At 63.3% G+C, this 114,705-nt stretch carries 103 protein-coding genes, 1 tRNA gene and 6 rRNA genes (2 of these 110 cut by a window edge); 48 read left to right on the top strand and 62 right to left on the bottom strand.

From position 1 onward, the window contains the following. The 3 genes in view from AUR_RS11175 to AUR_RS11165 are tightly spaced (at most 58 nt apart) and all read left to right on the top strand, a layout consistent with a single transcriptional unit that may run on beyond the window. Positions 1-212, top strand: partial view of an alpha/beta fold hydrolase gene (locus AUR_RS11175; protein WP_062094557.1) — the 3' end only. It extends 679 nt beyond the left edge of the window; the window shows 212 of its 891 coding nt (coding positions 680-891); its start codon lies off the left edge, out of view; the stop codon is at positions 210-212. A 10-nt stretch (positions 213-222) separates the two neighbouring features. Next, positions 223-1,077, top strand: coding sequence for an alpha/beta fold hydrolase (locus tag AUR_RS11170; RefSeq protein ID WP_062094555.1), 855 nt, complete (start codon positions 223-225; stop codon positions 1,075-1,077). Between the two features lie 58 nt (positions 1,078-1,135). Next, positions 1,136-1,969, top strand: coding sequence for an alpha/beta fold hydrolase (locus AUR_RS11165; protein ID WP_062094554.1), 834 nt, complete (start codon positions 1,136-1,138; stop codon positions 1,967-1,969). A gap of 120 nt (positions 1,970-2,089) precedes the next feature. On the opposite strand, the gene rrf (AUR_RS11160) is transcribed toward AUR_RS11165, so the two are convergent. From rrf (AUR_RS11160) to AUR_RS11145, 4 genes are all read right to left on the bottom strand, one after another. After that, a 5S ribosomal RNA gene (gene rrf / locus AUR_RS11160) occupies positions 2,090-2,206 on the bottom strand. Between the two features lie 150 nt (positions 2,207-2,356). Next, positions 2,357-5,518 (bottom strand): 23S ribosomal RNA (locus tag AUR_RS11155). A 560-nt stretch (positions 5,519-6,078) separates the two neighbouring features. Then, a 16S ribosomal RNA gene (locus AUR_RS11150) occupies positions 6,079-7,607 on the bottom strand. The 16S, 23S and 5S rRNA genes sit together here, the layout of an rRNA operon. Positions 7,608-8,012: 405 nt before the next feature. Next, complete coding sequence (locus AUR_RS11145) at positions 8,013-8,906, bottom strand: helix-turn-helix transcriptional regulator (protein ID WP_128397147.1); 894 nt, start codon at positions 8,904-8,906, stop codon at positions 8,013-8,015. Between the two features lie 130 nt (positions 8,907-9,036). Between AUR_RS11145 and AUR_RS11140 the strand changes: the two genes are divergently transcribed. From AUR_RS11140 to AUR_RS11125, 4 genes are all read left to right on the top strand, one after another. Beyond that, positions 9,037-10,410, top strand: coding sequence for an MFS transporter (locus AUR_RS11140; RefSeq protein WP_128397146.1), 1,374 nt, complete (start codon positions 9,037-9,039; stop codon positions 10,408-10,410). 29 nt (positions 10,411-10,439) lie between these two features. After that, entirely contained in the window at positions 10,440-10,871 is a 432-nt protein-coding gene (locus AUR_RS11135; protein WP_021474816.1) for a (R)-mandelonitrile lyase, read from the top strand. An 8-nt stretch (positions 10,872-10,879) separates the two neighbouring features. Then, complete coding sequence (locus AUR_RS11130; protein ID WP_069695444.1) at positions 10,880-11,737, top strand: aldo/keto reductase; 858 nt, start codon at positions 10,880-10,882, stop codon at positions 11,735-11,737. Between the two features lie 90 nt (positions 11,738-11,827). Further along, on the top strand, positions 11,828-12,151 hold the full coding sequence (locus AUR_RS11125) for a carboxymuconolactone decarboxylase family protein (protein ID WP_128397145.1): 324 nt from the start codon (positions 11,828-11,830) through the stop codon (positions 12,149-12,151). A gap of 131 nt (positions 12,152-12,282) precedes the next feature. Here the strand turns inward: AUR_RS11125 and rrf (AUR_RS11120) are convergent. The 14 genes from rrf (AUR_RS11120) to ftsH form a co-directional block, all read right to left on the bottom strand. Continuing rightward, positions 12,283-12,399: ribosomal RNA gene (gene rrf, locus AUR_RS11120) — 5S ribosomal RNA — on the bottom strand. A 147-nt stretch (positions 12,400-12,546) separates the two neighbouring features. Continuing rightward, positions 12,547-15,708: ribosomal RNA gene (locus tag AUR_RS11115) — 23S ribosomal RNA — on the bottom strand. A 556-nt stretch (positions 15,709-16,264) separates the two neighbouring features. After that, positions 16,265-17,793 (bottom strand): 16S ribosomal RNA (locus AUR_RS11110). 725 nt (positions 17,794-18,518) lie between these two features. Then, positions 18,519-19,997, bottom strand: coding sequence for a DHA2 family efflux MFS transporter permease subunit (locus AUR_RS11105; protein WP_062094552.1), 1,479 nt, complete (start codon positions 19,995-19,997; stop codon positions 18,519-18,521). Positions 19,998-20,099: 102 nt separating this feature from the next. Further along, entirely contained in the window at positions 20,100-21,002 is a 903-nt protein-coding gene (gene panC, locus AUR_RS11100; protein WP_021474244.1) for a pantoate--beta-alanine ligase, read from the bottom strand. Positions 21,003-21,007: 5 nt separating this feature from the next. After that, positions 21,008-21,934, bottom strand: coding sequence for a Rossmann-like and DUF2520 domain-containing protein (locus AUR_RS11095; RefSeq protein WP_021474243.1), 927 nt, complete (start codon positions 21,932-21,934; stop codon positions 21,008-21,010). Further along, on the bottom strand, positions 21,927-23,468 hold the full coding sequence (locus tag AUR_RS11090; RefSeq protein ID WP_062094550.1) for a PH domain-containing protein: 1,542 nt from the start codon (positions 23,466-23,468) through the stop codon (positions 21,927-21,929). Before AUR_RS11090 ends, AUR_RS11095 begins: the two co-directional genes overlap by 8 nt. Beyond that, positions 23,465-23,977, bottom strand: a complete 513-nt coding sequence (locus AUR_RS11085; RefSeq protein ID WP_021474241.1) for a PH domain-containing protein — start codon at positions 23,975-23,977, stop codon at positions 23,465-23,467. The genes AUR_RS11090 and AUR_RS11085 overlap by 4 nt, the downstream gene beginning before the upstream one ends. Next, positions 23,958-24,482 (bottom strand): DUF3180 domain-containing protein, encoded by a 525-nt coding sequence (locus AUR_RS11080; RefSeq protein WP_021474240.1) that lies wholly within the window; start codon positions 24,480-24,482, stop codon positions 23,958-23,960. The genes AUR_RS11085 and AUR_RS11080 overlap by 20 nt, the downstream gene beginning before the upstream one ends. A gap of 3 nt (positions 24,483-24,485) precedes the next feature. Continuing rightward, the gene (gene folK / locus AUR_RS11075; RefSeq protein WP_062094548.1) at positions 24,486-25,025 is read right to left on the bottom strand and encodes a 2-amino-4-hydroxy-6-hydroxymethyldihydropteridine diphosphokinase; all 540 of its coding nucleotides are present in this window, start codon (positions 25,023-25,025) and stop codon (positions 24,486-24,488) included. Beyond that, positions 25,022-25,381: a dihydroneopterin aldolase gene (gene folB / locus AUR_RS11070; protein ID WP_021474238.1), complete on the bottom strand. Its 360-nt coding sequence runs from the start codon at positions 25,379-25,381 to the stop codon at positions 25,022-25,024. The genes folK and folB overlap by 4 nt, the downstream gene beginning before the upstream one ends. Positions 25,382-25,392: 11 nt before the next feature. Next, positions 25,393-26,298 carry a dihydropteroate synthase gene (gene folP, locus AUR_RS11065; RefSeq protein WP_021474237.1) on the bottom strand — a complete coding sequence of 302 codons (906 nt, stop codon included), beginning with the start codon at positions 26,296-26,298 and terminating at the stop codon, positions 25,393-25,395. A gap of 7 nt (positions 26,299-26,305) precedes the next feature. Beyond that, positions 26,306-26,938 carry a GTP cyclohydrolase I FolE gene (folE, locus tag AUR_RS11060; RefSeq protein ID WP_062098928.1) on the bottom strand — a complete coding sequence of 211 codons (633 nt, stop codon included), beginning with the start codon at positions 26,936-26,938 and terminating at the stop codon, positions 26,306-26,308. A 10-nt stretch (positions 26,939-26,948) separates the two neighbouring features. After that, a complete protein-coding gene (gene ftsH, locus AUR_RS11055; RefSeq protein WP_021474235.1) occupies positions 26,949-29,018 on the bottom strand; it encodes an ATP-dependent zinc metalloprotease FtsH in 2,070 nt (689 codons plus the stop codon). Between the two features lie 1,075 nt (positions 29,019-30,093). Between ftsH and AUR_RS20550 the strand changes: the two genes are divergently transcribed. Further along, positions 30,094-30,516, top strand: a complete 423-nt coding sequence (locus AUR_RS20550; protein WP_241650912.1) for a hypothetical protein — start codon at positions 30,094-30,096, stop codon at positions 30,514-30,516. A gap of 146 nt (positions 30,517-30,662) precedes the next feature. On the opposite strand, the gene hpt is transcribed toward AUR_RS20550, so the two are convergent. From hpt to dacB, 4 genes are all read right to left on the bottom strand, one after another. Further along, positions 30,663-31,214, bottom strand: a complete 552-nt coding sequence (hpt, locus tag AUR_RS11045) for a hypoxanthine phosphoribosyltransferase (RefSeq protein WP_021474233.1) — start codon at positions 31,212-31,214, stop codon at positions 30,663-30,665. Between the two features lie 29 nt (positions 31,215-31,243). Beyond that, positions 31,244-32,302 (bottom strand): tRNA lysidine(34) synthetase TilS, encoded by a 1,059-nt coding sequence (gene tilS, locus AUR_RS11040; RefSeq protein ID WP_062098926.1) that lies wholly within the window; start codon positions 32,300-32,302, stop codon positions 31,244-31,246. Positions 32,303-32,382: 80 nt separating this feature from the next. Then, positions 32,383-33,504 carry a zinc-dependent metalloprotease gene (locus AUR_RS11035; protein ID WP_062094544.1) on the bottom strand — a complete coding sequence of 374 codons (1,122 nt, stop codon included), beginning with the start codon at positions 33,502-33,504 and terminating at the stop codon, positions 32,383-32,385. 97 nt (positions 33,505-33,601) lie between these two features. Further along, positions 33,602-35,047, bottom strand: coding sequence for a D-alanyl-D-alanine carboxypeptidase/D-alanyl-D-alanine endopeptidase (dacB, locus tag AUR_RS11030; protein ID WP_062094541.1), 1,446 nt, complete (start codon positions 35,045-35,047; stop codon positions 33,602-33,604). A 212-nt stretch (positions 35,048-35,259) separates the two neighbouring features. Between dacB and AUR_RS11025 the strand changes: the two genes are divergently transcribed. The 5 genes from AUR_RS11025 to AUR_RS11005 all read left to right on the top strand — a co-directional run bounded on the left by AUR_RS11025 (position 35,260) and on the right by AUR_RS11005 (position 39,030). After that, complete coding sequence (locus AUR_RS11025; RefSeq protein WP_062094539.1) at positions 35,260-35,748, top strand: inorganic diphosphatase; 489 nt, start codon at positions 35,260-35,262, stop codon at positions 35,746-35,748. 247 nt (positions 35,749-35,995) lie between these two features. Next, the gene (locus tag AUR_RS11020) at positions 35,996-36,976 is read left to right on the top strand and encodes a hypothetical protein (RefSeq protein ID WP_062094537.1); all 981 of its coding nucleotides are present in this window, start codon (positions 35,996-35,998) and stop codon (positions 36,974-36,976) included. Further along, positions 36,973-37,743, top strand: a complete 771-nt coding sequence (locus AUR_RS11015) for a hypothetical protein (protein WP_062094535.1) — start codon at positions 36,973-36,975, stop codon at positions 37,741-37,743. The genes AUR_RS11020 and AUR_RS11015 overlap by 4 nt, the downstream gene beginning before the upstream one ends. Beyond that, the gene (locus AUR_RS11010) at positions 37,740-38,321 is read left to right on the top strand and encodes an RDD family protein (RefSeq protein WP_062094533.1); all 582 of its coding nucleotides are present in this window, start codon (positions 37,740-37,742) and stop codon (positions 38,319-38,321) included. The genes AUR_RS11015 and AUR_RS11010 overlap by 4 nt, the downstream gene beginning before the upstream one ends. A gap of 109 nt (positions 38,322-38,430) precedes the next feature. Further along, complete coding sequence (locus tag AUR_RS11005) at positions 38,431-39,030, top strand: MarR family transcriptional regulator (RefSeq protein ID WP_062094525.1); 600 nt, start codon at positions 38,431-38,433, stop codon at positions 39,028-39,030. 87 nt (positions 39,031-39,117) lie between these two features. Here AUR_RS11005 and AUR_RS11000 read toward each other — a convergent pair whose 3' ends face one another. Genes AUR_RS11000 through AUR_RS10990 form a run of 3 tightly spaced genes read right to left on the bottom strand, consistent with a single transcriptional unit; the run spans position 39,118 to position 41,119 of the window. After that, complete coding sequence (locus tag AUR_RS11000; protein WP_062094523.1) at positions 39,118-39,693, bottom strand: DUF3618 domain-containing protein; 576 nt, start codon at positions 39,691-39,693, stop codon at positions 39,118-39,120. Further along, positions 39,690-40,121, bottom strand: a complete 432-nt coding sequence (locus tag AUR_RS10995; protein WP_021474223.1) for a phage holin family protein — start codon at positions 40,119-40,121, stop codon at positions 39,690-39,692. Before AUR_RS10995 ends, AUR_RS11000 begins: the two co-directional genes overlap by 4 nt. Beyond that, complete coding sequence (locus AUR_RS10990) at positions 40,118-41,119, bottom strand: hypothetical protein (RefSeq protein WP_206616239.1); 1,002 nt, start codon at positions 41,117-41,119, stop codon at positions 40,118-40,120. Before AUR_RS10990 ends, AUR_RS10995 begins: the two co-directional genes overlap by 4 nt. Before the next feature lie 176 nt (positions 41,120-41,295). On the opposite strand from AUR_RS10990, the gene AUR_RS10985 reads away from it, so the two are divergent. Continuing rightward, positions 41,296-42,375: an FUSC family protein gene (locus tag AUR_RS10985; RefSeq protein ID WP_241650911.1), complete on the top strand. Its 1,080-nt coding sequence runs from the start codon at positions 41,296-41,298 to the stop codon at positions 42,373-42,375. Positions 42,376-42,419: 44 nt separating this feature from the next. On the opposite strand, the gene AUR_RS10980 is transcribed toward AUR_RS10985, so the two are convergent. Together AUR_RS10980 and rfaE2 (AUR_RS10975) are read right to left on the bottom strand one after the other, a co-directional pair. Next, positions 42,420-43,454: an NAD-dependent epimerase/dehydratase family protein gene (locus AUR_RS10980; RefSeq protein ID WP_062094518.1), complete on the bottom strand. Its 1,035-nt coding sequence runs from the start codon at positions 43,452-43,454 to the stop codon at positions 42,420-42,422. 14 nt (positions 43,455-43,468) lie between these two features. After that, positions 43,469-45,007 carry a D-glycero-beta-D-manno-heptose 1-phosphate adenylyltransferase gene (gene rfaE2 / locus AUR_RS10975; protein WP_062094516.1) on the bottom strand — a complete coding sequence of 513 codons (1,539 nt, stop codon included), beginning with the start codon at positions 45,005-45,007 and terminating at the stop codon, positions 43,469-43,471. A 167-nt stretch (positions 45,008-45,174) separates the two neighbouring features. Here rfaE2 (AUR_RS10975) and AUR_RS10970 point away from each other — a divergent pair, with 167 nt between their 5' ends. After that, the gene (locus tag AUR_RS10970; RefSeq protein WP_241650910.1) at positions 45,175-46,326 is read left to right on the top strand and encodes a glycosyltransferase family 9 protein; all 1,152 of its coding nucleotides are present in this window, start codon (positions 45,175-45,177) and stop codon (positions 46,324-46,326) included. Here the strand turns inward: AUR_RS10970 and AUR_RS10965 are convergent. From AUR_RS10965 to AUR_RS10935, 7 genes are all read right to left on the bottom strand, one after another. Further along, on the bottom strand, positions 46,295-46,990 hold the full coding sequence (locus AUR_RS10965; RefSeq protein ID WP_062094512.1) for an SDR family oxidoreductase: 696 nt from the start codon (positions 46,988-46,990) through the stop codon (positions 46,295-46,297). The two genes, AUR_RS10970 and AUR_RS10965, sit on opposite strands and share 32 nt — an antisense overlap. A gap of 33 nt (positions 46,991-47,023) precedes the next feature. Then, entirely contained in the window at positions 47,024-48,460 is a 1,437-nt protein-coding gene (gene rfaE2 / locus AUR_RS10960; RefSeq protein ID WP_021474216.1) for a D-glycero-beta-D-manno-heptose 1-phosphate adenylyltransferase, read from the bottom strand. After that, positions 48,457-49,083: a D-sedoheptulose-7-phosphate isomerase gene (locus tag AUR_RS10955; protein ID WP_043427495.1), complete on the bottom strand. Its 627-nt coding sequence runs from the start codon at positions 49,081-49,083 to the stop codon at positions 48,457-48,459. The genes rfaE2 (AUR_RS10960) and AUR_RS10955 overlap by 4 nt, the downstream gene beginning before the upstream one ends. Positions 49,084-49,151: 68 nt before the next feature. Then, positions 49,152-50,420, bottom strand: a complete 1,269-nt coding sequence (locus AUR_RS10950) for a glycosyltransferase (RefSeq protein WP_021474214.1) — start codon at positions 50,418-50,420, stop codon at positions 49,152-49,154. Further along, on the bottom strand, positions 50,417-51,481 hold the full coding sequence (locus AUR_RS10945; protein ID WP_062094510.1) for a glycosyltransferase: 1,065 nt from the start codon (positions 51,479-51,481) through the stop codon (positions 50,417-50,419). Before AUR_RS10945 ends, AUR_RS10950 begins: the two co-directional genes overlap by 4 nt. Next, a complete protein-coding gene (locus AUR_RS10940) occupies positions 51,478-52,563 on the bottom strand; it encodes a glycosyltransferase family 9 protein (protein WP_062094508.1) in 1,086 nt (361 codons plus the stop codon). The genes AUR_RS10945 and AUR_RS10940 overlap by 4 nt, the downstream gene beginning before the upstream one ends. Next, on the bottom strand, positions 52,560-53,159 hold the full coding sequence (locus tag AUR_RS10935; RefSeq protein WP_062094506.1) for a D-glycero-alpha-D-manno-heptose-1,7-bisphosphate 7-phosphatase: 600 nt from the start codon (positions 53,157-53,159) through the stop codon (positions 52,560-52,562). Before AUR_RS10935 ends, AUR_RS10940 begins: the two co-directional genes overlap by 4 nt. A gap of 88 nt (positions 53,160-53,247) precedes the next feature. On the opposite strand from AUR_RS10935, the gene AUR_RS10930 reads away from it, so the two are divergent. Beyond that, positions 53,248-54,198: a glycosyltransferase family 9 protein gene (locus AUR_RS10930; protein WP_062094504.1), complete on the top strand. Its 951-nt coding sequence runs from the start codon at positions 53,248-53,250 to the stop codon at positions 54,196-54,198. A gap of 107 nt (positions 54,199-54,305) precedes the next feature. Here AUR_RS10930 and AUR_RS10925 read toward each other — a convergent pair whose 3' ends face one another. Further along, complete coding sequence (locus AUR_RS10925; RefSeq protein WP_062094501.1) at positions 54,306-55,076, bottom strand: sigma-70 family RNA polymerase sigma factor; 771 nt, start codon at positions 55,074-55,076, stop codon at positions 54,306-54,308. 166 nt (positions 55,077-55,242) lie between these two features. On the opposite strand from AUR_RS10925, the gene AUR_RS10920 reads away from it, so the two are divergent. Then, positions 55,243-55,983 (top strand): GAF and ANTAR domain-containing protein, encoded by a 741-nt coding sequence (locus AUR_RS10920; RefSeq protein WP_069696634.1) that lies wholly within the window; start codon positions 55,243-55,245, stop codon positions 55,981-55,983. A 21-nt stretch (positions 55,984-56,004) separates the two neighbouring features. Here AUR_RS10920 and AUR_RS10915 read toward each other — a convergent pair whose 3' ends face one another. The 4 genes from AUR_RS10915 to serS form a co-directional block, all read right to left on the bottom strand. Next, a complete protein-coding gene (locus AUR_RS10915; RefSeq protein ID WP_062094495.1) occupies positions 56,005-56,400 on the bottom strand; it encodes a DUF1761 domain-containing protein in 396 nt (131 codons plus the stop codon). Positions 56,401-56,510: 110 nt separating this feature from the next. Then, positions 56,511-57,350 carry a helix-turn-helix domain-containing protein gene (locus AUR_RS10910; protein ID WP_062094493.1) on the bottom strand — a complete coding sequence of 280 codons (840 nt, stop codon included), beginning with the start codon at positions 57,348-57,350 and terminating at the stop codon, positions 56,511-56,513. A gap of 49 nt (positions 57,351-57,399) precedes the next feature. After that, the gene (locus AUR_RS10905; RefSeq protein WP_062094491.1) at positions 57,400-58,245 is read right to left on the bottom strand and encodes an HAD family hydrolase; all 846 of its coding nucleotides are present in this window, start codon (positions 58,243-58,245) and stop codon (positions 57,400-57,402) included. 90 nt (positions 58,246-58,335) lie between these two features. Then, on the bottom strand, positions 58,336-59,625 hold the full coding sequence (gene serS / locus AUR_RS10900; protein WP_062098922.1) for a serine--tRNA ligase: 1,290 nt from the start codon (positions 59,623-59,625) through the stop codon (positions 58,336-58,338). A gap of 55 nt (positions 59,626-59,680) precedes the next feature. On the opposite strand from serS, the gene AUR_RS10895 reads away from it, so the two are divergent. Further along, entirely contained in the window at positions 59,681-60,739 is a 1,059-nt protein-coding gene (locus AUR_RS10895; protein ID WP_062094489.1) for a diacylglycerol/lipid kinase family protein, read from the top strand. Here AUR_RS10895 and AUR_RS10890 read toward each other — a convergent pair. The 3 genes from AUR_RS10890 to AUR_RS10880 all read right to left on the bottom strand — a co-directional run bounded on the left by AUR_RS10890 (position 60,736) and on the right by AUR_RS10880 (position 62,384). After that, a complete protein-coding gene (locus tag AUR_RS10890) occupies positions 60,736-60,966 on the bottom strand; it encodes a hypothetical protein (RefSeq protein ID WP_062094487.1) in 231 nt (76 codons plus the stop codon). The genes AUR_RS10895 and AUR_RS10890 overlap by 4 nt on opposite strands. A 132-nt stretch (positions 60,967-61,098) precedes the next feature. Further along, positions 61,099-62,031: a prephenate dehydratase gene (gene pheA, locus AUR_RS10885; protein ID WP_062094485.1), complete on the bottom strand. Its 933-nt coding sequence runs from the start codon at positions 62,029-62,031 to the stop codon at positions 61,099-61,101. A 26-nt stretch (positions 62,032-62,057) separates the two neighbouring features. Beyond that, positions 62,058-62,384 carry a rhodanese-like domain-containing protein gene (locus AUR_RS10880; RefSeq protein WP_062094484.1) on the bottom strand — a complete coding sequence of 109 codons (327 nt, stop codon included), beginning with the start codon at positions 62,382-62,384 and terminating at the stop codon, positions 62,058-62,060. Between the two features lie 194 nt (positions 62,385-62,578). On the opposite strand from AUR_RS10880, the gene AUR_RS10875 reads away from it, so the two are divergent. The 3 genes from AUR_RS10875 to AUR_RS10865 are packed head-to-tail and all read left to right on the top strand — an operon-like array spanning position 62,579 to position 66,302. Then, the gene (locus AUR_RS10875) at positions 62,579-63,322 is read left to right on the top strand and encodes a Type 1 glutamine amidotransferase-like domain-containing protein (RefSeq protein WP_062094482.1); all 744 of its coding nucleotides are present in this window, start codon (positions 62,579-62,581) and stop codon (positions 63,320-63,322) included. After that, positions 63,315-64,748, top strand: coding sequence for an amidase (locus AUR_RS10870; RefSeq protein WP_082694600.1), 1,434 nt, complete (start codon positions 63,315-63,317; stop codon positions 64,746-64,748). Before AUR_RS10875 ends, AUR_RS10870 begins: the two co-directional genes overlap by 8 nt. Positions 64,749-64,802: 54 nt before the next feature. After that, positions 64,803-66,302: a peptide MFS transporter gene (locus AUR_RS10865; protein ID WP_021474197.1), complete on the top strand. Its 1,500-nt coding sequence runs from the start codon at positions 64,803-64,805 to the stop codon at positions 66,300-66,302. Between the two features lie 80 nt (positions 66,303-66,382). Here AUR_RS10865 and AUR_RS10860 read toward each other — a convergent pair whose 3' ends face one another. Beyond that, positions 66,383-67,009: a DUF4190 domain-containing protein gene (locus tag AUR_RS10860; RefSeq protein WP_062094480.1), complete on the bottom strand. Its 627-nt coding sequence runs from the start codon at positions 67,007-67,009 to the stop codon at positions 66,383-66,385. 166 nt (positions 67,010-67,175) lie between these two features. On the opposite strand from AUR_RS10860, the gene pgm reads away from it, so the two are divergent. Further along, complete coding sequence (gene pgm / locus AUR_RS10855) at positions 67,176-68,837, top strand: phosphoglucomutase (alpha-D-glucose-1,6-bisphosphate-dependent) (protein WP_062094478.1); 1,662 nt, start codon at positions 67,176-67,178, stop codon at positions 68,835-68,837. 199 nt (positions 68,838-69,036) lie between these two features. Here the strand turns inward: pgm and AUR_RS10850 are convergent, their stop codons facing one another. Further along, positions 69,037-69,642, bottom strand: a complete 606-nt coding sequence (locus AUR_RS10850) for a malonic semialdehyde reductase (RefSeq protein ID WP_062094476.1) — start codon at positions 69,640-69,642, stop codon at positions 69,037-69,039. A 257-nt stretch (positions 69,643-69,899) separates the two neighbouring features. Between AUR_RS10850 and AUR_RS10845 the strand changes: the two genes are divergently transcribed. Continuing rightward, entirely contained in the window at positions 69,900-71,255 is a 1,356-nt protein-coding gene (locus AUR_RS10845) for a uracil-xanthine permease family protein (RefSeq protein WP_062094474.1), read from the top strand. A gap of 251 nt (positions 71,256-71,506) precedes the next feature. On the opposite strand, the gene AUR_RS10840 is transcribed toward AUR_RS10845, so the two are convergent. From AUR_RS10840 to AUR_RS10830, 3 genes are all read right to left on the bottom strand, one after another. Beyond that, complete coding sequence (locus tag AUR_RS10840) at positions 71,507-72,118, bottom strand: nucleotidyltransferase domain-containing protein (protein ID WP_062094472.1); 612 nt, start codon at positions 72,116-72,118, stop codon at positions 71,507-71,509. A 78-nt stretch (positions 72,119-72,196) separates the two neighbouring features. After that, positions 72,197-72,418, bottom strand: coding sequence for a helix-turn-helix domain-containing protein (locus AUR_RS10835; protein WP_021473232.1), 222 nt, complete (start codon positions 72,416-72,418; stop codon positions 72,197-72,199). Continuing rightward, entirely contained in the window at positions 72,418-72,909 is a 492-nt protein-coding gene (locus AUR_RS10830; RefSeq protein ID WP_062094469.1) for a DUF2975 domain-containing protein, read from the bottom strand. Before AUR_RS10830 ends, AUR_RS10835 begins: the two co-directional genes overlap by 1 nt. 225 nt (positions 72,910-73,134) lie before the next feature. On the opposite strand from AUR_RS10830, the gene AUR_RS10825 reads away from it, so the two are divergent. From AUR_RS10825 to AUR_RS10815, 3 genes are all read left to right on the top strand, one after another. Further along, positions 73,135-73,701: a type 1 glutamine amidotransferase domain-containing protein gene (locus tag AUR_RS10825; RefSeq protein WP_062094461.1), complete on the top strand. Its 567-nt coding sequence runs from the start codon at positions 73,135-73,137 to the stop codon at positions 73,699-73,701. 186 nt (positions 73,702-73,887) lie between these two features. Next, positions 73,888-74,214 carry a hypothetical protein gene (locus tag AUR_RS10820; protein ID WP_062094459.1) on the top strand — a complete coding sequence of 109 codons (327 nt, stop codon included), beginning with the start codon at positions 73,888-73,890 and terminating at the stop codon, positions 74,212-74,214. Positions 74,215-74,225: 11 nt separating this feature from the next. Continuing rightward, positions 74,226-74,777: a dihydrofolate reductase family protein gene (locus AUR_RS10815; protein ID WP_062094457.1), complete on the top strand. Its 552-nt coding sequence runs from the start codon at positions 74,226-74,228 to the stop codon at positions 74,775-74,777. 261 nt (positions 74,778-75,038) lie between these two features. On the opposite strand, the gene AUR_RS20720 is transcribed toward AUR_RS10815, so the two are convergent. Next, complete coding sequence (locus AUR_RS20720) at positions 75,039-75,173, bottom strand: hypothetical protein (protein ID WP_021473227.1); 135 nt, start codon at positions 75,171-75,173, stop codon at positions 75,039-75,041. 273 nt (positions 75,174-75,446) lie between these two features. On the opposite strand from AUR_RS20720, the gene AUR_RS10810 reads away from it, so the two are divergent. Next, complete coding sequence (locus AUR_RS10810; protein WP_062094455.1) at positions 75,447-75,683, top strand: DUF2630 family protein; 237 nt, start codon at positions 75,447-75,449, stop codon at positions 75,681-75,683. A 3-nt stretch (positions 75,684-75,686) separates the two neighbouring features. On the opposite strand, the gene AUR_RS10805 is transcribed toward AUR_RS10810, so the two are convergent. Both AUR_RS10805 and AUR_RS10800 read right to left on the bottom strand, forming a co-directional pair. Next, positions 75,687-76,829: a glycerate kinase gene (locus AUR_RS10805; protein WP_062094453.1), complete on the bottom strand. Its 1,143-nt coding sequence runs from the start codon at positions 76,827-76,829 to the stop codon at positions 75,687-75,689. Positions 76,830-77,048: 219 nt separating this feature from the next. Further along, on the bottom strand, positions 77,049-78,011 hold the full coding sequence (locus AUR_RS10800) for a D-2-hydroxyacid dehydrogenase family protein (RefSeq protein ID WP_241650909.1): 963 nt from the start codon (positions 78,009-78,011) through the stop codon (positions 77,049-77,051). A 151-nt stretch (positions 78,012-78,162) separates the two neighbouring features. Here AUR_RS10800 and AUR_RS10795 point away from each other — a divergent pair, with 151 nt between their 5' ends. Further along, positions 78,163-80,001 carry a glycoside hydrolase family 2 protein gene (locus AUR_RS10795; RefSeq protein WP_128397144.1) on the top strand — a complete coding sequence of 613 codons (1,839 nt, stop codon included), beginning with the start codon at positions 78,163-78,165 and terminating at the stop codon, positions 79,999-80,001. 25 nt (positions 80,002-80,026) lie between these two features. Here AUR_RS10795 and AUR_RS10790 read toward each other — a convergent pair whose 3' ends face one another. Next, positions 80,027-80,806 carry a glycerophosphodiester phosphodiesterase family protein gene (locus tag AUR_RS10790; protein ID WP_082694601.1) on the bottom strand — a complete coding sequence of 260 codons (780 nt, stop codon included), beginning with the start codon at positions 80,804-80,806 and terminating at the stop codon, positions 80,027-80,029. 58 nt (positions 80,807-80,864) lie between these two features. On the opposite strand from AUR_RS10790, the gene AUR_RS10785 reads away from it, so the two are divergent. Further along, entirely contained in the window at positions 80,865-81,716 is an 852-nt protein-coding gene (locus tag AUR_RS10785; protein ID WP_062094440.1) for an SDR family oxidoreductase, read from the top strand. Between the two features lie 4 nt (positions 81,717-81,720). Here the strand turns inward: AUR_RS10785 and AUR_RS10780 are convergent, their stop codons facing one another. Then, the gene (locus AUR_RS10780; RefSeq protein ID WP_164888677.1) at positions 81,721-82,530 is read right to left on the bottom strand and encodes an HAD family hydrolase; all 810 of its coding nucleotides are present in this window, start codon (positions 82,528-82,530) and stop codon (positions 81,721-81,723) included. Between the two features lie 78 nt (positions 82,531-82,608). On the opposite strand from AUR_RS10780, the gene AUR_RS10775 reads away from it, so the two are divergent. After that, on the top strand, positions 82,609-83,664 hold the full coding sequence (locus AUR_RS10775; protein ID WP_062094437.1) for a glutathione S-transferase family protein: 1,056 nt from the start codon (positions 82,609-82,611) through the stop codon (positions 83,662-83,664). 3 nt (positions 83,665-83,667) lie between these two features. On the opposite strand, the gene AUR_RS10770 is transcribed toward AUR_RS10775, so the two are convergent. Both AUR_RS10770 and AUR_RS10765 read right to left on the bottom strand, forming a co-directional pair. Continuing rightward, positions 83,668-84,597: a carbohydrate kinase family protein gene (locus tag AUR_RS10770; RefSeq protein ID WP_062094435.1), complete on the bottom strand. Its 930-nt coding sequence runs from the start codon at positions 84,595-84,597 to the stop codon at positions 83,668-83,670. A 39-nt stretch (positions 84,598-84,636) separates the two neighbouring features. Then, entirely contained in the window at positions 84,637-85,458 is an 822-nt protein-coding gene (locus AUR_RS10765) for an alpha/beta hydrolase (protein ID WP_062094433.1), read from the bottom strand. A gap of 111 nt (positions 85,459-85,569) precedes the next feature. Between AUR_RS10765 and AUR_RS10760 the strand changes: the two genes are divergently transcribed. The 3 genes from AUR_RS10760 to AUR_RS10750 all read left to right on the top strand — a co-directional run bounded on the left by AUR_RS10760 (position 85,570) and on the right by AUR_RS10750 (position 89,607). Next, positions 85,570-86,676, top strand: a complete 1,107-nt coding sequence (locus AUR_RS10760; protein WP_062094430.1) for a GTP pyrophosphokinase — start codon at positions 85,570-85,572, stop codon at positions 86,674-86,676. Positions 86,677-86,682: 6 nt separating this feature from the next. Then, positions 86,683-88,179 (top strand): SulP family inorganic anion transporter, encoded by a 1,497-nt coding sequence (locus tag AUR_RS10755; protein ID WP_062094428.1) that lies wholly within the window; start codon positions 86,683-86,685, stop codon positions 88,177-88,179. A gap of 174 nt (positions 88,180-88,353) precedes the next feature. Continuing rightward, complete coding sequence (locus AUR_RS10750; RefSeq protein ID WP_062094425.1) at positions 88,354-89,607, top strand: D-arabinono-1,4-lactone oxidase; 1,254 nt, start codon at positions 88,354-88,356, stop codon at positions 89,605-89,607. A gap of 17 nt (positions 89,608-89,624) precedes the next feature. Here AUR_RS10750 and AUR_RS10745 read toward each other — a convergent pair whose 3' ends face one another. The 4 genes from AUR_RS10745 to AUR_RS10730 are packed head-to-tail and all read right to left on the bottom strand — an operon-like array spanning position 89,625 to position 95,190. Further along, positions 89,625-91,382: an acetyl/propionyl/methylcrotonyl-CoA carboxylase subunit alpha gene (locus AUR_RS10745; RefSeq protein ID WP_062094423.1), complete on the bottom strand. Its 1,758-nt coding sequence runs from the start codon at positions 91,380-91,382 to the stop codon at positions 89,625-89,627. A 7-nt stretch (positions 91,383-91,389) separates the two neighbouring features. Then, on the bottom strand, positions 91,390-93,039 hold the full coding sequence (locus AUR_RS10740; protein WP_062098915.1) for a 5-oxoprolinase subunit B/C family protein: 1,650 nt from the start codon (positions 93,037-93,039) through the stop codon (positions 91,390-91,392). Between the two features lie 18 nt (positions 93,040-93,057). After that, entirely contained in the window at positions 93,058-94,395 is a 1,338-nt protein-coding gene (locus AUR_RS10735; protein WP_062094420.1) for an MFS transporter, read from the bottom strand. Between the two features lie 36 nt (positions 94,396-94,431). Continuing rightward, positions 94,432-95,190: a LamB/YcsF family protein gene (locus AUR_RS10730; protein WP_082694602.1), complete on the bottom strand. Its 759-nt coding sequence runs from the start codon at positions 95,188-95,190 to the stop codon at positions 94,432-94,434. Positions 95,191-95,298: 108 nt separating this feature from the next. Here AUR_RS10730 and AUR_RS10725 point away from each other — a divergent pair, with 108 nt between their 5' ends. Continuing rightward, complete coding sequence (locus AUR_RS10725; RefSeq protein ID WP_069696609.1) at positions 95,299-95,997, top strand: GntR family transcriptional regulator; 699 nt, start codon at positions 95,299-95,301, stop codon at positions 95,995-95,997. Position 95,998: 1 nt separating this feature from the next. Here AUR_RS10725 and AUR_RS10720 read toward each other — a convergent pair whose 3' ends face one another. Next, positions 95,999-96,718 carry a LysR family transcriptional regulator substrate-binding protein gene (locus tag AUR_RS10720; RefSeq protein WP_069696608.1) on the bottom strand — a complete coding sequence of 240 codons (720 nt, stop codon included), beginning with the start codon at positions 96,716-96,718 and terminating at the stop codon, positions 95,999-96,001. Positions 96,719-96,751: 33 nt separating this feature from the next. Here AUR_RS10720 and AUR_RS10715 point away from each other — a divergent pair, with 33 nt between their 5' ends. Further along, positions 96,752-97,198 carry a DUF5997 family protein gene (locus tag AUR_RS10715; RefSeq protein WP_062094416.1) on the top strand — a complete coding sequence of 149 codons (447 nt, stop codon included), beginning with the start codon at positions 96,752-96,754 and terminating at the stop codon, positions 97,196-97,198. Positions 97,199-97,245: 47 nt separating this feature from the next. On the opposite strand, the gene AUR_RS10710 is transcribed toward AUR_RS10715, so the two are convergent. Continuing rightward, a complete protein-coding gene (locus AUR_RS10710; protein WP_031216767.1) occupies positions 97,246-97,626 on the bottom strand; it encodes a VOC family protein in 381 nt (126 codons plus the stop codon). A gap of 137 nt (positions 97,627-97,763) precedes the next feature. Here AUR_RS10710 and AUR_RS10705 point away from each other — a divergent pair, with 137 nt between their 5' ends. Beyond that, positions 97,764-98,324, top strand: coding sequence for a hypothetical protein (locus AUR_RS10705; RefSeq protein WP_062094414.1), 561 nt, complete (start codon positions 97,764-97,766; stop codon positions 98,322-98,324). On the opposite strand, the gene AUR_RS10700 is transcribed toward AUR_RS10705, so the two are convergent. Continuing rightward, on the bottom strand, positions 98,321-99,694 hold the full coding sequence (locus tag AUR_RS10700) for a flavin monoamine oxidase family protein (protein WP_062094412.1): 1,374 nt from the start codon (positions 99,692-99,694) through the stop codon (positions 98,321-98,323). The genes AUR_RS10705 and AUR_RS10700 overlap by 4 nt on opposite strands. Positions 99,695-99,803: 109 nt before the next feature. Here AUR_RS10700 and AUR_RS10695 point away from each other — a divergent pair, with 109 nt between their 5' ends. The 6 genes from AUR_RS10695 (at position 99,804) to AUR_RS10670 (ending at position 107,873) form a co-directional block, all read left to right on the top strand. After that, positions 99,804-100,535 carry a TetR/AcrR family transcriptional regulator gene (locus AUR_RS10695; RefSeq protein WP_062094409.1) on the top strand — a complete coding sequence of 244 codons (732 nt, stop codon included), beginning with the start codon at positions 99,804-99,806 and terminating at the stop codon, positions 100,533-100,535. A 271-nt stretch (positions 100,536-100,806) separates the two neighbouring features. Beyond that, positions 100,807-103,413 (top strand): DUF7507 domain-containing protein, encoded by a 2,607-nt coding sequence (locus tag AUR_RS10690; RefSeq protein ID WP_241650908.1) that lies wholly within the window; start codon positions 100,807-100,809, stop codon positions 103,411-103,413. A gap of 91 nt (positions 103,414-103,504) precedes the next feature. Continuing rightward, a complete protein-coding gene (locus AUR_RS10685) occupies positions 103,505-104,986 on the top strand; it encodes a SpaH/EbpB family LPXTG-anchored major pilin (protein WP_062094402.1) in 1,482 nt (493 codons plus the stop codon). A 98-nt stretch (positions 104,987-105,084) separates the two neighbouring features. Continuing rightward, a complete protein-coding gene (locus AUR_RS10680) occupies positions 105,085-106,014 on the top strand; it encodes a class C sortase (protein ID WP_062094400.1) in 930 nt (309 codons plus the stop codon). A 22-nt stretch (positions 106,015-106,036) separates the two neighbouring features. Beyond that, the gene (locus AUR_RS10675; protein ID WP_062094397.1) at positions 106,037-107,164 is read left to right on the top strand and encodes an L-talarate/galactarate dehydratase; all 1,128 of its coding nucleotides are present in this window, start codon (positions 106,037-106,039) and stop codon (positions 107,162-107,164) included. Between the two features lie 10 nt (positions 107,165-107,174). Then, a complete protein-coding gene (locus AUR_RS10670; RefSeq protein ID WP_062094395.1) occupies positions 107,175-107,873 on the top strand; it encodes a FadR/GntR family transcriptional regulator in 699 nt (232 codons plus the stop codon). A gap of 154 nt (positions 107,874-108,027) precedes the next feature. Here the strand turns inward: AUR_RS10670 and AUR_RS10665 are convergent. Continuing rightward, a tRNA-Leu gene (locus AUR_RS10665) sits at positions 108,028-108,110 on the bottom strand. Between the two features lie 384 nt (positions 108,111-108,494). Here AUR_RS10665 and AUR_RS10660 point away from each other — a divergent pair. The 6 genes in view from AUR_RS10660 to AUR_RS10635 are tightly spaced (at most 5 nt apart) and all read left to right on the top strand, a layout consistent with a single transcriptional unit that may run on beyond the window. Beyond that, positions 108,495-109,232 carry an FhaA domain-containing protein gene (locus tag AUR_RS10660; protein ID WP_062094393.1) on the top strand — a complete coding sequence of 246 codons (738 nt, stop codon included), beginning with the start codon at positions 108,495-108,497 and terminating at the stop codon, positions 109,230-109,232. Between the two features lie 5 nt (positions 109,233-109,237). Continuing rightward, on the top strand, positions 109,238-109,717 hold the full coding sequence (locus AUR_RS10655; protein WP_031216763.1) for an FHA domain-containing protein FhaB/FipA: 480 nt from the start codon (positions 109,238-109,240) through the stop codon (positions 109,715-109,717). Between the two features lie 3 nt (positions 109,718-109,720). Continuing rightward, the gene (locus AUR_RS10650; protein ID WP_062094392.1) at positions 109,721-111,445 is read left to right on the top strand and encodes a PP2C family serine/threonine-protein phosphatase; all 1,725 of its coding nucleotides are present in this window, start codon (positions 109,721-109,723) and stop codon (positions 111,443-111,445) included. Continuing rightward, positions 111,442-112,872, top strand: a complete 1,431-nt coding sequence (locus AUR_RS10645) for an FtsW/RodA/SpoVE family cell cycle protein (RefSeq protein ID WP_062094391.1) — start codon at positions 111,442-111,444, stop codon at positions 112,870-112,872. The genes AUR_RS10650 and AUR_RS10645 overlap by 4 nt, the downstream gene beginning before the upstream one ends. Continuing rightward, positions 112,869-114,326, top strand: coding sequence for a penicillin-binding transpeptidase domain-containing protein (locus AUR_RS10640; protein ID WP_062094390.1), 1,458 nt, complete (start codon positions 112,869-112,871; stop codon positions 114,324-114,326). Before AUR_RS10645 ends, AUR_RS10640 begins: the two co-directional genes overlap by 4 nt. Beyond that, positions 114,323-114,705, top strand: partial view of a protein kinase domain-containing protein gene (locus AUR_RS10635; protein ID WP_062094389.1) — the 5' end (the start) only. 1,465 nt of this gene lie beyond the right edge of the window; the window shows 383 of its 1,848 coding nt (coding positions 1-383); the start codon lies at positions 114,323-114,325; its stop codon lies off the right edge, out of view. Before AUR_RS10640 ends, AUR_RS10635 begins: the two co-directional genes overlap by 4 nt.

Raw genomic sequence — 114,705 nt, 5'->3', positions numbered from 1 at the left:
TGCACACACCGACACTCATGTTGAGTGGAGGGTGGAGTCCCTCCTACTTCGCCGAAACCGGGAGAACCCTCGCCAACGCCGTTCCCGCTATCGACTTCGCAATCGTCCCCCTGCAATTCCACGAAGGTCCGCTGCGTCCGGGCCGGCGGCTGGCCTCACGGGTGGCACGGTTCCTCTCCGGAGGTCACGTCCCCGCACCCGTAGGCGCCTAGGATAATCCGGGTGAGGGAACAGGAAGTCAGAACGCACGACGGCGGCAAACTCGCCTTATACAGCTACGGGACGGTGGACGCGCCCGGGGATCGGCGCGTGATCCTGATCGGCGGGGCGTTCCTGACAGCTTTGATTTACCGCCCGTTCTCCGTGGCCTTGGCGAAGGGACTCGGCGAGGGCTGGGCCGTGGACGTCTATGACCGCCGCGGCCGGGGCAAATCCACAGACCAGCCGCACAATTACTCCATGGCCACGGAGATCGCCGACGTCCGGACCATCATGGACGCCACCGACGCCCGGAACATCCTTGGCCACAGCCTTGGCGGGGCGGTCGCCCTCAACGCTGCACAAGCCTTTGCCGGTACGCGCAATGAGCCGGCCAAGCTCGCGGTCTATGACGCCGCCGTGAACATCGACGGAAGCATGGACACGGACTGGCTGGACGGCTTTGCGGATGCCGTGAATAAAGGCGACGTCAGCCGCGCCATGGCCCGCATGAAGCGGGGAATGAATCCCGGAACCGCGCTTTCCCGCGTGCCCGAGCCCATCCTCGCAGGACTCATGGCAGTGGTCTCCAGGACCAAGGTCAACAAACTGTTCCTTGATCTCCTGCCCTCGGGAGTAGGAGAACTCAAGGCTGCCTTCGAAGCCGACGCCACGCCCCGGGACTTCTCCGTACTCCCGCCCACGACGCACTTCATGGTGGGCAAAAAGAGTCCGCAGTTCTACAAGGTGGCTGCGTCCCGGCTCAACAGGGCGGTCCCGGGCAGCACGCTTGAGGTCTCGCCCAAAGGCTTCCATGGTTCGGTCCCCGCGGCCGTCAAGGAACTGGTCAGCGATATCTCCGAGTACTTCAAGAAGTAGGTTTCAGCGGTCGGTGGACACAGTGTTCGTGTTCAGGTGCCTCAGCTAGGCTCGGTTCATGACGCGCGAGATTATCACCACACCTGACGGCGGACACCTCGAACTCTTCACCACGGGCGGTGACCTGGCAGCGAAAGGGTCCGGCGTCGTCGTCGTGCCCGCCTCCATGGTGACGGCCTCGGACTACACCCGGTTCGCGCAGAAGCTGAGCGAATCCCTTGGGCGTCCCGTTCATACGTTCAACCGCCGGGGGCGCGGCGACTCGTCTCCGCAGCCGGAGGATTACACCCTCGAGGCCGACATCCGGGACTTGGATGCCGTCATGAAGCACACCTCCAGCACCGATGTGTTCGGCCACTCCTTCGGCGGCGCAGTGGCGTTGCACGCCGCTCGGACCTTACCCGTGGAGCGATTGGCCGTCTACGACCCCGCAGTTTCCGTCAACCACAGCGTCAAGGCGGACTGGACACCGGAGTATGAACGCGCGACGGCGGCCGGCGACTATGACCGCGGCCTTGCCGTATTGATCAAGGGAGTTGAGACCGGCGGCGCCTTCTCGCGCATGCCGTTGTCCATGCTGACACTGGCCACCAAGCTGACGGCCGGCACTCCACTGGGTAAGCAGATGCGGGAGTTGATGACCTGTGGCGTGCGCGAGATCAAAGCAGTGATCGCGGCGGACATGCCGGCGGAGCCGTTCCTGGAGTTACCGCTGGAGACGCTCATTGTGGTGGGCGAGAAGAGCCCGGCGTACTTCGGGGTGGCCTGCGGCCAGATCCACGACGTCCTGTCCGGCTCCAGCTACACCATCCTCCCGGGGTTCGGCCATGACGGTCCGAACAGGGCTCCGGACAAGCTGATCACGGAGTTGTCGGAGTTCTTCGCGGGGTAGCCCGTCTGGGTGGTTAAACGTTGAAAGCCCCGTCTGTTGGCGGGGCTTTCGTGGTGTTTTGGTGGTTGATGTGGGAGACCCCCCGACCCGTGTGGGTTGGGGGGTCTCGACCTAATGGTTGTCCGGCGGTGTCCTACTCTCCCACACCCTCCCGGGTGCAGTACCATCGGCGCTGTGGGTCTTAGCTTCCGGGTTCGGAATGGGACCGGGCGTTTCCCCCACGCTATGACCGCCGTAACCTTGTTACCCGTCCCCCCTGTGTGTGGGGGTGGGAAGTGTGTGTGGTTACAACTGTGGTGCTTGGTTGCTGTTTAGTTGTGTTGTTGTGTTGGTGTTCCCGGGTTGTTGGTTGGGAACCACATAGTGGACGCGTGCAGTGTGTTGTGTGTGGTGTAAGTTGTTGGCCTATTAGTACCGGTCAGCTTCACGAGTCTTTAGTCCTCGCTTCCACATCCGGCCTATCAACCCAGTGGTCTGGCTGGGGGCCTCTCACACATAAATGTGTTTGGAAATCTCATCTTGAAGCGAGCTTCCCGCTTAGATGCTTTCAGCGGTTATCCCATCCGAACGTAGCTAATCAGCGGTGCACTTGGCAGTACAACTGACACACCAGAGGTTCGTCCGTCCCGGTCCTCTCGTACTAAGGACAGCCCTTCTCAAATTTCCTGCGCGCGCAGCGGATAGGGACCGAACTGTCTCACGACGTTCTAAACCCAGCTCGCGTACCGCTTTAATGGGCGAACAGCCCAACCCTTGGGACCTACTCCAGCCCCAGGATGCGACGAGCCGACATCGAGGTGCCAAACCATGCCGTCGATATGGACTCTTGGGCAAGATCAGCCTGTTATCCCCGAGGTACCTTTTATCCGTTGAGCGACGGCCATTCCACAATGTACCGCCGGATCACTAGTCCCGACTTTCGTCCCTGCTTGAGATGTCTCTCTCACAGTCAAGCTCCCTTGTGCACTTACACTCGACACCTGATTGCCAACCAGGCTGAGGGAACCTTTGGGCGCCTCCGTTACTTTTTAGGAGGCAACCGCCCCAGTTAAACTACCCATCAGGCACTGTCCCTGACCCGGATCACGGGCCGAAGTTAGATGTCCAAAGTGACCAGAGTGGTATTTCAACGATGACTCCACCCGAACTGGCGTCCGGGTTTCAACGTCTCCCACCTATCCTACACAAGCCACTCCGAACACCAATACCAAACTATAGTAAAGGTCTCGGGGTCTTTCCGTCCTGCTGCGCGTAACGAGCATCTTTACTCGTACTGCAATTTCGCCGAGTTTATGGTTGAGACAGCGGGGAAGTCGTTACTCCATTCGTGCAGGTCGGAACTTACCCGACAAGGAATTTCGCTACCTTAGGATGGTTATAGTTACCACCGCCGTTTACTGGGGCTTAAATTCCCAGCTTCGCCCGCAAGGGGCTAACCGGTCCTCTTAACCTTCCAGCACCGGGCAGGAGTCAGTCCGTATACATCGTCTTGCGACTTCGCACGGACCTGTGTTTTTAGTAAACAGTCGCTTCCCCCTGGTCTCTGCGGCCCACACCCGCTCCACAAAGCAAGTCTGTATCACGGGGCAGGCCCCCCTTCTCCCGAAGTTACGGGGGCATTTTGCCGAGTTCCTTAACCATAATTCTCTCGATCGCCTTGGTATTCTCTACCTGATCACCTGTGTCGGTTTGGGGTACGGGCGGCTAAAACCTCGCGTCGATGCTTTTCTAGGCAGCATAGGATCACCGGATCCCCCCATGCGGGGGTCCCATCAGATCTCAGGATCGTGCTCGAAACACACAGGAACGGATTTGCCTATCCCTGACCCTACATCCTTGGACCGGGGCTACCATCGCCCGGCCCGGCTACCTTCCTGCGTCACACCTGTTAATACGCTTGCCTCCCGGGATCAGGTCCCAGCACCAGCCCAACCATCACACCACAAGTGGCGCAACAAGAAAGACCGGCGGTGGTTAGTATCCCCCGTTCAACATGGGCGGTTTTTCGCCGGTACGGGAATATCAACCCGTTGTCCATCGACTACGCCTGTCGGCCTCGCCTTAGGTCCCGACTTACCCAGGGCAGATTAGCTTGACCCTGGAACCCTTGATCATTCGGCGGACGGGTTTCTCACCCGTCTTTCGCTACTCATGCCTGCATTCTCACTCGTGTAGGCTCCACCGCTGGTTTACACCGCGACTTCACCGCCCACACGACGCTCCCCTACCCATCCACACCCCTGAACCACGAAGGCTAGGGTAATGCGTGAATGCCACAACTTCGGCGGTGTACTTGAGCCCCGCTACATTGTCGGCGCGGAATCACTTGACCAGTGAGCTATTACGCACTCTTTCAAGGATGGCTGCTTCTAAGCCAACCTCCTGGTTGTCTAAGCAACTCCACATCCTTTCCCACTTAGCACACGCTTAGGGGCCTTAGTTGGTGGTCTGGGCTGTTTCCCTCTCGACTATGAAGCTTATCCCCCACAGTCTCACTGCTGCGCTCTGACTTACCGGCATTCGGAGTTTGGCTGACGTCAGTAACCTTGTAGGGCCCATCGGCCATCCAGTAGCTCTACCTCCGGCAAGAAACACGCAACGCTGCACCTAAATGCATTTCGGGGAGAACCAGCTATCACGGAGTTTGATTGGCCTTTCACCCCTACCCACAGCTCATCCCCTCCATTTTCAACTGAAGTGGGTTCGGTCCTCCACGACGTCTTACCGTCGCTTCAACCTGGCCATGGGTAGATCACTCCGCTTCGGGTCTAGATCACGCCACTGAACACGCCCTGTTCAGACTCGCTTTCGCTACGGCTTCCCCACACGGGTTAACCTCGCGACGTAACACTAACTCGCAGGCTCATTCTTCAAAAGGCACGCCATCACACCCATACAACCCCGAAGGGCTGCAGATGCTCTGACGGATTGTAAGCACACGGTTTCAGGTACTGTTTCACTCCCCTCCCGGGGTACTTTTCACCTTTCCCTCACGGTACTGGTCCGCTATCGGTCATTAGGAAGTATTTAGGCTTATCAGGTGGTCCTGACAGATTCACACGGGATTTCTCGGGCCCCGTGCTACTTGGGATCCTCTCCAAAGGCGGTGCCACACATTACGGTTACGGGACTCACACCCTCTCTGGCCGGCCTTTCAAGACCGTTCACCTATACGCACACCCACACCCCACCGGTCCGGCAGAACCAGCACGGAAAGTCCCACAACCCCGCCCACGCAACGCCCGCCGGCTATCACACATGGAACGGTTTAGCCTCATCCGCGTTCGCTCGCCACTACTAACGGAATCACTCTTGTTTTCTCTTCCTGCGGGTACTGAGATGTTTCACTTCCCCGCGTTCCCCCCACGCACCCTATGAATTCAGGCACGGGTCACACAATCACCTTGCAGCGTTGTGCGGGGTTTCCCCATTCGGACATCCTGGGATCACCGCTCGGTTATCAACTCCCCCAGGCTTATCGCAGATTCCTACGTCCTTCTTCGGCTCCTAATGCCAAGGCATCCACCGTGCGCCCTTAAAAACTTGACCACACAAAACCACAACCCAAACAGGCTGCGGCTGATGCACTCAATCAATTCGAGAGAACCACGACCACAAAAGGGCCAGGTTCATTCATCAAAGAAATTGCTAGAACACACAACCCACACCCCCAAAAAGAGTGCAGGACCATGTGTCCAGATGCTCGCGTCCACTATGTAGTTCTCAAACAACAACCCCGTCAACCACACCCACCCCACACAAACACGAGGGGGTGCCGGCCGCAGGAACAACAAGAAACACCAAGGATTCCCTGCATTGCTGCAAAAAGGCCCTGTTGCCTCAGGACCCAACAGTGCGCCAAACACAACCCGGCAACCAACACCCCGGACCGCTTTCCCAACAACCCCCCCACACACAAAAGTGCGAAAAGAGGGCCGCCGTACTCACGCCAGGACACCACCACCAACAGGCCATGCCAAAAAACTTGATTTGCTGATATTCCACCCATGAGCACCCACCGCAGAACAGACGCCTGCGCAATGGGCAACACTGACAACCCCGGAACCCGCCCATGCAGGCAGACCCGGACGCCGTTAGCAGCTCCTTAGAAAGGAGGTGATCCAGCCGCACCTTCCGGTACGGCTACCTTGTTACGACTTAGTCCCAATCGCCGGTCCCACCTTCGACGGCTCCCCCCACAAGGGTTAGGCCACCGGCTTCGGGTGTTACCAACTTTCGTGACTTGACGGGCGGTGTGTACAAGGCCCGGGAACGTATTCACCGCAGCGTTGCTGATCTGCGATTACTAGCGACTCCGACTTCATGGGGTCGAGTTGCAGACCCCAATCCGAACTGAGACCGGCTTTTTGGGATTAGCTCCACCTCACAGTATCGCAACCCTTTGTACCGGCCATTGTAGCATGCGTGAAGCCCAAGACATAAGGGGCATGATGATTTGACGTCGTCCCCACCTTCCTCCGAGTTGACCCCGGCAGTCTCCTATGAGTCCCCGGCCGAACCGCTGGCAACATAGAACGAGGGTTGCGCTCGTTGCGGGACTTAACCCAACATCTCACGACACGAGCTGACGACAACCATGCACCACCTGTAAACCGGCCGCAAGCGGGGCACCTGTTTCCAGGTCTTTCCGGTCCATGTCAAGCCTTGGTAAGGTTCTTCGCGTTGCATCGAATTAATCCGCATGCTCCGCCGCTTGTGCGGGCCCCCGTCAATTCCTTTGAGTTTTAGCCTTGCGGCCGTACTCCCCAGGCGGGGCACTTAATGCGTTAGCTACGGCGCGGAAAACGTGGAATGTCCCCCACACCTAGTGCCCAACGTTTACGGCATGGACTACCAGGGTATCTAATCCTGTTCGCTCCCCATGCTTTCGCTCCTCAGCGTCAGTTACAGCCCAGAGACCTGCCTTCGCCATCGGTGTTCCTCCTGATATCTGCGCATTTCACCGCTACACCAGGAATTCCAGTCTCCCCTACTGCACTCTAGTCTGCCCGTACCCACTGCAGAACCGGAGTTGAGCCCCGGTCTTTCACAGCAGACGCGACAAACCGCCTACGAGCTCTTTACGCCCAATAATTCCGGATAACGCTTGCGCCCTACGTATTACCGCGGCTGCTGGCACGTAGTTAGCCGGCGCTTCTTCTGCAAGTACCGTCACCCCCAAAGAGGGCTTCTTCCCTACTGAAAGAGGTTTACAACCCGAAGGCCGTCATCCCTCACGCGGCGTCGCTGCATCAGGCTTTCGCCCATTGTGCAATATTCCCCACTGCTGCCTCCCGTAGGAGTCTGGGCCGTGTCTCAGTCCCAGTGTGGCCGGTCACCCTCTCAGGCCGGCTACCCGTCGTCGCCTTGGTAGGCCATTACCCCACCAACAAGCTGATAGGCCGCGAGTCCATCCAAAACCACAAAAAGCTTTCCACCCCCCACCATGCGATGAGGAGTCATATCCGGTATTAGACCCAGTTTCCCAGGCTTATCCCAGAGTCAAGGGCAGGTTACTCACGTGTTACTCACCCGTTCGCCACTAATCCCCGGCGCAAGCACCGGATCATCGTTCGACTTGCATGTGTTAAGCACGCCGCCAGCGTTCATCCTGAGCCAGGATCAAACTCTCCGTTCAAAAACAAAAAACGAAACACAACCACCCCCACCGGAAATCACGGCAAGAAGCAGCTGCAAATCTGAAACCAGCTGAAAACCAAACCACCACACACGGGGGTGCGCAATGGCCCGGCAAAAATTCAACCAATCAAAAAACAATCGGTATCAACAAACTTGGCACACTATTGAGTTCTCAAACAACAGACCCTCCAAAACATCACCCCGAAGCCACACCACACACAGCAGCGCAACCCAACCAGGGCCATTGGAAAAGAAGAGTTATTTTTGGCCGCCTGCCCGAACCGTACACACCTTCCGGCTTTCCGTTTCGCTCCCGGCGACTCAGAAAACAATACACGCCCCCAACCCCCAACGCAAATCCACCCCCAAACAGCCAAACGAGGGCTGAAATCACCCCCTGGTACTACGGGCTGTCGCGGCCATTTGGCTCTGCGGGATGGCGCGCAGCGATGTTCCCGTTGCCGGCAGACCAACTGGCGAGGAAGTCGAGTTGGTCCTGGGCGTGGCTGCCCGGCTCGGCTGAGTAGGCGATCAGTATCAGCCCTTCGCCAGGGAGTTCCAGCGCGTCTCCGGTAAGTTCAATCTCTCCGACGAGGGGGTTGCGCATGGTCTTGCGGGCGGTACGGTGAAAGCGGACATTATGGCGCGCCCACCGGGTGGAGAATTCAGTGCTGCCCGCAGCCAGGTCGCCGATAAGGCTGTTGAGCGCGCGGTCGCGGGGGTTCCTGCCGGATTCGGCGCGCATGGCCGACGCAAAGTCATCGGCGAGAGTATCCCAGTCCACAAAGAAGTCCTTGGACCGCGGGTCCAGGAACATGAACCGTGCAAGGTTCACAGGAAGCATCCCGGGGCTGAGGATCCCGGTGTAGAGGGCGAAGCATAGGTTGTTGGCAGCGAGCACGTCGGTGCGGGCGTTCCGGACGTAAGCCGGTGTCCCGGTCATTCCGGCGAGGACTCTTTCGATGCTGGGGCGAACCTCCGCCCGTGCCCGCCGTGGTCCGGACGCGCGGTCTGGCGCGGCGGCCTTGGCCAGATCGAACAGGTGGGCGCGTTCTGCCTCGTCGAGCTGTAGTGCCCGGGCGAGGGAGTCAAGAACGGAGTCCGACACTCCCCGGAGGTTGCCGCGTTCGAGCCGGGCGTAGTACTCGCTACTGACGCCGGTGAGCATGGCGACTTCCTCGCGTTTGAGCCCGGAAACCCTTCGGGTTCCTCCATAGTCGGGCAGCCCTGCCTGGGTCGGGGTGATGCGGGACCTGCGGCTCATAAGGAACTCGCGGACGTCGTTGGTGGTGTCCATGGCTTCTAGGCTACGGCGGGGCGTGATGGTCTAACAGGAACTGCCAGTACACCGCACAACAGACACTCCCGCGCGAATGAGGGGGCTGGTTTTCTTGAATCAGACCGTCCCCCCTCATCGAAAGGACACCATGTCCGTGTCTACCGACAACCGCCCGACAGTGGATGCCCGGCCCAGGGCCTCCCTGGCCGTGGCGATGCTCGGGTTCTTCGTTGTCGCCCTAGATGCCCAAATCGTCAACGTCGCACTGCCCGCGATTCGCAACGACCTCGGCGGGGGCCTGTCAGGTCTGCAATGGGTCGTGACCGGTTACACCCTGATGTTTTCCGCCCTCCAACTGTTCGCCGGAACATTCTCTGACAGGGCCGGCGCGCGACGCGCCTACGGGATAGGCATGATCGTCTTCGTGGTTGCTTCCGCTGCCTGCGCGTCAAGCCCTTCGCTCCCGGTACTTGTCGGAGCCCGCATTCTGCAGGGCATTGGCGGGGCGATGATCACCCCGGCGTCCCTGGCCCTGATCCGGGAAGCACACCACGACGCCGCAGCCCGCGGCCGCGCCATCGTGTACTGGGGGCTGGGCGGTTCCGTGGCCGCTGCAGCAGGTCCGGTACTGGGCGGGATACTCACGCAGCTCGACTGGCGGCTGATCTTCTTCGTCAACCTGCCCGTCGGAGCCGTCGCCCTGGGAGTCCTCTCGCGCGTCGCAGTATCGCCCCGCCGGCCGGCACCCTTCGACTGGGCCGGACAGATCAGTGCCGTCGTCGGGCTCGCAGCCGTGACCTATGGCATCATCGAAGGCGCCGAGTCCGGGTATGGAAGTACTGCCATTGTTCTCATGTTCGCCCTCGCCGTCGTGTCCCTTGCCGTTTTCGTCATCGCGCAGACCCGGGGGCAGCATCCGATGATTCCGCTGGACCTGTTCCGCCCCCGCGCCGTGTCCACCGCACTGATCATCGCGGTGGTCACGATGGCCGGTTTCTACGGACTCGTGTTCGTTCAAAGCCTCTACTTCCAGCAGGAACGCGGGGCGTCCGCCCTGGAAACCGGGCTGCTGTTCCTCCCGATGACGGCCCTTGTCGCCATCCTGAACCCTTGGGTTGGCCGTCTCATGACCAGGTACGGGCATGTGGCCATGATCGCCGCCGGCCAAGTGATCATGGCCGCAGGCCTGATCGGACTGTGCCTGCTGCCAGCGGACGCTCCGGTGCTGCTGGTAGCAGCGCTCATGGTCCCGGTCGGGGTCGGCGGGTCCTTCACCGTCCCGTCCATCATTTCCCAGGTCATGGACAACTTCCCTGCCGAACGGGCCGGCACCGCCAGCGGACTGGCCAACACCGCCCGGCAAGTTGGCGGCTCCCTCGGCGTGGCCATCTTCGGCGCGGTACTCGCCAGCGGCGGGTTCATCACCGGGTTGCGCGCCAGCCTCGGCGCAACCGCGGTGGTCCTCATCGTCCTCGTCACGGCATCCCTGGCATTGCAGCGGCGGCGGCACACAACCGCCTAACAGACCCAACCAGAAGGAAAGGAACAGGCATGCGCCTCGCAGTTCCCGGACCCACGACCAAGGGCCCGGCCGAAAAGTTCACCGGCAACGTATACCTCAACCCACTGCACTCAGCTGCGAGCCCCTCCCGGCTAGGGTTCGCGATGGTCCAGTTCGCCCCCGGCGCCCGGACCCACTGGCACTCCCACCCGCTGGGCCAAACACTGCACTGCACCGGCGGAACAGGACTCGTGACCACCAGGGACGGCAAAGTCATCCTCATGCGCGCCGGAGACACCGTGCATACCCCTCCCGGAGAAGAACACTGGCACGGCGCGACTTCGGAATCCCTGATGTGCCACTTGGCCCTGGTCGAACACGACGACGGCCATACGGCAACGTGGCTCGAACCCGTCAGTGACCAGGACTACCAAGCCGCACACTCCAAAACCCACCCACAACCCACAGCAGAACAACGCTAAGGAAAACCATGAAAAACGTCACCCTCAACAACGGCGTCGAAATGCCGATCCTCGGCTTCGGTGTCTTCCAGATCCCCGAAGAAGAAACCCAGGCCGCCGTCGAAGCAGCCCTCGCCACCGGCTACCGGCACCTCGACACCGCCGCGTCCTACGGCAACGAAGAAGCCGTCGGCGCCGCGATAAAAGCCAGCGGCATCAACCGCGACGAACTGTTCATCACCACCAAGCTCTGGATCCAGCACGCCCCGACCGGCAACGTCTACAACGACACCAAGGAGTCCTTCCAGAACTCCCTGAACCGGCTCGGACTGGACTACCTCGACCTCTACCTGATCCACCAGCCGCTCGGTGACTATTACAGCGAATGGCGCGCCATGCAGGACCTGAACAGGGAAGGCCTTTCCCGGGCCATCGGCGTCTCAAATTTCCACCCGGACCGACTTGTGGACCTCATCGGCCACAATGAGATCGTCCCGGCCGTGAACCAGATCGAAACCCACCCGTTCCACCAGCGTGCCTCCGACCAGGAACTCATGCGCGAACGCGGCGTGCAGATCGAATCCTGGGGGCCGTTCGCCGAAGGCAGGAACAACCTGTTTACCGACCCGGTCCTTAGCGTCATCGCCGACGAACAGGACAAGTCCGTCGCCCAGGTCGTGCTCCGTTGGCTCATCCAGCGCGACGTCGTCGTGATCCCCAAGTCAGTCCGGCCCGAGCGCATGGCCCAGAACCTTGACGTCTTCGACTTCACCCTCACCGAAGAGCAGATGAATCAAATCGCGACACTGGACACCGGCGCCAGCCTCTTCTTCGACCACCGCGACCCCGCCATGGTCAGCTGGCTTGGCAACCGCCGCTACAGCTGAGCACCGCAGGAACCACAGCCTCGGCGCCTGCCCCGTGAGCGGCCTGGGCAACGCAACACTGCACAACAACTCCCTTAGGAAGGACAACCCATGACCGCCCCGCAACAGACCAGGGCCCAACAACTCATCGGCGACTTCGCCCCCAAGCTCGTCGAACTGACAGACGACGTTCTCTTCGGCGACATCTGGGAACGGGCAGAACTCTCCCCCCGCGACCGCAGCCTCGTAACGGTGGCCAGCTTGGTCACCAACAGCAGCACTGACCAGCTCCGCGGACACCTCGCCCGCGCACGAGCCAACGGCTTGACCGAGGCTGAACTCAAAGAAGCGATCGTCCACCTGGCTTTTTACGCCGGATGGCCAAAAGCCATGTCAGCAATCACGGTTGCCAGGGAAGTTTTCGCAGGACCCTGACTGGAGGGTAGCCCGTCCGGGTGGTTAAACGATGAAAGCCCCGTCTGTTGGCGGGGCTTTCGTGGTGTTTTGGTGGTTGATGTGGGAGACCCCCCGACCCGTGTGGGTTGGGGGGTCTCGACCTAATGGTTGTCCGGCGGTGTCCTACTCTCCCACACCCTCCCGGGTGCAGTACCATCGGCGCTGTGGGTCTTAGCTTCCGGGTTCGGAATGGGACCGGGCGTTTCCCCCACGCTATGACCGCCGTAACCTTGTTACCCGTCCCCCTGTGTGGGGGTGGGAAGTGTGTGTGGTTACAACTGTGGTGCTTGGTTGCTGTTTAGTTGTGTTGTTGTGTTGGTGTTCCCGGGTTGTTGGTTGGGAACCACATAGTGGACGCGTGCAGTGTGTTGTGTGTGGTGTAAGTTGTTGGCCTATTAGTACCGGTCAGCTTCACGAGTCTTTAGTCCTCGCTTCCACATCCGGCCTATCAACCCAGTGGTCTGGCTGGGGGCCTCTCACACATAAATGTGTTTGGAAATCTCATCTTGAAGCGAGCTTCCCGCTTAGATGCTTTCAGCGGTTATCCCATCCGAACGTAGCTAATCAGCGGTGCACTTGGCAGTACAACTGACACACCAGAGGTTCGTCCGTCCCGGTCCTCTCGTACTAAGGACAGCCCTTCTCAAATTTCCTGCGCGCGCAGCGGATAGGGACCGAACTGTCTCACGACGTTCTAAACCCAGCTCGCGTACCGCTTTAATGGGCGAACAGCCCAACCCTTGGGACCTACTCCAGCCCCAGGATGCGACGAGCCGACATCGAGGTGCCAAACCATGCCGTCGATATGGACTCTTGGGCAAGATCAGCCTGTTATCCCCGAGGTACCTTTTATCCGTTGAGCGACGGCCATTCCACAATGTACCGCCGGATCACTAGTCCCGACTTTCGTCCCTGCTTGAGATGTATCTCTCACAGTCAAGCTCCCTTGTGCACTTACACTCGACACCTGATTGCCAACCAGGCTGAGGGAACCTTTGGGCGCCTCCGTTACTTTTTAGGAGGCAACCGCCCCAGTTAAACTACCCATCAGGCACTGTCCCTGACCCGGATCACGGGCCGAAGTTAGATGTCCAAAGTGACCAGAGTGGTATTTCAACGATGACTCCACCCGAACTGGCGTCCGGGTTTCAACGTCTCCCACCTATCCTACACAAGCCACTCCGAACACCAATACCAAACTATAGTAAAGGTCTCGGGGTCTTTCCGTCCTGCTGCGCGTAACGAGCATCTTTACTCGTACTGCAATTTCGCCGAGTTTATGGTTGAGACAGCGGGGAAGTCGTTACTCCATTCGTGCAGGTCGGAACTTACCCGACAAGGAATTTCGCTACCTTAGGATGGTTATAGTTACCACCGCCGTTTACTGGGGCTTAAATTCCCAACTTCGCCCGCAAGGGGCTAACCGGTCCTCTTAACCTTCCAGCACCGGGCAGGAGTCAGTCCGTATACATCGTCTTGCGACTTCGCACGGACCTGTGTTTTTAGTAAACAGTCGCTTCCCCCTGGTCTCTGCGGCCCACACCCGCTCCACAAAGCAAGTCTGTATCACGGGGCAGGCCCCCCTTCTCCCGAAGTTACGGGGGCATTTTGCCGAGTTCCTTAACCATAATTCTCTCGATCGCCTTGGTATTCTCTACCTGATCACCTGTGTCGGTTTGGGGTACGGGCGGCTAAAACCTCGCGTCGATGCTTTTCTAGGCAGCATAGGATCACCGGATCCCCCCATGCGGGGGTCCCATCAGATCTCAGGATCGTGCTCGAAACACACAGGAACGGATTTGCCTATCCCTGACCCTACATCCTTGGACCGGGGCTACCATCGCCCGGCCCGGCTACCTTCCTGCGTCACACCTGTTAATACGCTTGCCTCCCGGGATCAGGTCCCAGCACCAGCCCAACCATCACACCACAAGTGGCGCAACAAGAAAGACCGGCGGTGGTTAGTATCCCCCGTTCAACATGGGCGGTTTTTCGCCGGTACGGGAATATCAACCCGTTGTCCATCGACTACGCCTGTCGGCCTCGCCTTAGGTCCCGACTTACCCAGGGCAGATTAGCTTGACCCTGGAACCCTTGATCATTCGGCGGACGGGTTTCTCACCCGTCTTTCGCTACTCATGCCTGCATTCTCACTCGTGTAGGCTCCACCGCTGGTTTACACCGCGACTTCACCGCCCACACGACGCTCCCCTACCCATCCACACCCCTGAACCACGAAGGCTAGGGTAATGCGTGAATGCCACAACTTCGGCGGTGTACTTGAGCCCCGCTACATTGTCGGCGCGGAATCACTTGACCAGTGAGCTATTACGCACTCTTTCAAGGATGGCTGCTTCTAAGCCAACCTCCTGGTTGTCTAAGCAACTCCACATCCTTTCCCACTTAGCACACGCTTAGGGGCCTTAGTTGGTGGTCTGGGCTGTTTCCCTCTCGACTATGAAGCTTATCCCCCACAGTCTCACTGCTGCGCTCTGACTTACCGGCATTCGGAGTTTGGCTGACGTCAGTAACCTTGTAGGGCCCATCGGCCATCCAGTAGCTCTACCTCCGGCAAGAAACACGCAACGCTGCACCTAAATGCATTTCGGGGAGAACCAGCTATCACGGAGTTTGATTGGCCTTTCACCCCTACCCACAGCTCATCCCCTCCATTTTCAACTGAAGTGGGTTCGGTCCTCCACGACGTCTTACCGTCGCTTCAACCTGGCCATGGGTAGATCACTCCGCTTCGGGTCTAGATCACGCCACTGAACACGCCCTGTTCAGACTCGCTTTCGCTACGGCTTCCCCACACGGGTTAACCTCGCGACGTAACACTAACTCGCAGGCTCATTCTTCAAAAGGCACGCCATCACACCCATACAACCCCGAAGGGCTGCAGATGCTCTGACGGATTGTAAGCACACGGTTTCAGGTACTGTTTCACTCCCCTCCCGGGGTACTTTTCACCTTTCCCTCACGGTACTGGTCCGCTATCGGTCATTAGGAAGTATTTAGGCTTATCAGGTGGTCCTGACAGATTCACACGGGATTTCTCGGGCCCCGTGCTACTTGGGATCCTCTCCAAAGGCGGTGCCACACATTACGGTTACGGGACTCACACCCTCTCTGGCCGGCCTTTCAAGACCGTTCACCTATACGCACACCCACACCCCACCGGTCCGGCAGAACCAGCACGGAAAGTCCCACAACCCCGCCCACGCAACGCCCGCCGGCTATCACACATGGAACGGTTTAGCCTCATCCGCGTTCGCTCGCCACTACTAACGGAATCACTCTTGTTTTCTCTTCCTGCGGGTACTGAGATGTTTCACTTCCCCGCGTTCCCCCCACGCACCCTATGAATTCAGGCACGGGTCACACAATCACCTTGCAGCGTTGTGCGGGGTTTCCCCATTCGGACATCCTGGGATCACCGCTCGGTTATCAACTCCCCCAGGCTTATCGCAGATTCCTACGTCCTTCTTCGGCTCCTAATGCCAAGGCATCCACCGTGCGCCCTTAAAAACTTGACCACACAAAACCACAACCCAAACAGGCTGCGGCTGATGCACTCAATCAATTCGAGAGAACCACGACCACAAAAGGGCCAGGTTCATTCATCAAAGAAATTGCTAGAACACACAACCCACACCCCCAAAAAGAGTGCAGGACCATGTGTCCAGATGCTCGCGTCCACTATGTAGTTCTCAAACAACAACCCCGTCAACCACACCCACCCCACACAAACACGAGGGGGTGCCGGCCGCAGGAACAAGAAACACCAAGGATTCCCTGCATTGCTGCAAAAAGGCCCTGTTGCCTCAGGACCCAACAGTGCGCCAAACACAACCCGGCAACCAACACCCCGGACCGCTTTCCCAACAACCCCCCACACACAAAAGTGCGAAAAGAGGGCCGCCGTACTCACGCCAGGACACCACCACCAACAGGCCATGCCAAAAAACTTGATTTGCTGATATTCCACCCATGAGCACCCACCGCAGAACAGACGCCTGCGCAATGGGCAACACTGACAACCCCGGAACCCGCCCATGCAGGCAGACCCGGACGCCGTTAGCAGCTCCTTAGAAAGGAGGTGATCCAGCCGCACCTTCCGGTACGGCTACCTTGTTACGACTTAGTCCCAATCGCCGGTCCCACCTTCGACGGCTCCCCCCACAAGGGTTAGGCCACCGGCTTCGGGTGTTACCAACTTTCGTGACTTGACGGGCGGTGTGTACAAGGCCCGGGAACGTATTCACCGCAGCGTTGCTGATCTGCGATTACTAGCGACTCCGACTTCATGGGGTCGAGTTGCAGACCCCAATCCGAACTGAGACCGGCTTTTTGGGATTAGCTCCACCTCACAGTATCGCAACCCTTTGTACCGGCCATTGTAGCATGCGTGAAGCCCAAGACATAAGGGGCATGATGATTTGACGTCGTCCCCACCTTCCTCCGAGTTGACCCCGGCAGTCTCCTATGAGTCCCCGGCCGAACCGCTGGCAACATAGAACGAGGGTTGCGCTCGTTGCGGGACTTAACCCAACATCTCACGACACGAGCTGACGACAACCATGCACCACCTGTAAACCGGCCGCAAGCGGGGCACCTGTTTCCAGGTCTTTCCGGTCCATGTCAAGCCTTGGTAAGGTTCTTCGCGTTGCATCGAATTAATCCGCATGCTCCGCCGCTTGTGCGGGCCCCCGTCAATTCCTTTGAGTTTTAGCCTTGCGGCCGTACTCCCCAGGCGGGGCACTTAATGCGTTAGCTACGGCGCGGAAAACGTGGAATGTCCCCCACACCTAGTGCCCAACGTTTACGGCATGGACTACCAGGGTATCTAATCCTGTTCGCTCCCCATGCTTTCGCTCCTCAGCGTCAGTTACAGCCCAGAGACCTGCCTTCGCCATCGGTGTTCCTCCTGATATCTGCGCATTTCACCGCTACACCAGGAATTCCAGTCTCCCCTACTGCACTCTAGTCTGCCCGTACCCACTGCAGAACCGGAGTTGAGCCCCGGTCTTTCACAGCAGACGCGACAAACCGCCTACGAGCTCTTTACGCCCAATAATTCCGGATAACGCTTGCGCCCTACGTATTACCGCGGCTGCTGGCACGTAGTTAGCCGGCGCTTCTTCTGCAAGTACCGTCACCCCCAAAGAGGGCTTCTTCCCTACTGAAAGAGGTTTACAACCCGAAGGCCGTCATCCCTCACGCGGCGTCGCTGCATCAGGCTTTCGCCCATTGTGCAATATTCCCCACTGCTGCCTCCCGTAGGAGTCTGGGCCGTGTCTCAGTCCCAGTGTGGCCGGTCACCCTCTCAGGCCGGCTACCCGTCGTCGCCTTGGTAGGCCATTACCCCACCAACAAGCTGATAGGCCGCGAGTCCATCCAAAACCACAAAAAGCTTTCCACCCCCCACCATGCGATGAGGAGTCATATCCGGTATTAGACCCAGTTTCCCAGGCTTATCCCAGAGTCAAGGGCAGGTTACTCACGTGTTACTCACCCGTTCGCCACTAATCCCCGGCGCAAGCACCGGATCATCGTTCGACTTGCATGTGTTAAGCACGCCGCCAGCGTTCATCCTGAGCCAGGATCAAACTCTCCGTTCAAAAACAAAAAACGAAACACAACCACCCCCACCGGAAATCACGGCAAGAAGCAGCTGCAAATCTGAAACCAGCTGAAAACCAAACCACCACACACGGGGGTGCGCAATGGCCCGGCAAAAATTCAACCAATCAAAAAACAATCGGTATCAACAAACTTGGCACACTATTGAGTTCTCAAACAACAGGTCACTAATCCAAAGCAGTACCACCACCAACCACAACGGCCAGCAGATCGCTCCGGAGCAACTTTTCAAACTTACCCGAACCAGCCACACAAAGCAAACCAGCCCGGAACCCCCCACCAGCACCAACAGCGCACCAAAGCACCACCGGAAACCGGCCATTCGAAAGGGAGAAAGTCACCGTCAAACCCGCATCAGCGGCGGCAACTCGAATAACTTTACACACCCCCAACCTCCGAAACAAATTCAAGAGCCGTGAAGCCCGTCACACGAGAAAGTCCCTCGAATTATGAAATCAATGCAGCTTGGACCGCAATTGGAAAAACCGGGAACTGCACGTGGGAGCCCCAGCAGGAATTCCAGACTTTCGCATGCTGGCAAGAGTCGACGGGAAGTGATAGAGCAACGCCGGGAAACCAACGGGATGTGGCAGACCAACGCCGGGAAGGGGGCGGGAGGTGATAGAGGAACGGGAGGGGCATGCGGAAGGCCGGCAACCTTGTCGGCTGCCGGCCTTCGCGGGACTTGATAGAAGGTCCGGGGTCAGTGGCCTCCGTGGGCTGCCGAGCCTTCGGTCCGGCGCATCATGGCACCCAGCACAACTGCGGCCAGGGCGATGACGGTGGCTACCAGGAATGCCGACTGCATACCGGCAACCAGTCCGGACGATGCAGACACCACGGCAAAGACGGACACCAGCAGCGCGGTTCCCGCAGCGCCTGATACCTGCTGCGCCGTGCTCATGATGGCCGACCCGTGGGAGTACAGGTGCGGCGGCAGCGGGTTCAGGCCCGTTGTGAACGCCGGGGTGAAGAGCAGCGCGAGGCCAAGGCTCAGCAGCACATGCAATGCGATGACCCAACCGAGCGCACTTGCCTCGTCCAGGCGGGAGAACTGCCACAGTGTCAGGACCATCAGGATGGAGCCGGACAGCGTGAGCGGCAGCGGGCCGACTTTGTCGAAGATCCGGCCAATGACGGGACCCAGCAGCCCCATGGCCAGCCCGCCCGGAAGCAGGGCCAAACCGGTTTGCATCGGTTCCAGGTGCAGGGTGTTCTGCAGGTAGAGCGGCAGCAGGATCACGCCGCCGAACAGTGCCATCATCGCCACGACCATGAGCAGCGTGGACACAGTGAACATCCGGAAGTTGAACGCACGGAGGTCCAGCAGCGGTGAATCGGAGCGCTGGAGCCGCAGTTGGCGGAACACGAACAGTGCCAGGGCGAGTACGCCCACAACCAATGCGATCACAGGGACGATTCCCGCCTCGGCGCCACCGATCTGGCTCAGGCCGTAAACCAAGCCACCGAAGGCAGGCACTGTCAGGATCACCGATGCGACATCCAGGGTGGTCTTGCCCCGCTCCCCTACGTTGGTGAGGAACTTGGCGCCGATCGCGAGGGCAGCCAACGCGACAGGCAACACGAACACGAACATGAAGCGCCACGAGAAGTGGTCAAGGATGATGCCGGAAACCGTAGGCCCCATGGCCGGGGCCACCGAGATGGCGATGCTGACGTTGCCCATCACGGCACCGCGACGGGACATCGGTACGAGCGTGAGGATGGTGGTCATCAGCAGCGGCAGCATGATGGCCGTACCGCCGGCCTGGACAATGCGCGCCAGCAACAGCACCGTGAACCCGGGAGCCAGCGCGGCCAAAAGCGTCCCGCCGCTGAACAGGCCCATTGCGAGCATGAAGGAAGCGCGGGTGCTCAACTTCTGCAGGATGAACCCGGTGGTCGGGATTACCACGGCCATTGTCAGCATGAAGCCGGTGGCCAGCCACTGAACGGTGGGTGCATTGACGTTGAGGTCGATCATGAGCCGTTGCAGGGCAACGTTCATGATGGTCTCGTTGAGGATCACCACGAACGTGGCAACCAGCAAAGTGACAATGACGGTGACCGACTCGCGGGACATCTTGCCGGACACCGGCGCCTGCGGCCTCACCGGCTCCTTGGAAGCGAGAGCGCCGGAAACAGATTCGCCGGAGGCGCCGGGCGTGACGTCGGTAGACATGAGGATCCCTCAGGTAGGAATGTGGATTCCGGCGATCGTTGCCGGTGAAGACAGCAACAGTCTAAACTCCTCCAGCATTCCCGTCAGCGGAAAATTAATGCCTCAGGAGTCCAGCGGGATGTTGTCGATCAGGCGCACGGGGCCTACCTTCGCCGCGATGATGGCAAGCCCTTCGCCGCGGAACGGCGTCTCTTTGCAGTTCTCCGCCAGCGGTTCGAGCGTGGTGGGATCGACCACATCGAAGTAGTCCAGTTCCACCAGCGGCTGGGAGTCAACAAGCGCGACGGCGGAATCCAGGTCCAGCGGTTGGTGCGCGTTGGCGCGGGACTCGATGAGGCGCAGGGCCCTGGACAGGACGAGCGCAGCTTCGCGTTCCTGGTCCGAGAGGAAACGATTGCGGCTGGACAGGGCGAGGCCGTCTTCGCTGCGGACTATAGGAACGGGCACAATCTCCACGGGGAAGTTGAGGTCGGCCACCATCCGCTTCACCAAAGCCAACTGCTGCGCGTCCTTTTGCCCGAAGTAGGCGCGGTAGGCCGCCGTCGTACCGTCTGCTGCCGGGCCGCCGGGCAGGCCGTAATGCAGCAACTTGGCGACCACCGTCAGGGCGCCGTCAAAGTGGCCTGGACGTGAAGCGCCCTCCCACTTTTCGCCCAGTGGCCCCGAGGTCACCCGCACCAGCGGCTGGCCGCCGGGGTAGACCTCGTCCACGTCCGGCGCGAAGACGAGGTCCACGCCTTCTGCATCCAGCAGCGCCATGTCCGCCTCAAGCGTCCGCGGGTAGCGGTCAAGGTCTACGGCGTCGCCGAACTGCAGGGGATTGACGAAAATAGTGGCCACCACGACGTCGTTTTCGGCAACAGCGGTCCTCGCCAAGGACGCGTGGCCCGAATGCAGCGCCCCCATGGTGGGCACCAGGCCTTGCGAGCTGCCTCCCTTCTCCGCCAGGAGACGCGCGCTCTCTTTGCGGAGTTCAGCCACAGTGGTGACGAGCTTGATGGCCATGGTGTTCAGTTTCCTTCCGAAGACGAAAGCCCGTTGTGCGGTTGGGACCCGCTTTCCAGCGCCTCGTTGATGTCGTTCAGTTGTTCCTGCCGCAGGAGTCCACGGTTTCCGGCACGGCGTGCAGTGGCCATGGCCATCGCCTGGTAGGCCTCAAGGACATCGCCGCCGGCACCGGCGTCGTACTCCCTCAGCGCCTGCGCGTGCGCCGAAACGGTGCCCACGTCCCCACGGGCCACCGGCCCGGTCAGGGCGGACTCCCCTGACGCCAGCGCGTTCTCAAGGGTCGCCCGAAGCAGCGGACCGAGCATGGACTCGGGCGATTCGACGCCGATCTCCCGCAGGAGCTGCGACGCCTGGGCCACCAAGGTGACCATGTGGTTCGACGCGTGCGCCAACGCCGCGTGGTAAATGGTGCGGTCCGCCTCCGCTATGGCAACAGGCTCTGCGCCCATCTCCACCACCAGGGCCTGCGCGATCGGGAGCATGGCCGCATCGGCGGTAACGCCGAAGGTGCAGTCCAAGAGCCGTGTCAGGTCCAGGCTCATGCCGGTGAACGTCATGGCCGGATGCAGTGCCAGCGGAATCGCACCTGCAGCGCGCACTGGCTGGAGGATCCCGACGCCGTACCGGCCGGAGGTGTGCGCCACCAGTTGGCCCGGTTGCCAGGCTCCCAGCTTCGCCAGGCCCTCCACCAACTCGCCGAGTGCGTCGTCCGGAACAGCCAGCACGACCAGTTCCGCCCGCTCCACGATGTCCTGGATCTCGAGGACCGGGACGCCCGGCAGCAGGGTTTCGGCCCGCTCCCGGCTCGCCTCCGACACAGCGGAAACCCCGACGACGGCGTGCTCGGCAGCGCGCAAAGCGGCGCCCAGGACGGCACCCACCTTGCCGGCGCCGATGATCCCGACGCCGAGTCGTCCTGGCCTAGCCATGATGGCGGTCCTCCTGGTTTGCGGTGGTGGGAGTGGATTCCGGATGTTCTTCCAGAGTGGGCACTGGCGGCGGCGTGGCAGGTCCGCGCTGCAAGGCCAACTCGGCCAGCCATTGCTCGCTGGTCTGGCGTTTCCTGGCCTCGCGGGCACGTGCGGCTTGTTCGTCGAACAGTTCCACTGCTTCCCGGACCCCCGCTTGGTACAGCCGCGGGGCGACCGGACCGGCAGTGGTATGGAGGACAAGATCAGTGACGCCGAACCATCGCGCCAGCGGCCCCTGCTGCAGGGCCATCGACTGCGTGCGTTGGTGCGGTACCAGGACCAATGCACGCCACCAGCGTCCGGAGCGGAGCAGGAGCGCTGTTCGGGTGGCCAGGTATCCGTTGCGGCGCCAACCGAGCGGCGCCAGCAGGCGGGCCCGCCGGGGTGTGGTGACAAAGCCGTCAGCACTGCCCGAAAGTGGCGAAAGGCCTTCCAACCCGGCCGTGAAAACACGTTGGGGGTCGTCGACGCCGGGGTCCGGGAGAACCAGCGAGAGCATCATCATGACGTCGGCCTTCATGCCAACAGGAAGGAGCGTGGTCCGGGCCGCGTTCTCGTTACCCGGGGTTCCGCCATAACCGGCAACGTTGACGTGCATGCGATACCACCCGAAAAGGCGCCACAACGGCGGCTGGGTAATCTTCAGGGCCTGGATCCGCCCCGGCGGCACGGTCTGCGCCTGGGTGTCGAGGAGTCCGTACCGGAGCCGGATGCCGTCCGGAGAGATCGCGGCCGTGAAGTTGTAACCCTTGTTGAAGGAACTCCAATACGTGGCCGCGATACCCACGATGGCAGGGATCAGGGCGAGGAAAATGGTGCTGTTCTCCGTCAGGACGGACACTGTGATCGACGCTGCCGCTGCGAGGATGATGCCCACGGTCTGCTCACTGAACAGCAGGGCTCCAATGAGCCGGCCCGGGGGAACCGATAACACATGTTGCTCAGGTGCTTCGGGTATTTCCTCCACGGTTTCCGGGCCGGTTACGACGCCCGCGGCGCGAGCCAGGATGGCCGCCCGCAGTTGCTTGGCCTGGGCGAGCGGAAGGTAAGCCAGCCGGACTGCCGACTCCCCGGCGTCGGCCACCTCGAACTTGAGTTCAGCGAGGCCAAATATGCGGGCCAGCAGCGGCTGCACAATGTCGATCGCCTGGACGCGGTCCAACCGTGCCTGGCGTTGCTGCTTGAAAAGGAAGCCGGTATTGACGCGAACATACCCTTCGGCAACCTGGTAGCGGGTGAAGTACCAACTCAGAATGAACCCGCCCACAGCCAGCATGAGGACGATGCCACCGCCGGCCAACAACCACAGCACCCTGCCGTTGAGGGGGTCCACAATGTCCCGGCCCTGCAGCACACGCTCGAAGGCGTCCCTTCCGAAGAAGTAGAGGACGGCCGCCAACGCAACCCAGCCACGTACGAACGGTGAGGCAGGATGGACCCGCCGCCAGTCGCCGTCGACGGCTTTGCCGGGAAGGGCCACGTCCGGGCTCACAGCCCGGCCAGCCTGGCTTCTCCGCGGGCAGAGAGTTGCTCCCGCAGCCGCGCGCCCTCGGCGGCTGGCAGTCCGGGCAAGTACGCGTTGGTTCCCGGCGACGCCGTGTGGAGTTTCAGGGTGCACAGCCCGAGGCTCCGCTCCACCGGGCCCACCGCAACGTCCACATATTGCATCCGGCCGTACGGGACAACCATGGTGCGCTGGAAGAAGATGCCCCGGCGGATGAGGAGGTCGTCATCCCGCTCGGCGTAGCCGATGGCCCTGACCTGGCGCGGAATCAACACCAAGCGCCACAGAGCAAGGACCAACATGGCCGCCGGAACCGCGATGGCAAGCCAGACCGGAGGCCATCGCCACCAACCCAGCTGCACAAAGACCAGCGGCAAGCTCAGAAGGCCGATCATGATGACGTTCCCCAGCGCCCACTCCACCAAACGGACGGTCACGTACTTCGGCGAGACCCGCAACCACTCAATACCGGGAGGATCAATCGGCTCGGTAGGCATACTCGCCCTCCCCCTTGGTCTCGCCCCGGCGCTTTTCCTGCCCGCCGGGCGCTCCACCTTCAAGATCCTCGGGCGGTATGCGGCAGAACCTCTCCACCACGAGCCCGACGACGACCATCACCACACCGCCGCCGCCCATCAGCAAGGCGTTCCAGAGAACGCCCTCGCCCGTCCGCAGGGTTCCGATCCGCAGCAGGTCCAAGGCGATTCCGGCATGCCAGCCCAGCAAAAGCGTGCCTGCATAAGCACAGGCCTGGGCAAGGATGAGGGTCCGCGCGGCCATGATGGGGTCCAGCATGGCCTTCTTCTTGCCGTTCCTCCACCGCAGCACGCGGACACCCATGACCAGCGTCAACAACGCAATCACGCCCATGGTTACCAGCGCGGACTCCGGCAGCACCGGCGTAGGCATGCTGAAGCGGTTGGTCGCCGACGTTGCCAGCCAGCCCACCAGGGCGGCGGCGACGGCGATGACCACCAGGATCAACGGGCGCATGGCTTTCATAGGCTACTCAACAGCCCCCTTGGCGGGAACGCCGGCAGTATCGCCGAAGCCGTCAAAACCGCGGATGTCCGACATGTCATGCGCGACGGCGGCCAGTTCGGCAACGCTGCGACCGTTCAGTTTGGCGTTCGGATCCAGCAAAGACCATGGGTAGAGGACGAAGGCACGCTCCGCAGCCCGGGGATGGGGCAGCGTGAGGACGGGGTCGTCACTGATCAGGTCCCCGTAGGCAATGATGTCCACGTCCAAAGTCCGGGGACCCCAGCGCACTTCCCGTGTCCTGTGATGTTTCTGCTCCACCTGGTGGCAGTGTTCCAGCAGCTCCAAGGGAGCCAGCGTGGTCTCGACCGCCATGACCATGTTGAGGAAATCGGGCTGCCCCTCGGGGCCGCCAACAGGCTTGGTCTGGACAACCGGGGAGACGCCAAGCAAGCGCACCTCCGGGGGGTCCACCAGATCCGCGACGGCGGTGGTGAGGGTGTCGTTGCGCTCCCCCAGGTTGCTGCCCAGCGCCAGGATTACCTTGGTGTAACCGGCGGTCATGTCCGCTCCCGATGCACGCTGACAGCGACGTCCCCGAACGGCACCTCAATGGGCGCCTTGGGCTTATGAACCGTCACGTCGACGGCGGACACACCGTAATTGGCCAGGATGTCCTCCGCGATGCGTACGGCAAGGCCCTCAATCAGGTTCAACGGCTCACCCTCGATGTGCTTGGTGATGAGCCCGGCCACCTCGCCATAATGCGCTGTGAACTGCAGATCGTCCGTCTCGGCGGCCTTGGTGAAGTCCGTGTAAAGCACCGCATCCACCACGAATGGCTGGCCCTCACGGCGTTCGAAGTCGAACACTCCATGGTGGCCGACGGCGGTGACACCGGTCAGCGTGATCCTGTCCACAGCGTCTCCGATCAGCGCGCGATGCGCGCGGCGACCTTGACCGCATCAAGGCTTGGTCCGACGTCGTGCACCCGCACTGCCCAAGCGCCCTTAGCGGCGCTCAAGGCAGTAATGGCGGCCGTTGCGGCGTCCCGCTCCTGCGGGGCTGCGGCCTTGCCGGCGACTGTCAGCAGCGAACCGAGGAAGCGCTTGCGGGAAGCAGCCACCATGACTTTGTGGCCCAGCTCGAACAGCCTGTCCACGTTCTTTAAGAGCTCCCAGTTCTGGGCCTCGTTCTTGGAGAAGCCGATGCCCGGATCCACGATCACCTGCTCCGGCGACACTCCGGCCGCGTACAGCTTGTCGCGGACACCCTTCAGTTCGGCAATGACGTCTTCCGTCACGTCGTTGTAGTCCGTGAGGCTGTCCATGGTGCGGGCGTCGCCGCGGCGGTGCGTGAGGATGTATGGAACCTTGGTACGAGCCACCAGCTCGGGCATGCCCTCTTCGATGGTGAGGCCGGAAACGTCGTTGATGATCGCCGCCCCGGCTTCGACGGCGGCAGCGGCCGTGGACGTGTGCATCGTGTCAATGCTGACCAGGGCACCCGCCTTGACCAGTGCTTCCACCACGGGAATGACGCGGCGCTGCTCCTCCGCCGGGTCCACGGGTTCCGCGCCTGAACGCGTCGACTCCCCGCCGACGTCGATAATGTCAGCCCCGGCATAGAACATCCGGAGGCCCAGGGCGATCGCTGAATCGGCCGTGGGGTGCTTGCCGCCGTCGCTGAACGAATCCGGGGTCACATTCAGAATTCCCATGACCAAGGTCCGGTCCGTCGGGAGATCCGCGAACCTGGCCGCCGGCCGCGGCTTGCGGAGAATCGGCAACGGGCTTGTGGCCGGGCCGGTTCCGGGTGCTGCTGCGAGGGAATCCATATATTGCTTACCTTCCGAGTATGAGGCTCATGGCCTCGGCGCGGGTGGCCGGGTCATGGAGCTGACCGCGCACCGCACTGGTGACGGTCTTTGCGCCGGGCTTGCGAATGCCGCGCATGGACATGCACATGTGTTCACATTCGACGACGACGATCGCCCCGCGCGGGTTGAGGTGCTCTACCAGCGCCTCAACGATCTGCGTGGTGAGGCGCTCCTGCACCTGCGGGCGGCGGGCGTAGATATCTACGAGCCGGGCGAGCTTGCTGAGGCCGGTCACCTTACCGTCATGGGACGGAATGTAACCGACGTGGGCCACGCCATGGAACGGAACGAGGTGGTGTTCGCACGTCGAGTAGAAGGGGATGTCCTTGACGAGGACAAGCTCTTCATGGTCGAGGTCGAACGTTGTGGACAGGACATCCACGGGGTCATGGTGAAGGCCCGCGAAGACCTCGGCGTAGGCCTTGGCCACGCGCTTCGGCGTGTCCTTGAGGCCCCCGCGATCGGGGTCTTCGCCAATGGCAAGCAGGATCTCACGAACCGCTGCTTCAATGCGGGGGCGGTCCACTTTGTGGCCCCCCTTGGAGTCGCCGGCTGGGCCGTGGGCGGCGGCGAGGTCTTCGTCGTCGAAATGAGTCACGTCAGAAAGCTTAGCCGTGAAGCGGAGAGTCGTTGCCGCCGTCGGGTCCCGGTGCATGGAAGGTTTCCTGGCTGCTGACACCCTGGGCGTGCGGAGCAACGGTGTCCAGCGGCTCATCCAGGCGGGCCTTCTTCGCTTCCTCCTGGGCCTCCCGCTCGGCCCGCTCCGCGCGGGTTTCCACCGGCGGGATGGTCTGGACGGGACGGGACTCCTTGGACAGCCAGATCTCGCGGAAATCGCGCTTGCGCACGTCACGGAAGATGTCGGCAATCTCTGCCTGGTTCAGGGTTTCACGCTCAAGCAATTCGAGGGCGAGACGGTCCAGGATGTCGCGGTTTTCAGTCAGGATGGCGTAAGCCTCGTCGTGCGCCTGGTCGATGAGGCGGCGCACTTCCTCGTCCACCACATAGGCAATCTGGTCAGAGAAGTTACGTTCCTGAGCGGCATCGCGGCCAAGGAAAGGCTCGCCGCCGCCCTGGCCCAGCTTCACGGCACCAACACGCTCGCTCATGCCGTACTGGGTGACCATCTTGCGGGCCGTGGACGTTGCCTTCTCAATGTCGTTGGAAGCGCCGGTGGACGGATCATGGAACACGATCTCTTCGGCCACGCGGCCACCCATCGCGTAGGCCATCTGGTCCAGCAGTTCGTTACGGGTCACCGAGTACTTGTCGTCATCGGGGACCACCATGGTGTAGCCAAGGGCACGGCCGCGCGGCAGGATGGTGATCTTCGTGACCGGAGCCGAGTTCCGCAGGGCAGCAGCCACCAACGCGTGGCCACCCTCGTGATAAGCGGTGATCTTGCGCTCAAGTTCCTTCATGACCCGGCTGCGCTTCTGCGGGCCGGCCATGACACGGTCGATTGCCTCATCAAGTGCGCGGTCATCAATAAGGTTGGCGTTGGAGCGGGCCGTCAGCAGGGCGGCCTCGTTGAGGACGTTGGCGAGGTCCGCGCCGGTGTAGCCCGGGGTCTTCTTTGCAACGGCCCGCAGGTCGATGCCCTGGGCCATGGGCTTGCCCTTGGCGTGCACATTCAGGATCTGCTCGCGGCCCACGAGGTCCGGGGCTTCGACTGTGATCTGGCGGTCAAAGCGGCCCGGGCGCAGCAGCGCGGGGTCCAGCACGTCCGGGCGGTTGGTGGCTGCGATCAGGATAACGTTCGTCTTGACGTCGAAGCCGTCCATTTCAACCAGCAACTGGTTCAAAGTCTGCTCGCGTTCGTCATTTCCGCCGCCGATGCCGGCACCACGGTGACGTCCAACGGCGTCGATCTCATCCACGAAGATGATGGCCGGCGAGCTGGCCTTCGCCTGCTCGAAAAGGTCGCGGACACGGGACGCGCCGACGCCCACGAACATCTCGACAAAGTCCGAACCGGAGATGGAGAAGAACGGAACGCCTGCCTCGCCGGCGACAGCACGGGCCAGCAGGGTCTTACCAGTACCAGGAGGGCCATACAGCAGCACACCCTTGGGGATCTTGGCGCCTACGGCCTGGAACTTGGCGGGCTCTTGGAGGAACTCCTTGATTTCCTGAAGTTCTTCCACGGCCTCGTCAGCACCGGCAACGTCGGCAAACGTCACCTGCGGCATGTCCTTGTTGACCAGCTTGGCCTTGGACTTGCCGAACTGCATCACCTTGGATCCGCCGCCCTGCATGCGGGAGAGCAAGAACCAGAACAGGACACCCAGCAGCAGCACCGGGATGAGGAGGGAGAACAGACCGGAGAACCAGTTGTTCTCGACGGGCTGGTCCGTGAAGCCCTTGTCCGGGTTGGCGTTGGTGACGGCCTTGACGACGTCCGGACCACGGTCCGTGACGTAGAAGAACTGGACGTTCTTGCCCTTGTCCTGGCCGTCGATGTTCAGGTTGTCCTTGAGCACCAGGTCGACGCGGTTCTCGGCGTCGAAGATCTTGGCCTGCTCCACCTTGCCGCCCTGGGCGAGGAGTTCAAGACCGTCCTTGGTGTCAATCCTCGTAGAGCCGCCGGGAGCCAAAGTTGCGAATGCCACCAGGAGCAAGCCAACGACGACAACAATCCAGATGCCCGGGCCCTTGAAGAAATTCTTAGCTTTCATCTGATCGGGGTTGTGCCCCGTCCCTCCTGGTAGTGCTGCAACGCGCAACCTCTGCGCGCAATGGTGCTGCTTCAGTTTCTAGCTATACACCGTTCCCCGTAATTCACGCACTGGAAAGCACAAAAGTTCCCTCTGGGCGTACAGCCGCGCGCCGGGTTTCCGCCGTTGGAGCCGCGGCTGGCTCCATCGTTGGCGGAGCACCGCACCCCTACGCGCCAAATGCCCCCGCTCCGGCCAACACCCCCGGAGCACCGCGCCCGTTCCCGCCAAATGCCCCCGGTGTTGCGGGTGCGCGAGGTGGAAGCGGATGCGATGACCACGCCGCAAGGGTGCGCGGGGCGGAAGCGGCTGCGGCGTTCCCTTGACTTAGTACGGACTCCGGTTTTCGGGCGATACGCATTTGGCGACCCGGATCGAGTGAATTGTCCACATACAGGTCATCAGGCCTGTCTATGGGCCCGGACCGGCCAGCACCGTTAACCGCATGCCTTCCTCAAAACTGATCTTCAGCTCTGACGCTACCCGGATCGGGCAAGACCCGCGTCTTCTTGCCAAGCGGGCGCAGCGGGGTGAGCTCATACGTGTGCGCAGAGGAGCCTATGTTCCGGCAGGGATCTGGGCTGCCCTTAACGAGCGCCAACGGCACGGAGTGTTAGCCGCGGCTTTGGTCCACACCACCCTCAAATCTCCGGTGTTCACTATGAAAACGGCAGGACTTCTGTGGGGACTGGGTGTGGTTGGGGTTCCACGGCAACTACAGACGCTTACCGATGATCCTCGCGGGGGACGATCCAAGAACGGAGTCCACCGGACACTGGGGCCCCTCGATCAGGGTGTCTGCCAACTCGGCGGATTCCAGGTCACCGATAAGGCCCGCACAACAATCGAACTAGCAGGCAAACTGAATTTTGGTGAGGCCTTGGCCGTGGTCGACTCGAGCCGCCGGGATCTATCAGTTCGGACGGGTCAATATCCTTGGTCCGGGCTGACTGCTCCATCCCCGGCTGACGCTGCGGACTGGGACAAGGAAAGCCCTTGGGGTCCGGCACTCCAACTCGAAGCCCTTGAGGAGGCGGTGTCGAACATTGCAACCACATCCCGGCAGCGACGTGCTTCGAAAATCATCGAGTTCTCGGCCGCCGACTCAGAGTCCCCCGGTGAGTCAATCAGTCGGGCAAACATGATTCTTCAGGGTTTTCCGGCGCCCCGGCTTCAGGCCACCTTCACTTTGAAGAATGGGAAGACCGCGCGGACCGACTTCTGGTGGCCCGAGTTGGATTTGGTTGGAGAATTTGATGGCCAAGGGAAGTACTTGCGGAGCGAACTGCGCGGCGGCAAGACGATCCAGCAGGTAGTCATGGATGAAAAGGCCCGCGAAAACGCATTGCGTGCACTCGGTTTGACCGTCATCCGCTGGGATTGGGGAGAGATGATGAACCCGAGGGCATTCGCCAACATCCTCATCGACGGCGGATTGCGGTCCAGCCGCACCCCTTAAGCACACACACCGCAGCCCTTCGCGCCGCATGCGCCCGGTGTTACGGGTGCGTCGTGCGGGAAGGGGCGCGGCGGTGACAGCACGCCCGCGGAAACGGGTGCGCGTGGCGGAAACGGGTGCGGCGGTGACCGGAAGCGGGAAGCGGCTTACTCGTAAACGTGCGGAGCCAGCGTGCCCACGAAGTCCAGGTTGCGGTACTTCTCGGCGTAATCGAGGCCGTAGCCGACCACGAATTCGTTGGGAATGTCGTACCCGACGTACTTGACATCGATCTCCACCTTGGCGGCGGCCGGCTTGCGGAACGCCGTGCAGATCTCGACGCTGGCCGTGCCGCGGGATTCGAGGTTGGACTTCAACCAGGAAAGGGTCAGGCCGGAGTCGATGATGTCCTCGACAATCAGGACGTCCTTGCCCATGAGGTCGGTGTCGAGGTCCTTGAGGATACGGACAACACCGGAAGACTGGGTACCCGAACCATAGGAAGACACTGCCATCCAGTCCATGCTGACGTGGCTGTGCAGGGCGCGGGCGAGGTCGGCCATCACCATGACGGCACCCTTGAGGACCCCGACCATCAGGATGTCGCGACCCTCGTAGTCCTTGTCGATCTGGGCCGCCAGCTCAGCGATGCGGGATTGGATCTGCTCTTTGGTGTAAAGAACGTGCTTGAGATCTGCCTGGACGTCGTTTGAATCCACCAATGGCTCCTGTTAAATGCTCGGTGCGGCTACTGTTGGGACGATTTGTGATGCCGGAATACTAGCTTCCCACAGCGCGTGGCTTCCCGGGGAACGCCGTCGGGGGTTCCGGCACCGGGAGAAGCATCCGCAGTGGCCCGTTCCTGCTCCAGATCGCTGAGGGAGAGCCGGTACACGCTCACGTGGCCGGGAAGTTCAACGGGCCCTGCCGAACCCTTCCTGCGAAGCAGCGCTTCCGCGGCTTGAAGGCGCCCGTAGCCGGGTTGTTGGCCTCCGACGTCGGCCGCTGCCTTCGCGATAACGCGGAACCGGAGCGCGGGAGGCAGGTCCCGGACGGCATCTTCAGGCAGCCAGGCACCGTCGGAAGTCTTTTGCACGAGCGAGAGATACGTCTCGCTGGCAAGTTCCTCAAGGAAATCGGCGTCCTGCTGCAGGATTGCCGCGGTACGGGCCAGGGATTCGGCGACGCCGGGTCCCAGTTTCTCCTCAAGAACCGGCATGACTTCCACACGGGTCCGGGACCTGGCGAACGACGGATCAGAGTTGGTGGGATCATGCCAGGGTTCGAGTTCCTCGACCGCGCAGATTTCCAAGGTCTCGGCCCGTCGAAGGCCCAGAAAGGGGCGCAGCAAACGGCCGCGCGCCGGGCGCATGCCGGCCAACGACCGCGTGCCGGAACCACGGGCGAGCCCGAGGAGCACCTGTTCGGCCTGGTCGTCCAGGGTGTGGCCCAGCAGGATCGCTTCACAGCCAAGGTCATCTGCTGCAGCGTTGAGCGCAGCATGCCGGGCGTCGCGGGCCGCCGCTTCCGGTCCGAAGCCGGTGGACGCCACCTGCACTGTCCGCACTTCAACGGAAGAAAGACCCAGTTCGCGCAATGCCGCCGCCGCCTTCGCGGCAACCTCCGCAGACCCAGGTTGCAGTTGATGGTCAACAACGACGCCGGCCACGGACACCGGGTGCCCGTCAACGTGGCCGCGGCGTGCAAAGTAGGCGGCCACAGCGGCCAACGCCATGGAATCCGGCCCACCACTGCAGGCCACGAGTAACCGCGACGGGTATCCGGCGTCGGCCAAGGCGTCCTGCAACAACCTGCGCGCTTTGCCGACGACCGGAGCCAAACGGCCGGGCCGGCGTCGTCCTTTACCCGGCAGGACAGCAGGTGAACTCAAAGCCCCATCCGCTCAAGCCAGAGCTTGGAGTCATGGATTTCTTCTTCCGTGGGCAGGTTCCCGGCGTGTTCCCAGACCTTGTTGAAGCCGTCCATTCCGGCCACATCCACCACGCCGCGGACAAACTTGGCGCCGTCGGTGTACTGGCGCATCTTGGCATCGAGGCCAAGGATGTTGCGGATGAACTTCTCGATGATCCCGCGGTCCTTGCCGCGATCGTTGAACCGCTGGCGAATGGTCTTCACGGACGGAACGATGCTGGAATCGACGGCGTCCATGACCACGTTCGCGTGGCCCTCGAGCAGACTCATGACGGCCGTGATGTGCGAGATCGCTGCTTTTTCCTCGGGGTCCTGGAGCAGGTCCAGGATGGCACCGCGGCCGGGAACGTTGCCCGAAGCCGTGCGGTCCTTGAGCGACTTGGCCACTGCACTGGCCCGTTCCACCAAGGAATCCATGTTCCCCAGCAGGTGCGTGCTGAGCTTCTCGATCTCCTCCAGCATGTGATGACGCAGCCACGGCGCCGCGGCGAACTGCACGCGGTGTGTCTGCTCATGCAGGCAGACCCACAGGCGGAAGTCGTCAGGGTGGACATTCAGTTCGCGTTCCACGGAGATGATGTTCGGCGCCACAAGGAGGAGGCGTCCACCCGGCGGCACGTTGGAACCGGGCGCCATGGCGGCAAAGGGATCGTACTGGCCAAGGACCTTGCTGGACAGGAAGGCGAGGATGGCACCGAGTTGGCTTCCCGTGATGGCGCCGCTGGCGTTGGCCGCCGCGGGGCTCATGGAGGACCCGTGCCGGTGTTCCAGCATCTTCTGCAGGGCCGGCTGCAGCATGACGGAGAAACTTTGGGTGTTCGCCTTCGACCAAGACGCCCGGTCCACCACCAAAACATGGGAGTCGCGGAGGTCCCGCGCCGCGTCGAGACCCGTGATGTCATGGACATGCGGCACGGAGACATCGGCGTTGAACCGGAGGTTCTCCACGGCTTTGCCGATCTCCCCGGCACTGAGCGCCGGGCCTGGAGGGGCCAGCCGGGCGGCCGTGGAGGCAGCCAGGTCCCAATTGATCAGGGAAGGTGTCCCTGCTGACGAATCACGGGCGGAAGTCACCATAGGGTCCATCACACCACACCTGGCTGACAGCCAGCGCTTAAGTTCGCTCCACGCGGAGCTTCAAGCCCCCACCAAAGGCCCAGCAAGAGCAAACCCCTCAGCGGCAACCGCACGAAGCCAACACCGACGCCGAACGGTCCATAGCCACCTTGTTCCCTGCAGCCCCCGGCTCCAGCCCATTGCCAATGAAGGAGAAGACCAGGAGCCGGCCGTCGGCGTCCACCACGTAGCCGCTGAGGGCGATCACCGTATTGAGGGTGCCCGTCTTGGCCCTGACCAGCCCGGCACCTTCGGCCGTGCCCGCGTCGATGTACCTGTCATCCAGCGTGCCCGTCAGCCCCGCGACGGGAAAGCCGTCAAGGGCCGCCCGCAACGAAAGCTCGGAACCGCTGGTGATGGCCCGGACCACCTCGGCAAACTGCCGTGCGCTGACCTTGTTCTCCAAGGCAAGGCCGGACACATCGGCCAACTCCATCGAATCCGTGGTGATTCCCAACTCCCCCAGCCGTTGCCGCACGGCCGCGGTGGCGCCGTCGTACGTTGGTTCCTGCCGGGAGGCGGCGGCAGTCAGGCGGCCCAACGCTTCGGCGAGGAAGTTGTCCGAGACTTCCAGCATCAGGTCCACTTGCTCGCTGACCGTGGCTGATTCCGCGCTGGCCAGCACTTTTCCGGGAACCCCTTTTCCGCGTTCGACGCCGGGCGCCACCTTGACGCCCGCAGCCGCCAGTTGCTCGGCAAACGCCTGGGCTGTGGTGGCGGCGGAGTCCTGCGGCCGCGGCCCGGTGGTGACGGTGGGTGAATACCGTCCGGAGTTGAGCGCCAGCGGATAGAGGGGCGCCGTTTCACCCGCGGCGACGTCGTCCAGGCTCCATGCGGGGTTCAACGCGGGACCGGAAAACAGGGAGTCGTCCACCTTCACGGTCACGGGTCCCGTCACCTTGGAAGCTGCCAAGGCCGAGGCGGTATCCGCGGCCAGCGACGCCAGCCCCGCCCGTCCCATGACGGCGGAGGGATCAGATTCGCCGGCACCCAGCAGGACATCCCCGCCACCGGTGAGCACCACGGTGGCGGGATCGCCGGCACCCACTACGCGGGTGGTCAGTCGGGTGTCCGGGCCCAAGGCTTTCAAAGCAGCGACGGCGGTCAACAACTTCATGTTCGACGCCGGGATCCGGTTGGCGTCCGCCTGCCGGTCAAAAAGGACCTCGCCGGTGGCGGCATCGAGCACTACGCCCGTCATGGATCCCTCGCCGTCGGGCTTCAGCGTGGCCTCCAGGAGACGTGTGAGCTCAGCCCTGGTGGGTTTGGGGGCGTCCTTGTCCAAGGGGAGAACAGCTTTTGTGGTGGCCAGGCTGGTGGGTTGCTGTTGCCACGCGGGAACAGGGGGCGGCGGTTTGGGCGCATTCCAGAGCCCGGGTGCGAGTCCGGACCCGATCAGCACTGCGGCACACAACAGGACGACGGCCAACAGCATGGGCCATTTAAGGCGCCCCCACGCCGCGGACAGTCCCCTGCGGGCAGCCCCGTTTTCAACGCCCTTCATGCAGTTGCTTGGTCCTGTCAGTCTTGAAATGTCCCCCGCCGGTTCAAGAAACCCGGGTGTCTCCCTATATCCTCAATAGTAGTCGGCGGCGTCGGCTGTACTTTTGCCTGCCGCCAGCCCTGGACTGAGCAGACTGCCTGGGGGCTGCCGGTTTTCGGCGGTCTCCGTTACAGGCGAAGCCAGCCCCACCCACACCCGTCAAGGAGCATTCCATGAAGCACGACGTGACCATCGAGATCCCCAAGGGATCGCGCGTCAAGTACGAAGTCGACCACGAAACCGGCCGTGTCCGCCTGGACCGCGTGCTGTTCACCTCCATGCAGTACCCCACGCACTACGGCTTCTTCGAGAACACGCTGGGCGAAGACGGCGACCCGCTGGACGCACTGGTGCTCCTGCAGGACTTCGACCTCCACCCGGGCGTCATCGTTGAATCCCGCCCGATCGGCGTCTTCAACATGACGGACGACGGCGGCGGAGACGCCAAGGTTCTCTGCGTTCCCGCGGATGCACGCTTCGACCACATCCAGGAAGTCAGCGACGTCAACGAGTTCCTGATCAAGGAAATCGAGCACTTCTTCACCCGCTACAAGGACCTCGAGCCGGGCAAGTGGGTCAAGGCCGAGGGTTGGGGCGACCGTGCCGCCGCCGAAGCCGAGCTTGAGGCTTCCATCAGGCGTTTCGCAGCAGAAGGCCACTAGTCCTTCCCCATGTAGGTCGCAGCAGTGCACGTTTTGAGGCTTCTAAACGCGCACAGCTGCGACTCAGTTGGGTTGCGACGGCGGGCGGTGCGGTTCTGAAGGGGACCCCACCACCCGCCGTCGTACTTTAAGCGCTGCCCTTTAAGCGCTGCCGCGATGGGCACCGCTCCCCATCGCAGCGCTTGCCCGCCCCGCCTAGGGTGGGACGAGACTCTCATCGACTCATGCAACAAAAAAGGGGTTCCACATGGCCGGGTTCTATGGCGCCGACATTGCGCAGCTTCGCAGTCTGGCCGGCGTGATGGGTAAAGCGGCGGACACGATCACCATGCAAAGCGCCCAGCTGTCCAACGCCATCAACTCGGCCACGGCCTGGCAGGGCCGTGACGCCACCATGTTCAAGAACGACTGGAACAGCCAGCACCGGCAGAGCCTGGTCAAGGCCGCCACCATGCTCCGGGACAACGCGAGCCTGCTGAAGAAGAACGCCAACCAGCAGGAATTCGCCAGCAACAACGACGGATCCCGGAGTTCCGTGGGTGTCCTCAGTGACGTCTACGGCACCGGGATGGGCGTCAAGGACCTCGCGGCCCAGCTCTGGACTGCCTACAAATACGGAAACCTGGGCCACGCCGAATGGGTCAAGACCCGCGAGGTGCTCACCAACTGGCGTGCCGGGGGCACCGTCATCAAGGACGCGTTGACCGCACTGCGCAACGGGGAAAAGGTCACCGACGTCATCACGGACCTCAAAGCCAACATTCCCTTCAGCCAGGCTTTCCAGGATGCCAGCCGCCTCTCGAAGGGCCTCCGGGTGGCAGGCGCCCTCGCGGCCCCGCTCAATATTGTTGGCGGCATCAGCGACATGATCAGTCCCGAGCACAACGGCTGGCGCGGCACAGGCGACCGTGTTGCCGGCGGTCTCTCCGTGGTGGGCGGCGTCGGCAGCGTCATGCTGATGACCGCGGGTGGCGCGGCCTTGCTGGGACCGGTGGGCGCCCCGATCGTGATCGGGGCGGGCGTCGTTGCCGGGGCCTGGGCACTGGGCAACCTGGTGGCCGACAACTGGTCCTCCATCACCAATTTCGCCCGCAATCCGGGCAGCTACCTTGCCGACGGCGCCAGGGAAGTGGGCAATTTCGCCAAGGACGTAGGCAGTAAGGTGGCAGACGGGGTTAGTGATGCCGCCAAGTCAGTCGGAAAGTTTGTTGGAGGGATATTCGGATGACAAGCACCACCATGAAATGGACCGCCAGGGACATCGAAGCGGCAGCGAAAGTCCTTGCCTCGGCCACCTCGGAGGGAGCTGCCCTGCCCACGCTGACGGACGAGGAAGTAGTGGCCCTCGATGGGGTGCAGCACGAGCAGATTGTGGCGCTCCCTTGGCTGAGCTCGCAGGACGCCAGCAAGGATCTCATGTGCGCGGTGGCCTTGCGCGGGCTGCTCGCCAAGGAACTGGTGTACCCGGTGGTCTTCGAAGGCGAGACCGAACCTTCGCGCCTGCACGCCACTGAGGACATCACAGGCGCCCTCACCCTCCGCCGCAGCGGTAACAGCGTGGTCTCCGTGGAGCGCACCGTTTCCACCGGAAAGCGCTGGCTGTATGGCTACGTGCACGACGACGGCGTCCTTATCGAGGAAGTGGACGAGGGCGGGCTGCACGGCTTCACGGTTGTCACCCGTGATCAGCTGGTACCCCGCCTCGCGGAGTTCGTCGACCCCAAGAACGCAGCCCGGCAGGACACTGAAGCCACCGTCTACACGGAGGCAAAGTTCGAGGAGTACGCTGCAACCGCCCTCGCTGACACCGAGGCAGCCAGCAACATTGTGGCCTTCAATACCGAGTCCAACGACTTCCCCACCATCACCGTGTACACGGGTCCGTCCGGTGTCCACGTCCTGACTCCACAGGTGGAGGGCGACGCAGTCTCGCTCGAAATCAAGGAAACGTCGGCGGCCGGCCTGGCCGGCATCCTGGGCGGCCTCGCCGCATGAGCAATTCGACGTCGCAGACCGCCACCGGACTCGTGGACGCGGCCAACGGCCGGCAGGTCCGCCGCCACACCGAGTCCGGCGCCTTGTACGTCAAAGCCTCCGGTGCCGCCCATTTCTGGGGCCGGGTGCTGGACGCGTTGGTGTTCGTGGCGGGCTACTGCGTCATCGCCGTGATGGTGGCGGTCGCCAGGAATGCCATGATGAACAGCGGCTCACTGCTTGCCTTCAACGACGGTTTCTGGCTCGCGCTCTACGTCGTCCTGTGGTTCGTCGGGCTGTTCGTTTACGGCATGATCTGGGGAACGTCGGGCAGCGTCGGGGACGCCGCAGCGGGTATGCGTTCGGTGCGCATCAAGAACGGCACGACGGCGGGAGCCTGGTTGGGCGGTTGGCGCGCGGTTTGCTGGTCCTTCTTCCCGTTCTACTTGTTCATGATGATCGCTTCTGCGCTGAGCGGCGGTTCCGGCGACACTTGGGATCCGAAATTCGTGGCAATCGACCGCCGCTCGGGCCTGGCACAGGGACAGCAGCCGATCGCCGATCCAAAGGCGGCACCAGCCAACCAAGCCGGGCAATAACCGGAACGTCCGCCCGCCGTCGTACTTTTCAGCCAAACCGCACCGGACCGGGTAACACTGAATCCGCAGCCTTGCGGAGCAGCTACCAGCCGGTAGCATGTGATCCACTATGTTCACGCTGACCATCAACCAACGCGACAGTCGACGCGACGGCGATCTGGTGCCGAAGCTCCTGAAGGACCTGCGGCACATACCGGCGCTCATCGACTTTGACCGTTCGGTTGAGGATGAAGTGCAAGGCATCGTCGACTCGAGCCACCAAGCCGTTGAATCGGCCCTGATAGCCCTGCGCAGCGGGCAGTGGTACGTGGGAATCGGCGTTGGACCCATCAATGAACCCCTGCCGAACCTGGTGAAGGATGCCTCCGGCCACGGCCTGGTGTACGCCCGGCGGGCTGTTGAACGCCTCCGGTATGGAAAAGAGCGCGTGCCGGTAGCGGTCGACGGACCGTATGCGGACCAAGCCGCGGAAGCCGAGGCTGTGCTCCGGCTGCTCGGACATATAGTGCAGGAACGCAGCGTGGCGGAGTGGCGGGTGCTGGACCTGTTGACGCCGGGCGTTCGGGGGCAGCAGAAGGCCGTGGCTCAGGAACTGGGCATCAGCACGCAGGCCGTGAGCAGGGCCGTGGCGCGGGCGCAGTGGGCCGAGGAGCATGCAGCCCGCCCGGCCGCGGCCCGGTTACTGCAGCTGATTCTCGAGGTGCGCTGAGGTTTAAACCCAAACTGAGTCGCAGCTCTGCGCGTTATGGACGTTCTAAACGCGCGGAGCTGCGACTCAGTTGGGTGAGGCGGGCAGTTACTGGTTGCCCAAGTTGTCCTTCGCGGTAGTGGCACGGTCCTGGACATCGGCGGCCGCAGCCTGGCCTTCGTCCCTGACGTGACCGGCAGCCTCGGCGGCGGTTTCCTTGACGTTCTGCACAGCCTCGGTAGCCGGTTCCTTGAGGTGTTCGGCGACTTCCTGGGCGGCGTGGCTCAGCTCGTCGGTCAAGGGCTGCGCGGCTTCCTTCACAGCCTGGGCGGCTTCCTTCTCCTTCTCCGACGGCGGGAACAGAGCCGAAACGAGGAGACCCGCACCGAAAGCGATCAAGCCGGCTGCCACAGGGCTGCCCTGGGCTTTCCGCGTGATGGCCTGCGGCGCGTCACCGATATCGGAAACCACACCGGAAACGGCGTCGTGAGCCTGGTGCGCGGCATTGCCCGCAGCATCCTGGACATCGTCGCGGGCGCCGAACACGGCCGTCTTGATCCGGTCAACACGCCGGTTGACGATGTGCGAGGGAGTGACCTTATCCGCCACGGCGTCAACGTTGGTGCTGAGCCGCCTGCGGGTTTGTTCGATGTCGGCGCGCAGGGCGTCGGGATTCTGCGTCATCGTGTCTCCTCAGTGTTCGGTTTGAAGGTTGGAGGTATTTCCTTGACTGTCTCAGCGGTACGCGGCATGCCGTTGATGGTCTTCAGTTCCTTCCGGCCGATGCTGGCCAGCACTGCCGCGACGATGCCCCAAATAACGGCAACGATCACGGCCGACCATCCCAGGCCAACAAGCTGGCCCAGGGCCCACCACAAGGCGAGGGAAAGGAACACGACGGCGAGGTGCCCGGCCCATGCGGCTCCGGCCAGCATGCCGGCGCCCTTCCCTGCCTTGGTGGCCGACTCTTTGAGCTCGGCCTTGGCGAGTTCGACTTCCTGGCGCATCAACGTGGAGACGTCGCGCGTCAGGTCGCCCAGCAATTCCCCGAGGGGTACGGTTTCCGCTTTGAGGTGGGCTTCCGTGGGAGGCAGGTCAGCGGGACTGGTCATCGGGAACCTCCATAGGAGGGGTCATCGGGATCCAGCGGTCCGGCCAGCGGGTCACCCTGCGCCTTGGTTCCACCATCGGTTTCCGGGTAGGCGGCCGTGGAGCCCTCCAGCCCACCGGTAGTTCCGGCGTCGTAACCACCGGCTCCGTAGCCGGCTGCTCCTGCAGCTCCGCCGGCAGCCGTGACTCCGGCGGTGGTGCCGTAGCCCGTGGTGGGCGTGGTGCCGTAGTTTGCCGTGGTGGCATCCGGACCCGGGAGGTCGACGGCGGGTGGCGGCACTGCGCCGCCGGAGCTCGGGTAGTACTCGGCCCTCGGTGCGGAAGTGGCAGTGGCCCCGGTGCTTTCAGCGGAGGCGTTGTCTGCCATGCCCCGTCCCAGACGGCCGGCAAGGACACCGGCTCCGGCTGCGAGCAGGAGGAAGGCACCCGGCCGGCGGCGGGCGAAGCTCTTGACTTCGTTCAGCAAGGATCCGGGATCGCGGTTCTCCAGCCACTGGGCAACCGATGATGAACGGTCGGCGGCTTGCTGGACGAGGTCCGCGGCCACACCGCCGTTGTTCGACGCACCTGCCATGGTGGACAGTTCATCGGAGATGGACCGCAGCCCTTCGGCGACGCGCTGCTGCTGCGTAGCGGCTTGGTCGGTCAACTCGCCCTTGGTCTGCGTCAGCAGTTGGCGGGCGTTGAGTTTGACTTCCTGGGCCACGTTCGCGGCCTCGCCCTTGGCGGTATCAACCACGCCACCGGCGGCGTCCTTGGCTGTACTGGCCACTCCTGCAGCTTCCTGCTTGGCGGCATCAACAGTGCCGGACCCCGAGTTATCAACAGTGCCGGATCCCGACGCGCCGCCCTGGTATCCGGCCGTGCTGGTGGTGGCGGTGTCGGCCTCGGTTTCAACTGGTGAGTCCAGGTAGCTTCCGGAGTAAGGTTCGGTCCCGGCGGGGACCCCGTTTCGAGGCGCCGCGAAGCTTCCGTCCTGCGGCGATTGGCTCTCAGTCATTGTCGCTCTCTTTCCACAGTTGGCAGGCTGCGGACAGCAGCCGGGATAGTAAGTATCGTTACTATCAATGGGGTGTGTACCCGCTGTCCGGGGATTCAATCGCACCAATCAAAAAACATTCGCTCTCCTTTAGCGCCGGTTCGACACACCATGCAAGACCTGCGAATCTTGGGAAGATGCGCCTTATCCCCAACAGGCGACGGCTGATCTCCGCGCTCCGAAGGACTTTTACCCGCCACAGATTGCTGTTTGCCGCCAAAACCGCCCTCGCTGCAGGACTGGCGTGGTACTTGGCCCCCTTCATGCCCGGACCGGCTGCCGCCTACCCTTACTACGCGCCGCTGGGTGCCTTGGTGAGCATGCACCCGACGGTGGCCGACTCCGCCAAGCACGGGTTCCAGAGTTTGCTGGGACTGTCCTTGGGCATCGGCATGGCTTTTGCGGTGACCACGTTCGCCGACCCCTCCAGTTTCTCCGTGGCACTGGTGATCGGCCTCGGCGTGCTCATTGGCGGCCTCCCCCGGCTGGGCACGGCTTCCGAGTGGATCCCCATGGCCGCGCTTTTTGTGCTGTTACTGGGTGATTCCAACGCGGAGAGCTTCTCCTTCGGATACGTCCTCCAGATGGCCCTGGGCGTAGCGGTCGGATTGACCGTGAACTGGCTGATCATCCCGCCGTTGCACCTGGAACAGGTAGACCCCGCCTTGGAAGGGCACCGGAACGCACTGTCCCGCCAGCTGAGGGACATGGCACAGGCGATGCAGGAATCGTGGCCGCCAAACCATGAGGCCTGGGCCAGCCGCAGCGACCTGCTGGACACAACAGCAGCGGGAGTGCGGACTGCCGTGTACCAAGCGGAACTGAGCGCGAAAGCGAATCCCAGGTCCCACCGTCGTGCCACCCGTCTCCCCCAAGACCTTGCCGGCTTGCGGACCGTGGAGAGGCTGACCTTCCACGTGCAGGACATCACCGACGTGCTGCAAAGCGTGATCTGGGAAGAAGGCGCCGGGACCGTCATCCCGGACAGCGTACTCAGCAACCTCTCCGAAGCGCTCGAATCAGTAGCTGACGTGATCGACCGGTGGCGCAGTGACGAAGAGCTCGAACTCGAACCCGCTTTGGGCGAAGCGCGGGACTGCGTGGCCGCGCTGGGCGATGCCATCAACGAGGCAGCAGCGGGTCAGGCATCCGTGAACGCGGCAGCATCGGTGGCCATGAGCCTCCGGCGCATGATCACCGTGCTGTCATCCAGGTAGCGCCCGAACAAGTCGCTCCCGAACGCCACCGGCAGCAATACGGGTTAACGGGGTGTCAGCGGCGGTGAAGCTTTCCGGCCTTTTCCCGCGCCCAGTCCGTCGACGATCTCGGTCAATGCCTCCAGCGACGATTTGTGGGGCATCCACCCCAAAAGGGTCCGCGCACGGCTTGTGTCCATGATCGGCGCGCCCGCCGCCATGTCCACCCACCCGGGGTCGGTCACCTGCATCCGCAGCCGCCATGTAGCGCTGACGACGGCGCGCAGCAACGACACCGGGATGGGCAGGTGGCGCCGGGCATGGAGGATCCATGCGAGCGCATTGGGATCCAGCACGGGTTCGGCTGCGATGTTGAAGGCCCCTTCGGCACGTTCCCTGAGGACCCGCCAATACGCGTCGGCCACATCATCTGCGTGCACGGCCTGGAAGATCAGGTCCTTGGGGACGGGAAGGACGGGGAGCCAGGGCCGGCGGGGAATCAGCCGCGGGAGGACCCTGCCCAGGAAATAGCGTCCGATTTCGCTGCCGGCTTCCGAGGTGAAGATCAACCCCGGCCGCAGCCGCGCAACCACCACATCCGGGTTTGCCTTGGCGAAGTTGTTCAGGAGCCTCTCCTGCGCGGCTTTGTCCACACTGTAGTGGGAGCCCTTGATTCCCCCGGCAGGCCAGCCTTCTTTGGTTCTCTGGTCCTTCGGCGCCGGTGAGTAGGCCCCCACGGAGGAGGCGCACACGACGTGCCCCACCCCTGCCTTGCGGGCAGCACCCAGGACGTGGGCAGTACCCGCCACGTTGGTGCGTCGCAGAAGCTTGCGGTTATGGTTTGGCTGGATCGCCCAAGCCAGGTGCACCACGGCGTCCGCCCCGGCCATGACCTTGTCCAATGCCTCACGGTCGCGGTGGTGTCCGATGTCCAAACTGTGCCACTCGACTCCCTTAAAGGGCGCGGCTTCCAGATCGGGTTGCCGCCGGGCAATGCCTACCAGCTGGAGGTCGGCCCCCTCCTGGGACCGGGCCTTCTGGAGCCGCTTCAGCAGGGCGGTGCCCGCGTTTCCCGTAGCTCCGGTGATGACGATTCGCATGGACCCTCTTTCCGTCAGCTGGTGGTTTCGCCTGTGGAGCGGATGCGTTGCAGGACGGCCGTTGTGGAGTGTTCCGGCACGTAATCCAGAATAGTCACCGTTCCTCCGTAGCTTTCCACGGCAGCTGTTTCGGCGAGCATTTCCGGCGTGTAGTCGCCGCCTTTGGCGTAGACGTCCGGTTTCAGGAGCTCGATCAGCGGGATGGGCGTGGGGGTGTCGAACACGGTGACATGGTCCACGCAGCTGAGCGCCGCGATCACGGCTGCACGGTCGGCCTCGTGGTTGACGGGGCGGTCCGGTCCTTTCAGTTGCCGGACCGAGGAGTCGCTGTTGAGGGCCACCACCAGTACGTCACCGAGTTGCTTGGCTTGGTTGAGGTAGCGGGTGTGGCCCCTGTGGAGGACATCGAAGCAGCCATTGGTGAGGACGATCCGCCGCCCTTCCTGCCGGTGTGCCTCAACTTGTTTGGCCAGCTCGGTTGCGGTCAGTGCGGTGTCCGCGAATTCCCGGAGGTGCCGGCCCAGTTCTTCGGTGCTGCACACGGATGTTCCGGGCCGGTGGACCACAACGTCGGCGGCTGCTTGGGCAAGGTCAACGCTGGTGGTCAGGCGCAGCCCGGCTGCCCGCGCCAGGCTCAGCGCGGCAACAAAGGTGTCCCCGGCGCCGGAGGCCTGCTTCTCCGCTTCCGGCCGCGCCCAGGTCCGGTGGGTGGCCACCTCGCCGTCGCTGCCTTGGCGCACGGTCAGCGTGCCGTCCCGGTCCAGGGTTACGACGACGGCGGCCGCACCGGAGGCGGCCATGAGCTGGGCAGCGTGGGCCTCCACGAAGGGGCACCGCGCAGCACCACCGGGCAGCTCAACGCCGAGCAGCAGGGCAGCTTCCTGGGCGTTCGGGGTGGCCAGGTCCGGTGCCAGCTCCGCCCACTGTTCGGGGTGGTGGGCATCCACCACCACCAAAGGACTGCCGCTCCCTGCGGGTTTCTGCCTTCCCGGTGATCCGGGATCCAGTTCCCGCTGCAGCGCTTCGCGGACCGGACCAACCAGTGCGCCTGCGCCGTAGTCGCAGAGGATCACCGCGTCCGAACCCGCCAATGCTCCTGGGATGAGGGCCGCCAGCTCCAGCAATCCGTCCTCAGGCACTGACGCCGATTCATCGTCCAGCCGAAGCATGACCTGGCCGCCGCTGCTGACGCGGTTCTTGGTGGTGGTGGTCATGCCCGGGTGCGACAGGACGCCGTCCACATCGATCCCGGCGGCTGCGAGCCGTTGCCGGAGCTGCCGGCCGGCTGTGTCCTCGCCGACCATGGAAACAAATCGAACACGGGCACCCAAGGCAGCCAGGTTCATGGCCGTGTTCGCTGCGCCGCCTGGAGCGTAGTCACGGCGCTTTACCTGCACCACGGGAGCGGGCGCTTCCCGGCAAAGACGCTCAATCAGCCCGTCCCACCAGCCATCCAGGATGGCGTCGCCGATGACGGTGATAACGGGTTCTTCTTCGGCCAGGCGGCCTGGCAACCATTCGGCCAGACCTTCTTGATTGGAGAGGCGTGCCATGGGGTACCTTCCGGTTGAGGCGGCAAGTTCCTGCTCTCCCTCAGGTACCCAACGGCCCGCCCTTCACACACCTGCACAGCAGTTTTCCGCACCGGGTCCGCGGCCGGTGCCGCAAGAGCCGGCAAGCGCTGCGGGACCCCCGATTTCCTCCCGAAGGGATGTACCACATGGACACTTCTCCGGCTTCTGCCATCTCGCTCGAATCAGGTGTTGGCCCCGTACTGGCGAAGTTCCAGGATGTGCAGCGGATCGCAGTATTGCGCGGCGGCGGGCTGGGCGACCTCATCTATACCTACCCGGCATTGTTTGCCCTTAGGCGCGCCTACCCGGAAGCCCGCGTGACCCTGCTGGGAACACCCATCCATGCGGCGTTGGTGGCCGCAACGGAAGGCCCCGTGGACGACGTCGAGGTCCTTCCGTTCGCAAAGGGCGTCCGCGACGGCGACGAAGATCCGGAAGCGCTTGAACAGTTCCTCCAAGACATGCAAAACCGGAAGTTCGATCTGGCTGTCCAGATGCACGGCGGGGGCCGCTTCTCCAACCCGTTCCTGCTGAAGCTGGGGGCGAGGCACACCGTGGGGACGCGGACTCCGGATGCCGAACGGCTGGAGCGGAACCTGGACTACATCTACTACCAGAACGAGCCCGACCGCTGGCTTGAGACGGTAGGACTTGCGGGCGCGCCCACCATCATTGCGCCCCTGCTGCGGCCAAAACCGGAGTACCGGCAGGACGTAGCAGGGTTGAAGGACCAGGCCCGTTCCTCCCTGGTGATCATCCACCCCGGTGCCACCGATCCCCGAAGGCGCTGGCCGACGTCGTGCTTTGCTGACGCGGCCGCGAGCCTTGCAGCCGAAGGTGTCCAGGTATTGGTGGTCGGCGACGCATCGGAGAAGGCACTGGCCCAGGAAGTAGTCGGACTCGCGCAGTCAAAGGTTCCGGAAAGGGACCGTGAGGCGGTGCGTTCGGTGGCCGGGGAACTGGACCTCGGGCAGTTGGCAGCCCTGTTGGACGAGGCCACGGTGATGCTCGCGAGCGACAGCGGGCCGCGGCACCTGGCCCAGGCCTTGGGAACCCCCACCGTGGGCATTTTCTGGGTGGGCAACGCCTTCAATGCGGGGGCGCGGGGCCGGAGCATGCATCGGATCCACATGTCGTGGGTGACCACGTGCCCCCGCTGCGGCGCGGACGTCACCCAGGTTGGGTGGACCGCTCCGCACTGCGGCCACGACGACACCCTCATTGAAGGCATCGCCGTGGCCGACGTTGTCCAGGACGTGCGGGACCTTACGGCCACGAGCCTTCTTCTGCGGGGGTAATGAGAAGTTCGCGGACCTCGCAGCCGAACGGTTGCGAGAACGCGAACACCACAGCCTGTGCCACATTCGCGGGATCGTTGAGCTTTGAGTCGTCCTGCGGCTTGTACTGCTCGTCGCGGTCGTCGAAGAAGTGGGTCTTCATGCCACCCGGAATGATGGTGGTGACGCCGATGACCCCGCCGGTTTCGGCGGCGAGCGCGCGGCTGAAGCCGATCACGCCGAACTTGGAGGCGCAATAGGCGGTCGCGTCCGGGAGGGCACGCAGGCCCAGGGTGGAGGCGATGGTGATGGCCCGGCCCTTGGATTCCTTCAGGTACGGCAGAGCGGCCCGGACGGTGGAAACGGTGCCCAGGAGGTTCACCCCGATGACCTTTTCCCATTCTTCGGCAGCTACGTCGCCCAGCTTTCCGCAGCGGTCAATGCCGGCAGCGGTTACGACGCCGTCCAGGCCGCCGAGGCTTTCCGCGGTTTCCTTCACCGCGGCTTCCACGGCTTCCCGGTTGGAGACGTCCACTTCCAGGGCCTTCACGCCGGAGACGTTGCTGACGTCCCGGTCGAAGACGACCGGCGTGCCGCCGGCGTTGCTGATCGCTTCCACGATCGCGGCCCCCAGGCCGGAGCCGCCTCCAGTAACGATGACGCGGCCAGGTGTTTGCGTGTTCATGCGGTTCCTTTCGTTAGGCGGTTCTGTACAGGTTCAGCCGACCTTGGCGAGCGCTTCCGCCAGGCCGCTGGTCGATCTGGCCGGGTGGAAAGGCACGGTGACGCATTGCCCTCCCCACGTGGCCAGCAGCCGGGCTTCCGGCAGTTCATCGGGTTGGTAGTCGCCGCCCTTGACCCAGATATCGGGCCGGATGAACTCGAGGCAGTCCTCCGGCGTGTCCTCGTCGAAGACCACCACGGCGTCCACGCATGAGAGCGCGAGCAGCAGCTCTGCCCGGTCTTCCATGCTGACGATCGGCCGGTGCGGGCCCTTGAGGCGGCGGACGGACTGGTCCGAATTGAGGCACACGATCAGGCAATCCCCCATGGCGCGGGCAGCGGCGAGCGTCCGCGCGTGCCCCGCGTGGAGAAGATCGAAGCAGCCTCCCGTTGCGACGACGGTGCCGCCCTGCGCCCGCACTTCTGCGGCGAGTTGGACGCCGTCGGGACGGCTTGGCTGGTTGCCGAAAAGTTCGACGACGGCTCCGGCGCCTGCGCGCGGTCCAGCCGCCGCGGGGCCGGGTTCAACCGCACCGGCGTCCACCGCGAGCGACGCGGCCCCACCCTCGGCGAGGAACGCTGATGCGTCGGCGACGGCCCGGCTGGCAGCTTCGGGCAATGCGACGCCAAGGCCGAGGTAGGCAGCCAGGCTCCCTGCCAGTCGGTCTCCGGCGCCACAGGGATCAGCAACGCTGGTCCTGGGCGCGGGAATGTCGGTAGCGGGTCCCGTTGCTTCGACCAGGACCGCCCCTGCTTCGCCCTTGGTCACCAGGACGGCGCGGCTGTTCCAGTGTTCCAGCAGTCGTGTCCCGGCTTGGGCGGTTCCGGCGCCGGGGTCCACCCCCGGTTCCACCCCGGCCGCTTTCGCGAGGGCTTTCGCTTCGGCAAGGTTGGGGGTCACCACCGACACCCCGGAAACGGGCTGCGAACCGGAAGGATGCGGATCCCACACCACGGGAATCCGGTGCGCTGCCGTGGTGAGGGCGTCGCGGATGTCCTCGTTGAGGGTGATCCCCCTGCCATAGTCAGCCACTACGATCGCCTCTGCTGAGTCGATGGCCGCCCGCATTTCCCCGGTACAGTCCGGGGTTGGCGCAGGGGCACAGCCTTCGTCGAACCGGACTACGGGATGCGAACCGATCCGGACCCGCGTCTTGGTGGGGGTAGGGGCAAGCGGGGCTCCGGTGAGCAGCTCCACGCCGGACAGTGCGCGCCTGAGGTGGGCGGCGCCGTCGTCGTCGGACACTGCGGTGACCAAAGTGACGTCATGGCCGTCGCGCATGAGGAGGGTGGCTACCAGCCCGGCACCGCCTGCCCGACGCCGGACGCCTCCCACGTCAACCACGGGAACCGGCGCGTCCGGGCTCAGCCGGGTGGCGGTTCCGTTGATGTCGACGTCCAGGAGGAGGTCGCCCACCACGGTCACTTTCATGGCTGGACTCCCCTGCCCGAGGTTCCGGTCCGCCGGGCAACCTCCGCGTCGAAGGCCCTGCAGACCGCGTGGACGGCGATCAAATGGCCCTCCTGCGCGTTGGCCGCAATGGCTTCCACCGTGACGGCCTCGTCGCACGCCGTGGACAGCGGGTTGGGGCCCGGCCCCGTGAGGGCCCACGTTGCAATCCCGCGTTCATTGGCTGCCCGGACCGCCTTGAGGAGGTTGGGGCTGCGTCCGCTGGTGGACAGGAGGACCAGGACGTCGCCGGCGCGGCCGTGCGCCCTGACCTGCCTGGCGAAGACTTCGTCGTACCCGTAATCGTTGGCCAGCGCCGTGACTGCCGAGGATTCTGCATGCAGGGAGATGGCTGAGAACGGAGCCCGCTCCGAGTCGAAGCGCCCCACGAGTTCGGCGGTCAGGTGCTGGGCTTCAGCGGCGGATCCGCCGTTGCCGGCTGCAAGCAACCTTTGGCCGGCCAGCAAGCGGTTGGCAAGCTCGGTACCCCATTCGGAGAGCCGGCCTGCCTGCGAGCGCAGCGATTCGAGGGCAGGAAGAACGTTGTCCAGATGCTTGGTGACCTCGGTGTCCGTAGCGCTGGAGCCGGTCCACCCCGCGGGGATGGTGTCCGGGACTGACTTGAGTTTCGCCGGACTCTTGACGGTGGTGTTCGTGGTGTGGCTGTTGATGGTCACAGTGCCGTTCCTTCCAGGGGTTCAAGAGCTTCCCCGGCCTGGCGGGAAAGCCCGGCGGCGAGGACGGATCGGTACGCCTTTTCGGTGTCAGCGGCAATGCGGTCCCACGAGTAGCGCGAGCGGGCGCGGCGCAGGCCGGCCTTGCCCATGTCGGCACGCAGGGCGGGGTCGCCCAGGAGCTGACCGACGGCGTCGGCGATTGCCTCCGGGTCCCGCGGCGGGACCTGCAGGCCGGTCTTGTGGTCAACCACTGTTTCGCGCAAACCCCCGACGGCGGCGGCCACCACGGGCACGCCACTTGCCATCGCTTCCAGCGGCACAATGCCGAAGGGCTCGTACCAAGGGGTGCAGATGACCGCGTCAGCGCTGCGGAGGATGCCCGGCATTGCGTCGCGCGGCACCTGGCCGCGCATGGTGACCTTGTCTTCTACGCCCAGTTCCTTGGTGAGCGCGCGGAGCCTCTGGGCTTCGGGGTCTTCCTCGAGGGTCAGGGCATCGCCGGAACCGCCAACGACCAGGAGTTCGACGTCGTCGAAGCCTGCCTGTTCCAGATGCGGCAGGGCCTGGATGATGAGGTCGACTCCCTTCCGGGGAACCAGCCGCCCGACGCTGAGGATGCGGTGGGTGCGCGGCTTCGGTTCGGGTTGGGCCGTGCCGTCAAAGAGTGTGAGGTCCACGCCGCAAGGAGCGATTGAGACCTTGGATTTGCTGATGCCGAGGGCCTTCAGTTCAAAGACCTCGTCCGGGCACGTGGCGATGACCCAGTCGGCCGTCCGGCCAACCCAGGGTTCCAGCCAGGCGCGTGCGGCAGGGCTGGTGTCCGCGCTGCCCTGATGGCGCCGCTTGACGGAGCCCAGGGCATGGAAGGTCTGCACCACGGGGACGGGATCGGCCGCGCCGGCCCGCCGGGACGCCTGGATCGCGGCCAAGCCGGACATCCAGAAGTGCGCGTGAACGACGTCCGGAAGATCGCCGGCCCAGTCCTCGCAGATACCGTCCGCCAAGGCACCCATGAACGGCAGGAGTTCGTCCTTGGGGATGTGCCGGGCGGGACCGGCGTCCACGTGGACCACGGTGAGTCCCGGTGCCACCTGCACCTTTGCAGGCAGCTCCGGATCGTCACGGCGTGTGTACACAGTGACTTGGTGGCCACGCTTGGCCAAGCTTGAGGAAAGTGCGGCGACGTGGACGTTCTGTCCCCCGGCGTCCACTCCTCCCAAAGCCGCCAGCGGACTGGCGTGTTCGGAAACCATGGAGATCTTCATGGGTGTGTCCTCTCTGCATCATGGCTTGGCGGTGCCGATCGGGGCCCTTCACCGGCCGCTGTTGCTGTTGGTGCGGCGCTCCCCCGTGTTCTCAAGTCCCCGAGGAGCTCATCCCAGGCCCGGAGGAATGCGTCCAGCCCGTAGCGTTCCAAGGCAGCTTCGCGGGCCCGGAGGCCCATGGCGTAAGCGTCGTCCGGGTCATTGAGCAGTCGGCGGGCGAATCTCTGGAGTTCATCGACGTCGGTAGAGACGAGCCCTGCGCCGCGGGGAACGGCGCGGTAGGCTTCCGTGGTCCCGAGCGCCAGCACGGGCATGCCCAGGTGCATCGCTTCCAGCAGCGCAAGGCCCAGTGACGTCCAACGGAGCGGATGCAGGTAGAGCCGGCAACGGGCCAGCTCGGCGTGGAGCTGCGACGCCGGAACGTCCCCGGCAATCCTCAGCCGTTCCTCGCCAAGACCCAGCCCCTTCAGGTTCAGCGCTCCAGGCAAATGCTCCGTTCCCATCCCGAAGACCCGCAGCGGACCCACTCCGGCGAAGCCCGGCAGGAGGTCGGTGCCGGTGACACGCCCGCGCCGCACCGGCTCGTTGACCACGATGCCCATTTCTTCCTGCTCACCGGTATAGAGGCGGCCGGGATCCGGGATGCCGTGTTCGATCACTACCGTGGCGGCCGAACCGGTGTCCCAGAAGAGCTGGTTGAAGTGGGTCACGTGCACTACGGGGATAGTGCGCTGGTCAGCCATCGGGTGCACAGTGAACGGCACGTCTCCCTTGGGCGTATTGTGCTCGAGGTAGACGGCAGGCAGATCCACGCCGGGCTTACGTCCCAAGGAACGGGCCACTGCGGCGATCTCCTCCGGCCGTTGCAGGACTACTGCGTCCACGCTGTCCGGGTCCAGTGTGGCCAGGTCCACTTCCACGGCGTTGTCCGGCCAGTTGCGGCCACCGCGCCCCAAGCCCCAGGGACCGCCGTCGGGTTCTACCGGAAGCAGGTATTCATGGCGTCCGCGGACGAATGCCTCCATCCATCCTCCGTGGACGTGCCACACCAGGATTCTCATGGTTTCCACACCTTTCGTCGGGTAGCCAGTGAAGCCACGCCACCCAGCAGGCGTTCTACGGCTTCGAGGACCTGTTCGGGCGTGACGGAACTCAGGCAGGGATGGCCGGGGACGGGACAGTTCCGGGCACGGGTGTTCTTGCACGCCGCTTCCTGGTCGCCCAGAAGTTCCAGCGGCACCCCGTACGGTGCCCAACGGATGGCAGGGACCACGGGGGCGAACAGGCAAACCACCGGCACGCCCACGGCTGCGGCCAGGTGCGCGGGTCCCGTATTGGCAGTGATGACGACGGCGGCCCGCTCAAGAACCGCTGCCAGCGTACGGAGGTTGGTCTTGCCGCTGAGGTTCTGCGCGGAAGGACCGGCAACCGTTGCGGTGAGCGAAGCCTCGGAAGGCCCTCCGGTCACTACGACGCGGTGTCCATAGGCCTCCAGGAGCTCCACGGTGGCGGCGTGGTGCAGTGCGGGCCATTCCCGGGCGGGGGCTGCGGCGCCTGGATGCACCACAATGTAGGGGCCCTCGTCAGCGAGCTTGGTGGCGAATTCGTCATCTGCAGCGGTGTTCACGCGCAGTTTGCCGTCGTCGCCCTGCGGAAGGACAAAGCCCCCCGCATGGGCGATACCAAGGGCACGCACTGCTTCCGGCTGGTCCTCGGGGAAATCCTCGCCCGGCCTGAGCCGGACATCCAGCAACGAACCCGCGTAGTCGGTGGAGGCGCCTGTAATCCTCTTTACCCCGGCCAGGCGCAACAGCATTGCCAAGGGCAGCGGGGATTGGTGGAAGGACGTCAGGATCACGGCTTCCTCAATCCGGGAACTGCGGACAAAGTCCACCAAGCCGCGGGTGGAGTCTTCGGTAACGGGCGGGGCCGGATTGACGATCCAAGGACACTGCCAGGTGTGGACTTCAGTGACGCCGGGAAGCATTTCCGCCGCACCGGTCCCCTCCGGACCGCACAGCAGTACGACGTCGTTGGGCCGGCTGCCGTCGGGCCTGCTGCCGTTGGCCACGGCACGTATTGCCGGCCCTGAAACGAGGACGTCGCCCATGCCGTCCAAGCGGGCTACCAGGACGCGGCTCATGCAGGTGCACCTTGGGTCGGGTTGCCGCCGGTCCGGGCTGCCGGCCCGGCGGAAAGAGCCGCATCTTCGGGCGGCGCCAGCAGCAACTCCACGGCATGCCACAGATCGTTCGCCACCAGGTCCGCTGCAACGATCTCTTCCTCGCGGGTCACCGGAGTGGGGACCAGGACAGCCCGGGCACCAGCAGCCTTTGCGGCCCCAAGGTCCGCCCCGATGTCACCTATTACTGCAACCTCCGACGGTTCCACCCCTAACGCCTCACAGGCCCTGTGGACGAGGCCCGGCGCGGGCTTGCGGCATGGACAGCCATCCTCCGTTCCGTGAGGACAGAATTCCCACACGTCGAACGGCCCCAGCAGCTCATCGACGCGCTGGTTCACGGCTTCCACCTGGGCCGGAGTTATCAGCCCCCGGGCAACACCCGACTGGTTGCTGACCACACCTGTGGCCAGTCCGGCCTCGCGCACCCTCGCAACTGCCGAACGGGCACTCTCCATGGGCCGCACCAGTCGCGGGTCGCCGTTATATGGCACGTCTACGACGAGCGTTCCATCGCGGTCAAACAGGACCGCCTTCAACGTTCCGGTTCCTCCCATACCGGCAAAAGTTCCCCAGTTCTCCTTGCCCTAAACAGCGCGACGAGGAGAAGTTTCCTGCCGCTAGACTCCTAAGCGGGAGGCCACCTTGAACAATGTTGAAACCGATGGACAACCCATACTGCTCGCCCTGCGCGCACTGAAACTGGGGGACCTGCTGGTTGCGGTTCCTGCCTTGCGCGGCCTGCGCCGGGCGTTTCCGGAACACCGCATCCTCTACGCCGCACCCACGTGGGTGGCGGAGGCAGTGGAGCTTGTAGGTGGCGTCGACCACCTGCCCACCCCCGGGCTGGACGACCCACTGACCATCGCCCCGGGCGTGGTGGACGTTGCCGTGAACCTCCATGGCAACGGAGCCGAGAGCCGGCAGCGCATCAATGAGCTGCAGGCCAAACGGATTGTGGCGCACCGGTCTCCCGGCATGGACGGACCCGAATGGACCACGGGACTTCCCGAACGCGAGCGCTGGACCAGGCTGCTCGCGTGGCACGGCATCGACGCCGATCCCCTGGATTACCGGCTCAACAAGCCCCGGGCGGCTTCCCCTCGCCCCGGCGCCACCGTCATTCACGTCGGAGCCGCGTACGGGAGCAGGTTGTGGCCGGTGGAGCGGTTCGCGGAAGTGGCCGTGGAACTCACCAAGGCGGGACACGACGTCGTCTTCACCGGCGGCACGTCCGAACGCGAACGGGCCGAAGAGACGGCCGCTTTGGCCAAGCGCCAAGGAGCAAACCTCGACGCCGGTGTGCTCGCCGGACGCCAAGGGCTCGCCGAGTTCGCCGCAACAATCGCCGAGGCGCGGCTGGTTGTTTCCGCCGACACGGGTGCCGCGCACCTGGCATCCGCCTATGAACGCCCGTCAGTTGTCCTGTTCGGTCCTGCGCCCGCTGAGGAATGGGGACCGCCGCCCGGGCCGCACGTGGTCCTCACCGCCGTCGAACTCCGCCGCGGCGACGTCTTCGCCGCTGATCCCGACCCCGCACTCCTGGCAGTCACGGTGCGCGACGTGCTGGATGCAGTGGACGGACTCCGCTGCTGAGTTGGCGCCGGCGTGGCCCAGGGCGGCGGCATTGGCCACCGCCCTGCGGGCGCTCTCTGGTACCCCCGGCGGATTAGAGAGCAGTGTTCCTTGGAGGGCAGTGTTACCTAGAGTGCTGTGCCGTCCCGTAGTTCGGCCTGGCCCTCGAACAACTGCGCCTGCAACGTCACCAGGATCTTGGACAACCTCCGCGATACCTGCATTTGCGACATTCCGAGGGCCTCGGCGATGGTCGACTGGGTTTCCTCGCGGTAGTAACGCCGGTACAGAAGATGGCGGTCCTCGGGGCTGAGGGTTCTGATGGCGTTCCGCAGGGCGAGGACGTCTTCCAGTTTGTCCGTGGGGCAGCCGGCACTGGAGAGGGACCCTTGGAGGCCGTCGCCGCCGGCCACTGCCGGAGCGTCCAGGGAATCGGGGCGCTTGCTGGTTCCCGCCATCAGGGCTTCACGTACTTGGCACGGCTCCAAGCTGAGGTCCTCTGCGACCTCTTCCGGGGAAGGCGTGCGTTGCAGGGCCTGGGTCATTTCTTCTGTCCTGGCGAGGACCTGGCGCCGCATGTCCTGGATAGGACGCGGGGGACGCACCACCCAGCAATGGTCCCGCAGGTACCTCTTCACCTCACCGGCAATGGTGGGGGCTGCGTAGGCCGGGAAGCTGACGCCCTTGGCCTCGTCGTAGCCACGGGCGGCCTTGATGAGGCCCATGAACGCGACCTGACGGACGTCGTCCAGATCATGGGTGTGGGCTGAGTACCGGGCGGCAATGGACTTCGCCAGGTTCAAATGGTCCAGGACCAAGCCGTCCTGAAAACTTTGCCGGAGGCTGCTTTCCGGCGCATTCGCGTGATAGGGGTTCTGGAAGGGTCGAGCTTGCCGCATCGGCTTCAATCCTTAGACCTGCTGATTGATGTTAGGAGCCCCCTGCAAGACTCTTAAAAAGAGAAGCATACTTATCATAAAAAGAGAAGTACCCTTATTATTAGCTTCGTTTGAACTTCAGGGCTACCCTCAAAGAAGAGCTATCGTCCAAGGTTCGGAGATCCGGATGGAAGACCAACAACAAGCCGCGCCCCACCTGGTGGCCGGCGAAATCCAGGACCTGCTCCTGGATAATCCTGACGTCGAGGCATTCCTCACCGAGCTGACCCGGCATTCCGCTGCGATGTTCAGCACTGCCGATGCCGACGTCTTTTGTGGGGTCACCCTGCTCCGCCACCGCACCGCTGCGACGGTCGCCAGCAGCGGAGAACGCGCTCTCCTGCTTGACGAACTGCAGTACCAGTTCGCCGAGGGTCCGTGCCTGCTGTCAGCCAGGAAAGGCGTCCAGGTACACGTCCCTGACCTTGCGGCCGACGACACGTGGCCCGATTACAAAGAGGTGGCCCTGGCTCAAGGCATACGCTCGATCCTTGCCCTGCCGATTCCGCTTCCGGACGACAGCGCCAAAGCCAGCATGAACCTCTACTCCGAACGTACAGCCGGATTCGATCAGGCGACGGTGCAGCGGGCCACGGACTACGTGCAGCAGGCTGCGAAGGGGCTGAGCCTGGCCGTCATGATTGCCCAACACAGCCAGACTGCGGCCAACCTGCGCGCCGCCATGGCTTCACGCACCGTCATCGACGTAGCCACCGGCATCATCATCGCCCAGAACCGTTGCACCCAGGCCGAAGCCGTGGAGCTCATCAAGAGGGCCTCCAGCAACCGGAACGTCAAGCTGCGGGAGGTTGCCGAGGCGATCGTCAAGGCCGCGGGCGGCGGAAACGTGGAGACCCACTTCAAGTAGGCCTCCACACGCGAAGACGACTCAGGCCTGCAGGGCTCCCACGATGGCCCCCATCACTGCGAACGTCACCACGTTGTAGCTGGCGTTGATCGCGAAAAGCACCGGGCTGCGGCGTTCGAACAAGTAGTTGACGCCCAAAGCCGTTGCCACCCAGCCAATGCCTGCGGCCAGCCCGGCTACGAAGCCGAAAACAAGGCCGCCACGGCCGATGAACGCGGCCAGGAAGACGGCCATGATCGCGGCAAGTACAAAGGACCCGGCAAAGACCCTCGCCGTTCCGGACTTCAGCTGCTGGTCACTCACGCCTGCTGCCTTTTGCCAGGGCTTGGCGAAGAGCACGGAGTACCACAGCCCGCCTACGACGAACGTGGCCAGCGCTGCCAACAGCACTGCGAGCCAATTGATATGGATTTCCACGGCCTTCCCTTCCTGGTGGTTCCCTGAGGAGAGGGTAGGCGGCGGGACGTGGGGCGGTCTTGTAAAAAACCCGCAACCTGCTGCCGAGAGTTGGCCGGACTGCGGTTCGTCTAGGCGAGTTCCTCCACGGGCACGAACGTGGCGTACTCGGGACCGTGCGTCTGGATCACGCGCAGGTATTCGGTGGGTGTAAAACCGCTGAACCGTCGGAACGCACGGATCAGGTGCGGCTGGTCGTAATAGTCCGCCAGGCCCAGGAGTTCACGGCCGGGCGCCGAACCCGCCGGCATGAGGGCGGCTTGGTTGACGAACCTGAAGAAACGGCACACATCGGAATACACCTTGGCCCGCAGACCGCAATCCCTCATCATGATCCGCTCCAGGGTCGAGGAGCTGATGCCCAACCGTCCGGCCAGAATTCCGATCTCTACGTCCTCTTCAGCAAGGGTTTCCACGGCTTCCATGGTCCTGGGATCGGCCTCGTAGCCAGCACTCAGATGCCCCGGCAGGAACGATTCCAAGGCATCGAAGGCCTGCTCCGGCTCCGCATCGAGCAACTGGCTCCGAAGGTCCGCGAAACCCGGGAACACGTACTGCGCATCCACCACATTGCCCTGAAACTCCGACGGCAGCTGAGATGTAAATGCCGCGAGGGCGAAGGGCGCCAGGCGCACCCCCACGTTGTGCAGGCGCTCCGGATTCTCGCTGATCAGGTAACTGGACTGGACGCCGGCGTAAAACCCGGCGGCAACCTCCGCCGACGCCCGATCCATACCGGTTGCCTCCCGTGGCCTGATCAGCCGGTAAGGCTCTGACAAGTTCAGGATCAGGTGCGCCGATGGGCCGGGCAGGATCTTCTCATACCTGGCCTTCGGCTCGGCCCGCAGGAACCAAAAGCCTTCCACGAAGGGACGCAACGCCGCCGGGGCAGGAATTTCTGCATACTCCACGCAGCCAGTCTAGAAGCGCCGGGCGCCCGTCGCAGTTGCCGCGCGGCAGCTACAGCACGCTGCGCAACACCAGGGCGGCACCGTCGTCGAGCACTGACCCGGTGACCTCGTCCGCCACGGCGAGCACCTCGTCGGGGGCTTGGCCCATGGCTACGCCGCGGCCCGCCCACGTGAGCATTTCGATGTCGTTGCGGCCATCACCGATCGCGAGCGTGTTCTCCTGATCGATGTCGAGTTGAAGGCGCAAGGCTTCCAAAGCGCTGGCCTTCGTGACACCTTCGGCGGCGATGTCCAGCCACGCCGTCCATCCCACCGAGTACGTCACCCCGGACAAGCCGATGTGCCCGATTGCGGTGTTGAACTCCTCCGAGGTGTTCTCAGTGCTGAAGACCACGACGCGCACTGCGGTGGAATCCAGCAACGTCCGGAAGTCGACAGGGATCGATTCGACCCCGAAACTGACATCGTGGAAGCGCTCGGTGGACAGGAAGTTGCCGGCTTCGTCTTCCAGTGCGTACTTGGCGCCGGGCAGCCGCTCGCGGAGTGCTTCCAGGGCCGGAGCGGGATCGAACGTGGCTTTGTGGACGATCTCGTAGCCGTCCTCCAACGAGGGGTCGAGCCGCAAGGTGACGCCACCGTTGCAGCACACCACATAGCCGCGCTCCAAGCCGATCAGCTCAACAATGGGCAGCGCCGCATTCAGCGAGCGGCCGGTAGCGATGATGACGTCATGGCCCTTGGCTACGACACCTTGGGCGGCTTCCCTGACCGCCGGGGACATATGGCCGTCGTGGTCCACGAGGGTGCCGTCAACATCCAGCGCGATCATGAGTTTGTTCTTGGCATCGGGCTGGTCATCGATGCCAGCAACTGCAGTATCAGTCAGAATAGTCATGGTTCCAGTAGAACAGACTCAGATGAACTCTTTTCCAACTGACTGCCAATAGTGGTTGCTCTGAGAGCTCAGAACAACCACTAATGCCAGCTACTTGGGCTGCAGGACCGGCAAGACCTCGAGGCCGCCAAGGTACTTCTGCAGCGCCTTGGGAACATTCACGGAACCGTCCGCATTCTGGTGGTGCTCAAGGAGCGCAACGATCCAGCGCGTGGTGGCCAGCGTGCCGTTCAAGGTGGCCACGGCACGGGTGCCCTTGGCAACGCCTTCCTCGTTGACCACGCGTTCGCGGATGTTGAGGCGGCGGGCCTGGAACGTGGTGCAGTTGGACGTGGACGTGAGCTCACGGTACGCGTTTTGCGTGGGAACCCAGGCTTCGCAGTCAAACTTGCGGGCCGCGGACATGCCCAGGTCTCCGGCAGCGGTGTCGATCACGCGGTAGGGAAGCTCGCACTTGGCCAGCATCTCCTCTTCCCAGGCGAGCAGGCGCTCATGCTCGGCCGCTGCTTCCTCAACCGTGGTGTAGATGAACATCTCCACCTTGTTGAACTGGTGCACGCGGATAATGCCGCGGGTGTCCTTACCGTGCGAACCCGCCTCGCGGCGGTAGCAGGAACTCTGACCGGCGTAACGGATGGGGCCGGCGGAGAGATCCAGGATCTCGTCTGCGTGGTAGCCGGCGAGGGCCACCTCCGAGGTGCCCACAAGGTAAAGGTCGTCTTCGGCGAGACGGTAGATCTCGGCGTCGTGCTTTACATCGAAACCGGTGCCCTGCATGGTTTCCGGACGCACCAAAGTAGGGGTGATCATGGGGACGAAACCAGCCTCGATGGCCTGGTCCATGGCCATCTGCAGGAGAGCCATCTCCAGGCGGGCTCCAACACCCCTAAGGAAGTAGAACCGGGCGCCGGAAACCTTGGCGCCACGCTCCATGTCGATCGCGCCGATCAGCTCGCCGATCTCCAGGTGGTCCTTGGGCTCGAAGTCCGGGAACTCCCGCGGCGAGCCGACGGTCTTGACCACCACGTAGTCGTCCTCGCCGCCCTCGGGCACACCGTCAACAACAAGGTTCGGGATGATGCGGAGGAGCTCCTCCTGCTTGGCCTGCGCGGCGTCAGCCTCGGCGGAAGCGGCCTTCACCGAATTCGCGAGTTCCTTGACCTCTGCCAGCAGGGCCTGCTTCTCCTCGCCCTTGGCCTGCGCCACCTTCTTGCCGAAGGCATTCTGCTCGGCGCGGAGGGTTTCGTAGCGGATCAGCGCTGCGCGGCGGTCGGAGTCTGCGGAGATGATCGCGTCCACAACGGACTCGTCGGCGCCACGGGCGCGCTGGCTGGCACGGAACTTGTCCGGGTTTTCGCTGAGGTCTTTTACGTCGATCACCACACAAGAGTATCGAATCGGACGTGTGCCCCCATGACGATAGGGTTGGAGCACAATGAGCGACTGGATCCTGTGGGTGATTCTGGCTGGATGCGTGGTGTTTGCCGTCTCCAGTTGGTGGGGCGTGCGCCGACTTAAAGCCAGGCATATACGGAGCGCCGTCGCGGCCGATCCGCACAAGCCGGACCCTGGCTATCAAAAGGTGGCCGTGGTCCTCAACCCGGTCAAGAACAAGTCCGCCGAGACCCGTGCTGCGATCACCGAAGCCTGCGACCTGGCGGGCTGGGACGCCCCAACGTTTTACGAGACGACCCCCGAGGACCCGGGCTACGGCCAGTCGCGCCAAGCGCTGCAGTCCGGAGCCGACGTCGTTCTTGCCTGCGGCGGCGACGGTACCGTCCGCGCGGTAGCCGAGTCACTGACGCACCAGCGCGTAGCCATGGGCCTGATTCCGCTGGGCACGGGCAACCTGCTGGCCCGGAACATCGAGTTGGACGTCTATGACGTTGCCGATTGCATCCAGGTGGCCCTGTTCGGCCACCAGCGCTACATCGACACCGCCACCATGGGCATCCAGAACAGCATCACCGGAGAAGCGTCGAGGCACACGTTCCTGGTGATCGCCGGCATGGGACTCGATGCCGAGGTAGTGGGCGACACCAAGGAAGACCTCAAAAAATCCGTGGGCTGGCTCGCCTACACGGAAGCCGGAGTGCGGCACTTGCCCGGCCGCCGGAAACGCGTATCGATCACCATGGATGACGAACTTGAACAGTCCCGCAAGATCCGGAGCGTCCTGTTCGCGAACTGCGGGCTGATCCCCGGCGGCATCGACTTCATCCCACAGGCAATGCTTGACGACGGCATGCTGGACATCGTTGTGATGAGCCCCCGGAGCGCCGTTGGCTGGCTCGCCATGTACGCCAAGGTACTTTTCAAGCACAAACGGAACCTGCCGGTCATGAACTTCTACCGCTCGCGGAAGGTCACCATCCGGAGTCAGGAACCTATGGCAACCCAGATCGACGGCGACCCCATGGGCGCAGCGACCAAGGTCACCGTGCAGGTGGAACCGGGGTCGCTGCTGGTCCGGGTACCCAAGGCAGTCGCTTAGACAGCGCCCTTGTCTGGTTGGGCGGCATTGTCTTCCGCCTCTTCCATGGCAGCCTTGGCCGCGGCATGGGCCTCTGCCTGTTCGCGGATCATCGCCTGTTCTTCTTCAAAGCGAAGGCGATCGGCACGGTCGGCATCGTCACCGTCCCAGTCGTCTTTGTTGTCTCCGGAGGGCTTCGGATTCACAATCATGCCCTGGCCGTCCTGATCGTCGCGGTGTGCAGTCATGACCGCTCCCTTCGTTTGGGCATTTGTCCATCGTCTATGGATCAGGCAAGCATACGCAGACTTAGGTTCCGGCGAAAGGGGCTTGAAACGTCAATCAATTTTCCTGATTGTCCTGGTCGCGGGGAAGCTGAGTCAGCCCTTCAGGATGGCCTCAACCCACGCATGCGCAGCGGCAAAAGAGGCATCCGAGGTGTGCGGTGCCACCACGGCCGCCTGCTTGTCGGCACGGGCATAGGAACCCAGGAAGCGGGTGGCGGGGCTGATCCGGTGGAGTCCGGCGAGGGCATCCGCCACCCTCGCATCTGAGATATGACCGTCGGCGTCGATGCTGAAAAAATACTGGCCAAGGTATTGGCCGGTGGGTCGAGACTCGATGCGGCTCAGATTCACGCCCCGCGAAGCGAACTGGTCCAGGATGTCCATCAGGGCGCCGGGATGGTCCTCCGGGAGCGGAACCACCACCGTGGTCTTGTCCGCGCCGGTCCGCTCCGGCAAGGGCCCGGGCCTGCTCACCAGGATGAAGCGGGTGACGGCGTCCGGGTTGTCGCCGATGTTGCTGGCCAGTACGTTCAAGCCCGGTTGCTCCGCTGCCACCAACGGCGCGCAGATGGCGGCGTCGTAATGGGCATTGTCCTCCAGCAGGCCCATGGCGGCCGCGGCTGTGGACGAGCCCGGAACGTAGTCCGCGTTCGGAATATTCGCCTCCACCCACAAGCGGCACTGCGCCCACGCGTGCCCGTGCGTTGAAATGCGCTTGATGTCCGAAATTTCGACGCCGGGCCTCGCCACGATCACGAAGACGATGGGAACCAGCGCTTCGCGAATGATGCGGAGTTCCGTGCCGGTGGCGATGGCATCAAGGGTGGCCGTAACGCCGCCTTCCACGGAGTTCTCGATGGGCACCATGGCGGCGTCCGCGGCGCCGGCGCGGACGCGGTCCAGTGCCGTATTCACGTTGGTGCACGGAATCCGGGTTGCGTGGGCAGCGCCGGGTACCTGCATCAAGGCAGCCTCGGTGAAGGTGCCCTCGGGCCCGAGGAACGTGAACGTGGGGACTGCGGACATCTATATATTCCTTATGAGGTATGTGACTACAGGACGACGGGTTTGAGGCCGTTGTCCGAAACCATCGGCTTCCCTGCCTCCAGCCACATGTCCATGCCTCCGGCAACATTCACGGCGGAATAGCCCTGACCAACCAGCCACTGCACAGCGCGGAATGAGCGCCCGCCCGTACGGCAAATGACGAACAGGTCATCGTCGGGGTCCAGCTCGTCCAGACGGGCCGGCAACTGGTCCATGGGGATGTGGCGCGCGCCCTCGGCATGGCCGGCTACCCACTCGTAGTCTTCGCGAACGTCGAGGATGCTGGCACCCTCAGGGATATCCCCCACAGTTACAGTTTCGAAGTCGCTCATAGCGGTCCCTTCCATCGGTTCAGGAGTCTCCATCAAGCCTAGTCCCCGGAGTCGACAGCCATGGTCTGCGGAGGTCCGGCGGCTGACCCGCCCGTGGACATTGCTTGCATGCTGCGGTCCCGCCGCGAAGACTGGGTGCCAAAGCAAACCGGACCACACAGCAACCGGACCACACACCGGTAAGGAGAAGCGCCATGGCTGCAGGCCAGCCCACCATCCTTGCAACCTCGGGCGGATACAAGCCCGGAAGCCGCACCCGGATCGAGTTCGACTCCGTGATGCACTACGCGGTGGAACTAGCGGGTGTCACCGGCCGGGCACCGCGCGTAACGCACGTCGGGACCGCTTCCGGCGATCAGCGATGGTGGGCCGCCGAGATGGACCAGGCCGCGCGCATTGCGGGTTTCGATTTCAGCCACCTGAACCTGTTCACCATGCCCAACGTCGAGGACCCGGAAGCCCACCTTCTTGAACAGGATGTGGTGTGGGTCAACGGCGGCTCCGTGGTGAACCTCCTCGCGGTGTGGCGGGCGCATGGTCTGGACCGGCACCTCCGGAAGGCCTGGGAGAACGGAGTGGTCCTTGCGGGCGTATCGGCCGGGTCCATCTGCTGGTTCAAGGGAGGGGTGACCGATTCCTTCGGACCGGAACTCAAACCGGTGACCAACTCGCTCGGCTTCCTGCCCTTCCATAACGGCGTGCACTTCGATTCGGAGCTGCGCCGCCGGCCCTTGGTCCACAAGCTGGTGGCCAATGGAACGCTCGGGGAGACGCACTGTACGGACGACGGCGTTGGGCTGGTTTATCACGGCACCGAACTGACGGAGGTGGTCTCCTCCGTCAAGAACAAGGCGGGCTTCCGGGTCACCGCGGGCGCCGGCGAGAGCGTTGACGCGATCGCAGTGGAGGAACGACTGGAGTCACGCTTCCTTGGCTGATTCCACCAGCACTTCCACCGACTCCATCGCCGCCCTGACCGCCGTCGGGCTCCGGGATGCGCTGGCCGGCGGCGAGCTCTCGGCGCTTGAGGCCGCGGAGCATTTCCTGTCCGTCATCGAGGCGCACAACAAGCATCTGGGCGCCTTCATCACCGTGACCGCCGACCAGGCACTTGAGGATGCACGGGCCGCTGACCAAAGGTATGCCCACGGCAGGAGGGAAGACCTCCCCCTGCTCCACGGAATGCCGGTGGCCTTCAAGGACCTGACCGATGTGGCGGGCGTGCCCACAACCCACGGAAGCGCGGCCCTGGAGCACAAACCCGCCCCGGAGGATGGCGCACTCGCGGCAACGCTGAAGACCCAGGGCGTGATTTCGTTGGGCAAGACCCAAGTGCCGGAGTTCGGGCTCACCGCCTACAGCGAGAACCGCGTTGCGCCGCCGTCGCGCAATCCGCATTCCCTGGCGCGCAGTTCCGGAGGGTCCTCGGGCGGAAGCGCTGCTGCGGTGGCGGCGGGCATGGTGCCGTTTGCTCCCGGGACGGACGGCGGCGGTTCCATCCGCATCCCGGCGGGCGCCTGCGGCTTGGTCGGTTTGAAGCCCGGCCGCGGCCTTGTGCCGTCGGGGGCGAGCGCCGGGGATGCGGCGAAGTTGGTGGTTGCCGGGCCGCTGGCGCACACTGCGGCGGATGCCGCGTTGCTGCTGGACGCGTTGGTTCCGGAGCAGGACAGGCCCGACGGCGGCTACCTCGCCAACGTTGACCGGGCGCCGGAGCCGCTGCGCATCGGGATGTCGTTGGACAGTCCGTGGTCGCGCATCTATCCGTTCCACATCGAACCGGAAGCGATGGATGCCTTGGAGCTGGGACGGAGCCTGCTGGAAAAGGCCGGCCACAGCGTCCACGAGGCCGACGTCCGTTACGACAATCGCTATCCGGAAGCCTTTACCGCTGCCTGGACCGCCGGCGTCGGGAGTGCCCGGATAGCACCCCGGCGGGAAGCCCTGCTGACCCCGTTGACCCGCACTTTCCGGCGTCGGGCCCAACAGCGGAGTGCGGCGAAGGTCAATGAGGCCCTTCGATTCCTGCGCGGGTTCCAGCACGACACCGTTGCGCAGTATTCGCAGTGGGACCTCATTCTCATGCCGACCCTTGCGCAGACGCCCCGTCCCATCGGCTGGTTCACCGGCGGTGGCCACAGCAGCAGGCAGTGGCCGAGCGAGTGGACCGGCGATGCCGATGAGGACTACAAGCGGCAGTGCGAGTACGCGCCGTGGAGTTCCATGGTGAACGTGTGCGGGCTGCCTGCCATCAGCATCCCCGTACACACCACGGAAGGCGGATTGCCGATGGGAATCCAGCTGATCGGCCGCATGGGGGCTGAACTGCAACTCCTCCAGCTCGCGGCGGCTTTGGAGGCCGTTTAAGCCGGGTGTCTAACATATGGAATGCGGTTGCCATGGGTATTGCCCGATGTGACAATGCCCGCAGTCAGTGCCAGCATTGAAGAAATGAGCACACCTCAAACCACGGCTCCGCCCGCCAAAACTCCGGGCGATACGTCATTCTTCGGCCACCCAAAGATGTTGGCCAGCCTTTTCTCCGTGGAAATGTGGGAGCGATTCTCCTTCTACGGCATGCAGGGCATCCTGCTTTACTACATGTACTTCACTGCCGATCAGGGCGGTCTTTCCATCGACAAGGGCCTCGCTGCAGGCCTCGTGGGTGCCTACGGCGGCGGCGTCTACCTGTCCACCATCCTTGGCGCCTGGCTCGCAGACCGCGTCTTCGGTTCCGAAAAGGTCCTGTTCGGCTCGGCCATCATGATCATGACCGGCCACATCGCACTCGCGCTGATTCCCGGAATCCCGGGCCTGATCGCCGGATTGGTGCTTGTGGGCATCGGCTCCGGAGGTCTGAAGGCGAACGCCACGGCCTTGGTGGGCACCCTGTACGGCGAAAAGGACGAGCGGCGCGATGCCGGCTTCTCCATCTTCTACATGGGCATCAACATCGGCGGCCTCATCGGCCCCCTGGTGACCGGGTGGTTGCAGGAGAGTCGCGGGTTCCACTTTGGCTTCGGCGCAGCGGCAGTCGGCATGGCCATCGGCCTGGTGATCTACGCCCTCGGCCGCAAGCGGCTTCCGGAGGAGGCGCACCGCGTCCCCAACCCGCTCCCGGCATCGGACCGGACCAAGTACGGCCTGATCTTCCTGGGCATCCTGATCGTCATCGGCGTGCTGCTTGCTACGGGCATCGTCAACGCCAACAACCTGGCCAGCAGCATGGCTTACGCAGCCATCGGCGCCGCGGTGATCTACCTCTTCCTGATCTTCCGCAGCCCGCTGGTGTCCGGCGTGGAGCGTAAGCGCGTCCTCGCTTTCATCCCGCTCTTCATCGCTTCTGCGGGCTTCTGGGCACTGTTCCAGCAGCAGTTCACTTTTATCGCCGTGTACTCCGAGGAAAAGCTGGACCGGAACCTCTTCGGCTGGGAAATGCCCGCCGCCTGGGTCCAGTCCATCAACCCGGTGTTCATCATCATCTTCGCCGGCGTCATGGCCGCCCTGTGGACCAAGCTTGGCTCCAAGCAGCCGAGTTCGCCGCTGAAGTTCTCCGCAGGCCTGCTCATCATGGGACTGGCGTTCCTTGCGTTCATTCCATTGGCCGGCGAAGGCAAGACCCCCTTGCTGGCCTTGGTCGGGATTCTGTTCCTCTTCACCCTCGCGGAACTGTTCCTCTCCCCCATCGGCCTGTCCGTGAGCACCAAGCTCGCGCCCAAGGCTTTCCACACGCAGATGGTGGCTCTGTTCTTCCTGTCGGTTTCGCTCGGCACCACCTTGGCCGGCATCCTCGCGGGGCTCTACAACCCCGAGGATGAGCTCCCGTACTTCCTGGGCATCGGCGGCGTGGCCGTGGTGCTCGCGGTGGCCCTCGCCGCCGCGACTCCCGCGATCAAGAAGCTGATGGCAGGCGTGCGGTAAAAACCAGTCCTTAAACGACGACGGCGGCCCTCGCCTCCGGTGGATTTTCCACCCGGGGCGAGGGCCGCCGTCGTTCGCTTTTAGTAGCGGTAGCTGCTGGTTGAGGCGCCGATCGCTGCGAAGAAGAAGATGGCGAAGATGATGGTCAGCGCGATGCCGATGTAGCCCATCACCAGGCCGGCGATTGCCATGCCGCGGCCCGCAGGCTCGCGGTTCAGGGCGAGGTGGCCCAGGATGACGGCCGCGATCTGGGGCAGGATGAAGAACCCGAAGCCAACAAAGATCGCGATGCCGCAGCACATGCTCGCAATGCTCAGGCCCTTGGGTTGGGACGGCATGGCGTAGTACGCGGGCTGTCCGTACGGGCTCGGCTGGCCATATGGCTGCTGGTACGGGCTCGGCGGCTGGCTCTGCTGGCCGTACGGAGACGGCGGCTGCTGGCTGTAGTCCCCCGGCGTGTAGCTGGACTGGAAGTCGTTCTGGCCCTGCGCGTTCCGGGTGTAGGCGCTTTGGTCGTACGGCGGGAGCGGTTGCGTGGCGCCCTGGGATGAAGAATCGTACGACGGCGGTGGCGGTACGGAACCGCTCTGGCCGCCGGATTGGCTGCCGCTCTGACCGGGCGAGGTGAATTCTGCGGGCGGCACGTATTGCGGCGGTTCGTAGCCTGCGGGCTTGTCTTCGTTGCCCTTGTTTGGTTGCTCTGACATAGGTTTCCCCCTGTGAATGGTCTTTGAATCCCACACTACCGCCGTGGGGTGCAGCGCATAAGGAGGCTGTTGCGTGGCATGGGCGCTTGTCCGCCATTCGGAGTCACAGCGCCCGCATCACGGACATTTCCCCCACGGGCGGGCGGGGGTCTGGCATGCTGGTCCAATGGCTAGCCGAGCGGGCACAGTTGCCCTTCCCCAGGACCTTGTTGACATTACTGCCCTGCTGGACGCGTACTTCGACGTCACCCCGGATCCGGGCGACCCATCACAGCGCGTGGCATTCGGAACGTCGGGCCACCGTGGTTCCAGCCTGAAGGCTTCCTTCAACGAAGCCCACATTCTTGCCATCACGCAGGCGATCGTTGAATACCGGGGCCGCCAGGGCATCACCGGGCCGTTGTTCATTGGCCGCGACACCCACGCCCTGAGCGAGCCCGCGCAGAACTCTGCGCTGGAGGTGCTGGCTGCCAACGGCGTCACCGTCCTGGTTGATGCCCGCCACGGCTACACGCCAACGCCCGCATTGAGCCACGCAATCCTCAAGTACAACCGCGAAGCAGCGCCGGGCACTCCCCAGGCAGACGGCATCGTAGTCACCCCCAGCCACAACCCGCCCGCCGACGGCGGGTTCAAATACAACCCGCCGCACGGTGGCCCTGCCGACACCGATGCCACCGGCTGGATTGCCGAACGTGCCAACCAACTCCTGGAAAACGGCCTTCGCGGGGTCAAACGCATCCCCCTGAACGATGCCCTGGCTGCTGACACCACGGGCAAGTTCGACTTCCTCAGCAGCTACGTCGACGATCTCCCTTCCGTGTTGGACCTGGACGCCATCCGCAACGCAGGTGTCCGGATCGGCGCGGACCCCATGGGCGGAGCCTCCGTGGACTACTGGGGCGAGATCGGCGAGCGCCACCAGTTGAACCTGACGGTAGTGAACCCCACGGTGGACCCGCAGTGGGCCTTCATGACCCTCGACTGGGACGAGAAAATCCGCATGGACTGCTCGTCGCCGTCCGCCATGGCTTCCCTGATTCAGCGGATGTCCCTGGGTGCTGATGGCAAGGCTGCCTACGACGTCGCAACCGGTAACGACGCCGACGCCGACCGCCATGGCATCGTCACCCCTGATGGTGGCCTGATGAACCCGAACCATTACCTCGCCGTCGCCATCGACTACCTTTACCGCAACCGCAGCGGCTGGAACCCGGATTCCGTGGTGGGCAAGACGCTGGTTTCTTCATCCATCATTGACCGGGTTGCTGCCGGGCTTGGCCGCAAGCTGGTGGAGGTGCCGGTGGGCTTCAAGTGGTTCGTGCCCGGCCTCCTGTCCGGTGAAGGCGCGTTCGGCGGTGAGGAATCGGCAGGAGCTTCCTTCAACAAGCGCGACGGCAGCGTCTGGACCACGGACAAGGACGGCATCCTGCTGGCACTGCTGGCCTCGGAGATCACTGCGGTAACCAGCTCTTCGCCCTCCCGGCTGTACAAGGGACTGACCGACCAGTTCGGCGCGCCCGTCTACGCCCGTATCGATGCCGCTGCCACCCGTGAGCAGAAGTCCAAGCTCGGCAAGCTCTCCGCAGCCGACGTCACCGCCACCACACTGGCCGGCGAGGAGATCACCGCCAAGCTCACGGAAGCCCCCGGCAACGGTGCGTCCATCGGCGGCCTGAAGGTCGTCACGGAGAACGCCTGGTTCGCAGCCCGCCCCTCCGGCACCGAGGACGTGTACAAGATCTACGCCGAGTCCTTCAAGGGCGCCGATCATCTGAAGCAGGTCCAGGAAGAAGCCAAAGCCTTGGTGGACGCAGTCATCGCCTAGCTTTGGCGGCACGGGAAGTGCACGGGACGTGAGAGAGCGTCGGCGGAAGTGCGTTGGTAAGTGATAGAGCGACCCTCCAGTCCGGTTCCTCTATCAGATCCCGGCCCCTTTCCCCATCGCTCTTTCACATCCCGGCCCTTAAACGCCGATGCTCCTGCACTTTCGGGTGCAGGAGCATCGGCGTTTAACCGGGACCAGATTAGACCGTGCGTACCACGTCGTCGTAGTCGAACTTCGGCTTGGCTTCGCCCCAGGCGTCCGGTCCGGGCTGGCCGATGTTCACGATCAGGAAGCTCTTCTGGTCGCCGGCGGGGAAGAATTCAGCGTCGATGGCACTGAAGTCCGCACCGGTCATCGGGCCGGCGGCGAAACCGAGCGAGCGGACAGCCAGGATGAAGTAGCCGGCCTGCAGGTGTGCATTGTTGTTGCCGGTGGCGGCGGCGAGTTCGGCGTCGCCGTCGTACATTGCCTTGGGCGCGCCGTAGGCGGGGAGGAACTTATCCCACTGACCGTGCCAATCGGTGTCGTAAGACAGAATGGCCACCAGCGGAGCGGAAGCGGTCTTGGCCTGGTTGCCGCGGGAAAGGTGGTCCACCAACTTGGCGCGGGCCTCGTCCGAGCGGACGTAGGTCACGCGGAGCGGCTGGGAGTTGAAGGCAGTAGGACCATATTTGGTGAGCTCGTAGATGGCGCGGGCCTGCTCGTCCGTGACCTCACCGGAGAAGGTATTGGCGGTACGGGCTTCGGCAAAAATGGCGTCGACTGCTGCGGCGTCAATGACTGCTTCTTCGTGTGCAATCGTCATGGATGAACCTTTCGCTGTGTCCTTGCCTTGCGGTGCGGCCCGGACGCTTCTGCTTTCCATGGTTGCAACGGGGGCCTCGGCTGTCCTCTTCCCATGACGGCCCGTGACGTTGGGCACAGTTGGCGACGCCGCGTGTCGTGCCGTAGCGGGACAGGACGACCTTCCGGCCCCAACCGCAGATACGGCGCCTAGGGCAAGCCACGCAACGGCGGTAATGTTGCACCGAACCCAAAACATTCTTCTGAGGAAGGCCTGCCATGAGCATGCTCGGCATCAAATGGAAGCTCCACGCCGACGGCAAGACCATTCGGCCAGGTCACGTGGTGTCCCCCGACGAGCGGCTCGCGTGGCCCCTGACCATCGGCATCGGCATGCAGCACGTCGTAGCGATGTTCGGCGCGACCTTCCTCGTACCGATCATCACCGGCATGCCCCCGGCCACCACGCTGTTCTTCTCCGGCGTCGGCACACTGTTGTTCCTGGTGATCACCAAGGGTCGGGTGCCCAGCTATCTGGGGTCGAGCTTCGCATTCATCGCACCCATCATGGCGTCCCAGCAGCAGTACGGCGTTGCCGGCGCCTTGGGCGGCGTGGTGCTTGCCGGCGTCGTACTGGCGCTTATTGGCGCCGTGGTGCAGAAATTCGGTGCCGAATGGATCAACCGGCTGATGCCGCCGATCGTCACCGGTGCCATCGTGGCGCTGATCGGCTTGAACCTCGCGCCTGCAGCCAAGAACAATTTCGACCTCGCCCCGGTGACGGCGCTGATCACCCTGGTGACGATCATCCTGGTCAGCGTCCTGTTCCGTGGGATCCTGGGCCGGCTCAGCATTCTGGTGGGCGTCGTGGTGGGCTATCTCGTGGCGATGATGCGCGGCGAAGTCAGCTACGAAAAGATGGACGCCGCCGCGTGGATCGGCCTCCCGACGTTCCAGACGCCCGAGTTCCACCTCGGCGTGGTGGGCCTGTTCGTCCCCGTCGTCCTTGTGTTGGTGGCTGAGAACGTCGGGCACGTGAAATCTGTAGCTGCGATGACGGGGCAAAACCTCGACGGCGTCTCCGGACGCGCGTTGATGGCCGACGGCGCCGCGACGGTACTTGCCGGATTCGGCGGCGGCTCCGGCACCACGACGTACGCGGAAAACATCGGCGTTATGGCCGCTACCAAGGTCTATTCGACGGCGGCCTACTGGGTGGCTGGTATCTTCGCGATCCTGCTGAGCTTCTCACCGAAGTTCGGTGAACTGATCGCAACCGTGCCCCCGGGCGTCCTGGGCGGTGCCGCCACCACGCTGTACGGCATGATCGGCATCCTCGGCGTGAAGATCTGGGTCCAGAACAAGGTCAACTTCTCCAACCCGATCAACCTCACCACGGCTGCAGTAGCCTTGATCATCGGCATCGCGGACTACACATGGACCATCGGCGAACTGAAGTTCACGGGCATTGCCCTTGGCTCTGCTGCTGCCTTGGTGATCTACCACGGCATGAAGGGCCTGGCCCGTTGGCGCGGGACCGTGGCCGAACCCGAAACCGAGACTGAGGGGCTGCCGCCGGCAGTGAAGTCGGCGATGAACGCCGCAGCGAAGCGCAGCGGGAAGAAGGGGAAGTAGGAGGCTGGGACCACTTTCGTGGCTTTCTTACCGCGACCCTGTCCTCGCTTCCGGCGACCACTCGCATCTCATGATGCGGCGAACTTCAGTTCAGCAGCTACTAACAGCTTGTGCGCCCACTCGACGCACTTGGATGACTTAGCCCGCGTAAGGCTTGAGACGTTATACGGCGATTCCTGCATGCACCTCCGCCGCTTCCAAGAAGACCCGCGCGTCCTCCAAGCGCGCCTGCGCATCAGTAAGTGCACTCACTAGGCCGCCGTCTTACCGGCAAGCCGTCGCCTGAGCCAACCTTCGTCGCCATAGACATGAATTCCTTCGCTTGTGATGGAATCAAAGATTGGCGCAACGTGTACTTCTGCGGCCTCATAGGTCATGGGCCGCACATCGTTGCCCGTGAGGCCGTATGCTTCCACAGCCAGGTCAGCAATCCTCTCGTAAAGGTCATCACTGGCGCCGTCCGGAATGATGAACAGCAGGTCGATGTCGGAGCGATTCCCCATGTCCCCGCGAGCAGCCGACCCAAAAAGCGTGACCTGCAGAGGACTCAAAGGCCACAGACCTATCCTCTGTGAAAGGAACTCGATGAAAAGATCGGTCCCCTTTGCCGCTTGGATCACCAAGTCCGCCAACATATGGCGTGGGTTCAGTGCGAACTTGGTGCGGTTCCCCACGTGAGTCGCAACGACGACACCGTTTTCTTCGAGCCTCTCCAGGCATCGACGAGCACCCGAGACTGAGGCCTGGATCGCACGTTCGCGGACGAGCTCTCCGGGTGTGCTCGGGTGACCGTCCGCAAGCGCCACCAAGACATCTGCCTCCAGGGTGGGGCATATGGCACGCAGAGGGTTGTGAAGTTGCATCGACTACCTCCCAATCGCTTCTAATTGTACGCGATTTCTCACTCCTTGCAGTCAGCCGCGAGGCCGAAGGCCTCGGCGTCAGCGGTTGGCCGGGACCTCAGCCTCCCAGCGCAACAAATCCCCCGGCTGGCACTCCAGCACCTCGCACAGTGCTTCGAGGGTAGTGAACCGTACAGCCTTCGCACGCCCGTTCTTCAACACGGCAAGGTTGGCAGGAGTGATTCCAACCCGTTCCGCCAAGACGCCGGCAGGCATCTTCCGCTTGGCCAGCATCACGTCAATGTCCACGACGATCGGCATCAGATCACCTCGTCGAGTTCAGCGCGGAGACCGGCAGCCTCGACGTCTCGCGCTACAGCCTGGGCCAGCAGGGTCCGCAGCACCAGAATCACCAAGGCGACACCGCCAACCATGAGCGCTGCACCGCAGATCAACAACACGACCCCCGGGGCTACGTCACCCGGAGCCAGCAGAACGGCGATGGAAAACACCAACCCCGCCGCTGCTGAAACAGCCCAAAAGATGATGTCCACGAATTTGAAGGCCCCGTTCGAGAAGACCGTGCCGCGGCGCACCATTGTCAGTAGCCTCCAAACACATACGGCCACTACCTGCACGCACAGGATTCCCAGGACAACGATCACCAGGAAGGCTATCCGTGCTGCCTCCGGCGCGCCGGCCTGCTCCAGATCTGCTGAAAGCAATGGAACCATCCACACCTGAACAAACAGCGACCCCGCCAACACAACGCCGATCACCAACCGGAGCGCCAGCACTGCCAGCTTTCCCATAGCTACCCTTCCTATCGAACAACAATCAAATGTTATCGTTAAGCGATAGACAGGGTAAGCGGCTGTGCCACAGAACTTAATAGTCAGCTTGCTTATTAGTTTCGGTTTTCCTAGGCTGGATCAGGTCAGGCAAACAACTCTCAGAGCAACGGCAGCACCTTGTGCCAGCCGGGGTTTCGGACGCCACAAGCGTTCGAGACCTAGCAGCAAACAGGAGGAGGAAGAATGTCAGAACACAACATTGCAGGCAAGAAGGTCGCCTTCCTGTTGACGGACGGCGTGGAGCAGGTGGAGCTCACCAGCCCATGGCAGGCCGTTAAGGACGCCGGAGGCGAACCCACCCTCGTCGCCCTCGAAAAGGGCAAGCTCCAAGGCTTCAACGGCGTGGATAAGGGTGACACCTTCGATGTCGACCTCGCCATAGCAGACGCCGACGCATCAGACTTTGACGCCTTGGTCCTCCCGGGCGGCGTGGTGAACGCCGACCATCTCCGCGTCGACAAGGACGCGCAGAACTTCACCCGCGCTTTCTTCGAGCAGCACAAGCCGGTGGCATCAATTTGCCACGGCCCGTGGATCCTCATTGAAGCCGGCGTCATCAAGGGACGCAACGTCACGTCGTACCACACGCTCCAGACGGATCTCCGCAACGCCGGCGCCAACTGGAGCGACGAGGAAGTCGTCGTCGATCAGGGCCTGGTCACCAGCCGCAACCCTGACGACCTCCCGGCCTTCAACAGCAAGCTCGTCGAGGAAATCTCCGAGGGCCAGCACGCTGGCCAGACAGCGTAGCGCTACCCGCGCACGACCCACACACGGCAAGTGCCGCCGTCGTAGTTCACAAGACTTACGACGGCGGCACTTGCCTCCCCCACGCACCGCACCAAACAGCAAATGCAGGACCAGCTTCTCGTCGTAATGTTGCGTAGATCACATTCGATGCTTAGGCTGGGGAGGCTGCAGCGTGGCAGCTACCCAATGAAAGGCAACACATTGACCAGCGAGAAGCTCTCCGTAGTTGTTCGCGTCGACGTTGACGGCGAACAGATCCAGATCGCAGCGACCGGTCGCGTTACCCTCACCAGCCTTCAGGGCCTCTACCCCGTGGTTCAGCGCACCAGGAGCCTGGGCAGCGGCCTGGACGTTCGGATGGATCTTTCGGAAGCCACAGTTGATGCCGATGCACTGGACGAACTGCAGCTTTACGCGGGCCTCTGCGAGATTCCCGTTGTGTTCAGCCCGGAGAAGAGCAACATAACAGCGCTCCCCACCCGCGCACCGCGACTGACGACCGCCGCCGCCTAGCGGAGGCATTCATGCGCAAAGTCACCGCCGGGCTCTTCCACTCCGTGGACGGCGTGGTTCAGGACCCTTTCAAGTTTCAGTTCGACAGCTTCGATGCGGAGCTCGGTCAGGGTCTTGGCAAGATGATCACCACAGTAGACACCGTGGTGTTGGGGCGGGTGAGCTACCAGGAATGGGCCCAGTACTGGCCCAACGCGTCACAGGATGACGACTTCGCGAACTTCATCAACCCCGTCGAGAAGTACGTCGCATCGCGGACGTTAACCGAGCCGCTGGAATGGCAGAACTCGCACCTGATCGACGGCGACGTCGAGGATTTCGTCACGGAACTCAAGTCCCGTGACGGCGGGGAAATCGCAGTCTGCGGGAGCATCTCCCTGGTCCGGCAGCTATTCTTCGCCGGCGTCCTGGACGAATTGACCCTCATGACCCACCCCGTGATTGCCGGGAGCGGCCGCCGCCTCTTCGAGGAGGGCGACCCCCTCAATCGGCTGCTACTCAAGGACCAGTACGCCACCTCAAAGGGCAACGTCATCACAACTTACAGTCTGCGCAAGGACTGAAAGCCCGACGCCAAAATCACCTACGGCGGGCAGCGAGCCGAATCCGCGCCAAAAGGGACCCAAAATTTCCCTTGGAATCTAGAAAAAGAGGCCGGGTCCACCTTAAGCGGACCGCTCCTCGGAGCTTTTAGTGCCGCGCTTTAAATCCGCTCAAATAAATAGACAAGCAGGCTTTACTAAACACATCAGAAACTCTGCATCTACCGCGAGCCGCAAGGAGGGCCCCGTCGCGGCTAGGAGTCCGGACGGGGCCAGCTCTTGCTAGCGCTGGTTCTTGCGCGGCTTGGTGAAGATGTTGCCGCTGCTTTCAGCCTTTGCCCTTTTTTCGGCGCGCTTTTCCAGGATGGTCTTTCCAGCCTTCTTGGCAGCACCGCCGCCAGGCGTTTTTCTGGCCATGGATAATTACTCCTTTCAAACTCGCAGTAACTTCACCATACCGACTTTTATTTTTTTATCCAGTCCGCTCATTTTGCATGAAAAACTTTTGCCCAGAAACTCACCAGGCGGACCCGCTTGACCGCCCAAGCACCGAAGCACAGGCCCACCCTTGCCCGCAAATACTAAGGATGCTTATGGTAGGAAATGATCTGAGGTTCGCGCGGCGGGTGCCCTCATCGCAAAACCCCCTGAGCACTAGCCAAAGAAAAGCAAGCAACAAAGGAGACAGTCATGGACAACCAAGACATTCTGGAACGCATTCAGTCGCTGGTGGAAGAAGAACACCGACTTCGCGACGAAGCAGTGGACGACGGCGATGACAACCGGGCACGGCTTGCCCAGGTAGAGGCCCAGCTGGACCAATGCTGGGACCTCCTGCGCCAGCGCCGCGCGAAGCGGGATGCCGGTGAGGACCCGGACGAAGCCGAAGCCCGCACCATCAGCGAAGTGGAGGGCTACCGCCAGTAGCTCCTAAGCGCCCTCAAGCACCTGGCTCGTGGCCCACGCAACGTACTTTCCGGCGTTGGCCACCGCATCCGCAACATCGGGAAGTCCGTCCTTGCGCTGGGCTACGTCCAGCAGCTGGGCGGCAGCCACGATTCCGTGTTTTGCCAAGTCCTCGGGCGTGACCGTGATGCGGCCGGCAACAGCCACCACCGGGATGCCGTGCACGCTGGCAGCGTCGGCCAGTGCGATCGGGGCCTTACCCGTGAGCGATTGCTCATCCATGGACCCCTCGCCCGTGATCACCAGATCGGCCTCAGCCAAGTGCTTCGCCAAGCCCGTCAGGCCCGCCACGAGGGCGAACCCGCCTTCCAGCGCGGAATCGGTGAAGGCAAGGAACGACGCCGGGAAGCCACCTGCCGCCCCCGCACCCGGAACGTTCACGTCGCGGCCCGTGGATTCCCGCAGGAGCGATGCCCAGTTGCGGAGTCCGGCGTCGAGCTTTTCGACAGCCTCTTCATCGGCACCCTTCTGGGGGCCGAAAACATGGGCGGCGCCTTCGGTGCCGTACAGCGGGTTTTGGACGTCGACGGCGATCCGGAACTTGACGCTGGACAGCCTCGGGTCGAGCCCGGATACGTCCAAGGCGACGACGTCGACCAAGGAACCTCCGCCAAGCGGCACTACGTTGCCTGCCGAGTCCACGGGCTTGAGCCCCAGGGCACGCAAGGCTCCGCTGCCGCCGTCGGACATTGCCGAGCCGCCCAAGCCCAGCACTATCTCGGTGGCACCGGCGTCGAGGGCGGCGGCGATGAGCTGGCCGCAACCGTAGCTATGGGCGCGCAGGGAGTTCTCCGGGGTGGGTTCCATGTGTGCGAGGCCGGAGGCCTGGGCAGTCTCGATGACCGCTGTCGCTCCACCGAAGGAGTTCTTTTGAATGGCCCACGAGGCGCCGACGGGTTTGAGGATCGGGCCAACAACGGCGTTGTTCCGCTCTTCGTAACCAGCGGCGATGGCGGCGTCGAGGGTGCCTTCGCCGCCATCGGCTACGGGGAATTGGGTAGTGACGGCGTCCGGGTAGACGCGGAGGGCACCTTCTGCCATGGCTGACGCGGCTTCGGCGGCGGTCAGTGATCCCTTGAACTTGTCAGGGGCGATGAGGATACGCATGGATCTATCTTGCCAGCCCTTTGTGGGAAAGCGCTTGCCGATCGCGTAATGAGTCGCATAATGAGACGTGTTTCGGCGCCGGGTTAGTTGGCGGCGAGGGCGTCGCATCCTTTTCCGCCAACCGCTACCGTAGCAACGAGAGCGATCAGCGCGAAGGGGTGCGCCGTCGCGTCGCAACGGGTGCGATCAGCGCTAACGGGTGCGCCACAGCGCCCTGGCTCAGCCGTTCAACACCCGGACAGGGGTGTCCGCCAGCCAGCCCTTGACGTCCTCGAACGCCCCTCCGTAGAACTGGCGGTAGCTTTCGTGCGTCACATAGCCGATGTGCGGTGAGAGGACCGTCCTTGGAGAATGCAGCAGCGCATGCCCTGCGGGGAGCGGCTCATCGTCGAAAACGTCCAGCGCAGCCCCGCGGATCCACCCCTCCTCCAGCGCCCGGATCAGCGCAGCCTCGTCCACCAAAGGTCCGCGGGCGGTGTTGACCAGCAAACCTTCGGGACCAAGGAGGCGCAGCTCGTTGGCTCCCACAATCCCCCTGGTACGCTCCGAAAGCCGCAGGTGGAGCGTGACGACGTCGGACTCGCGGAACAGCTCCTCCTTAGTGACCTTTCGGGCACCGGCAGCCTTCGCGGCTTCAGACGTAAGGTTCTGGCTCCAGGCCAGGACGTCCATGCCGAACGCCTGCGCGTACCGGGCGATCCGGGAGCCGATCTTGCCGAGGCCAACAATTCCGAGCGTCTTTCCTTCGAGTTCAAACCCGACGGCGGACTGCCACCCGCCTGCCCGGAGCGAGTTCTCCTCCGCCACGAGGTTGCGGGCGAATGCCAACAAGAGGGACCAGGTCATCTCCGGAGCTGCTGCCGGGGACCCGGCCGTACCGCACACCACGATGCCACGCTCGGATGCGGCATCCATGTCGATCGCCGCGTTGGCCATCCCCGTGGTGACCAGGAGTTGCAAGTTGCCCAGCTCTTCGAGGACATGACGCGGGAATCGGGTGCGTTCGCGCATGGCAACGATGATGTCGAACGGCGCCAATGCCGCCACCGCCCGCTCCTCCGACACGAAAGGTGCGCTGAAGACCGTGACCTTCACGCCGTCGTCGAGCAGTGAATCCCACGGAGCGTAATCGCTGGAGACCTGCTGGTAGTCGTCAAGGATGGCCAAGCGGTACTGGGTCACGTCAATCTCCTTGCGGCGGCTGGACTGTATTATCCAGACTCTCATGCCACGACTTTCCTCGCGGATAATCCACATAGCCGTCCAAACCCTCGCATCCGGACGCGAAAGATTCTAACGTTGTAAAAACGAGCCTGCCTTCTAAGGAGCTGCCTTGACAGTCGCCAGCAACCACGCCCTTCCCAAACCTGAGCACCCGCGGCCGCAACTGGTCCGGGACACCTGGTTGAACCTCAACGGCACGTGGGGATTCGAGATCGACGCCGGTGACTCAGGATGGGAGCGCGGCCTCACCACACGGGAGCTCACCGGGGAGATCCTGGTTCCCTTCGCTCCCGAGTCGGCCCTGTCCGGCGTCGGGCACGTGGACTTCATGGAGGCCGTCTGGTACCGGCGCACCATCACCGTTCCCGGGGAATGGGCCGGGAAGAAGGTCCTGCTCCACTTCGGCGCCGTGGATCACGATGCCACGGTATGGGTCAACGGAGTGGAGGTGGCCCGGCATCGCGGCGGCTTCACCCCCTTCACGGCAGATCTCAGCGGATTGGCCGAACCCGGCGAGGACGCAGTGCTGGTGGTGCGGGCCAGGGACTCCCGGCATGAGATACAGGCACGCGGCAAGCAAGCCACCTGGTACAACAACACCCACTGCCAGTACACGCGCACCACGGGGATCTGGCAGACGGTGTGGCTTGAAGCCGTTCCCGAGGTCCAGATCAAGCACCTCCGGATCACTCCCAACCTTGCCGATTCCAGTCTGGCTCTAGAGGTGCCCCTCTCGCAGAACCGTGCAGGCCATACCATCAAGGCCATCCTCAGGAACGCCGGCACCACCGTAGCGGAAGCGTCGGTGCGGGCGGACCTGGACCTATCGCCATCGCTCCGGCTCGGCATACCGCAGGATGAACTCCGGCCGTGGTCACCCGAGGATCCCTTCCTATATGACCTTGAGGTGGCCATCGAGGACGCCACTGGTTCGCCGGTGGACCAGGTGGCCAGCTACGCCGCCGTCAGGTCCGTGGCACTGGACGGCAAAGTGGTGCGCATCAACGGCAAGCCCGTATTCCAGCGGCTCGTTCTGGATCAGGGCTACTGGCCGGACTCACTCATGACGTCGCCGGACGATGCGGCGCTGGTCAAGGACATCGAACTCTCCATGGCCGCAGGTTTCAACGGTGCCCGGCTCCACCAGAAGGTCTTCGAAGAGCGTTTCCTCTACCACGCGGATCGCTTGGGCTACCTCGTCTGGGGCGAGTTCGGGGACTGGGGCGTGTCCGGCGGAGGAACGGTCGGCCACAACCAGAAGCCCACTGCGAGCTTCGTTGCCCAGTGGTTGGAGGTGCTGCAGCGCGACTTCAACCATCCGTCCATCATCGGCTGGTGCCCGCTCAATGAAACACACCAACTCCTCCATGACCGCATCACCGTGCTGGACGACGTCACGCAGGCCATGTTCCTAGCCACCAAGCTGGCCGATCCCACGCGCCCGGTGATCGATGCCTCGGGCTACTCCCACCGCGTCCGCGAGACGGACATCTACGATTCCCACTCCTACGAGCAGGATCCGGACAAGTTCCGCCTCCAGCAGGAGGGCCTCGCCGACGGCAAGCCTTTCCTCAACCGCACCCCCGACGGCGGGGATTACTCGGTCCCCTACGCCGGCCAGCCCTACTTCGTCTCCGAGTTCGGGGGTATCTGGTGGAACGAGGAAGAGGCCAGGCAGGCCGCTGAAGCCGGCAATGATGTGGCAAGTTCCTGGGGCTACGGTCAGCGCGTGGCCAGCGAAGAGGAATTCCATGAACGGTTCGAAGGCCTGTGCCGCGTCCTCCTGGAGAACGCGGATATGTTCGGGTACTGCTACACCCAGTTGACGGACGTCTTCCAGGAGAAGAACGGTATCTTCACGTTCGATCGCGGCCCCAAGTTCGACCTTGAGCGCATCCGGGCAGCACAGCTGCGCCCTGCGGCCATCGAGGGCGAACAGGATCTCTGACTCGACTAACGGGTGGCCAAGTTCCTCATACCCAGTCGTCCCGCTCAATCAGCACTTGTTTGAGCAGGTCCAGCCGGTCGGACACAATTCCATCCACGCCCAGATCCAACAGCCGCTCCATCTCCGCCCGCTCGTTGATGGTCCATACGTGGACGAGGCGGTCGATGCGATGTGCGCGGCGAATGAAGCCTTCGCTTACTACGCGAAAGCGGCCGTAACGGACGGGCACTTGGAAGACGTCGACGTCGGCAAGCAGCCTACGCGCCAACGCAGCCGGAAGTATTGGGCCCAGGAAGACAAAGAGGGCCGTGAGGGTAGAGCCCGCCGAGGACGCAACCCGTTTGTCCAAGCGCTTCAGGACGGCCCGTCTGCGGCGGTCCGAGAAGCTGGTGACGAGGACCTGGCTGTGGATGCCGTGCCGTTCGATGGCTTCCGCCATGGGACCCACCGAGTTCCAGTCCTTGAGGTCCAGATTCAGTTTCGCGCCGGGAAGGGCTGTGACGAGCTGGTCGAAAGTCGGCACAGGTTCGACGCCGCCGATGCGGGCTTGGGTCACCTCGTCACCGGTCAGCTCGGCGATCCGTCCTGCAGCATTCGTCACCCGGTCCAAAGACGCGTCATGGAAAACCACCAAAAGCCGGTCCGCGGTCGTGTGCACATCGGTCTCAACGTGGACGGTCCCCAGCTCAACAGCCGCGTGGAAGGCTGCCATCGAGTTCTCCAACCCATCCAGGGAGAACCCTCGATGGGCCAGTGCCAGAGGACCAAAAGAACCGTCCTTGCGAAGAAAGTAGGGCAGCGTCACACGGGTAGCGTAACTGAGGAATCCGGCCGCCCGCGGTGACGGCTGGCAGACTATTGGGATGACTGTGTTGATTGCCGGTTGCGGCGACCTCGGAACTGAAGCAGGCCTGCGGTTCGCGGCGGCGGGACATGAAGTGATCGGCCTCCGGCGTTCACCGGAGAAGCTGCCGGGGGAAATACGCGGCGTCCGCGCCGATTTGTCGCAAGAGGTACCAGCGCTGCCGGCAGATGCCGGAACCGTAGTGATTGCCCTGGCCGCTGATGCTTCCACCGAGGAGGCCTACCGGGCAGCATACGTGGACGGGCTGACCCACGTCCTGGATGCCGTGGACCGCCAGGCTGTTCCGCCCCGGCGCATCTTGTTCATCTCCTCGACGGCCGTCTACCCGGACGCAGGTGGAGCCGTGGTGGACGAATCGACCCCCACCGAACCAACCCGTTTCAGCGGAAAAATTCTCCTGGAAGCGGAGGAGTTGCTCTTTGCCCGCGCCGGGGAATCCCAAGCTGTAGTCCTGCGCCTGGGAGGGATCTATGGCCCTGGAAGGACCCGGCTCATTGACCAGGTCCGCTCCGGCAAGGCCGTCATCCCGTCCCAGCCCAAGCACACCAACCGCATCCACCGCGACGACGCCGCTGCCATGATCGTCCATTTGGCCACCATGGAACAGGAGCCGGATGCGGTCTACGTGGGCGTGGACAACGAATCGGCTGAACTGGGCGACGTTTTGCGCTTCCTCGCCAAGGAACTGCAGCTTCCGGAACCTCCGGCAAGGCCTGCCTCCGACGACGGCCCAGGAGACAAACGCTGTTCGAACCAGCGGCTCCTGTCTACCGGCTTTACCTTCACCTACCCGAGCTACAAGGAGGGCTACCGGGCAATCCTCGCCGGTGAGGGCGTGCGGCACCCTTGAGGGCTTAGACCTTCTCCCCGGCCAACTTCGCTTCGAGTATCTGGGCCACACCGTCGTCGTCGAAACGCGGAGCCTGCCGGCCGGCAGCGAGGATCGCCTCCGGATGTCCGCTGGCCATGGCATAACCGTGGCCGGCCCAACGCAGCATCTCGATGTCGTTGGGCATATCCCCGAAAGCCACGACGTCAGCCGCTTCAATGCCCAGCGACTCGGCATACTTTGCAAGCGTCACGGCTTTGTTGATGCCTGGCACGGACATCTCCAGCAAAGCGGTCCGGGGCGCAGAGTGCGTTGTAGCCACCAAGTGCGCGACGGCGGGTCCGACTTCCGCGAGGAACTCGTCCGGGGTGCCTTCCCGGGTGATGGCCAGGAACTTCACCACTGCGTCAGCGGCCGTCAGTGTCCGGTCCAAGGGGGCGGGAGTGAATTCCCCGAGCAGCTCGCTGGTTTCGTTTTCGATAAAGCCGGGTTCAAGGTGGAAGCCGTGGAGGGTCTCCGCCCCGAACAAAGCGTCAGGCCTGATCGACTTGATGATTCGCCGCGCTTCAAAGACAGCCGTGATGTCCAGCGCCGTCGACGAGATGGGCTTCCCGGCAGCAGGGTCCCAAACAACGGCACCGTTGGAACAAATGACGATTCCGCTGTGGCCGAGCTGCTCCTCCAACGGGTACAGCCAGCGCGGCGGGCGGCCGGTAACAAAGACGAGTTCCACCCCGGCGTCGCGGCAGGCCTGGAAGGCCCTGATGGTCCTGGCGCTGATTTTTCCGTCGTGACCGAGGATGGTGCCGTCAATATCACTTGCTACGAGCCGCATCATGCCAGTCTACGTGGGTAGCCCCGGCGTTTCCCCCGGCCCTCGCCTGCGGAGAGAAGCACAACATAGTGTGGGTCCATGAGTGAGAAAACGACCCAGGAGTACAGCACAAAAGGCGCATACGTCACCGGCGGCGAGTTCAACCGGGACACCAACTACATCGAGGACCGCATCACCCGGGACGGCACGCAGGGACCAAACGGCGAACCCGGCTGGCCCGTGGAAGCCGGGCGGTACCGCCTCATCGCCGCCAGGGCGTGCCCGTGGGCCAACCGCACAGTCATCGTGCGCAGGCTCCTGGGCCTTGAGGATGCCATCAGCCTCGGCCAGCCCGGCCCGACTCATGACGCCCGTTCCTGGACGTTCGATCTCGACCCCGACGGCAAGGACCCGGTGCTGGGAATCGAACGTTTGCAGGAAGCTTTCTTCCGTCGTTTCCCGGACTACCCGCGGGGCATCACGGTCCCCGCGATTGTGGACATCCCCAGCGGCGCCGTAGTCACCAACAACTTTCCGCAGATCACCCTGGACTTCTCCACCGAGTGGACGGAATTCCACCGCCCTGGAGCTCCCAAGCTGTACCCCGAGCACTTGCGGCAGGAAATCGACGAGGTCAACAAGCGGGTCTTTACCGAAATCAACAATGGCGTCTATCGCTGTGGTTTCGCGGGGTCCCAGGAGGCATATGAAGCCGCCTACCAACGGCTATGGGCGGCGATGGACTGGTTGGAACAACGCCTTTCCCAACAGCGCTACCTCGTGGGAGGCACCATCACGGAGGCCGACGTCCGCCTCTTCACCACCTTGGCAAGGTTCGACGCTGTCTACCACGGCCACTTCAAGTGCAACCGGAACAAGCTCACCGAGATGCCGGCATTGTGGGCCTACGCACGGGACCTGTTCCAGACGCCCGGGTTCGGGGACACCATCGACTTCGTGCAGATCAAGCAGCACTACTACATCGTCCACGAGGACATCAACCCGACGCAGATCGTCCCGGCGGGGCCGGACCTGTCCGGATGGTTGACTCCGCACGGCCGGGAGTCCCTCGGCGGGCGTCCCTTCGGTGACGGCACTCCCCCGGGACCGGTCAAGGCGGGAGAAGAAGTCGCCGAAGGACACGGCGCCGCCTGAATTTTAGGCGTGGTTCAGTTCAGCCCGCGACGGCGGATTGGCTCCGGCGCGGGAAACGGTGACGGCCGCAGCCCTCGCCGCATGGTCCATGATGGCGGCGAGGGTTTCGGCCGGCATGGCGCGGAGTTCATCGCGGTTCTGGGCGCCGTCCAACCCGCGGTCCACAATGGCTGACAAGAGACCGGCCATGAACGAGTCACCGGCGCCCACCGTGTCCACCACATCTACCAGCGGCGCCGGAACGTGGGTTTCGCCCGCACGGGTGATCCCCCAGGGGCCCTGCGACCCCCGGGTAACCACCACCATGGCGGGCCCCTCATGGCCGCCCAGTCCCATCCAGCGACGGGCCGAGTCCAAGACATCTTCGCCCGGGTAGAGCCATTCAAGATCTTCGTCCGATGCCTTGACCACGTCCGCGAGACTCACAAAGCGTTCGGCCTGCTTGCGGGCATATTCCCTGTCAGTGATGATGCTGGGGCGGCAATTGGGGTCGAAGCTGACGGTGCATCGTGGGTGGGCGAACTCGACGGCGGCCAGCACTTCCCCGGCCCCGGGTTCCAGGAAAGCGGCGATGGATCCCGTGTGCAGCAAAGTGGCACCTTGCAGCATGAGGGGCAGCCGCCCGATGAGTCCGGGGACATCCCAGGCGAGATCGAACGTGTAGGTGGCGGCGCCGTCGTCGTCCACCAGGGCGGTGGCCACGCTGGTGGGCTTGTCGTCGGGCGGAAGCGGAACCATGACTGAACTGGACCGCAGGTGGGCGCCCACGGAGTCCCCGAAAGCGTCCTTTCCGTACCGGCCCAGGAATTGGACGGGATGATCCAGCCGGGCCAGGCCCACGGCAACGTTGAGCGGGCTGCCGCCAACGTGGGCCTCTATCCCGCTGGAACGCTGGACGACGTCAACAAGGGCCTCGCCAATAACAGTCAGCATGGGACAACTCTGCCAGAGGACGTTGGGCTGAACCAGCGGTCAGGAGAGCAGGCGCTGGACCAGTTCGCGGCACTTCTTGTAGGCCACGGCCTTCGGGTCGATGAGGTCGAAGTGGTCCCCCGGAACCCTCAGGAGTTGTGCCGAGCCACCGGATGCGTTGCTTGCTGCGACGTAGGCCTCGGACTGGCTCGCCGGAACATCCTCATCATTCATGGCGTGAACGGCATATACGGGAACGTCGATCGGGAGGGACGTCATGGGGTCTGCGTATTTATGCCGTTTGGGGTATCTTGCCGAATCTCCGCCCATCAGGTTGCAGACCGCGCCGTTGCTGAGGTTCAGGCGTTCGGCCGCTGCAAGGTTCAGGAGACCGGACTGGCTCACGACGCCGGTCAGGTGCACGGCTTCTTCTTCCGGTCCGCGCTCCAGCTGCCGATCGGCGTCGGGCGTTCCGATGGAGGACAACCGGCCACGGCCGGCGGCCCATACCGCAAGGTGCCCGCCGGCGGAGTGGCCCAGTGCCACCACCTTGCCGAGCTGGAGGTCATGGTTGAAGGCGATCTGTGCCAGATAGTCGATGCCGGCAAGGATGTCTTCGAAGGTATGCGGCCAGCCGCCGCCGTTCCCGGCCCTCCGGTATTCAAGGTTCCAGGCGGTGATGCCATGGGCCGCGAGGTCGCGGGCAAGAGGTTCACCCAGCTCTGCGCCGTACTGGGAGCGCCAATAGCCGCCATGGATCACGACGGCGACACCTCCCGCCACGGCCGCCGGGCCCCGGTGGTTTCCGTTGTGTGGTTCAGGTATGAAGAGTTCGCCCCACTGACTGGGGTGTTCGCCGTAGCTGTACTTGTGCCGCAACATTGCGCCCTCCTTTGTATCGAGCCTATCGCGAGCGGCCGCCGGTTTGGCTAGCAGCAGTTCGACGGCGGGGCGTCCGGCTTCGCTGTCAGGGCCGCACCGTAAGCTGGAACCATGGCAAGCAACTGGGACAGCTTGGACCTCAATCAGCGCAAAGCGGTGGAGGCCAACGTCCAACTTTACGAGCGGGTGCGCCCTGCACTTAAGCGTGTTACCCGTGACGTTTTGCTGACCCTTAGGGACTTGCTCAACGACGCAGAGGTGACGCCGTTGTTCGTTACCGGCCGCACCAAGACCGTCGATTCGTTCCGCGAGAAGATCTCCCGGACGGAGGAACCCCTGGAACCGGGTGGCCCTCGCGTGCTCAAGTTCCCGGACCCGTTCCGGACGCTGAATGACATGGTCGGCATCCGGGTCATCACCAAACTGCCCGCAGAGAACGCCGCGGTAGCCAACATCATCAAGCGCCAACGCCAGCTCTTCGATTGCCGCGGGGACCGGGAAAAGGACATCGGCTCCATCGAGTCCGGAACGTACGGCTATTCCAGCAGGCACCTCATTTTGCGGACCATCCAGAACGAGACCGTGAAGGAGTACCAGCAGGTCTTCAATCCGGATCTGCCCGCCAACGGCAGCTACTTCTTCGAATGCCAGATCCGCACGGTGTTCGCCCATGCGTGGAGCGAGATCGAACACGACATCCGCTTCAAGGCGGAGGACCCCCGGGCCTGGACCCCGCACTTCGACCGTCAATTCACCGCCACGGCCGCCATGCTGGAAACCGTGGAGACCGCGTTCGCAGATCTCCACGAGCGGTATGAGGAAGTTCGTGGCTACTGGGACCTCGAAGGCGAGGGTGCCTCGCCGCTCACTCCCAACCGTGTACGTGACGTCTGGCGTACCCTGCTGCCGCACGTAGACCGTAAAGTAGATGACGACTGGGGATGGGCCGCCGAACTCCTTGCAGCCCACGGACTCACCAAGACCGTGGAACTCGCCGGGCTGCTCAGCGCCAACCGGATTACCGAGGTCCGCAAGGCCTTGGACCACCGCTACTCCCCCGGCCCGGACCGCCTCTTGGACGACCTTCTGCTGTGGCAGTACGGGACCGAACACATTGATCTCACCGCTGAGGCGCCCGACGTCGTTCCGCACCCGCGGCGCGACAGCCTCCTGCGGCGTCTTAAGCAGATTGAGCGCTACCGCCAGACTGCACTTTAAGGACTCATGACTCCGGAGCAACTCATGTCCCTGCGGGCGACTTTCCGCTCGCCCCGCCGTCTCTTGACCGAATCCTTGGCCGGGTTGGTCGTGGCATTGGCGCTCATTCCGGAAGCAATTGCGTTCTCGGTGATCGCCGGGGTGGACCCTCGAATCGGGTTGTTCGCGTCCTTCACCATGGGTGTGGTCACGGCAATCGTCGGTGGACGCCCGGCCATGATCTCGGCTGCGACCGGCGCCGTTGCACTGGTCATTGCACCGGTCATGAAGGAACACGGCCTCGACTACCTGATTGCCACCATCATCCTGGCGGGGGTCTTCCAGATCATTCTCGCTGCCCTGGGCGTCACGCGGCTCATGCGGTTCATCCCGCGATCCGTGATGATCGGCTTCGTCAACGCCTTGGCCATCCTGGTGTTCATGTCCCAGATGCCCGAACTCTTCGGGGTGCCTTGGATGGTCTATCCGATCGTCGCCGTCGGGTTGTTGATCGTGTTCGGCCTGCCACGCCTGACAACTGCAGTACCCGCGCCCTTGGTGGCCATCGTCCTCATTACGCTGGTCACGGCCCTCGGAAACATCGACGTTCCCACTGTGAGCGACAAGGGAGAATTGCCGGACAGCCTGCCGGGGTTCTTCCTGCCCAACGTGCCCTTGTCCATGGAGACCTTCCAAATCATCGCGCCGTTCTCCTTGTCCATGGCGCTGGTCGGTCTGCTTGAGTCGCTCATGACGGCCAAGCTGGTTGATGACATCACTGATACGCGGTCCAATAAGACCCGGGTCTCCTGGGGGCAGGGAGCAGCGAACATCGTAACGGGCTTCCTGGGTGGCCTGGGTGGTTGCGCCGTCATTGGGCAGACCATGATCAATGTCAAGGGATCCGGCGCCAGGACACGGCTGTCCACGTTCCTGGCCGGCGTCTTCCTGCTGGTCCTGGTGGTGGTCCTTGGCGACGTCGTGGGGATGATTCCCATGGCCGCGCTCGTGGCAGTGATGATCTTCGTTTCGCTGATTACCTTCGACTGGCACTCCATCCGCCCATCCACCTTGAGGCGCCTGCCCAAGTCTGAGACCGCCGTCATGCTCCTCACTGTTGCTGCCGTTGTGGCCACCCATAACCTGGCAGTGGGGGTCGGCGTCGGCGTCTTGACCGCCATGGTGCTGTTCGCCCGGCGGGTGGCCCACTTCGCAACGGTGGAGCGGACGGAACTGGAGCTCAACGGCGGGACTGTTGCGACCTACACAGTGGACGGTGAACTCTTCTTCGCCTCATCCAATGACCTGTACACCCAGTTCGACTACGCAAAAGATTCGGCAGAAGGCATAGATCGCGTGGTGATCGATCTGCACAACTCGCATCTGTGGGACGCATCCACCATTGCCGTGCTGGATTCCGTCACCGAAAAATACCGGAACCATGGTCGCGAGGTGGAGTTCATCGGCCTCAACGAAGCCAGCATCCGGATGCGCGAGCGTCTGGCCGGCAAGCTCAACGGCTAGTCCCGCCCAACTAAGTCGCAGCTGAGCGCGTTCTGACCCCTGTAAACGCGCACAAATGCGACCCACTTGGGAGCCGAGGGGGCCGTCCCACCGGAATGGACTCCCCTTGACGGCACCTTTGTGAGCGCAAACAATCGACGGAGTGAGTTCGCTAAAGCAGAGGAAGATCAAACCATGAAGAACTGGGCCGGAAACCTCCAGTACTCGTCCGCAGCCGTGCACCGCCCGTCTTCGGTAAGCGAGGTCCAAGAGCTCGTGGCCAATGCCTCGCGGGTCAAGGCACTTGGGTCCCGGCATTCGTTCAACACGGTGGCCGATACCAGTGGCACCCATATTCTGCTGGATGCGCTCCCCCAGGAGATCACGCTTTCCGAGGACCGGAAGACGGTCAAGGTGAGCGGCGGCATCAGCTACGGCGCCCTGTGCCGGGCGATTGAAGAGCAGGGCTATGCCATCCACAACCTTGCCTCCCTGCCCCACATCTCAGTAGCCGGAGCTATCCAGACGGGCACGCACGGCAGCGGCGTCAAGAACCCGTCCCTGGCTGAAGCGGTGGTGAGTTTGGACGTGGTCCGAGCTTCCGGCGAACTGGTGACGCTCACCCGGGATGACCCTGAATTCGCTGCAACAGTAGTCGGGCTGGGGGCGATGGGAATCGTCACGGGCCTTGAGTTGGCAGTCCGCCCGAGCTTCGGGATGCGGCAGCGCGTGCTCACGGGGCTGCCTTGGGACCGGGCGCTGACGGATTTCGAAACCATCGCATCAAGCGCCTACAGCGTCAGCTTCTTCACTGACTACAGCGGAGACTCGATCCCGCAGGTTTGGTTGAAGGCGCTGGGAACCGAAACTGCGCTGCCTGATCTTTTTGGCGCCACGGCTGCCCCGGCCGCGCTTCATCCCCTGCCGGGAATGTCCGCGGAGAACTGCACCATCCAGCTGGACGAGCCCGGCAAATGGCTGGACCGCTTGCCCCACTTCCGCCACGAGTTCACGCCAAGCAACGGGGAAGAACTGCAAAGCGAGTTCATCCTCCCGTTGACGGACGCCCCTGCGGCCCTCCAGGCCGTTCGTGCCCTGGCGGACAAGCTTGCTCCGCTCCTCTTTGTTTCCGAAATCCGTACCATTGCGGCGGACGAGTTCTGGCTCAGCCCCTTCTACCAACAGCAAAGCGTTGCCCTGCACTTCACGTGGAAGCCGCTCCAGGACGAAGTCGAAGCTTTCCTTCCCGAGCTCGAACGCAGCTTGCAGCCGTTCGGTTCCCGCCCCCACTGGGGCAAGCTCTTCACGCCGTCGCTTTACGACTTCGCTGCGCTGTACCCGAGGTTCGAGGACTTCCGCGCCCTGGTGGAGGCCAATGACCCTCAGGGCAAGTTCCGGAATGGCCTCTTGGACAGCGTGCTGGGCGTGGCCGCTCCCGCAGGCAAGTAGCCAACCGCGGGAACGAACTACTCGATGTGAGCCAGGACCGCACCCGTGGCGACTACTCCACCCGGAGCCGAGAGGACTTCGGTGAGTGTGCCTGCCCGGTGTGCGGAGACCTGGGTCTCCATCTTCATGGCTTCCAGCACCACCAGGGGATCGCCCTCGGCTACTTCGTCACCGGGTTCGGCCAACCACTTGACCACTGTGCCGGACATCGCAGCTACCAGTGCAGACCCGGCGGGTGCTTCCCCGGTGACAGAACCCGGCGTATCGGCCAGTCCCGATACCGGAGGCAGACCCTGTCCGGAACGGGCCCAGCCCTCAAGAAGGTCTGCCGGGAGGCCCACAGCGAGTCGCTTTCCGTCAACATCCACGGTGATGGTCCGACGCTCACCGTTGAAGGCAACCACGGAGTAATCCGGATCGTTGGGAATCCGGTCCGCGAAGTCGGTCTCAATCCAACGGGTGTGGACGCGCAGGGCATCCGCTGCAACAAAGTCTTCGGCTTCAAGGACTGCCCGGTGGAACGGCACAACGGTAGGGAGACCCACGATCTTCAGTTCCGCGAGGGCACGGCGAGCCCGGCGCAGGGCTTGCTGGCGGTCAGCACCCGTGACGATCAACTTGGCCAGGAGGGAATCGAACTGCGGAGCCACAACTGACCCTGCGCGCACGCCCGAGTCCCACCGGATCCCCGGCCCGGCCGGTACTTCAAGGGACGCGACGGTACCCGGCGACGGGAGGAATCCCCGGCCCACGTCTTCGGCGTTGATGCGGAACTCGAAGGAATGGCTGCGGGCGGAAGGGTCCTCAGTGATGCTTAGCGGCAAGCCTGAGGCAATACGGAACTGTTCCTGGACAAGGTCCACACCGGCGGTCTCCTCGGTGACAGGGTGCTCCACTTGCAGCCGGGTGTTTACTTCGAGGAAGGCCACAGCGCCTCCTGCGGACACCAGGAACTCCACGGTTCCGGCGCCGTAATACCCGGCCTCGCGGACGATCGCCTTTGAGGCCTCGTAGATTTGGTGCCGCTGTTCTCCGCTCAGGTACGGAGCGGGTGCCTCTTCAACCAGCTTCTGGTGCCGGCGCTGCAACGAACAATCCCGGGTTCCCGCCACAACCACGTTCCCGTGCTTGTCGGCGATGATCTGCGCCTCCACGTGCCGAGGCCGGTCGAGATACTGCTCCACAAAGCATTCGCCGCGACCGAACGCCACCACGGCTTCACGGACGGCAGAGTCGAACGCTTCCTCGACCTCGGCCAGCTCACGGACCACCTTCAGTCCGCGACCGCCACCACCAAAAGCAGCCTTGATGGCGATCGGCAGGCCATGCGCTTCGGCAAAGGCACGGGCCTCGGCAGCCGAAGCCACCGGGCCATCGCTTCCCGCAACCAGGGGCGCACCGGCCCGGACGGCGATCTCCCGGGCCGTGATCTTGTTGCCAAGCTGGCGGATGGACTCCGGCGAGGGTCCCACCCATTCAAGTCCCGCATCGATGACCGCCTGCGCGAAGTCGGCATTCTCGGACAGGAAGCCGTAGCCGGGATGGACGGCGTCCGCTCCCGACTTGGCGGCCACATCCAGCAGTTTGCCGATGTTGAGGTAGGTGTCGGCCGGGCTGTTCCCGCCCAAGCTGTACGCCTCATCAGCAAGGGCGACGTGCATCGCGTCGGCGTCAATGTCCGCATAGACGGCGACGGAAGAGATGCCTGCATCGTCACAGGCTCGGGCCACGCGGACGGCGATTTCGCCGCGGTTGGCAATCAGGACCTTACGCATTAAAAACTCACTTCTCCGGGGTTTGGAAGTCTGGTGAATCCGGGACCAGCCGGAAACGGATTTTCCCGCCGACCGGGACTTGGGCGGCGCGGTCAAGGTGCTCGTCGCGCACTACGCCGATCACCGGGTAGCCGCCCGTAATGGGATGATCCGCGAGGAACAGCACAGGCAGGCCTGCGGGAGGTATTTGGAGCGCTCCGGCCATGGTCCCTTCGCTGGGGAGTTCGCCGTCGCGGGTTCGCACCAAGGGCTGCCCGTCCAAGCGCATTCCCACACGGTTGGACTGCGGCGTGACCACCCAATCCTGGCTTGCCAGCGAGTCCAGGGCCGACTGGTCGAACCAATCTGCGCGGGGTCCGGGCACCACATCCAGCACGGTCACGGTCTCCGCACTTGGAAAGTCAGGCTGCAGTTCGGGACTGCCCACCGCGGTGGAAACAGTGTCACTGCCGGCCCGCAGTTCCTTGCCGACCGTCAAAGGCGCCGGCCCGATTCCGGACATCGTGTCAGCAGAGCGGCTGCCCAGGACCGCCGGAACATCTATGCCGCCACGGATCGCCACGTAGTTCCGGAATCCGGATTCAGGCACTCCAAGGCTGAGGACTTCACCATCGAGCAGTGCGAACGGTGCGGCCATGCCGACGGTTCGCGTCGCGCCTGGCTGTGGACCGCCGTCGTGATTCACTGAGTCAACCCACGACGGCGACTGGACGCTGAGCGTCGTCGGCGCACCGGTCACCGCAATCACCTGATCGCCGATGGCCTCGATGGAAAGTCCACCGCCCACTGACTCAATGGCGGCTGCCGTCGACGCGTTGCCTACCAGGCGATTGGCGCGACGGATGGAAGCGCGGTCCAGGGCTCCCGCAGCCGAAACTCCCAGAGGGCCATGGCCTCTGCGGCCCAGGTCCTCGATGAGGCTTTGGACTCCCGGGCTGACGATGCGCAGACAGGATTCAGTGTGGTGCTCCGAATCGGATTCGGGCTCATGGGCCGAGGCGGTGACAACTTCCCGGACAGCCCGGTACTGCACACGGTCGCCCGGGCGCACCAAGGCGGGCTTGGGACGTTCCAGATCCCACATGCGGGCTCCCGTGCGGCCGATCAGTTGCCACCCACCCGGGGAACGGCGGGGATAGACGGCGGAGTACTCCCCGCCGAGGGCCACTGACCCGGCCGGAACAGCCGTCCGGGGGGTGGCCCGTCGGGGAACCGTCAAGGCATTGTTCTCGCCCACCATGTAGCCGAATCCAGGCGCGAACCCGGCGAAGGCGACCGTCCAGGTCTGGCCTGTGTGCGCAGCCACCACACCGTCCACGCTCAGGCCGGTGAGTTCCGCGACGTCAGCCAGGTCCTCGCCGTCGTACACCGTCTCGATCACTACCAACCCGGAGTCGGTGACGTCCGGAGCTGTCAGTTCGAGCTGCAGGAGCCGGGCGCCGATGGCCCGTGTCGCGGAGGCTGACTCGCCAACCACCATGACCGTTTCCGCAGCTGCCAGCACGTCCACTTGGCCGGGAAGCGGCTTCCTGTTGAGCAGGTCCTGCAAGGCCAGTACCTCGGCAAGGCCGTCCAACTCCGCGAGCACGGCGCGCGTGCCTACCGGCCTCACGGCGCGGACCTTCTTGCTGGTTACGGTTTCCATCACGGTATCCATCATGTGCTTCGCAGCCGATTAGGCGTGCGAACCCTCCAGGAGGCGGGCTTCCTCTTCCGGCTTGGGATCACGGCCCAGGAGCATGCCGACGATCGTGACGATGGCTGTCAGCAGGAGGTAACCGGCAATCAGCCACCAGCCGCCGGACGCTGCCCCGTACAGGGCCGTGAAGATGAGCGGTGCGACGGCTCCACCGACGACCCCGGCCAGCGTGTAGGCCAGGGAGCTGCCGGCATAGCGCAGGCGGGCGGGGAACTGTTCGGTGATGAAGGCGGCCTGCGGACCGTACATGAAGGCGTGGAGTGCCAGGCCGATCACGACGCCGATAGTCAGCATCACTACCGACTTGCCTTGGATCATCAGGAAGAAAAGCGGAATGAAAACGGCGGTAGCTGCGGCCGTCACGCCGTAGACCAATCGACGGTTGATGCGGTCGGTCACTGCCCCGGCAAGCGGGATGAGGAACAACTGGAACGCAGAACCGATGAGAATGGCGGCGAGGACGTTGCCGGTGGTCATGCCCAGTTCTTTGGTTGCGTAAACAGCCACGAAGACGGTGAAGAGCGCATACAGAACGTCCGGGCATACGCGGGAAAGCGCTGCGGAGACCAAGGCCTTGGGCTCGGTGGTGAAGACTTCCTTGATGGGAGCCTTGGGACGCTCACCGTGGGCCTGGATTGCCTTGAAGACAGGGGTTTCTTCCAGCTTGAGGCGGATAATCAGGCCGAAGGCCACCAGAAGCGCCGACGCCAGGAAGGCTACGCGCCAGCCCCAGGACAGGAATGCCTCGTTGCTCAACGTTGCGGCCAGGACGGCAAGCACGCCGTTGGCCAGGAGGTTACCGGCCGGCGGACCGATCTGGGCGGCGGAGGACCAGAATCCGCGTTTGTTCGGGTCACCGAATTCGCTGGAAAGCAACACGGCGCCGCCCCACTCACCACCGACGCCGATGCCCTGGGCCAGGCGGAGGAGCACCAGAATAGTCGGTGCGGCCACGCCGATCACGGAGTAATCCGGCAGGGCGCCGATCAGGACAGTCGCGATGCCGATCAGCACCAGGGTGAAGACCAGGACGTATTTACGCCCGACCTTGTCCCCCAGGCGCCCGAAGACGACGCCGCCGATGGGGCGTGCCAGATAGCCCACGGCAAAGGCCGAGAAGGACAGGAGCAGTGCAACGAACTCATCCCCTGCCGGGAAGAAGATCTTGGGGAACACGAGTGCGGACGCTACCGAGTAGATCGCAAAGTCGTAGTACTCGAGCGACGTGCCGGTGAGGCTGGCGACGTACGCCTTGAGGGCACCGGCCGGCGGCTTCCTTGTCACGGCCTTGGCTGCCTTGTTGGTGCTGGTCATGGTTTCCTCCGGAGGGGATGAAGAGGGGCTTGATGGCTAGAGGAACGAGCCGATGCTGACACCGGCGTCGATCAGTGCGGACTTCACTTCAGTGGCCATGGCAACGGCCCCGGGTGAGTCTCCATGGACGCAGATGCTCTCTGCGCGGATGGTGAGGACGGAACCATCAATGGTCCGTACGGATTGTTCGGTGGCCATACGCAGGACGTGTTCGGCCACCTCTACGGGATCATGCAGCACGGCGCCGGGTTGCGAGCGGGAAACCAGCGTGCCGTCCGGGTTGTAAGCGCGGTCGGCGAAAGCTTCAGAGACGGCGCGCAGTCCGGCTTCCTCGGCCAGGCGCAGGACCTCCGATCCCGGCAGACCGAGTATCGGCAGGTTGGGGTCCACCGACTTGACGGCCTCCACTACGGCGCGGGCCTGCGCCGTGTGCTTCACGATGGTGTTGTAAAGCCCGCCATGCGGCTTCACGTATTCAACGCGACCGCCTGAGACAGCGGCCAGCGCCTGCAGCGCACCGATCTGGTACACGACGTCGTCCGCGAGTTCCTTGGGGTCGATGTCCAGGAAACGGCGGCCGAAACCTGCAAGGTCGCGGTAGCCCACGTGGGCGCCGATGACGACGCCGGCCTCCACCGCCTTCTCGCACGTGGCGCGAATGACGCCGGGGTCACCGGCGTGGAATCCACACGCAACGTTGGCACTGGAGACGGACCGGAAGATGGCTTCATCGTCACCAAGCGTCCAGCGTCCGAAGGCTTCTCCGACGTCGCTGTTCAGGTCAATGATTGCCATGCTGTGATCCCTGCCTCGTGATGTGCGTTACATCAAGAATGCACTAGATCGCCGGATTGTTCAACAATCCAGCGATCCTAATTTTCGGCAATCGTGTAATTTTGGTCTATGGCCGGAGCAGAGCAGCAAACGAATGAGCACCCCGGCCTGGACAGTGCCCGCGCACGGGTCCGGATGCGGGTACCGTCCGTCGCGGAGCGCGTGGCCGAAGAACTCCGCTACCAATTGGCTGAGGGCTTCCTGGTTCCGGGAGCGAAACTGACCGAGGCAACCGTTGCCGAAGACCTCGGCGTCTCCCGCAACACTGTCCGTGAGGCCTTCGCCGAACTGGCCAGTGAACGCCTGCTCATCCGGCAGCCCAACCGTGGGGTTTATGTGGCGACGCTGGAGCCTGGGGACATCCATGACGTTTACACAGTCCGCCGCGCGATCGAAGTCAGTTCAATCCGTGCGGGCGGTTCACCCGAGCGCATAGCTGCCGTCAGGGCCGCCGTCGAGGAGGGAAAGCGCGCGGCAGCTGCGAATGACAACGACGGCCTGGGGAGCGCCAACCAGCATTTCCACGGAGCGATCGTGGCCCTGGCCGAAAGCGCCCGCCTGAACGCGATCATGAAGCAGGTGCTCGCAGAGATGCGGCTGTACTTCCACAAGGCAACAGTCGACGCGAATTTCTACAGCGACTGGCTCGAGGAAAACGAGAAAATCTGTTCAGCCCTGGAGCACGGCGACCTGGAAAAAGCCGGCGATCTCCTGCTTGCCTACCTCAACCGCTCGGAACAGCAGCAGGCATCAGTCCACGGCCAGTAGATCAGCGCTTCCCCTTCTTGCGTGAACCCCTGCCCCGGCCCTTATCCGGATTGGGTGCGTAGCGCTGCGCAACGGCCGGTTTCTTCCCGGCCGAAGACCCGCGACGATCGGGCTTGGGAGCTTTCTTGGGCTTTTCCTTCTGCGCCGACGGCTGCCGCGAGCTTTGCGCCGTCCGGCCCCTCACGATGCCAATGAACTCCTCGACCTCTTCACTGTCAGTACCCGCAAGCCAGGCGAGACCGATCTGCGTGCCCGGAGCTCCGGAGAGCCGTCGACTCACCGTTTGCTTGTTGTTCAAGTGCCTGGCCACGGGCATGGGAAGGATCACCAAGCCGACCCCTGACGCCACCACCTGGAGGGCCATCTCCGGCCCGCCCATCTCAGCGACGTCGAGGAAGTTCTCCTCTGAAAGGTCCTCCAGCGCGACCTCCTCGAACACCGAGATTTCGTGGCCTTTCGGCGCCACTACCGCTTGCTGCTCCTCATACAGGGGAATGAGGTTCAGGCCTTCCCGGTCCACGGGCAGGCGAACAAAGCTCAGATCCGCTGAACCGTCACGCAGCACCGACAGCTGGGTTTCGTCGTCGGACATGAACGAGTGCAGCGGGACGTGCGGCATCCGCTCTTCCCACCGCCGGATCCACTTGCCCGGTGTCACTCCCGCCACATAGGCGAATCGGAGCTCTTTGGTTTCGGGGGACTCTTCTTCAGGGGCTGGCACACACTCACAGTACCGGCCAGATACCCTTGAAGCATGACTCCCAAGAACTCCCAGACCATGAAGCCGGCAACAGCTGCCAAGAAACTCGGCATCTACCTGCCCGCTGCACCCCAGGAGTTCCAGGACTCGCCCGTCACCCGCGAGGCATACGCCGAACTCCAGGCCAACCCGCCCGAGTGGCTTGCCGAACTCCGCCGCAACGGACCGCACCCGCGGCCGGTTGTTGCGCAGAAACTCAACGTCTCCATCAGCGGCCTCACCCGCGGCGGCATCACCGAACCGCTGACGACGGCGGAAATCGCCGAGCTGCTCCAGTCCCCGCCTCAGTGGCTGGTAGTCGAGCGTGCAACCCACGCCGCCGTGCGCGCCGAAACGCTGCGCGTCAAGGAAGAGAAGCGAAAGAAAGCGGCCACCAAGGAAGCCCGGGAGAATGCTGCCGCCAAACGCGAAGCTCCCAAGGGAACCAAGCGCAACTCGTAGCACCAAGCAATGGCCGGGACTCCAGCGTCCCGGCCATTGCTGTGCAACTAGTCCTGATGCAGCTGCACGAAGTTCCCGCAGCCGTCGTCGAACACTGCACTGATACCGGATGGATCCTCGGCAGGCTCGCCCTTGAACACCACGCCAGCGGCCAACAGACGCTCGTACTCGGCCCGGACGTCGGGCACCCCCAGCACCACAGCCGGCATCCCGGCGTCGTACACGGCATTCATGTAGTTGGCACCGATCGGGTTGTCGCTGGGTTCCAGCAGGAGGCCCGTTGCGGTGTCATCAGCGCCGGGGTTCTTGATGATGAACAGGTTGTATTCGGGCATCGCCATGAGGGTGTCGAAGCCGAGTGTCCCGGTGTAGAACGCGTGGGCAGTGGCGGGATCTTTGACGTGGATGCTGCACATTTTCAGTCTCATGGGCCAAGGCTACGCGCCAGGTCTGACACTAGGAACGGCGGCCCCGGGACTCGGGTCATTGCCCCCGCACCCGTACCCAAATTCCACGGCGCACCGCATACTGAAAACACAGCCTTTTGCGTCCGGGAGGTGCTCCGATGATGGTCATGTGGGGCTTGGCTTTGGTCCTTGCAACCGTGGCGACCACAATTGTCCTGCAACGAAAACTGACCCGTGGCCGCGGGCCGGAGCCGGACACCATCTTTTGGGATGCCTTCGCCGGGCTCGTTGTGGTGGTACCGGCGATTGTGGTTCCGGCCGTGCAGTGGGCACCGGCCGGGTTGGTGATGCTTGCCCTCACGGCCGCGACGGTGGCGGCAACGTTGGCGGCCATCCGCAAAGTCGAGCGTATCCGCGCTGCCGAGCCCCGCCGTCGTACGGGTTTCGCAGATGATGCCACCTGGCACCAGGCCCTCCTCACCAAGTGGCGCACCTACGAGTTGGACCCTGCTTTCGCCATTGACTTCCCGGCAATGTCCGACGTTCGGGTGCCCGAAACCGCCGCGCTTACCCAAGCCATGCGGGAGGCCGAGCACTGCAAGGTGACGGCCGGAACCGACTACCGTGCCGCCGTCGAACGCCTTGCCCATGCCCTTGCCGCCGCTGAACGCGCGGCAGGGGTACCCACCGGCACGGCGGGCACCCCCAGCGCCGGTTAGGTCAGAACAGACGCCAGTTTGTCCGCTTCCACGATGCGCGCGGCGGTTGCCCGGCCCATGCGCACGGCGCCGTCCACGTGCTGGTAGCCCTCGGCCGCGAGGTCGGATGAAGCCCAGTAGATCGGGCCCACGTTGGCGTGCTGGTCCTTGCCGTAGCGGTGCAGGCCGCCCAGATCGTAGCTGGAGGCGTACGCCCCACGGGTCCATTCTTCCGACCCCCAGTCGGACTCGTAGTAGACCTCGGGGGCCAGGGCCTTCTCTCCCAGGAACCCGGCGATCGACTCCAGGATGGCCTTCTTCCGATCTTCAGCGCTGAGTTCGAAGACTGCGTCGGCCTTTTCGTCGGAGACAAAGCCGACCAGGGTGCCGCGGGTGTCGCCGTGGTTGGTGTTGTCGTAAACCTCCTGGACCAGGGCACCGGCGCTGAAGCAGGTCCCCGACAATCCGTCTTCGCGCCAGAACGGCGTCTTGTACACAGCGTGGACCTTAATGACCAGGCCCAGCGACTGGTGCTGGTGCATCTGGTGCTGGCGGCGCGGCAGCGGCGGGTTGAACGAAACCCGGGAGTACAGGTTCGGCGGTACGGCCATGATCACGTAGCGCGCGTTGACGGTTGCCCGGTCCGATTCGACCGTCGCACGGTTTTCTTCCCAATTGATGGTGCGCACCGGGCTGCTAAGAACGACGTCGGCGCCCAGTTCCGCCGCCTGCAACAGGGAGACCTGCTGCATGCCGCCGATTACCCGCTTGTCCAGGATGAAGTCCTCATCCGTCAGGTGGGTGAAGGACCCGGCGGATGCGGCCATGAGCACCGCCTGCAGGGCGGAGAAAGCATGTGCGGGCTTGGTGAGCATGCCACCGGCAATGAAGAGGCCGATGTTGTTGCAGGCTTCCTCATCGTGGGAGTTCCGGCGGAGCCAGTGGTGGAAGGAGATGGTGTCCAGCTCACGGGCCTTCGGATGGGCCCAGGGTTCGGTCGGACCGATTTCCGCGGCGAGTTCGTCCAGGATCCTTACCAGCTTGTCCATCTCGGCTTTGGTCGTCTCGCTGACCGGGAAAGTGTCGCCGGTGTACTGGACCCGCTTTCCGTCCGCTCCGATGTAGACGGATTCTCCGTCACGGTAGCGCGGGTACATCTCCAGACCGAGCTCTTCGAGCAGTGCCATGAGTGCGGTCTGGTCCGGGGAAACCCACTGGCCGCCGATTTCCAGCATGGCTCCGTCGACGGTGTCGGTCCATGTGCGGCCACCTACGCGGTCGCGGGCTTCGAGTACCGCAACGCTAAGTCCTGCCTTTTTCAGTTCACGCGCGGCCGTCAACCCTGACGGACCGGCACCGACGATCACAACGTCGCGCTCAAGATTCTGCATGATGTCCTTTCCGTGGCCGCCGGGTGGTGGCTGGCCAATAAATGAATGCCATTCATTTATATTCATAGTAGCGCCGGCTTCAGCTGCTGGGAAGACCTGCAATGGAATAATGCTGGGGACAATGGCAGCAGAAAGGCTTCCGATGCCCGCACCCACCCCCGACGCCGCGCCTTCAACTGTCGGCGCCGCTCCCGCCGGTAAAACCCGGCGACGCGCCGGTCGTCCCGTAGCGCGGGTTTTGGACCAGAACGGCATCACGACGGCGGCACTCGAGTTGATCAGCGCCAAAGGCTACGACGGACTCACCATGGCGGCCCTCGCCAAATCGCTGGGCGTAGCGCCATCCGCCCTCTATAACCACGTTTCCTCCAAGGACGACGTACTGCTGCTTCTCGAGGATCACCTGGCTGCCATGGTGGATGTATCGGCGTTTGGCACCGAACCCTGGGACGTCGCCGTCCGCAAATGGGCATGGTCGTACCGGGACGTCTTTTCCAAGCACACGCCCCTCATCCCGGTCATCGCCGTCCTGCCCGTTGCCAACGCCCCCAAAACGCTGGCCATGTATGAGGCCGTCACGGCAGGATTCCGCGATGCCGGGTTCCCCGAGGAGCGGATCATCTCTGCGATCGTCGCCTTGGAGGCCTTCGTATTCGGGGCGGCCTACGACGTCAATGCGCCGGAGGACATCTTCGACGCCGGCAGCCTGGCGGACCAGGTACCCAACTTCACCGCCGCAGTGGACCGGCTTGCCGCCGAGGGCCACGCAATGCCCACGAACGTCGCCTTCAGCCTCGGGCTGGAGGCACTCATAGCCGGACTTGGAGCCCTGCGGCGATAGCCGGACCCCTTCAAAAGCCGCCCTCATGAGCGCGGCCATATTGTCGCGCCCCGGAGCCTGAATCCACGGCTTCTCTGCAATGCCGGGCTGCAAGCTCCGGTCATGAGGTAAGCGTGACTAAGGTCACATTCGTTTCGGCAACACAATTCGCCCTTTCAGCCGCCTTTAACAGCGATATCCGGTCCGATCGCATCGGACAGCCTCATGGCCCCTGGCGTGCGTCCACATCCAGCGGCCGCGCCAATTCCGGAAAGACGCTGAAGGGAAGACGTTGTCTAAGTCAACATCAAAGAAGGCGAGAGCCTTTATCGCCACGTTGGTGGTCCTCCTGGGGATACTCGCCAGCGCGATCCCGGGCGCCGTGACACCTGCGCGGGCTTATCAAGTAGCCATTAACAACGCCACCGTCAGCCCTGGGCAGGCGATCTTGACCATGCCCGGATCCAATTTGACCACCACCTATAACATTGGCGGGCTGACCGGGGTGGTAGGCGGGGCCAGGATGGACAGCCGCGGCTACGTTGCCTCCGACTACCAACAAGGGATCGCGACCAATACACCCGGCGTGGAAATCGTCACCGAACTCACCAACAACTGCCCCGCGTCCGGAACATGCAGCGGTTTGGGAACTCTCACCATGTCCTTCAACCAGCCTGTGCGGAACCCCGTGCTCAATATCGCCGGCTTGGGCGGCCACGTCTATTTTGATGAAAACGACAACAACACCATCGATGGGCAGTCGCAGCACCACGCCGTCCTCAATCTGGCCACGCCGGGGCTGAGCCTGACCAAACTTTCCGGCGGCAACCTCGCCGTTTCGGGGAACTCGATCACCAACACCAACCACAACTCGGGAGTCTCCTGCACTTCCGGCGTTCAGACTGGCACGCCGGATCCGTTAGATGCGCAGGCTTCGGCGGGATGTGGTTCTGTCCGCATCAACGGCGTTGTGACCAGCGTGACCTTCAATGTCACCGGCGTCTTCGTCCCGGTGAGCTCAACACTGCCGGGCTACACAGAGAACGACATCTCGAAGCAGGGGCACAACCAGGATAACTACGTCGTTACCATGACAGTGCCGCAGGACTTCGGAGACGCACCGGCGTCGTATGACCAAAGCAACGCTGCCCGGGCCATCCTCTCCGACGTCGCACTGGGACCGAACGTCACCGAGGACAACGCACTCGTGGCCAACGGCACCTCCTCGCCCAACGCCAGCGCCTCGGCCACCCTGGACCAAAACGATGACGGCGTGACCCTTGCACCGTTCACGGCCGGAACAAGCAGTTACTCCACCACGGTTGCCATCACCGGCGCCAGCAAAGCAGGCACGGTTTGCGGATGGATCGACTTCAACAAAAACGGCCGCTTCGACAACCCGGCGGAACGGGCCTGCGCAACCTTCGCAGCGGGGGCAACACAAGCAACGCTCAACTGGACCGGGCTGTCGACAGTAACGGCCGGAGACACCTACGCTCGCTTCCGCGTGGGGTACAACAGCACCCAAACGCAGGTCCCCATCGGAGCTTCCGATTCCGGTGAAGTTGAGGACTATACCTTCACCATCTCCCCGGCAATCGTTCCCGCCCCATCCATTTCGCTGGTGAAGTCCGTGAACAAGAGCACCATGGTTGCCGGGGAAACAGCCACGTATTCCTTCACCGCCCAGAACACAGGAAACGTCACGCTGACCGGAGTCGTCATCAACGAGACCCAGTTCTCCGGCACCGGCACCATGAGCGCCCTCTCCTACACCTGGCCCGGCCTCCCTGGAATATTGCTCCCGGGCCAAACCGTGACCGCCACTGCTACGTACGTCATTAGTGCCGTGGATGTCACCAGCGGCCTGCTGACGAACACCGCCATGGTCACCGGCAATCCGCCCCTCGGCAATCCAGTGACCGCCAGCGATGATGCCGAAGTCCCCGCCGACCCCGCCTGGACGATCAAGAAAACGGCCTCCGTCAATGGCAGCGGGACCGCCGTCGGGCAGTTCGTGAACCCGGGCGACACCATCACCTACACCGTTACCGCAACGAGCGTGGTGGGACAGATCAGCGGCATTGTCCTAACGGACAACCTCGCCGGGGTCCTCAACAAGGCCACCTTCGTGAATGGCTCTGCACTCCTGACCATCGGTTCGGGCGCTCCGACTCCTGTGGCGAATCCGGTTTCACCGTCCACCACGCTCAGCACTGCGCCCTTCACGCTTCCCGCCGGGAAGACTGCAACCTTGCAGTACAGCGTCACCGTCAACCAGGGTGCCTGGAACTCCACGCTGATCAACACGGTCACCGGCAGCGCAGCGATTCCCCCGCAGCAGTGCGCCACCGGATCCGGCACGCCCGGAGCCGATTGCACCACCACCCACCGGACACCGGCCAAGGTCCTCATTGAAAAGATCGGCGAATCATCCGCGTCCACCTGGGTTCCGATGGATGGGTCGAGCTGGGCCATCCACGACGATGCAAGCGGAACTCCCGGAGCGGTCAACACCGCTTACACCGTCGCGGCAATCGTAGGCCAGACCGGACAATTCCAGCTCGAAGGCATCCAGCCGGGCGTGTACTGGCTGGAAGAAACCGCAGCCCCGGTCGGCTTCAACCTGCTCGCGGAACCCGTGCAGTTCACCATCGCCGCCGACGGCTCCGTGAGTTTGGGCCAGGGCAGCGGAGGAGGCGTTGTCACGACCACTGACGCCAACGGAGACGGCATCTTCCTGCTCACCGTCAAGGACGTTCCCGCGCTCAAGCTCCCGGAATCGGGCGGAATCGGCTGGTGGCCGTTCACCATGGCCGGCTCAGCGCTCCTCCTGTTTGCCGTCGTCCTGGCAATGCCGGGCGTCCGGGGCAAGCGCAAGCAGCAACCCATCACCTAAAACCACCGGGCGGTTCGTTCCCTTGGGCCGCCCGGCCCTGAATGTTCACTTCCGAGCATCTGCACCATCAATAAACAGAAAGAGGAAAAGAGTGAGTAACCCAAGCTCCCGGCGGTTATTGAAGACCGCCGCTGCAACGCTTACCGGGGCGGTGCTGGCAATGACCTTCTCGGTCGCGCCGGCCACCGCCGCCCCCTTGGTGGACCCGGACCAGACAGGCTCCATCACTGTTCACAAGTTCGAACGTCCCGCCACTCCCACGGGCTTGCCCAACAACGGCACTCCCGTGGATACCTCGGGACTGACGCCGCTGAGCGGCATTGAGTTCACAGTCCAGCAGGTCAACACCATCGATCTGGGCTCCAACGCGGGATGGGACGCCGCACACAACCTGAGCAGCGTCTTCTCGCCCTCGGATCCCACAGGGTCCATCACCGGCGCCGGATACAGTCTCGGCGCGGGACAGGCACAGGCCACCGACAGCCAGGGTACTGCAGCCTTCACCAACCTCCCTGTAGGCCTGTACCTCGTCACGGAGACCAACTACCCCGCCGGTGTGACGCCGTCGGCACCGTTCCTGGTATCCATTCCCTTGACCGACCCGGACAACCAGGACAACTGGCTCTACGACGTCCATGTTTACCCGAAGAACTCGGTCAGCGGGGCGGAAAAGACCGTCACCGATGCTCCCGACGTCAAGCTGGGCGACCAGATCGACTTCACCATCACCGGCGACATCCCCAATGAGGAAGTCATCGACGGCTACAAGATCGTCGACCAGCTCGACGACAAGCTGACGTACGTCAGCACTACTCTCAGCCTGGTTGACGGCACGGTCCTCACCGAAGGTGTCGACTACACGGTGGTCTTCGATTCTGCGTCAAACACCGTCTCCGTAGTCTTCACTCCGGCCGGCCTGGACGTCCTGGAGGCCCACACGGACAGCCGCGTCAAGATGGTTGTTGGCACCACCGTGAACACCATTGGTGAGATCGAGAACGAAGCTTTGGTCTACCCGAACGCTGCCAGCGTCAACGCCACCCCGGGCCAGCCCGGCGGCCCGATCGTCACGCCTCCGGTTGTTACCAAGTGGGGTGAGATCACCCTTGAGAAGGTTGACGAGAACGGCGCAGCCCTGGCTGGAGCCTCCTTCTCCATCTACACCAACCAGGCTGACGCCGAGGCCGGCACCAACCCGATCAGCCTGAACGGCGAGACCGAGTTCACCGTTGCTGCTGATGGAACGCTGACCGTGTCCGGTCTGCGTTACTCCGATTGGGCCAACGGCGTTGCCGTTGCACAGGGCGATGCCAACTTCCGTACCTACTACCTGGTTGAAACCAAGGCGCCTGCCGGATACGAGTTGCTCGCCGAACCGATCTCCTTCCTGATCAATGCCACAACGACGCCTGTGGGAATCGACCTGCAGGTCAAGAACGTCCCGTCCAACTCGGGCTTTGAGTTGCCGTTCACCGGTGGCCCCGGAACGAGCGTCCTTTACATTGCCGGCGCCCTGATCCTTGGCGGCGCTGTCCTGCTGTTCGCGCGCTCCCGCAAGGCGAGCAACAACTAGCAGTCCCAGGAGCCCGTCTCCATCCAGAACAAAGTGGGGAAGAACAGCCAGCGCCGTTCTTCCCCACTTTGCTGCCATTAGTACGTCCCAGGAGAAACATGACCCAGCCCGAATCTTCTCCCCCACAACAACACAGCCGCCGACGCTGGAGCAGGCAGCGTCTGGTGGTTGTGTTGGCCGCCATTATTGGCGTTGGTGTGCTCCTGTACCCCACCGCGGCAGCGTGGTTTTCAGACCGCATCCACGCCACGGAAATCAGTGGCTATGTAGAAACGGTCGAGAGCCTTTCGCCTGCAGCGCAGGAGAGCCTGTTGAAGGAAGCACGGCAGTTTAATGCAGAGCTCCCATCAGGCCCGCTGCGTGACCCTTACACCTTGAACGAAGACGGCGGCCGGTCGCCCGTCAGCGCAGATTCGGAGACGTACCGCAAGCTGCTCGATGTGGGCCCGGGCGGCATGATGGCTCGTATCAGCATCCCGTCCATCCACACTGACCTCCCCATCTTCCATGACACGGATGAAGCGACCTTGGCCAAGGGAGCGGGCCACCTCGTCGGTTCCAGCTTGCCTGTAGGGGGTACAGGCAGCCACAGCGTGATCACAGCGCATTCAGGTTTCGTCAGCGCCAAGCTCTTCGATGACCTGGACAGGGTGAGCGTGGGCGATGCCTTCACCCTCAGCGTCCTGGGCGAAACCTTGTATTACAAGGTGGACCAAATCCTCACGGTCTTGCCGGAAAAGACGGACGACCTCCGGAAGGTCGATGGTAAGGACTACGTGACATTGGTGACCTGTACTCCCACCGGAGTCAACAGCCACAGGCTCCTTGTGCGTGGTGAACGCGTCGACGGACCGTCAACTGCAGGCGGAACAGCCCTGCCAAGCCAAGCGATGGATCCTGGTTTCCCTTGGTGGGCGGTGGTGTTGGTTCTGACGTCCGTTGGCGCTGTGGTGGCGACCAAACCCCGGGAAGCAGCCAAACGTCGTCGCACTCTTGTAACACAAGTGCACGACTTGTATCCTAAGTAGCAACTTGTCACTAAGGAGACCCATGAGCCCCGTCGACCTTGTCCGCCACGTCAAACTATCCACTGCACGGCTGCCCCTCGCGGTGCCCATCAGTGACGCCAAGGTCTTCACAGGCCGGCAAAAGCCCATGACAGAGGTGGTCTTCCTCTTCGCCGAAATCACCACGGAACAGGGCCATAGCGGCCTTGGCTTCAGCTATTCGAAGCGGGCCGGCGGCCCCGCGCAGTACGCCCATGCCAAGGAAGTTGCCCAGGGCCTGATCGGCGAGGACCCTAACGACATTGGCAAAATCTACGCCAAGCTCCTCTGGGCGGGCGCATCGGTGGGCCGTTCCGGCGTCGCCACCCAAGCGCTTGCCGCCGTCGACATTGCGCTGTACGACCTCAAAGCCAAACGTGCCGGACTCCCCTTGGCCAAGCTCCTCGGCTCCTACCGCGATTCCGTCCGGACCTACAACACCTCAGGCGGCTTCCTGAACGCCACGTTGGACGAGGTCAAAGCCCGTGCCACCCAGTCCATCGAGGAAGGCATCGGCGGCATCAAGATCAAGGTCGGCCTGCCCGACTCCAAGGAAGACCTCCGCAGGGTGGCCGGCGTCCGCGAACACATCGGCTGGGACGTTCCACTCATGGTGGATGCCAACCAACAGTGGGACAGGGCCACGGCCCTGCGCATGGGCCGCCAACTGGAGGAATTCAACCTCATCTGGATCGAAGAACCCCTGGACGCGTACGACTTCGAGGGCCACGCCCACCTTGCCCAGGTCCTGGACACGCCCATCGCCACCGGCGAAATGCTTGCCTCGGTGGCCGAACACAAGGGCCTCATCAACGCCAACGGCTGCGACATCATCCAACCGGACGCACCGCGCGTCGGCGGCATCACGCAGTTCCTGCGCCTGGCGACCCTCGCGGATGAGCGCGGCCTGGGCCTGGCGCCGCACTTCGCAATGGAAGTCCACCTCCACCTCGCAGCCGCCTATCCCACCGAGCCGTGGGTGGAGCACTTCGACTGGCTCGATCCGCTCTTCGAGGAACGGCTGGAGACGAAGGACGGCCGCATGATCGTCCCGGATCGCCCCGGCTTGGGCGTGACACTCAGCGGGCAGGCGCGTGCCTGGACCACCGAGTCCGTGGAGTTCGGCGCGTAATCTTGAAGCCATGAGCCGGAACCTGACCGCGGACCTCGCCGCCGATCTTCGCAACCGCATCGTCGACGGCGTCATCCAGCCAGGTGAGAAGCTTCCCAGCGAAAATACGCTCATCAGCGAATTCGGGGTGAGCAGGACCGTCGTCCGCTCTGCCTTGACGCGATTGCAGGCCGAGGGACTCGTGGAAACCGAACGGGGGCGGGGCAGCTTCGCGCTGACCCCGCCTGCCGACGCGCCCGCCCAAGCCCCGGGCGCCCGTGCCGTGTCCAGCCTCGAAGACCGGCTCCAGATGCTCGACTTCCGCATCGGCGTCGAAACTGAAGCCGCCGCCCTCGCTGCGCAACACCGCACGGACCGCCAACTCAAGGCCGTACACGGGGCCCTCGAGCAGTTCACTGCCGGTTCCGGCCATCCGGCCCAAGCCATGAAGGCCGACTACGAGTTCCACCGTGCGGTCGCGGCGGCGTCCGGCAATCCCTTTTACATGGACTGCATCGACGCGCTGGGGCAGACCATGATCACCATGCCGCGCCGCCGCCTGGTCTCAAGCGACGAACCTGACTCCCCCGAGCACTTCGCCCACGTGGTGCACGAGCACGCCTCCATCTATGCGGCCATCGCGGAGTCGGACCCGGCCGCTGCCGCGGCAGCCATGCGCATGCACCTGAGCAACTCACGACGCCGGCTCAGGACTTCGGCGCGCGGCTAACCTCCCGCCCCACCCCACCCAACTAGGTCGCATTTAAGCGCGTTTAGACCGCCCAGAACGCGCTTAACTGCTACCTAGTTGGGTGCGCACAGGACAAAGGTGGGCGCACAACAAAAGAGCCCCGGTCCAAAGACCGGGGCTCTTTCTGATTGCGTGCGCGAGGGGGGATTTGAACCCCCACACCCTTTCGGATACTGGCACCTGAAGCCAGCGCGTCTGCCGTTCCGCCACTCGCGCGCAACTTCTTTTTCCACAAGCTCACCGGCATTCCGGCTTCGCTTCCTTCAAAAGCAGCGAGATCAAGCATAACGGACACCGTGGGAAAAACACCAATCGGCCATCGCGGGCAGCCCGGAAGGATGATCAGCACCCCGGGTTCAGCCACCAAACACGGGCTTCAACGGCTTTTACAGAGAGGAAAATCAGATCCCTTCCTCCCCCGCCAGCACAGGCAAGGAGTGAACTTTTCCGGGCCGCACGGCGTTGTGGATTAAGGCCATTCCCAGTCACTCCAAGTAGTATCGGGAAAGAGAAGGGCCGTTTGGCGCTCACTTTGCTGTGTGCGCCTACAGTCTGCAAACCAGGCACAACGGGTGCCGCGATCAGGAAAGGAGAAGGACCATGGGCTTGCTGGACAAAGTCGAGCGGGGCATTGAAAAGGCTGTCCGCAACGTCTTCTCCACGGGGTCGCGGGCGCGTGTTGAGCCGGTGGAAATTGCCAGCAAATTGCGGCGGGAGCTGGACAACCAGTCCATCACCATTGCCGCCGGCAGGACACTCGCCCCCAACGTCTTCGATGTCCTCCTCAGCAATGACGACTTCGCCAGGGCGCAGGAGTGGGGCACTCCCCTTGCCGAAGAGCTGTGCGATGTAGTCATCCAACACGTTCGCAGCCAGGGCTACACGCTTCAGGGACCGGTAAGGATCTCCTTCCGCCGCAATGAAGAAGAACGTGCCGGCCATTTTGAAATCGCCTCAAGGACAGAAAAATCCGGAGGTGCCCAGCAGGCTCCCCGGCCGAATGTCCCCGCCGCTCCCGTGCGTCAGCCAACCCGCCTCCAGCCTGTCTTGGACATCGGTGGCCAGCGTTATTCCCTCAACGCCCAGTCCGTAATACTGGGCCGCTCTTCTGAAGCGGACATCCTGGTGGACGACACCGGTGTTTCCCGGAAGCACCTTGAGGTCCGCACCCAAAACGGCACCACTTGGGCCGTCGACCTTGGGTCCACCAACGGCAGCTATGTCAACGGGCACAAAGTGGACGGCAGCGTGGAACTCACTGACGGCTCAACCATCACGATGGGACGTACCAAGATTATTTTCCGCCTTCTCCCCCAGAACCCGGGTGGCAACGCGTGAACGACATCAGCGAACTGACAATCACGGCTCTTCGCTTCGGTTTCCTCCTGCTGCTCTGGGTCCTGATCTTCAGCATTGTGTCCACCATGCGGCGGGACTTCCAGATCGGCCGCAAAGCCGTGACCGGCGCTCCTACAGCCCGCGAGGTCCGTAAGCACCCCGAGCTGGCAGCTTCACCGCCGCCGGCCATCCAGCACGCCCGCAACCTCGTAGTCACCGAGGGCCCGTTGAAGGGCACCACGGTCCCGCTCGCTGCCAGCCCCATCCTGCTTGGCCGCGCCCAGGAAGCCACCCTGGTCCTCGAAGACGATTACGCCTCAGGCCGCCACGCGCGCTTGTTCCCGCAGGGCAGCCGCTGGTTCATTGAGGACCTCGGCTCCACCAATGGCACATACCTGGCCGATCAGCAGCTCACCCGCGCATTGCCGGTGGAGCTTGGCGTCCCCGTGCGAATCGGCAAGACGGTCATTGAATTGAGGCCGTAGTCCATGGCCTCTACCGAGACCACCGAAGGCAACGAAACACCGGCGGAGCGCCCCCTCATCATGCGTTACGCCGCGCGTTCCGACGTCGGACGGATCCGCTCCAAGAATGACGACTCCGCCTACGTGGGGCGTCATCTTGCCGTGGTTGCCGATGGCATGGGCGGTCACGCGGGAGGCGACGTCGCCTCTGCGTCTACGGTGCTGGACATGATCCACCTGGACCACGACGATTACCCGGACGGCGCCGATACCGTCCTCGCGGACGAGATCCAGACCGCCAACTCGCTGTTGTCCGAGCTGGTGCACCAGAATCCCAAACTGTCAGGCATGGGCACGACGGTCACTGCGCTCCTCCTCGAGGGACGCAAGCTGCACTTTGCGCACATCGGCGACTCCCGCGCGTACCGGCTCCGCAATAAGAAGTTCGAACAAATCAGCATCGACCACACGTTCGTTCAGCGCCTCATTGACGAAGGCAGGCTGCGCCCGGAAGAAGCGGAAACCCACCCGCACAAGAACGTGCTCATGCGCGTCCTCGGTGACGTCGATGCCAGCCCCGAACTGGACCTTGATGTCCTCGACGTCGAGCCCGGTGAGCGCTGGCTGCTCTGCTCCGACGGTTTGAACTACGTGGCCGGCCACGTCGTTGAGCGGATGGTCCGGGAGATCAAGGACCTCCGCGAATGCGTGGAAACCCTCGTTGACCTCACTCTCGAGGCCGGAGCACCGGACAACGTCACCGTGGTGATGCTCGAGATCGCGGAAGAAACGGACGACGACGTCGCAACGGCCGCCGTGGACATCGTCCCGGCCGCCGGGGCCACCCCGCGGGACGAACCGGACGCCGTTACAGCCAGCAAATCGGCGGAGGACGCCGAGGAGTCCGCGGCTTCCAAGAAGCAGGAAAAAGAGCCTTCCGTCGCGAAGACCGCCGGTGCCGGTTCCTCCTTCAGTTCGGGGACTCCGGGGTCGGCAGAAGAGCAGCCTGACCGGACCAGCCCCTCAACGAAGCCCGATGCTACGGAAACCGCGGAAGCCACAGAGGACTCCAAGGAACCTCCTGCCACCACCGACCCCAATCTCGGCGAGCACCTTTCGGCCGAAGTCCTTCGGGAGGAACTGGCCAGCCGCCCGCACCTGCTCGTGGGCGCAGCTGCTACTGCGGCCGAGACCGGCTCCATTCCAACTGTCGCTGGCCGTACGGTAGCCCGTCGGGCAGCAACCGTCCTGACCCACAAAGCGGAGCAGGACCGCCTGGAACTGCCGGAACCGCCCCGTCGCCGCTTCCGCTGGCTCATCCCGGCCGTCGCTGCGGTGGTCGTCCTGGGCGTTGTGGTGGGTCTTTGGCTGGGATACGCCTGGACCCAAACCCGCTACTACGTGGGGGAGTTCGACCAGCGCGTGGCCATCTTCAATGGCATTTCCCAACGTTTGGGACCCATCCAGCTCTCCCGCCTTGAAGCCGTCACGGACCTGCGCGTTGACTCGCTGCCCGAGTACGGCCAGCAGAGCGTGCGCCAGACCGTACCTGCGGGCGATCTGGACGATGCCCAGCGCATCGTGGAGAACTTGAAGAACTTCGGCAGCGCCTCGGCCAACTGCCCCAGTCCTTCTCCTTCTGCCACGGCCACGCCTTCGCCGACTGCAAGCGTCCCTGTCCCCAGCACGGCAGCAATTGCCACCCCAACGCCCTCGCCCGTCCCGACTCCATGTGAGGCGGCAAAATGAGCCAAACAGACATCACCCCCAAGCCCCGCCGGAACGTTGAGCTGGTTCTCATCGTCCTGGCTTTGGCGGTGGGTATCGGTGCCAGCGCCCTGGTCAGCATCAACTCTGAATCCGGCCTGGACAACGACTTTTGGTTCCAGTCGAGTCTTCTGGCTGTAGCTGCCTTCGCCTTCCACGTGGTCCTAAGGCTCCGGGCTAAATATGCCGACCCAGTAATACTTCCCATTGTCGTTGCACTCAACGGTTTGGGCCTGGCCCTCATCCACCGCATGGATGCCCCCGGCGACGACACGGGAAACAACCAGCTCCGATGGACCCTGATCGCCATGGCGGTCGCTATCGCGGTGATCTGGTTCCTCAAAGACCACCGGATCCTGCGTCGCTTCACCTACATTTCATTGGCAGTGAGCGCGTTCCTGCTGCTCCTTCCCCTGATTCCCGGCATCTCCGCCGGAGAAATCCTTGGTGCAAGGGTGTGGATCCGGGTAGGGCCCATGACCTTCCAGCCGGGCGAAATCGCAAAGATCACCCTCGCTATATTCTTCGCAGGGTATCTATCCTCCAACCGCGACCTCATCCTGTTGGCCGGCCGGAAGATCGGCCCCATGCAGTTCCCGCGTTTCAAGGATCTTGGCCCCATGATCACCGCGTGGCTGGTGAGCATCGGCGTCCTGGTCTTCCAGCGCGATCTTGGCTCCTCCATCCTCTTCTTCGGCTTGTTCATCGTGATGATCTACGTGGCCACGAGCCGAATCTCATGGGTGGTCATTGGTGTCACCCTCATACTCGGCGGCGGCTTCATCGCCTCGCGGATCTTCGCCCACGTAGCTTTCCGCATCGACAGCTGGATCAATGCCTTCACCCCGGAAGTCTTCGGACGTTCTCCCGGCGGCAGCGGCCAGATCGTGCAGGGCCTGTTCGGCATGGCCGACGGCGGCCTGGTGGGCACCGGCCTCGGCCAAGGCAGGCCGGACCTGGTCCCCTTTGCCAACAGCGACATGATCGTTGCGCTGATTGGCGAAGAACTGGGACTCATCGGCTTGTTTGCCGTGGTGATGCTTTATCTCCTGCTGTTCACGCGCGGTTTCCGCGCTGCCCTCGGAACCAGGGATGCCTTCGGAAAGCTGTTGGCCTGCGGACTGTCGTTCGCTATCGCCCTGCAGTGCTTCGTGGTGATCGGCGGCGTTACCCGGCTCATTCCGCTCACGGGCCTCACCACGCCGTTCCTTGCCGCCGGCGGATCCTCGCTGCTGGCCAACTGGATCATTGTCGGCCTGCTGCTGATGATCTCCAACACGGCGCGTGGCCCTGTGGATACCACCCCCATGGTCACTAAACCTCCAGCAACCAGCAGCACTCCGGCCGCACGCAGGCCGGCCACCGGACAGACACCCAGCGCACCAACAGAGGCGGTGAAGCAGCAATGAACCAGGCTATTAGGAGTTCATGGATGGCTGCCGTCGCCATGTTCGCGCTGATCTTCGGTGCCATCAGCTACGTGCAGGTCATCGGCGCTGACGAGCTCAACGCCAACCCGTGGAACCAGCGTGCCATCCTGGCGTCCTTCTGCAACGACCGCGGCGCCATCATCGTGGACGGGAAGCCCATTGCCGAGTCGGTGCCAGGGACGGAATCCTGTGCCTTCCAGCGGAAGTACACGGAGCCGGAACTCTATGCCGGTATCACCGGGTACTTCTCTAAGGGATTTGGCTCCACCGGCCTGGAACAGTCAATGGGCGACACCTTGGCCGGCAACTCGGACCAGCTCTTCCTGGACCGCGTCAGCCAAATGTTCCTTGGCAACGAGCCCAAGGGCGCGTCCGTTGAGTTGACCCTTGATCCGGACATCCAAAAGCTCGCATACGACCTCATCCCTGACGGCCAGCGCGGGTCCATTGTGGTGACGAACCCCAAGACCGGAGCGATCCTGGCGATGGTGTCCAAGCCTTCCTACGATCCCAACCTCATCGCCACTCATGACACCAAGGCAGCACAGGCCAACTACACCGAGCTGAACCAGATTCCCGGCATCAACCTGAACCAGAACGTCAGCGGCCCCACGGGCAACCTGCTGTCGCCGGGATCGGTCTTCAAGCTCGTCGACACCGCAGCAGCGCTGAACTCGGGCAAGTACAACAAGGACAGCGAACTGCCGAATCCGGCCAGCCTTCCGCTTCCGGGGTCCAGCGCAAGCCTCCCCAACTATGCCGGCGGTAACTGCAACGTCCGGGAGACGGCGTCGTTCTCTTTCGCCCTTGAGCAGTCCTGCAACACGCCTTTTGCCAGCATCGCCCTGGACCTCGGCCAGGATGCCATCAGGGAGCAGGCTGAGAAGTTCGGATTTGGTGACAACTTCGGCGATCAGCTCAAGCTCCAGATGGCCCAGAGCGTCTTCCCCAAGGACCTTGACCAGGCACAGCTTGCACAGTCCTCCGTGGGACAGCGCGACGTGAAGGCTACGCCGTTGCAGATCAACCTCATGACCGCGGCCATCGCCAACGGCGGAACGCAGATGAAGCCCAGCCTGGTGAAGACCGTCAGGGCGCCGGACCTTCGCGTCATCAGCGAAACCAAGCCCGAAACCCTCCGCAAGAGCACCACTGAACCCATCGCCAGCCAGATCACCGAATGGATGACCAGCGCCGTGGACAACGGCATCGCCAACGGCGCGTCCGTCCCGGGAGTCAAGGTGGCCGGTAAGACCGGCACCGCCGAACTCGGTGATTCAGGCCTGAACAATTCATGGTTCACCGGGTTTGCCCCGGCGAACGACCCGCAAGTGGCCGTCACCATCGTCATGGAAGGTGTGGATGTGCTCAGCGGCTCAAAGCTAACCAGTCCGAACGCAAAGAAGATTTTTGAGGCGGTGTTGAATAAGTGAGGCCTACTTCGGGAATCACACTCGGCGGCAGGTTCCAGCTGACCAGTCGCATTGCGATTGGCGGCATGGGCGAGGTCTGGAAGGCCAAGGACCAGATTCTGGGCCGGATCGTTGCCATTAAGGTGCTCAAGGAGGAATACACGGGCGACCCCGGGTTCCTCCAGCGTTTCCGCGCTGAAGCACGGCACACCGCGCTCCTCAACCACATCGGCATCGCCAACGTCTTCGATTACGGCGAGGAGGCCGGTTCGGCGTACCTGGTCATGGAACTCGTCCCCGGCCACCCGCTGAGCGCCATCCTGGAGCGCGAGCAGGTGCTGTCTCCGGACATGACGCTTTCCATCATTTCCCAGACGGCACGCGCCCTGGCGGTGGCACA

The sequence above is a fragment of the Paenarthrobacter ureafaciens genome (assembly GCF_004028095.1).
GTDB lineage: Bacteria > Actinomycetota > Actinomycetes > Actinomycetales > Micrococcaceae > Arthrobacter > Arthrobacter ureafaciens.
Note: the sequence above shows the minus strand (reverse complement) of the source record. Positions and strands in the feature narration are given on the sequence as shown.

Bases quoted from the DNA above. Each gene is read 5' to 3' on its own strand.
- AUR_RS11165 (WP_062094554.1), top strand. From the start codon at position 1,136: ATGACGCGCGAGATTATCACCACACCTGACGGCGGACACCTCGAACTC.
- AUR_RS11145 (WP_128397147.1), bottom strand. From the start codon at position 8,906: ATGGACACCACCAACGACGTCCGCGAGTTCCTTATGAGCCGCAGGTCC.
- AUR_RS11140 (WP_128397146.1), top strand. From the start codon at position 9,037: ATGTCCGTGTCTACCGACAACCGCCCGACAGTGGATGCCCGGCCCAGG.
- AUR_RS11135 (WP_021474816.1), top strand. From the start codon at position 10,440: ATGCGCCTCGCAGTTCCCGGACCCACGACCAAGGGCCCGGCCGAAAAG.
- AUR_RS11130 (WP_069695444.1), top strand. From the start codon at position 10,880: ATGAAAAACGTCACCCTCAACAACGGCGTCGAAATGCCGATCCTCGGC.
- AUR_RS11125 (WP_128397145.1), top strand. From the start codon at position 11,828: ATGACCGCCCCGCAACAGACCAGGGCCCAACAACTCATCGGCGACTTC.
- AUR_RS11105 (WP_062094552.1), bottom strand. From the start codon at position 19,997: ATGTCTACCGACGTCACGCCCGGCGCCTCCGGCGAATCTGTTTCCGGC.
- panC (WP_021474244.1), bottom strand. From the start codon at position 21,002: ATGGCCATCAAGCTCGTCACCACTGTGGCTGAACTCCGCAAAGAGAGC.
- AUR_RS11095 (WP_021474243.1), bottom strand. From the start codon at position 21,934: ATGGCTAGGCCAGGACGACTCGGCGTCGGGATCATCGGCGCCGGCAAG.
- AUR_RS11085 (WP_021474241.1), bottom strand. From the start codon at position 23,977: ATGCCTACCGAGCCGATTGATCCTCCCGGTATTGAGTGGTTGCGGGTC.
- AUR_RS11080 (WP_021474240.1), bottom strand. From the start codon at position 24,482: ATGAAAGCCATGCGCCCGTTGATCCTGGTGGTCATCGCCGTCGCCGCC.
- folK (WP_062094548.1), bottom strand. From the start codon at position 25,025: ATGACCGCCGGTTACACCAAGGTAATCCTGGCGCTGGGCAGCAACCTG.
- folP (WP_021474237.1), bottom strand. From the start codon at position 26,298: ATGGATTCCCTCGCAGCAGCACCCGGAACCGGCCCGGCCACAAGCCCG.
- ftsH (WP_021474235.1), bottom strand. From the start codon at position 29,018: ATGAAAGCTAAGAATTTCTTCAAGGGCCCGGGCATCTGGATTGTTGTC.
- AUR_RS11035 (WP_062094544.1), bottom strand. From the start codon at position 33,504: ATGGTGACTTCCGCCCGTGATTCGTCAGCAGGGACACCTTCCCTGATC.
- dacB (WP_062094541.1), bottom strand. From the start codon at position 35,047: ATGAAGGGCGTTGAAAACGGGGCTGCCCGCAGGGGACTGTCCGCGGCG.
- AUR_RS11025 (WP_062094539.1), top strand. From the start codon at position 35,260: ATGAAGCACGACGTGACCATCGAGATCCCCAAGGGATCGCGCGTCAAG.
- AUR_RS11020 (WP_062094537.1), top strand. From the start codon at position 35,996: ATGGCCGGGTTCTATGGCGCCGACATTGCGCAGCTTCGCAGTCTGGCC.
- AUR_RS11015 (WP_062094535.1), top strand. From the start codon at position 36,973: ATGACAAGCACCACCATGAAATGGACCGCCAGGGACATCGAAGCGGCA.
- AUR_RS11010 (WP_062094533.1), top strand. From the start codon at position 37,740: ATGAGCAATTCGACGTCGCAGACCGCCACCGGACTCGTGGACGCGGCC.
- AUR_RS11005 (WP_062094525.1), top strand. From the start codon at position 38,431: ATGTTCACGCTGACCATCAACCAACGCGACAGTCGACGCGACGGCGAT.
- AUR_RS11000 (WP_062094523.1), bottom strand. From the start codon at position 39,693: ATGACGCAGAATCCCGACGCCCTGCGCGCCGACATCGAACAAACCCGC.
- AUR_RS10995 (WP_021474223.1), bottom strand. From the start codon at position 40,121: ATGACCAGTCCCGCTGACCTGCCTCCCACGGAAGCCCACCTCAAAGCG.
- AUR_RS10990 (WP_206616239.1), bottom strand. From the start codon at position 41,119: ATGACTGAGAGCCAATCGCCGCAGGACGGAAGCTTCGCGGCGCCTCGA.
- AUR_RS10985 (WP_241650911.1), top strand. From the start codon at position 41,296: ATGCGCCTTATCCCCAACAGGCGACGGCTGATCTCCGCGCTCCGAAGG.
- AUR_RS10980 (WP_062094518.1), bottom strand. From the start codon at position 43,454: ATGCGAATCGTCATCACCGGAGCTACGGGAAACGCGGGCACCGCCCTG.
- rfaE2 (WP_062094516.1), bottom strand. From the start codon at position 45,007: ATGGCACGCCTCTCCAATCAAGAAGGTCTGGCCGAATGGTTGCCAGGC.
- AUR_RS10970 (WP_241650910.1), top strand. From the start codon at position 45,175: ATGGACACTTCTCCGGCTTCTGCCATCTCGCTCGAATCAGGTGTTGGC.
- AUR_RS10965 (WP_062094512.1), bottom strand. From the start codon at position 46,990: ATGAACACGCAAACACCTGGCCGCGTCATCGTTACTGGAGGCGGCTCC.
- rfaE2 (WP_021474216.1), bottom strand. From the start codon at position 48,460: ATGAAAGTGACCGTGGTGGGCGACCTCCTCCTGGACGTCGACATCAAC.
- AUR_RS10950 (WP_021474214.1), bottom strand. From the start codon at position 50,420: ATGAAGATCTCCATGGTTTCCGAACACGCCAGTCCGCTGGCGGCTTTG.
- AUR_RS10945 (WP_062094510.1), bottom strand. From the start codon at position 51,481: ATGAGAATCCTGGTGTGGCACGTCCACGGAGGATGGATGGAGGCATTC.
- AUR_RS10940 (WP_062094508.1), bottom strand. From the start codon at position 52,563: ATGAGCCGCGTCCTGGTAGCCCGCTTGGACGGCATGGGCGACGTCCTC.
- AUR_RS10935 (WP_062094506.1), bottom strand. From the start codon at position 53,159: ATGGGAGGAACCGGAACGTTGAAGGCGGTCCTGTTTGACCGCGATGGA.
- AUR_RS10925 (WP_062094501.1), bottom strand. From the start codon at position 55,076: ATGCGGCAAGCTCGACCCTTCCAGAACCCCTATCACGCGAATGCGCCG.
- AUR_RS10920 (WP_069696634.1), top strand. From the start codon at position 55,243: ATGGAAGACCAACAACAAGCCGCGCCCCACCTGGTGGCCGGCGAAATC.
- AUR_RS10905 (WP_062094491.1), bottom strand. From the start codon at position 58,245: ATGACTATTCTGACTGATACTGCAGTTGCTGGCATCGATGACCAGCCC.
- AUR_RS10895 (WP_062094489.1), top strand. From the start codon at position 59,681: ATGAGCGACTGGATCCTGTGGGTGATTCTGGCTGGATGCGTGGTGTTT.
- AUR_RS10890 (WP_062094487.1), bottom strand. From the start codon at position 60,966: ATGACTGCACACCGCGACGATCAGGACGGCCAGGGCATGATTGTGAAT.
- pheA (WP_062094485.1), bottom strand. From the start codon at position 62,031: ATGTCCGCAGTCCCCACGTTCACGTTCCTCGGGCCCGAGGGCACCTTC.
- AUR_RS10880 (WP_062094484.1), bottom strand. From the start codon at position 62,384: ATGAGCGACTTCGAAACTGTAACTGTGGGGGATATCCCTGAGGGTGCC.
- AUR_RS10875 (WP_062094482.1), top strand. From the start codon at position 62,579: ATGGCTGCAGGCCAGCCCACCATCCTTGCAACCTCGGGCGGATACAAG.
- AUR_RS10865 (WP_021474197.1), top strand. From the start codon at position 64,803: ATGCCCGCAGTCAGTGCCAGCATTGAAGAAATGAGCACACCTCAAACC.
- AUR_RS10860 (WP_062094480.1), bottom strand. From the start codon at position 67,009: ATGTCAGAGCAACCAAACAAGGGCAACGAAGACAAGCCCGCAGGCTAC.
- pgm (WP_062094478.1), top strand. From the start codon at position 67,176: ATGGCTAGCCGAGCGGGCACAGTTGCCCTTCCCCAGGACCTTGTTGAC.
- AUR_RS10850 (WP_062094476.1), bottom strand. From the start codon at position 69,642: ATGACGATTGCACACGAAGAAGCAGTCATTGACGCCGCAGCAGTCGAC.
- AUR_RS10845 (WP_062094474.1), top strand. From the start codon at position 69,900: ATGAGCATGCTCGGCATCAAATGGAAGCTCCACGCCGACGGCAAGACC.
- AUR_RS10840 (WP_062094472.1), bottom strand. From the start codon at position 72,118: ATGCAACTTCACAACCCTCTGCGTGCCATATGCCCCACCCTGGAGGCA.
- AUR_RS10835 (WP_021473232.1), bottom strand. From the start codon at position 72,418: ATGCCGATCGTCGTGGACATTGACGTGATGCTGGCCAAGCGGAAGATG.
- AUR_RS10830 (WP_062094469.1), bottom strand. From the start codon at position 72,909: ATGGGAAAGCTGGCAGTGCTGGCGCTCCGGTTGGTGATCGGCGTTGTG.
- AUR_RS10825 (WP_062094461.1), top strand. From the start codon at position 73,135: ATGTCAGAACACAACATTGCAGGCAAGAAGGTCGCCTTCCTGTTGACG.
- AUR_RS10820 (WP_062094459.1), top strand. From the start codon at position 73,888: ATGAAAGGCAACACATTGACCAGCGAGAAGCTCTCCGTAGTTGTTCGC.
- AUR_RS10815 (WP_062094457.1), top strand. From the start codon at position 74,226: ATGCGCAAAGTCACCGCCGGGCTCTTCCACTCCGTGGACGGCGTGGTT.
- AUR_RS20720 (WP_021473227.1), bottom strand. From the start codon at position 75,173: ATGGCCAGAAAAACGCCTGGCGGCGGTGCTGCCAAGAAGGCTGGAAAG.
- AUR_RS10810 (WP_062094455.1), top strand. From the start codon at position 75,447: ATGGACAACCAAGACATTCTGGAACGCATTCAGTCGCTGGTGGAAGAA.
- AUR_RS10805 (WP_062094453.1), bottom strand. From the start codon at position 76,829: ATGCGTATCCTCATCGCCCCTGACAAGTTCAAGGGATCACTGACCGCC.
- AUR_RS10785 (WP_062094440.1), top strand. From the start codon at position 80,865: ATGACTGTGTTGATTGCCGGTTGCGGCGACCTCGGAACTGAAGCAGGC.
- AUR_RS10780 (WP_164888677.1), bottom strand. From the start codon at position 82,530: ATGCGGCTCGTAGCAAGTGATATTGACGGCACCATCCTCGGTCACGAC.
- AUR_RS10775 (WP_062094437.1), top strand. From the start codon at position 82,609: ATGAGTGAGAAAACGACCCAGGAGTACAGCACAAAAGGCGCATACGTC.
- AUR_RS10770 (WP_062094435.1), bottom strand. From the start codon at position 84,597: ATGCTGACTGTTATTGGCGAGGCCCTTGTTGACGTCGTCCAGCGTTCC.
- AUR_RS10765 (WP_062094433.1), bottom strand. From the start codon at position 85,458: ATGTTGCGGCACAAGTACAGCTACGGCGAACACCCCAGTCAGTGGGGC.
- AUR_RS10760 (WP_062094430.1), top strand. From the start codon at position 85,570: ATGGCAAGCAACTGGGACAGCTTGGACCTCAATCAGCGCAAAGCGGTG.
- AUR_RS10755 (WP_062094428.1), top strand. From the start codon at position 86,683: ATGACTCCGGAGCAACTCATGTCCCTGCGGGCGACTTTCCGCTCGCCC.
- AUR_RS10750 (WP_062094425.1), top strand. From the start codon at position 88,354: ATGAAGAACTGGGCCGGAAACCTCCAGTACTCGTCCGCAGCCGTGCAC.
- AUR_RS10745 (WP_062094423.1), bottom strand. From the start codon at position 91,382: ATGCGTAAGGTCCTGATTGCCAACCGCGGCGAAATCGCCGTCCGCGTG.
- AUR_RS10740 (WP_062098915.1), bottom strand. From the start codon at position 93,039: ATGGATACCGTGATGGAAACCGTAACCAGCAAGAAGGTCCGCGCCGTG.
- AUR_RS10735 (WP_062094420.1), bottom strand. From the start codon at position 94,395: ATGACCAGCACCAACAAGGCAGCCAAGGCCGTGACAAGGAAGCCGCCG.
- AUR_RS10730 (WP_082694602.1), bottom strand. From the start codon at position 95,190: ATGGCAATCATTGACCTGAACAGCGACGTCGGAGAAGCCTTCGGACGC.
- AUR_RS10725 (WP_069696609.1), top strand. From the start codon at position 95,299: ATGGCCGGAGCAGAGCAGCAAACGAATGAGCACCCCGGCCTGGACAGT.
- AUR_RS10715 (WP_062094416.1), top strand. From the start codon at position 96,752: ATGACTCCCAAGAACTCCCAGACCATGAAGCCGGCAACAGCTGCCAAG.
- AUR_RS10710 (WP_031216767.1), bottom strand. From the start codon at position 97,626: ATGAGACTGAAAATGTGCAGCATCCACGTCAAAGATCCCGCCACTGCC.
- AUR_RS10705 (WP_062094414.1), top strand. From the start codon at position 97,764: ATGATGGTCATGTGGGGCTTGGCTTTGGTCCTTGCAACCGTGGCGACC.
- AUR_RS10700 (WP_062094412.1), bottom strand. From the start codon at position 99,694: ATGCAGAATCTTGAGCGCGACGTTGTGATCGTCGGTGCCGGTCCGTCA.
- AUR_RS10695 (WP_062094409.1), top strand. From the start codon at position 99,804: ATGCTGGGGACAATGGCAGCAGAAAGGCTTCCGATGCCCGCACCCACC.
- AUR_RS10680 (WP_062094400.1), top strand. From the start codon at position 105,085: ATGACCCAGCCCGAATCTTCTCCCCCACAACAACACAGCCGCCGACGC.
- AUR_RS10675 (WP_062094397.1), top strand. From the start codon at position 106,037: ATGAGCCCCGTCGACCTTGTCCGCCACGTCAAACTATCCACTGCACGG.
- AUR_RS10670 (WP_062094395.1), top strand. From the start codon at position 107,175: ATGAGCCGGAACCTGACCGCGGACCTCGCCGCCGATCTTCGCAACCGC.
- AUR_RS10660 (WP_062094393.1), top strand. From the start codon at position 108,495: ATGGGCTTGCTGGACAAAGTCGAGCGGGGCATTGAAAAGGCTGTCCGC.
- AUR_RS10650 (WP_062094392.1), top strand. From the start codon at position 109,721: ATGGCCTCTACCGAGACCACCGAAGGCAACGAAACACCGGCGGAGCGC.
- AUR_RS10645 (WP_062094391.1), top strand. From the start codon at position 111,442: ATGAGCCAAACAGACATCACCCCCAAGCCCCGCCGGAACGTTGAGCTG.
- AUR_RS10640 (WP_062094390.1), top strand. From the start codon at position 112,869: ATGAACCAGGCTATTAGGAGTTCATGGATGGCTGCCGTCGCCATGTTC.